75 protein-coding genes, 4 tRNA genes, 1 rRNA gene, 1 pseudogene and 1 riboswitch are annotated in these 81,584 nt (G+C 46.1%); of the genes and pseudogenes, 48 read left to right on the top strand and 33 right to left on the bottom strand.

Annotated elements, in window-relative coordinates:
* Positions 1 to 832: 832 nt before the first annotated feature.
* From hemG to BTO10_RS20240, 3 genes are read right to left on the bottom strand one after another with little or no spacing between them, the layout of a single operon-like run.
* A complete protein-coding gene (hemG, locus tag BTO10_RS20250) occupies positions 833 to 1,360 on the bottom strand; it encodes a menaquinone-dependent protoporphyrinogen IX dehydrogenase (protein WP_105025661.1) in 528 nt (175 codons plus the stop codon).
* 10 nt (positions 1,361 to 1,370) lie between these two features.
* A complete protein-coding gene (locus BTO10_RS20245) occupies positions 1,371 to 2,828 on the bottom strand; it encodes a TrkH family potassium uptake protein (RefSeq protein ID WP_004739231.1) in 1,458 nt (485 codons plus the stop codon).
* A gap of 34 nt (positions 2,829 to 2,862) precedes the next feature.
* Entirely contained in the window at positions 2,863 to 3,486 is a 624-nt protein-coding gene (locus BTO10_RS20240) for a YigZ family protein (RefSeq protein ID WP_102425457.1), read from the bottom strand.
* 227 nt (positions 3,487 to 3,713) lie between these two features.
* On the opposite strand from BTO10_RS20240, the gene fadB reads away from it, so the two are divergent.
* From fadB to acuI, 3 genes are all read left to right on the top strand, one after another.
* The gene (fadB, locus tag BTO10_RS20235; RefSeq protein WP_105025660.1) at positions 3,714 to 5,885 is read left to right on the top strand and encodes a fatty acid oxidation complex subunit alpha FadB; all 2,172 of its coding nucleotides are present in this window, start codon (positions 3,714 to 3,716) and stop codon (positions 5,883 to 5,885) included.
* A gap of 26 nt (positions 5,886 to 5,911) precedes the next feature.
* Positions 5,912 to 7,075, top strand: coding sequence for an acetyl-CoA C-acyltransferase FadA (gene fadA / locus BTO10_RS20230; RefSeq protein ID WP_105025659.1), 1,164 nt, complete (start codon positions 5,912 to 5,914; stop codon positions 7,073 to 7,075).
* Between the two features lie 242 nt (positions 7,076 to 7,317).
* Positions 7,318 to 8,298, top strand: a complete 981-nt coding sequence (gene acuI, locus BTO10_RS20225) for an acrylyl-CoA reductase (NADPH) (RefSeq protein WP_061033939.1) — start codon at positions 7,318 to 7,320, stop codon at positions 8,296 to 8,298.
* 80 nt (positions 8,299 to 8,378) lie between these two features.
* On the opposite strand, the gene BTO10_RS20220 is transcribed toward acuI, so the two are convergent.
* Complete coding sequence (locus BTO10_RS20220; protein WP_105025658.1) at positions 8,379 to 9,320, bottom strand: LysR family transcriptional regulator; 942 nt, start codon at positions 9,318 to 9,320, stop codon at positions 8,379 to 8,381.
* A 153-nt stretch (positions 9,321 to 9,473) separates the two neighbouring features.
* Positions 9,474 to 9,659 carry a hypothetical protein gene (locus tag BTO10_RS20215; RefSeq protein ID WP_004739241.1) on the bottom strand — a complete coding sequence of 62 codons (186 nt, stop codon included), beginning with the start codon at positions 9,657 to 9,659 and terminating at the stop codon, positions 9,474 to 9,476.
* A 149-nt stretch (positions 9,660 to 9,808) separates the two neighbouring features.
* Here BTO10_RS20215 and tusA point away from each other — a divergent pair, with 149 nt between their 5' ends.
* Positions 9,809 to 10,060: a sulfurtransferase TusA gene (tusA, locus tag BTO10_RS20210; protein WP_004739242.1), complete on the top strand. Its 252-nt coding sequence runs from the start codon at positions 9,809 to 9,811 to the stop codon at positions 10,058 to 10,060.
* Positions 10,061 to 10,143: 83 nt separating this feature from the next.
* On the opposite strand, the gene BTO10_RS20205 is transcribed toward tusA, so the two are convergent.
* On the bottom strand, positions 10,144 to 10,398 hold the full coding sequence (locus tag BTO10_RS20205) for a hypothetical protein (protein ID WP_181144007.1): 255 nt from the start codon (positions 10,396 to 10,398) through the stop codon (positions 10,144 to 10,146).
* 147 nt (positions 10,399 to 10,545) lie between these two features.
* Positions 10,546 to 11,103 (bottom strand): TMEM165/GDT1 family protein, encoded by a 558-nt coding sequence (locus BTO10_RS20200; protein WP_004739245.1) that lies wholly within the window; start codon positions 11,101 to 11,103, stop codon positions 10,546 to 10,548.
* Between the two features lie 34 nt (positions 11,104 to 11,137).
* Positions 11,138 to 11,313, bottom strand: a riboswitch (yybP-ykoY riboswitch).
* 211 nt (positions 11,314 to 11,524) lie between these two features.
* Between BTO10_RS20200 and glyQ the strand changes: the two genes are divergently transcribed.
* The 4 genes from glyQ to BTO10_RS20180 all read left to right on the top strand — a co-directional run bounded on the left by glyQ (position 11,525) and on the right by BTO10_RS20180 (position 18,308).
* Positions 11,525 to 12,445 (top strand): glycine--tRNA ligase subunit alpha, encoded by a 921-nt coding sequence (gene glyQ / locus BTO10_RS20195; protein ID WP_008223226.1) that lies wholly within the window; start codon positions 11,525 to 11,527, stop codon positions 12,443 to 12,445.
* A gap of 2 nt (positions 12,446 to 12,447) precedes the next feature.
* Complete coding sequence (glyS, locus tag BTO10_RS20190) at positions 12,448 to 14,514, top strand: glycine--tRNA ligase subunit beta (RefSeq protein ID WP_105025657.1); 2,067 nt, start codon at positions 12,448 to 12,450, stop codon at positions 14,512 to 14,514.
* A gap of 202 nt (positions 14,515 to 14,716) precedes the next feature.
* Positions 14,717 to 16,804: an alpha-amylase gene (locus BTO10_RS20185; RefSeq protein WP_105025656.1), complete on the top strand. Its 2,088-nt coding sequence runs from the start codon at positions 14,717 to 14,719 to the stop codon at positions 16,802 to 16,804.
* Between the two features lie 250 nt (positions 16,805 to 17,054).
* Positions 17,055 to 18,308 (top strand): valine--pyruvate transaminase, encoded by a 1,254-nt coding sequence (locus BTO10_RS20180; protein ID WP_004739256.1) that lies wholly within the window; start codon positions 17,055 to 17,057, stop codon positions 18,306 to 18,308.
* A gap of 129 nt (positions 18,309 to 18,437) precedes the next feature.
* Here the strand turns inward: BTO10_RS20180 and BTO10_RS20175 are convergent, their stop codons facing one another.
* From BTO10_RS20175 to dnaA, 5 genes are all read right to left on the bottom strand, one after another.
* On the bottom strand, positions 18,438 to 18,872 hold the full coding sequence (locus tag BTO10_RS20175; protein ID WP_105025655.1) for an Hsp20 family protein: 435 nt from the start codon (positions 18,870 to 18,872) through the stop codon (positions 18,438 to 18,440).
* Between the two features lie 506 nt (positions 18,873 to 19,378).
* A complete protein-coding gene (gyrB, locus tag BTO10_RS20170; protein ID WP_004739260.1) occupies positions 19,379 to 21,796 on the bottom strand; it encodes a DNA topoisomerase (ATP-hydrolyzing) subunit B in 2,418 nt (805 codons plus the stop codon).
* 17 nt (positions 21,797 to 21,813) lie between these two features.
* Positions 21,814 to 22,893 carry a DNA replication/repair protein RecF gene (recF, locus tag BTO10_RS20165; RefSeq protein WP_004739261.1) on the bottom strand — a complete coding sequence of 360 codons (1,080 nt, stop codon included), beginning with the start codon at positions 22,891 to 22,893 and terminating at the stop codon, positions 21,814 to 21,816.
* Positions 22,894 to 22,930: 37 nt separating this feature from the next.
* Positions 22,931 to 24,031 carry a DNA polymerase III subunit beta gene (gene dnaN / locus BTO10_RS20160; protein ID WP_004739262.1) on the bottom strand — a complete coding sequence of 367 codons (1,101 nt, stop codon included), beginning with the start codon at positions 24,029 to 24,031 and terminating at the stop codon, positions 22,931 to 22,933.
* 81 nt (positions 24,032 to 24,112) lie between these two features.
* Positions 24,113 to 25,540: a chromosomal replication initiator protein DnaA gene (gene dnaA / locus BTO10_RS20155; RefSeq protein WP_004739264.1), complete on the bottom strand. Its 1,428-nt coding sequence runs from the start codon at positions 25,538 to 25,540 to the stop codon at positions 24,113 to 24,115.
* A 310-nt stretch (positions 25,541 to 25,850) separates the two neighbouring features.
* On the opposite strand from dnaA, the gene BTO10_RS20150 reads away from it, so the two are divergent.
* From BTO10_RS20150 to glmU, 23 genes are all read left to right on the top strand, one after another.
* Positions 25,851 to 26,600 (top strand): amino acid ABC transporter substrate-binding protein, encoded by a 750-nt coding sequence (locus BTO10_RS20150; RefSeq protein ID WP_105025654.1) that lies wholly within the window; start codon positions 25,851 to 25,853, stop codon positions 26,598 to 26,600.
* Between the two features lie 115 nt (positions 26,601 to 26,715).
* Entirely contained in the window at positions 26,716 to 27,387 is a 672-nt protein-coding gene (locus BTO10_RS20145) for an amino acid ABC transporter permease (protein WP_105025653.1), read from the top strand.
* A complete protein-coding gene (locus tag BTO10_RS20140) occupies positions 27,384 to 28,121 on the top strand; it encodes an amino acid ABC transporter ATP-binding protein (protein WP_004739269.1) in 738 nt (245 codons plus the stop codon). The genes BTO10_RS20145 and BTO10_RS20140 overlap by 4 nt, the downstream gene beginning before the upstream one ends.
* Before the next feature lie 206 nt (positions 28,122 to 28,327).
* The gene (gene rpmH, locus BTO10_RS20135) at positions 28,328 to 28,462 is read left to right on the top strand and encodes a 50S ribosomal protein L34 (protein ID WP_004735800.1); all 135 of its coding nucleotides are present in this window, start codon (positions 28,328 to 28,330) and stop codon (positions 28,460 to 28,462) included.
* Positions 28,463 to 28,507: 45 nt separating this feature from the next.
* Complete coding sequence (rnpA, locus tag BTO10_RS20130) at positions 28,508 to 28,831, top strand: ribonuclease P protein component (protein ID WP_017055478.1); 324 nt, start codon at positions 28,508 to 28,510, stop codon at positions 28,829 to 28,831.
* Positions 28,798 to 29,055, top strand: coding sequence for a membrane protein insertion efficiency factor YidD (gene yidD, locus BTO10_RS20125; RefSeq protein ID WP_004739274.1), 258 nt, complete (start codon positions 28,798 to 28,800; stop codon positions 29,053 to 29,055). Before rnpA ends, yidD begins: the two co-directional genes overlap by 34 nt.
* Before the next feature lie 2 nt (positions 29,056 to 29,057).
* The gene (gene yidC / locus BTO10_RS20120) at positions 29,058 to 30,680 is read left to right on the top strand and encodes a membrane protein insertase YidC (RefSeq protein WP_105025652.1); all 1,623 of its coding nucleotides are present in this window, start codon (positions 29,058 to 29,060) and stop codon (positions 30,678 to 30,680) included.
* A 129-nt stretch (positions 30,681 to 30,809) separates the two neighbouring features.
* Positions 30,810 to 32,171 (top strand): tRNA uridine-5-carboxymethylaminomethyl(34) synthesis GTPase MnmE, encoded by a 1,362-nt coding sequence (gene mnmE / locus BTO10_RS20115; protein WP_004739277.1) that lies wholly within the window; start codon positions 30,810 to 30,812, stop codon positions 32,169 to 32,171.
* 50 nt (positions 32,172 to 32,221) lie between these two features.
* Complete coding sequence (gene mioC, locus BTO10_RS20110) at positions 32,222 to 32,656, top strand: FMN-binding protein MioC (RefSeq protein WP_102424686.1); 435 nt, start codon at positions 32,222 to 32,224, stop codon at positions 32,654 to 32,656.
* A gap of 482 nt (positions 32,657 to 33,138) precedes the next feature.
* Positions 33,139 to 35,034, top strand: a complete 1,896-nt coding sequence (gene mnmG, locus BTO10_RS20095; RefSeq protein ID WP_004739281.1) for a tRNA uridine-5-carboxymethylaminomethyl(34) synthesis enzyme MnmG — start codon at positions 33,139 to 33,141, stop codon at positions 35,032 to 35,034.
* Positions 35,034 to 35,666, top strand: a complete 633-nt coding sequence (gene rsmG, locus BTO10_RS20090; RefSeq protein WP_105025649.1) for a 16S rRNA (guanine(527)-N(7))-methyltransferase RsmG — start codon at positions 35,034 to 35,036, stop codon at positions 35,664 to 35,666. The genes mnmG and rsmG overlap by 1 nt, the downstream gene beginning before the upstream one ends.
* 14 nt (positions 35,667 to 35,680) lie before the next feature.
* Positions 35,681 to 36,454 carry a ParA family protein gene (locus BTO10_RS20085; RefSeq protein WP_063522123.1) on the top strand — a complete coding sequence of 258 codons (774 nt, stop codon included), beginning with the start codon at positions 35,681 to 35,683 and terminating at the stop codon, positions 36,452 to 36,454.
* Between the two features lie 23 nt (positions 36,455 to 36,477).
* Positions 36,478 to 37,359: a ParB/RepB/Spo0J family partition protein gene (locus tag BTO10_RS20080; RefSeq protein WP_105025648.1), complete on the top strand. Its 882-nt coding sequence runs from the start codon at positions 36,478 to 36,480 to the stop codon at positions 37,357 to 37,359.
* Between the two features lie 191 nt (positions 37,360 to 37,550).
* Positions 37,551 to 37,940, top strand: coding sequence for a F0F1 ATP synthase subunit I (locus tag BTO10_RS20075; protein ID WP_008221392.1), 390 nt, complete (start codon positions 37,551 to 37,553; stop codon positions 37,938 to 37,940).
* 8 nt (positions 37,941 to 37,948) lie between these two features.
* Positions 37,949 to 38,746 (top strand): F0F1 ATP synthase subunit A, encoded by a 798-nt coding sequence (gene atpB / locus BTO10_RS20070; protein WP_004739289.1) that lies wholly within the window; start codon positions 37,949 to 37,951, stop codon positions 38,744 to 38,746.
* A gap of 51 nt (positions 38,747 to 38,797) precedes the next feature.
* Positions 38,798 to 39,055: a F0F1 ATP synthase subunit C gene (atpE, locus tag BTO10_RS20065; RefSeq protein WP_004411110.1), complete on the top strand. Its 258-nt coding sequence runs from the start codon at positions 38,798 to 38,800 to the stop codon at positions 39,053 to 39,055.
* A gap of 59 nt (positions 39,056 to 39,114) precedes the next feature.
* The gene (gene atpF / locus BTO10_RS20060) at positions 39,115 to 39,585 is read left to right on the top strand and encodes a F0F1 ATP synthase subunit B (RefSeq protein WP_004739290.1); all 471 of its coding nucleotides are present in this window, start codon (positions 39,115 to 39,117) and stop codon (positions 39,583 to 39,585) included.
* 15 nt (positions 39,586 to 39,600) lie between these two features.
* Positions 39,601 to 40,134: a F0F1 ATP synthase subunit delta gene (atpH, locus tag BTO10_RS20055; RefSeq protein ID WP_004739291.1), complete on the top strand. Its 534-nt coding sequence runs from the start codon at positions 39,601 to 39,603 to the stop codon at positions 40,132 to 40,134.
* A 13-nt stretch (positions 40,135 to 40,147) separates the two neighbouring features.
* Positions 40,148 to 41,689: a F0F1 ATP synthase subunit alpha gene (gene atpA, locus BTO10_RS20050; RefSeq protein ID WP_063522121.1), complete on the top strand. Its 1,542-nt coding sequence runs from the start codon at positions 40,148 to 40,150 to the stop codon at positions 41,687 to 41,689.
* Between the two features lie 48 nt (positions 41,690 to 41,737).
* Positions 41,738 to 42,604, top strand: coding sequence for a F0F1 ATP synthase subunit gamma (atpG, locus tag BTO10_RS20045; protein WP_004739293.1), 867 nt, complete (start codon positions 41,738 to 41,740; stop codon positions 42,602 to 42,604).
* Positions 42,605 to 42,655: 51 nt separating this feature from the next.
* On the top strand, positions 42,656 to 44,059 hold the full coding sequence (atpD, locus tag BTO10_RS20040) for a F0F1 ATP synthase subunit beta (protein WP_004739295.1): 1,404 nt from the start codon (positions 42,656 to 42,658) through the stop codon (positions 44,057 to 44,059).
* Positions 44,060 to 44,077: 18 nt separating this feature from the next.
* The gene (locus BTO10_RS20035; RefSeq protein WP_004739296.1) at positions 44,078 to 44,500 is read left to right on the top strand and encodes a F0F1 ATP synthase subunit epsilon; all 423 of its coding nucleotides are present in this window, start codon (positions 44,078 to 44,080) and stop codon (positions 44,498 to 44,500) included.
* Between the two features lie 183 nt (positions 44,501 to 44,683).
* Positions 44,684 to 46,042, top strand: a complete 1,359-nt coding sequence (gene glmU, locus BTO10_RS20030) for a bifunctional UDP-N-acetylglucosamine diphosphorylase/glucosamine-1-phosphate N-acetyltransferase GlmU (RefSeq protein WP_105025647.1) — start codon at positions 44,684 to 44,686, stop codon at positions 46,040 to 46,042.
* 75 nt (positions 46,043 to 46,117) lie between these two features.
* Here glmU and punC read toward each other — a convergent pair whose 3' ends face one another.
* Positions 46,118 to 47,329 (bottom strand): purine nucleoside transporter PunC, encoded by a 1,212-nt coding sequence (punC, locus tag BTO10_RS20025; protein WP_105025646.1) that lies wholly within the window; start codon positions 47,327 to 47,329, stop codon positions 46,118 to 46,120.
* Positions 47,330 to 47,492: 163 nt separating this feature from the next.
* Between punC and punR the strand changes: the two genes are divergently transcribed.
* Positions 47,493 to 48,407, top strand: coding sequence for a DNA-binding transcriptional activator PunR (gene punR / locus BTO10_RS20020; protein WP_105025645.1), 915 nt, complete (start codon positions 47,493 to 47,495; stop codon positions 48,405 to 48,407).
* 71 nt (positions 48,408 to 48,478) lie between these two features.
* Here punR and ilvA read toward each other — a convergent pair whose 3' ends face one another.
* The 5 genes from ilvA to ilvG are packed head-to-tail and all read right to left on the bottom strand — an operon-like array spanning position 48,479 to position 54,800.
* A complete protein-coding gene (gene ilvA / locus BTO10_RS20015) occupies positions 48,479 to 50,023 on the bottom strand; it encodes a threonine ammonia-lyase, biosynthetic (protein WP_105025644.1) in 1,545 nt (514 codons plus the stop codon).
* A 3-nt stretch (positions 50,024 to 50,026) separates the two neighbouring features.
* On the bottom strand, positions 50,027 to 51,868 hold the full coding sequence (ilvD, locus tag BTO10_RS20010; RefSeq protein WP_105025643.1) for a dihydroxy-acid dehydratase: 1,842 nt from the start codon (positions 51,866 to 51,868) through the stop codon (positions 50,027 to 50,029).
* A gap of 33 nt (positions 51,869 to 51,901) precedes the next feature.
* Positions 51,902 to 52,855, bottom strand: coding sequence for a branched-chain amino acid transaminase (locus BTO10_RS20005; protein WP_105025642.1), 954 nt, complete (start codon positions 52,853 to 52,855; stop codon positions 51,902 to 51,904).
* A gap of 12 nt (positions 52,856 to 52,867) precedes the next feature.
* On the bottom strand, positions 52,868 to 53,152 hold the full coding sequence (gene ilvM, locus BTO10_RS20000) for an acetolactate synthase 2 small subunit (RefSeq protein WP_004739310.1): 285 nt from the start codon (positions 53,150 to 53,152) through the stop codon (positions 52,868 to 52,870).
* Position 53,153: 1 nt separating this feature from the next.
* Positions 53,154 to 54,800, bottom strand: coding sequence for an acetolactate synthase 2 catalytic subunit (gene ilvG, locus BTO10_RS19995; RefSeq protein WP_105025641.1), 1,647 nt, complete (start codon positions 54,798 to 54,800; stop codon positions 53,154 to 53,156).
* A 472-nt stretch (positions 54,801 to 55,272) separates the two neighbouring features.
* Between ilvG and BTO10_RS19990 the strand changes: the two genes are divergently transcribed.
* A complete protein-coding gene (locus BTO10_RS19990) occupies positions 55,273 to 56,796 on the top strand; it encodes a YifB family Mg chelatase-like AAA ATPase (protein ID WP_105025640.1) in 1,524 nt (507 codons plus the stop codon).
* A gap of 68 nt (positions 56,797 to 56,864) precedes the next feature.
* On the opposite strand, the gene BTO10_RS19985 is transcribed toward BTO10_RS19990, so the two are convergent.
* From BTO10_RS19985 to BTO10_RS23555, 6 genes are all read right to left on the bottom strand, one after another.
* Positions 56,865 to 57,818 carry a DUF2860 domain-containing protein gene (locus BTO10_RS19985; protein ID WP_105025639.1) on the bottom strand — a complete coding sequence of 318 codons (954 nt, stop codon included), beginning with the start codon at positions 57,816 to 57,818 and terminating at the stop codon, positions 56,865 to 56,867.
* Positions 57,819 to 58,028: 210 nt separating this feature from the next.
* Positions 58,029 to 58,628: a thiol:disulfide interchange protein DsbA/DsbL gene (locus BTO10_RS19980; RefSeq protein ID WP_004739316.1), complete on the bottom strand. Its 600-nt coding sequence runs from the start codon at positions 58,626 to 58,628 to the stop codon at positions 58,029 to 58,031.
* A 55-nt stretch (positions 58,629 to 58,683) separates the two neighbouring features.
* The gene (locus BTO10_RS19975; RefSeq protein ID WP_105025638.1) at positions 58,684 to 59,670 is read right to left on the bottom strand and encodes a serine/threonine protein kinase; all 987 of its coding nucleotides are present in this window, start codon (positions 59,668 to 59,670) and stop codon (positions 58,684 to 58,686) included.
* 71 nt (positions 59,671 to 59,741) lie between these two features.
* On the bottom strand, positions 59,742 to 61,160 hold the full coding sequence (gene ccoG, locus BTO10_RS19970) for a cytochrome c oxidase accessory protein CcoG (RefSeq protein WP_004739319.1): 1,419 nt from the start codon (positions 61,158 to 61,160) through the stop codon (positions 59,742 to 59,744).
* A 322-nt stretch (positions 61,161 to 61,482) separates the two neighbouring features.
* Positions 61,483 to 61,746 carry a YihD family protein gene (locus BTO10_RS19965; protein WP_004739321.1) on the bottom strand — a complete coding sequence of 88 codons (264 nt, stop codon included), beginning with the start codon at positions 61,744 to 61,746 and terminating at the stop codon, positions 61,483 to 61,485.
* A 130-nt stretch (positions 61,747 to 61,876) separates the two neighbouring features.
* Positions 61,877 to 62,044 (bottom strand): hypothetical protein, encoded by a 168-nt coding sequence (locus BTO10_RS23555; protein WP_004739323.1) that lies wholly within the window; start codon positions 62,042 to 62,044, stop codon positions 61,877 to 61,879.
* Positions 62,045 to 62,327: 283 nt separating this feature from the next.
* Here BTO10_RS23555 and BTO10_RS19960 point away from each other — a divergent pair, with 283 nt between their 5' ends.
* Positions 62,328 to 63,119: a sporulation protein gene (locus BTO10_RS19960; protein WP_004739325.1), complete on the top strand. Its 792-nt coding sequence runs from the start codon at positions 62,328 to 62,330 to the stop codon at positions 63,117 to 63,119.
* Between the two features lie 141 nt (positions 63,120 to 63,260).
* Entirely contained in the window at positions 63,261 to 63,914 is a 654-nt protein-coding gene (gene trhA / locus BTO10_RS19955) for a PAQR family membrane homeostasis protein TrhA (protein ID WP_105025637.1), read from the top strand.
* Here trhA and BTO10_RS19950 read toward each other — a convergent pair.
* From BTO10_RS19950 to def, 6 genes are all read right to left on the bottom strand, one after another.
* Positions 63,911 to 64,486, bottom strand: a complete 576-nt coding sequence (locus BTO10_RS19950) for a DUF3157 family protein (RefSeq protein ID WP_105025636.1) — start codon at positions 64,484 to 64,486, stop codon at positions 63,911 to 63,913. The two genes, trhA and BTO10_RS19950, sit on opposite strands and share 4 nt — an antisense overlap.
* Before the next feature lie 26 nt (positions 64,487 to 64,512).
* Positions 64,513 to 65,958, bottom strand: coding sequence for a TrkH family potassium uptake protein (locus BTO10_RS19945; RefSeq protein WP_102425180.1), 1,446 nt, complete (start codon positions 65,956 to 65,958; stop codon positions 64,513 to 64,515).
* A 48-nt stretch (positions 65,959 to 66,006) separates the two neighbouring features.
* Positions 66,007 to 67,383, bottom strand: coding sequence for a Trk system potassium transporter TrkA (gene trkA, locus BTO10_RS19940; RefSeq protein ID WP_004739332.1), 1,377 nt, complete (start codon positions 67,381 to 67,383; stop codon positions 66,007 to 66,009).
* Between the two features lie 110 nt (positions 67,384 to 67,493).
* On the bottom strand, positions 67,494 to 68,774 hold the full coding sequence (gene rsmB / locus BTO10_RS19935; protein ID WP_004739334.1) for a 16S rRNA (cytosine(967)-C(5))-methyltransferase RsmB: 1,281 nt from the start codon (positions 68,772 to 68,774) through the stop codon (positions 67,494 to 67,496).
* Positions 68,775 to 68,863: 89 nt separating this feature from the next.
* Positions 68,864 to 69,811 carry a methionyl-tRNA formyltransferase gene (gene fmt, locus BTO10_RS19930; protein ID WP_105025635.1) on the bottom strand — a complete coding sequence of 316 codons (948 nt, stop codon included), beginning with the start codon at positions 69,809 to 69,811 and terminating at the stop codon, positions 68,864 to 68,866.
* A gap of 35 nt (positions 69,812 to 69,846) precedes the next feature.
* Positions 69,847 to 70,362 carry a peptide deformylase gene (def, locus tag BTO10_RS19925; protein ID WP_004739338.1) on the bottom strand — a complete coding sequence of 172 codons (516 nt, stop codon included), beginning with the start codon at positions 70,360 to 70,362 and terminating at the stop codon, positions 69,847 to 69,849.
* 129 nt (positions 70,363 to 70,491) lie between these two features.
* Between def and BTO10_RS19920 the strand changes: the two are divergent.
* The 4 genes and pseudogenes from BTO10_RS19920 (at position 70,492) to BTO10_RS19905 (ending at position 73,747) form a co-directional block, all read left to right on the top strand.
* Positions 70,492 to 71,577: pseudogene (locus BTO10_RS19920) on the top strand (LysM peptidoglycan-binding domain-containing protein).
* Positions 71,574 to 72,686: a DNA-processing protein DprA gene (gene dprA / locus BTO10_RS19915; protein WP_105025634.1), complete on the top strand. Its 1,113-nt coding sequence runs from the start codon at positions 71,574 to 71,576 to the stop codon at positions 72,684 to 72,686. Before BTO10_RS19920 ends, dprA begins: the two are co-directional and overlap by 4 nt.
* A gap of 2 nt (positions 72,687 to 72,688) precedes the next feature.
* Positions 72,689 to 73,165 carry a DUF494 family protein gene (locus BTO10_RS19910; protein WP_029235095.1) on the top strand — a complete coding sequence of 159 codons (477 nt, stop codon included), beginning with the start codon at positions 72,689 to 72,691 and terminating at the stop codon, positions 73,163 to 73,165.
* Positions 73,166 to 73,177: 12 nt separating this feature from the next.
* Positions 73,178 to 73,747 carry a DNA topoisomerase family protein gene (locus tag BTO10_RS19905; protein WP_105025633.1) on the top strand — a complete coding sequence of 190 codons (570 nt, stop codon included), beginning with the start codon at positions 73,178 to 73,180 and terminating at the stop codon, positions 73,745 to 73,747.
* A gap of 75 nt (positions 73,748 to 73,822) precedes the next feature.
* Here BTO10_RS19905 and BTO10_RS19900 read toward each other — a convergent pair whose 3' ends face one another.
* Positions 73,823 to 74,953 carry a 5-(carboxyamino)imidazole ribonucleotide synthase gene (locus BTO10_RS19900; protein ID WP_105025632.1) on the bottom strand — a complete coding sequence of 377 codons (1,131 nt, stop codon included), beginning with the start codon at positions 74,951 to 74,953 and terminating at the stop codon, positions 73,823 to 73,825.
* A 5-nt stretch (positions 74,954 to 74,958) separates the two neighbouring features.
* A complete protein-coding gene (gene purE, locus BTO10_RS19895; RefSeq protein ID WP_105025631.1) occupies positions 74,959 to 75,444 on the bottom strand; it encodes a 5-(carboxyamino)imidazole ribonucleotide mutase in 486 nt (161 codons plus the stop codon).
* Positions 75,445 to 75,639: 195 nt separating this feature from the next.
* Between purE and BTO10_RS19890 the strand changes: the two genes are divergently transcribed.
* The 4 genes from BTO10_RS19890 to BTO10_RS19875 all read left to right on the top strand — a co-directional run bounded on the left by BTO10_RS19890 (position 75,640) and on the right by BTO10_RS19875 (position 78,329).
* The gene (locus tag BTO10_RS19890; RefSeq protein WP_004739350.1) at positions 75,640 to 76,197 is read left to right on the top strand and encodes an L-threonylcarbamoyladenylate synthase; all 558 of its coding nucleotides are present in this window, start codon (positions 75,640 to 75,642) and stop codon (positions 76,195 to 76,197) included.
* A gap of 20 nt (positions 76,198 to 76,217) precedes the next feature.
* The gene (gene hemF, locus BTO10_RS19885; RefSeq protein WP_105025630.1) at positions 76,218 to 77,135 is read left to right on the top strand and encodes an oxygen-dependent coproporphyrinogen oxidase; all 918 of its coding nucleotides are present in this window, start codon (positions 76,218 to 76,220) and stop codon (positions 77,133 to 77,135) included.
* Between the two features lie 77 nt (positions 77,136 to 77,212).
* Positions 77,213 to 78,043: a shikimate dehydrogenase gene (gene aroE, locus BTO10_RS19880; RefSeq protein WP_105025629.1), complete on the top strand. Its 831-nt coding sequence runs from the start codon at positions 77,213 to 77,215 to the stop codon at positions 78,041 to 78,043.
* 16 nt (positions 78,044 to 78,059) lie between these two features.
* Positions 78,060 to 78,329, top strand: coding sequence for a DUF1488 family protein (locus BTO10_RS19875; protein ID WP_105025628.1), 270 nt, complete (start codon positions 78,060 to 78,062; stop codon positions 78,327 to 78,329).
* Here BTO10_RS19875 and BTO10_RS19870 read toward each other — a convergent pair.
* Complete coding sequence (locus BTO10_RS19870) at positions 78,326 to 78,871, bottom strand: gamma carbonic anhydrase family protein (protein ID WP_105025627.1); 546 nt, start codon at positions 78,869 to 78,871, stop codon at positions 78,326 to 78,328. The two genes, BTO10_RS19875 and BTO10_RS19870, sit on opposite strands and share 4 nt — an antisense overlap.
* 511 nt (positions 78,872 to 79,382) lie before the next feature.
* Here BTO10_RS19870 and BTO10_RS19860 point away from each other — a divergent pair.
* The 5 genes from BTO10_RS19860 to BTO10_RS19840 all read left to right on the top strand — a co-directional run bounded on the left by BTO10_RS19860 (position 79,383) and on the right by BTO10_RS19840 (position 81,384).
* A 16S ribosomal RNA gene (locus BTO10_RS19860) occupies positions 79,383 to 80,935 on the top strand.
* 89 nt (positions 80,936 to 81,024) lie between these two features.
* Positions 81,025 to 81,100 (top strand) — tRNA-Glu (locus BTO10_RS19855).
* 2 nt (positions 81,101 to 81,102) lie between these two features.
* A tRNA-Lys gene (locus BTO10_RS19850) sits at positions 81,103 to 81,178 on the top strand.
* Positions 81,179 to 81,203: 25 nt separating this feature from the next.
* A tRNA-Ala gene (locus tag BTO10_RS19845) sits at positions 81,204 to 81,279 on the top strand.
* 29 nt (positions 81,280 to 81,308) lie between these two features.
* Positions 81,309 to 81,384, top strand: a tRNA-Val gene (locus BTO10_RS19840).
* Positions 81,385 to 81,584 lie beyond the last annotated feature (200 nt).

The following is an 81,584-nucleotide window of genomic DNA, read 5'->3' as shown; positions in this document are numbered from 1 at the left end:
GCCTCCCGTAGGAGTCTGGACCGTGTCTCAGTTCCAGTGTGGCTGATCATCCTCTCAGACCAGCTAGGGATCGTCGCCTTGGTGAGCCATTACCTCACCAACTAGCTAATCCCACCTAGGCATATCTTGACGCGAGAGGCCCGAAGGTCCCCCTCTTTGGCCCGTAGGCATTATGCGGTATTAGCCATCGTTTCCAATGGTTATCCCCCACATCAAGGCAATTTCCTAGGCATTACTCACCCGTCCGCCGCTCGACGCCGTTATCGTCCCCCGAAAGTTTAGATAACTCGTTTCCGCTCGACTTGCATGTGTTAGGCCTGCCGCCAGCGTTCAATCTGAGCCATGATCAAACTCTTCAATTTAAGATTTTGGTGACTCAATGAATACTGATTACATTCTCTTCGCTTAATAAAAAGCTAAGTAATGTTGAATTGACTGTGCCGAATCTTACGATTCGAATTGGTCACTCAGTTCATTGAAATCAAGTTGAAACCGAAGTTTCATTTTTGATATTCATCAACGAGTGCCCACACAGATTGATAGGTTTAAATTGTTAAAGAGCTTTTCCTTTTTGAGCTTCGCTCAAATCGGACGGCCATTTTAGCGATTTAAGTTTTAGTGTCAACCACTATTTTCAAAACTTTTTTCAAGCGCTTGGCTTGGCTAATTTGGCTTGCTGATTCGTTTTGGTTTCCTAAGAAGCCATCCCGTGTCAGCGAGGTGGCATTATAGAGATTTCGATCACACTGGCAAGCCCTTTTTTAAGTTTTTTCCGTTTTTTTATTCGTTCGATTAAAAAGAACTCAAAACGCCTCAAAAGTAGGCTTTTCTCTTACATATTCCTCAGTTTTTCAGTGAACAAAGAGACTTTTTCCCAGTTTGTGTACTCAACTTCCTTAGTTGTATCCGTTTCACCGCCTGTCATATTCATAATAAAGCGGATCATGGTTCTATCGAACCAGTTATAGCGTGGGTAATAGAGGGCACCAGCAAATACACCGATTAAAGTCGGCTGCCATGGAGACTTGATAAGGAACTTCTTAATATAAGCACTGCCTTCTGGTGTATCTTTGCCTTGGTCTTCTTTACGCGCCGTTAAGTTCACGCAGAAGAACGCAACCTTGCTTGATTGCAACTGAGTAAGATTGGCATCAATAAATTGATATAGCTTCTTATTAAGGTGGCCATAGCGAATCGATGCGCCAATCAACACTCTGTCGTATTGAGCAAAGTCCACCTTGCCAATAGTATGCAGATCTTGAAGCTCACATTCGAACTCACTCATTTCTTCTTTTATATAGTTCAAGATTTTCTTGGTCTGCCCTTCACGGCTTGAATATAAAAATAGAGCTTTTGCCACAATGTTGTCCTTAGCTACGCCAAAACGTAGGGGTCAATAAGATTAATAAAGTGAAGATTTCTAACCGGCCAAACAGCATAGATACGATAAGTACCCATTTTGCTTTGTCGTTCACATCGCCAAAGTGCACCGCGACTTCACCAAGGCCTGGGCCAAGGTTATTTAACGTCGCCGCTACCGCAGAGAAAGCACTCAACTCGTCCATACCGGTTGCTATAAGAGCTAGCATACAAACCACAAATACTAATGCGTATGCAGAGAAGAAACCCCAAACCGCATCTACGACACGTTGTGATAGTGCAGAGCCACCGACCTTAATGGTATAGACAGCGCGTGGGTGAACAAGGCGCTTCATTTCACGAGCACCTTGCAGAGTAAGTAGTAAGATTCGAATCACTTTCATACCACCGCCCGTAGAACCTGCACATCCCCCTATAAAAGAAGAAAACAAAAGCAGTACGGGTAAGAATAGGGGCCACTCTGAGAAACCAGTCGTTGTAAAACCAGCGGTCGTAGATATAGATACGGTTTGGAACAAGGCTTGGTCGAAAGCATCGTAGTACGAGTCATAAGAGTGATGATTGAGCAGTAATAAGAAACAAACCAAGAACAGTACTGCCTGAATAAAGATAAAGGCGCGGAACTCAGGATCTTTCCAGTAATACTTAGGATGCACACCACCAGAAGCAAATGCGGCAAAGTGAAGAGAATAATTACATGCAGATATAAGCAGGAACACCACAGTAATCATGTTGATAGCCGGACTGTTGAAATAGCCCATGCTTGCATCGTGAGTCGAGAAGCCACCAATAGCAATAGTAGAGAAGCTATGACTGATTGCATCAAAGAAGCTCATGCCGGCGAGCCAAAACGCAACCGCACAAGCAATGGTTAGGCTGAGATAGATGTACCACAGCGCTTTTGCTGTTTCAGCGATACGCGGGGTCATTTTGCTGTCTTTTACTGGGCCTGGAATTTCAGCTCGGTACAACTGCATGCCACCGATGCCCAGAACAGGGAGAATGGCTACCGCCAATACGATGATACCCATACCACCGAACCATTGCAGGAACTGGCGATAAAACAAGATCGCCTTAGGTAAGTCATCAAGGCCGACGATCACCGTCGCACCGGTAGTAGTCAGTGCAGAAAAGGATTCGAAAAATGCATCGGTTACCGAAACATTCGGGTTATCAGCGATCAAAAACGGCAAAGCACCCGCACTACCGATTACCGTCCAAAAAAGAACTACGATCAAAAAGCCATCGCGCGCTTTTAACTCATGCTTATAACGTCGGTTTGGAAACCAACACGTCGCGCCACAAAATAACAGAACAAAGAAAGTCGTCACAAATGGCACACCCGCACCATCTCGATAGATCAGGGCGACTAACGCAGGTGCGAGCATTGATACACTAAAAAGTGCTAATAATAATCCGACGATTCGAATAATTGAGCGAAATTGCATGAGCTATTGAACGAAGCGAAATGCTTCACACTTCCTAGTTGTCTTTTACTTTCGTTACCAGTGCCTTGGCACCACTTTTATTGATCATGGTTTGGGTAAACGCATCTACCTGAAGGAGCTCTATCTCAATAATAAGCTCAACTTGCACACCATAATCCGCTTGGACCTCAACAGCCTGATGCTGAGCCATGATGGATTGTGCGATTGGCACAAAGCCATAGTCTAACTCTAGCCGTAATTTTGTGGTTATTTTTTTCTCGATAGTTTGAAGCAGCTTGAGAGCTTGTTGCACTCCGCCACCATAAGCTTTAACCAAACCACCGGTTCCAAGCTTAATTCCACCAGAGTAACGCGTTACGACAGCCGTTAATTCACCGACACCCGATCCAGACAATTGCGCCAAGATAGGTTTACCCGCCGTGCCCGATGGTTCTCCATCATCACTGAAGCCCCAAAGCATTGAATCTTCAGGTCGACCAGCAACAAAGCCCCAACAATTATGCCTCGCTGAAGCGTGCTCTTTTTTTACCTGCTCTACGAACTGCTTTGCGGCTTCTACACTTGGAGTATGCGCAAGATGGGTAATAAAGATGCTCTTCTTGATCTCTTCTTCAAACAGAGCCGGAGCTGACGGTATTAAATAAGGCTGTTCATTCATATCGTTAACTTAATTAATAAGAGCTGCGAAGTGTATCACGCGTGAATAATAAGGGTTAGAGGATCTGTGCTATCGCACAATGTTAAACAATTGTTTAAAAAATGTATTGAAATTCATCTTACAGAGGTACAGACTAGAATAACTGGTCTTACCAGGTATTCTACAATAATAGAAAGACAACAAGATTCTCTCAAACAATCGTGGATTGTATGTCATGGAGATAGACAATGATTTACCAAGCTAACACCCTACAGGTAAAGGAATTACAAGATGGCATTGCAGAATTAAGCTTCTGTGCTCCAGCCTCTGTAAACAAACTCGACCTTGCTACTTTAGAATCACTAGACAAAGCGTTAGACGCTCTTAAAGCTCACGCAGGACTACGTGGTTTAATCTTAACTTCAAACAAAGACGCATTCATTGTAGGCGCAGACATCACTGAATTTCTTGGCCTATTTGCTAAGCCAGAAGCAGAACTTGATGAATGGTTAAGATTTGCAAACTCCATCTTCAGCAAGCTAGAAGACCTTCCTGTTCCAACTCTTTCAATGATGCGCGGCCATGCCCTAGGCGGCGGTTGTGAATGTGTATTAGCAACTGACTTCCGTATCGGTGACAAGACCACCAGCATTGGTTTACCTGAAACCAAACTTGGCATCATGCCTGGCTTTGGTGGTTGTGTGCGCCTGCCTCGCGTTATCGGTGCTGACAGTGCAATGGAAGTCATCACTCAAGGCAAAGCATGCCGAGCTGATGAGGCACTAAAAATTGGCTTGTTAGACGCGATTGTAGAAACAGACCAACTGCTAGAGTCGGCAATCAATACCGTTTCTCTGGCTGCCAATGAAAAACTAGACTGGCAATTACGCCGCAAACAGAAAACATCAGCATTATCGCTAAGCAAACTCGAAGCGATGATGAGCTTTACCATGGCGAAAGGCCTTGTTGCTCAAAAAGCGGGCCCTCACTACCCAGCTCCAATTACCTCAGTCATTGCGATTGAAGAAGCGGCACGCAGCGATCGTGATGCAGCGCTCGATATCGAACGTAAACACTTCATCAAGCTGGCAAAATCTGAAGAAGCAAAAGCACTGGTTGGTCTGTTCCTAAATGACCAATACATCAAAGGTCTTGCTAAAAAAGCAGGTAAGTCAGCAACCAAAGACACTCAACGTGCTGCTGTACTAGGTGCAGGCATCATGGGTGGCGGTATTGCTTACCAATCTGCACTGAAAGGCGTGCCAGTGATGATGAAAGACATCGCACAAGCATCGCTTGACCTTGGTATGAATGAAGCGTCTAAGCTATTGAATAAGCGCCTATCTCGCGGTCACCTAGATGGCTTCAAGATGGCAGGTATCCTGTCTTCGATTACTCCAAGCCTGCATTACGCAGGTGTTGAGCAATCAGACGTTGTCGTAGAAGCCGTGGTAGAAAACCCGAAAGTAAAAGCAGCGGTACTGAGCGAAGTGGAAGGTCTAGTCGGTGAAGACACAGTACTGACGTCAAACACTTCTACGATTCCTATCAACCTGCTAGCGAAATCTCTGAAACGCCCAGAAAACTTCTGTGGTATGCACTTCTTTAACCCAGTGCATCGCATGCCTTTAGTTGAGATCATCCGTGGCGAGCACACTTCAGAAGAGACGATTAATCGCGTTGTGGCTTACGCAGCGAAGATGGGCAAATCACCTATCGTTGTAAATGATTGTCCAGGCTTCTTCGTCAACCGTGTACTTTTCCCTTACTTTGGCGGTTTCAGCATGTTGCTACGTGACGGCGCTGACTTCACTAAGATCGATAAAGTAATGGAACGCAAGTTCGGTTGGCCAATGGGCCCGGCTTACTTACTAGACGTTGTAGGCCTAGACACTGCACACCACGCACAAGCTGTGATGGCGCAAGGTTTCCCAGAGCGTATGGGCAAAGAAGGTCGTGATGCGATTGATGCACTTTACGTTGCTGAAAAATACGGTCAGAAAAACGGTAGCGGTTTCTACACATACAGCGTAGACAAACGTGGTCGTCCGAAGAAGACCTTTTCTGAAGACATTCTTCCTATCTTGGCTGACGTATGCCAAGCACCACAAGATTTTGATGACCAAACAATTATCCAGCGTGTGATGATTCCAATGATCAACGAAGTCGTTCTTTGTTTAGAAGAAGGCATCATCGCGACACCGCAAGAAGCGGATATGGCACTGGTTTACGGTTTAGGCTTCCCTCCATTCCGAGGCGGCGTATTCCGCTACTTAGACAGTGTGGGTATTGGTAACTTCGTAGAAATGGCGAAGGGCTACCAAGACTTAGGTGCAATGTACCAAGTTCCTCAACTATTGCTTGATATGGCAGAGAAAGGCGAAAGCTTTTACGACGCTCAACAAGCAAGTTCTCTGTAACCCACATTTGGAAAAGGAATAGCAAAATGAATAATGTAGTTGTTGTTGATTGCCTTCGCACCCCAATGGGACGTTCCAAAGGTGGAGCTTACCGTCACACTCGTGCTGAAGATCTGTCTGCACATTTAATGAAAGGCATTTTAGAGCGTAACCCAGAAGTGAACCCTTCAGAGATTGAAGATATCTACTGGGGCTGTGTACAACAAACACTAGAGCAAGGCTTCAACGTTGCACGTAACGCTGCTCTACTGGCTGGTTTACCGATTGAGATTGGTGCTGTCACGGTTAACCGTTTATGTGGCTCATCTATGCAAGCTCTGCATGATGCGACTCGCTCAATCATGGTTGGTGATGCGGAAATTTGCCTAATCGGTGGTGTGGAACACATGGGTCACGTACCAATGACACACGGTGTTGATTTCCACCCTGGTATGTCAAAGAACGTAGCAAAAGCTGCAGGTATGATGGGCCTAACCGCTGAAATGCTTGGCAAGCTGCACGGTATTAGCCGTGAAGACCAAGATGCATTCGCTGCACGTTCACACGCCCGTGCACATGCGGCAACGGTTGAAGGTCGTTTCAAAAACGAAATTCTACCAACAGAAGGTCACTCTGCTGACGGTTCGCTGTTTACACTGGAGCACGATGAAGTTATTCGTCCAGAAACAACTGTTGAAGGCCTATCTCAACTGCGCCCAGTGTTCGACCCAGCTAACGGTACAGTAACGGCAGGTACTTCATCAGCTCTATCTGATGGTGCATCGGCAATGCTTATCATGAGTGAAGAAAAAGCTAACGCACTAGGTCTTAAGATTCGTGCTCGCGTTAAGTCTATGGCTATCGCAGGCTGCGATCCTTCAATCATGGGTTACGGCCCAGTACCTGCAACTCAAAAAGCGTTAAAGCGTGCAGGGTTAACGATTGAAGACATGGGTGTGATTGAACTGAACGAAGCGTTCGCGGCGCAATCTCTACCTTGTGCTAAGGATCTAGGTCTACTGGATGTGGTTGACGAAAAAGTGAACCTTAATGGCGGTGCCATTGCACTAGGCCACCCACTAGGCTGTTCAGGATCTCGTATCTCTACAACCCTAATCAACTTAATGGAAGCGCAAGACGTGAAATACGGATTAGCAACCATGTGTATTGGTTTAGGCCAAGGTATTGCAACGATATTTGAACGCCCATAGCACTCATCGACGGTAATATTTGTCGGATAATCTTATGTGCAGCTATCTTGATATAGCTGCACTTTTTATTTCCAGCTATCAGAAAACGATAGGTTCGTTCAGCAAACCGGATCAGGAGGAAAGTAGCCAACGACATCTATGCATAAAACGCATAAATTCAATGTTGATGTTTCATTATTTTTTCTCCAACGATTCAACTAAAGTTACTTCAGTTTCCTAATATTTCTCCCATGGAGCAGATCATGTTTAAAGCACTTGTACTAAACCAAGAAGACAAAAAAACTATCGCATCAGTCTCTCAAATTGAAGAGTCTCAATTACCAGAAGGTAACGTGAAGATCGATGTAAGCTACTCTTCTTTGAACTACAAAGATGGTTTGGCGATTACAGGTAAAGGGCGCATTGTTCGCAACTTCCCTATGGTTCCTGGTATCGACCTGTCAGGTGTGGTTTCACAATCTGATGACCCTCGCTACAAAGCAGGCGACGAAGTGGTTCTAACTGGTTGGGGTGTTGGTGAAGGTCACTGGGGTGGCATGGCTGAGAAAGCAAGCCTAAACGGTGATTGGTTAGTACCAATGCCTAAAGGTCTAGACGCAAAGAAAGTAATGGCGATTGGTACAGCAGGCTTCACTGCTATGCTTTGTGTTCAAGCTATTGTCGATGCAGGCATCAAACCTGAAGACGGTGAAATCCTAGTGACTGGCGCAAGTGGCGGTGTAGGTAGCGTATCTATCACTCTTCTAAACCAGCTAGGCTACAAAGTAGCAGCAGTAACGGGTCGAGCTTCAGAAAATGGTGAGCTACTAAAATCATTAGGTGCAACTCGCATTGTTGAGCGTGCTGAATTAGAAGAGCCAGCGAAACCACTTGAGAAACAAATGTGGGCTGGTGCTATCGACACTGTAGGCAGCAAAGTACTTGCGAAAGTATTGGCACAAATTGATTACAACGGTGCGGTTGCAATCTGTGGTCTAGCAGGTGGCTTTGACTTACCAACAACGGTAATGCCATTCATTCTACGTAACGTTCGCCTACAAGGTGTTGATTCTGTTATGTGCCCTCGTGAAAAACGCATTAAAGCGTGGGAACAACTAGCTGAATTACTACCTGAGTCTTTCTACAACAGCGCGACAAAAGAAGTATCTCTAGATGATGCAATTCAAGCGGCAGAAGACATCACTAACGGTCAAATCACAGGCCGTGTAGTTATCAAGCTGTAATCGCTAGCACTCTAAAAGCAACACATAATAAAACAAAAGGGCTGATCATGATCAGCCCTTTTTGCTACCGACTATGAAGTCTAGCCTAAACCGACATCAGCAATCCGCTTTTGAATTAACTCACCACACTCTTCTTTGACCACTCTTCTCAACCATTGTTGTGAGGCAGAAGAGTCACAGCGTGAATGCCAAATCAACGAGTAATCAAACGGCATAAACTCGAATGGCAGCGGCTTAACGACTAAGTCATAACGCTCTGCAACCAAGTATGCCAAATCAGCCGGTACCGTAATCACTAACGGCATTCTATCGACAATCGCCAATGCCGCTTCAAGGTGATAAGCACGCAGTACCATTTTTCGAGGTTGTTGATTGACTAAAGCGTTGTCCAGTAAAGCCTTTACACCATCACTGATCGCAATCATCGCATGAGGCAAAGAGACATAATCCTCAAGGCTCAACGAACTGTCTGCCAAAGGATGGTTTTTAGAGAGTAAGCACGACACACCCACAGGGCCAAGGACCTCTTGATGAAGTGGCGCAACACTGCCACTTGGTCGGCAAATCGCCATATCGACGCGCTCGGTACTAAGCTGTTTAAACAAATGTTCATGCTGCAGCGGGGCAAATTCCAAAGAGATATTCGGTGCTTGCTCATAAATCTTCGGCAGTGCATACGGCAAAATGGTTTGCATCGCATAATCAGTGGTCGCAATTAGAAAGCGTTCACTACAATAGTAAGGGTCAAAATCACTCGGGCTGAGTAATTGACGGAATGATTCCAAAGGTTGATCAATTCGCTGGCTAATCTCGAGCGCTTTTTTGGTCGGAATAAGGTGCTGGCCCTGGCGAGTAAAAAGAGGGTCGTTGAGTAGATCTCTTAAGCGCCCCAGCACTCGGCTGGTTGCCGACTGGCTCAAGTTGAGACGAAGCGCGGCCTGGCTAACGCTACCCTCTTCAATCAATACCTTTAAGGCGACCAATAAATTAAGGTCTCTACGATAGATGTCTTCTAATTCCACGCCACTTACCTAGCTGAATACAATGAGCATTGTTCACTAACTTGTTTATAGCATGCTTTAGATAAAAAAAATCCCGCAATTACGCGGGGAAGCCCAAGAAAATTTGGGGATAGTGTCGGAATGTCGTATCGGAATTTGTTTGCTGTACTTAGGTTAGTGCTCTTGCTCTTCGGCTACACCCTGCCAACGGCGCATCTCAACCCAAATACCAATAATCGTTGCTACTATGCCAAAAATAGGCATCAGTGAGGTCTCTGTCGATGAGCGTAAAACTAACGCACAAAAAGAAATAAAACAGAGAACCGAATAAATTGTTAATCTATCTAATCCTGTCAACATCGCCACTCCTTAGCTAGTTGCCTTTGCTTCAAGTTGTTATCAACTTGTTAACTAAGTTATAGGAAATGATTCTGTTTGCCAAGCACTTATTGCATATTTTTTCTGCAGACGTATTATTCACACGTTAGATAGATATAGAGATACAAACCATGACATTCAAACCTGAACTGGCAACCCATACTTTAGAAGCTGAAGGCCTGCGTTGCCCAGAGCCAGTAATGATGGTCAGGAAGACAATTAGAAACATGCAGGATGGCGATGTGTTACTGGTAAAAGCTGACGATCCTTCGACCACTCGAGATATCCCAAGCTTTTGTCGATTCATGGATCACCAGTTGGTAGGCCAAGAGACAGAAACGCTGCCATACCAGTATTTGATCAAAAAGGGATTGGAGGCGTAACGCCCCACCGAGAATCAAACATCAAAAAAGCCGCTAGTACCTTATGTTCTTAAGCAGAACTCAGAGTACCAGCGGCTTTTTGTTTATTCATCTCTAGACTTGGTTTGCAGATAATCAAGCTGTTGTTGTAACGCTCGGATGTCTTTACCCATCGGAATAATATGCGCGACTCGAATCCAAGCCTCAACTGCAAGTCCAGTCATGATCATAGCGCCAGCGACCATTGGTAGCCACATGTCCGTCAGCACCATGCCTAATAGTGTAAGTGCAAGACCAAAGGTAAATAGATAGCTTTGGCTTTGTGGAGTAATACCCATATAACGCGTCAACATAATCATGCCCTCGTGTTCTTAACTCACAAGATTAAAATATCATGACAAGTATGACAGTTATATGTCCATTCGCTCGATAAACCCCACAATACTGTAAGAGTATGACCTACAACACATTACTCCACTGGTTGAGTATAATAAGACTCAAAATACTCATGAGTAAAACGCAGCAGCGATAGCCAAACCGACAAATAACAGGGCTGTAATCTTACGAATCAGATCGAGAGGCATCTTGTCTGCCGACAGCTTACCAATGATCACCACAGGTACATTCGCTAGCAACATGCCTATGGTTGTACCCAGAATCACCCACGCCAAAGCGTCGGCGTATTGCGCCCCTAGAATAGAGGTTGCAATCTGGGTCTTATCACCAATTTCAGCGATAAAAAACGCAATAAAACTAGCAACAAAAGGGCCTCGGTTTGAGATCTGTTCGTCATCATCGAGCTTATCGGGAATCAGAATCCAGCCCGCCATTGCAATAAAACTGACCACCAGCACCCACTTTAAAACTTCTGGCGATAAGTAATCAGCGACAACCACACCGAGCCACGCTGCAAGAGCATGATTGGCTATGGTGGCAAAGAAGATGGCCGCAATGATAGGTATCGGTTTTCGATATCGACTGGCTAATAAAAGGGATAGCAACTGGGTCTTATCACCGATCTCGGCTAAGGCGACAGTTGTAATTGAAATTGCTAAAACGCTCAAGACATGCTCATTTGGGATGGAGATTATTATATTTAACCAAAGACAAACCCCGCGCCCCATCCCGGTTCACGATGCTTGTCTAAGGTCTTGCTAAGCGCCACCAAAGTGGTGGTTGCCTCGAACGCCATGATGATTTGGCATCAATTATGTTGACGAACGAACTCATTCACTAGGATATGAACAAGTAAGCTACTCCCCAAAGACCGCGAGATTCTAATCACCCACGTAGTCAAAAACAAGTGTCAAACTTATCAAAATATCTACTTGCACCGAAAAACAAACATTAAAGGCAAAAAAAATCCATTAAACGACATTTTAGACCACTAATTAAACAAGATTACCCCTACTCGCTTTACGAATATCTCGGTATACTCAGAGGTTATTTTTCTCATTCATTTAAAAGAATCGCGCGAACCTGACTATGCAAAAATACGATATCAAAACCTTCCAGGGAATGATCCTCGCGCTGCAGGATTACTGGGCTCAAAACGGTTGTACCATTGTTCAACCTCTAGATATGGAAGTAGGTGCAGGCACCTCTCACCCAATGACATGTCTACGAGCACTTGGCCCAGAGCCAATGTCTACAGCTTACGTACAACCTTCACGTCGTCCTACTGATGGCCGTTACGGTGAAAACCCTAACCGTCTTCAGCACTACTACCAATTCCAAGTAGCGCTAAAACCATCGCCAGACAATATCCAAGAGTTGTACCTAGGCTCACTAGAGGTTCTTGGTGTTGACCCACTTGTTCACGACATTCGCTTCGTTGAAGATAACTGGGAAAACCCAACACTAGGTGCATGGGGTCTTGGTTGGGAAGTATGGCTAAACGGCATGGAAGTAACTCAGTTTACTTACTTCCAACAGGTTGGCGGCCTTGAGTGTAAGCCTGTAACAGGCGAGATTACATACGGTATTGAGCGTCTAGCAATGTACATCCAGGAAGTAGACTCAGTTTACGACCTAGTATGGAACGTAGCACCAGACGGCTCTAACGTAACTTACGGTGACATCTTCCACCAAAACGAAGTTGAGCAATCAACGTACAACTTCGAACACGCAGACGTAGATTTCCTATTCGGTTTCTTCGACCAGTGTGAAAAAGAGTGTAAAGAGCTACTTGAGCTGGAGAAGCCACTTCCGCTTCCAGCTTACGAGCGCATTCTAAAAGCAGGCCACGCATTCAATATCCTTGATGCGCGCAAAGCTATCTCTGTAACAGAGCGTCAACGTTACATCCTTCGTATTCGCAACCTAACTAAATCAGTTGCTGAAGCATACTACGCATCACGTGAAGCACTTGGCTTCCCAATGTGCAAGAAGGACGAGGAGAAGTAATCATGGCTAAAGAATTTCTAATTGAACTGGGTACTGAAGAGCTACCACCAACGCAACTTCGCACTCTAGCAGAAGCATTCGCAGCAAACTTCGAAGCAGAGCTAAAAGGCGCAAACCTAGCGCACGAAGGCGTGAAGTGGTACGCAGCGCCTCGTCGTCTTGCTGTTAAAGTAACAGCACTGGCTGAAGGCCAAGAAGACAAAGTTGTTGAAAAACGCGGCCCAGCGGTTTCTGTAGCATTCGATGCTGACGGCAACGCAACCAAAGCGGCTCAAGGCTGGGCTCGTGGTAACGGCATCACGGTTGAGCAAGCTGACCGTCTAGTAACAGACAAAGGCGAATGGCTTCTTTTCAAACAAGAAGTAAAAGGCCAAGCAACGTCTGAAATCGTTGTTGAACTAGCGGCTAAAGCACTAAGTAACCTGCCTATCGCTAAGCCAATGCGCTGGGGTAACAAGACAACTCAGTTCATCCGTCCGGTTAAAACACTGACTATGCTAATGGGCGCTGACCTTATCGAAGGTGAGATCCTAGGCGTAGCATCTGGCCGCACTATCCGTGGTCACCGCTTCATGGGTGAACAAGAGTTCACTATCGATTCTGCAGAGCAATACCCAGCGATCCTAGAAGAGCGCGGTAAAGTAATGGCAGATTACGAAGCGCGTAAAGCAATCATCCTAGCTGATTCGCAAAAAGCAGCAGCAGCGGTTGGCGGTAAAGCTGACCTAGAAGATGATCTTGTTGAAGAAGTAACATCTCTGGTTGAATGGCCAGTAGTACTAACAGCGAAGTTTGAAGAAGAGTTCCTAAAAGTTCCTTCTGAAGCGTTGGTTTACACCATGAAGGGTGACCAAAAATACTTCCCTGTTTACGATGAAAACAAGAAGCTACTTCCTAACTTTATCTTCGTATCGAACATCGAGTCTAAAGAGCCTCGCCACGTCATCGAAGGTAACGAGAAGGTTGTACGCCCACGCCTTGCGGATGCTGAGTTCTTCTTCAACACTGACCGTAAGCGTCCTCTTATCGACCGTCTTCCAGAACTGGACCAAGCTATCTTCCAGAAGCAGCTTGGTACTATCAAAGACAAAACAGACCGCATCACTGAGCTTGCTGGCTACATCGCTGAACAAATCGATGCTGACGTTGAGAAGTCGAAGCGCGCAGGCCTATTGGCTAAATGTGACCTAATGACCTCTATGGTATTCGAATTCACAGATACTCAAGGTGTAATGGGCATGCACTACGCGACTCACGATGGTGAAGACGAGCAAGTTGCACTAGCACTTTACGAGCAGTACATGCCTCGTTTCGCAGGTGATGACCTACCAAGCACTGGTATCTCTTCTGCAGTAGCAATGGCAGACAAGCTAGACACTATCGTAGGTATCTTCGGTATTGGCCAAGCTCCAAAAGGTTCTGACCCATTCGCTCTACGTCGTGCATCACTAGGTGTACTACGTATTATCGTTGAAAACGGCTACAACCTAGACCTAACAGATCTGATCGCAAAAGCGAAAGAACTACTAGGCGACAAGCTAACCAACGACAACGTAGAAGCTGACGTTATCGACTTCATGCTAGGTCGTTTCCGCGCATGGTACCAAGATGCTGGCTTCAGCGTGGATATCATCCAGGCAGTACTAGCTAACCGTCCAACTAAGCCAACTGACTTTGACCAACGTGTTAAAGCGGTTTCTCACTTCCGTGAACTAGAAGCGGCAGAAGCACTAGCAGCAGCGAACAAACGTGTAGGTAACATCCTTGCGAAATTCGATGGTGAGCTAGCAGCAGATATCGATCTAGCCCTTCTTCAAGAAGATGCAGAGAAAGCACTGGCTGAAAACGTTGCTGTAATGACAGAAGCACTAGAGCCAGCATTTGCGACAGGTAACTACCAAGAAGCCCTAAGCAAGCTAGCAGCTCTACGTGAGCCTGTTGATGCGTTCTTCGATAACGTAATGGTTATGGCTGATGACGAAGCACTTAAGAAGAACCGTCTGACACTACTGAATAACCTACGTAACCTGTTCCTACAGATTGCTGACATCTCTCTACTGCAAAAATAAGTACGAGTGAGAAAGCTGTTCAAAGCGATGCTCTGAACAATGAAAGGTAAATACCCAAAGGGAAGCGAAAGCTTCCCTTTTTGTTTTTGTGAACCAAGCATTTGTTTGTAGAGGTGTTATTGATTAACTGAATGAATCAGCACTCAGACTGTAGAGGGCATTGTTTGCTATAACTGACCTGATTATTCAGGGGAAGGGAACAATGAAAAAAACAGTACTCGCACTTTCAATGCTTGCACTCAGCGCATGCAGCCAAACCAGCGACAACAACCTATTACTGACGATTGATAACGACACAGTTGTATTCGAATCAACAGGCAAAGGCACTGTGATCGCAGAACAGGAACTCGCTAAAGGTAGCTATACCTTCTCTATCAGCGATAGTAAAAACACCTGTGGCACCAACTATGCACTGGCGGAAGAGAGTCGCATTAAATTCAATAAACCCCTTCGCCTAGACGACTGCGCTGAGAAATCTGAGCTCGCTATTAAGGTCTTTCGCGCGAATACCTACCAATTTACACTCAACCCGCAAACCAACGAGTTAACGGTTCAAATAAAACCAAAACAGCAACAAGTCCAAAGCTTTGCTTGTCCGGTTCCTAGTGACGGGCCAACCACAATCAATGTTGCTCAAACCTTTGACGATGGCACCTTAGTCAGAGATGCCCTTTCCGGAATACAAACAACGGTCACTAACGGCAGTGTCACCATGCAACCAGCTGAAAGTAGCCAAGGCGTCTTATTACTAGAAAAGGTTGAGCCTGAAACCAAAGCAGATTTTAGTTGGGATAACGCTACGGTTTACTTCGTGATGACCGACCGCTTCCACAACGGCAACCCTGACAACGACAATAGCTACGGCCGTAGCCAAGACGGGCAAGATGAAATCGGCACCTTCCACGGCGGTGACCTAGCAGGCTTAACTGAAAAGCTCGACTACATTGAATCGCTCGGTGCTAATGCGATCTGGATTACGTCTCCCTTAGAGCAGATACATGGTTGGGTTGGCGGTGGTGACCGTGGCGATTTCAAACACTATGGCTACCATGGTTACTACCATCAAGATTGGACCAAACTTGATGACAACATGGGTACCGAAGACGAGCTAAAAACCTTCATCGATACTGCGCACAGCAAAGGCATTCGTGTCATCTGGGACATAGTCATGAACCACACAGGCTACGCTACCCTGGCCGATATGCAGGAGTTCGACTTTGGTAAGCTTAACCTGAGTGATGAAGAAGCAACAAAAACGCTTGGTGAGAACTGGACAGATTGGCAACCTGCCAAAGGTCAGAACTGGCACTACTTCAACAACTACATCTCTTACGGCGACAAAGAAGCGTGGGAAAAGTGGTGGGGAAAAGCCTGGCTACGCAGCGATATCGGAGCTTACGACTCTCCAGGTTACAACAACCTGACCATGTCATTAGCGCACTTGCCTGATTTCAAAACAGAATCGACAGAAACCACAGGGCTACCGAATTTCTATCGCAACAAACCCACCAGCGCGACTGATGAACTCAAAACACCTCGTGACCACCTCATCACTTGGCTTTCAGACTGGGTACGTGAATACGGCGTGGATGGCTTTAGAGTCGATACCGCAAAACACGTAGAGCTCGATGCCTGGGCAGAGCTAAAAGAGAGCGCCAACCAAGCACTGGCTGAATGGAAAAAGAACAACCCAGACAAAGCCTTAGATGACTTACGTTTCTGGATGACCGGTGAAGTCTGGGCGCATAGCGTGGTGAAATCAGATTACTTCGCTAACGGATTTGATTCGATCATCAACTTTGAATTCCAGAGCGACATCGCCCCTAAAGCCCTTAAATGCCTATCCGATATTGATGCCGACTATCTTCGTTATGCAGAGAAGATCAACAGTGACAGCGAGTTCAACGTGTTGAGTTACTTATCCTCTCACGACACCTCGCTATTCTGGGCGCAGCACGGCAGTGACTTTGCCAAACAGACCAAAGCGGCAAACGCACTGATGTTGGCTCCAGGCGCAGTACAGATCTATTACGGAGATGAAATCGCCCGTGATTTCGGCCCTACAGGTTCCGACCCTATGCAGGGTACTCGTTCAGACATGCCTTGGGAGCAAATAACCGAAGAGCGAGCTGAGCTATTAAAGCACTGGCAAGCACTCGGCCAATTCCGTCAGCGCCATCCTGCTGTCGCACAAGGTAAGCACATCATCCGCAACAACAAAGGCTATTACGCCTTCGAGCGTCAATACCAAGATGACAAGGTGTTGGTTGTGTATACCGGCTCGAAATAAGCCAGCAGGTTTAAACAGTCAAAACTCATGGAGAAGCTTCGGCTTCTCCTTTTTGATCTCAAAAACCAGTGTAATAAGCAAGCAGTTACTCATTAGCCAAACTTTATAGAAGTTTTTTACGTGTTAGAGCATTTGGCGCTATGCGTCGCAAAAACATTGCGGTATGTTCAGGGATTACACTGATGGCAGACATAAGGTCTGCCTTAATGACACATAACAAGCAATCACAATGAATTAGGTAAAATAAGTAATGCAGTTCTCTAAGTTTGGTGAAAAGTTTAATCGTTACTCTGGAATCACTCGTTTGATGGATGATTTGAATGATGGCCTGCGCACGCCTGGCGCAATCATGCTTGGTGGTGGCAACCCAGCCGCTATCCCTGCTATGCTCGATTACTTTAACCAAGCCAGTGCCGACATGCTCGCCAGTGGAGAACTCATCGCCGCCCTCGCCAATTACGATGGCCCGCAGGGCAAAGACAGCTTTATTAAGTCTCTCGCTGCAATGCTAAAAGAGACCTATGGCTGGGATATCAGCGAGAAGAACATCAGCCTAACTAACGGCAGCCAAAGCGGCTTCTTCTACCTATTCAACCTACTAGCTGGTCAGCAGCCTGACGGTTCTCACAAGAAAATCTTACTGCCAATCGCACCTGAATACATCGGCTACGGTGACGCAGGGATTGATGACGATATTTTTATCTCTTACCACCCTGAGATCGAGCTACTAGAAAACCGCCAGTTCAAATACCACGTCGATTTCGAACAGCTAAAAGTGGATGACTCAGTCGCTGCTATCTGTGCGTCTCGCCCAACCAACCCAACCGGTAACGTACTGACCGACGAAGAAGTGCGTAAACTGGATAAGCTGGCGCGTGACAACAACATCCCACTGCTGATCGACAATGCTTACGGCCTACCATTTCCAAACATCATCTTTGAAGATGTGGAACCATTCTGGAATGAAAACACGATTCTGTGCATGAGCCTTTCTAAGCTTGGTTTGCCTGGTGTGCGTTGCGGTATCGTGATTGCGAGCGAAGAAGTCACCCAAGCGCTAACCAACATGAATGGCATCATCAGCTTAGCACCAAGCAGTGTTGGGCCAGCTATCGCCAACCACATGATTGAAAACGATGATCTACTGCGCTTGAGCAGTGAAGTGATCAAGCCTTTCTATAAAGAGAAGTCTTTGCGCGCCGTTGAACTGCTGCAAGAAGCGATTGATGACCCACGTTTCCGTATTCACAAACCTGAAGGAGCTATCTTCTTGTGGCTATGGTTTGATGAACTGCCAATCACTACCATGGAACTGTACGACAGATTAAAAGCTCGTGGTGTATTGATTGTTCCGGGTGAATACTTCTTTATCGGCCAAGAAGATGAGTGGGATCATGCTCATCAGTGCCTACGTATGAACTACGTACAAGACGATGAAGCCATGCAGAAAGGTATTGCGATCATTGCTGAAGAAGTGAAAAAGGCTTACAGCGAAAGCAAATAGAGATTCCCTACTCGGTCGTTCCTCCCTCTATGGAATGACGTTAGAGAGAAACAAACAAAAAGAGCACCTCATAGGTGCTCTTTCACTTTTACTTCCCGATTATTTTTAGCTCTAAGGAGCTAACAGCAATTAACCTTCTAGTAGGCTATTACCATTGATTGCAATCTTACGTGGTTGCATCGCTTCTGGGATTTCGCGCTCTAGGTCGATGTGAAGAAGACCATTTTCCATGCTTGCACCGACCACTTTTACGTAGTCAGCCAGTTGGAATTTACGCTCGAAATCACGCTCTGCGATACCTTGGTACACATAGGTTTTTTCTGATTCAGGTTTACGCTCACCTTTAACAATTAGCATGTTCTCTTTCTGAGTCAGGTCTAATTGGTCATCAGCAAAACCAGCAACAGCCATAGTGATACGGTAGTTGTTCTCGTCTTTTTGCTCGATGTTGTATGGAGGGTAACCGCCAGAAGTGTTCTTCGATGTGTTCGCTTCCATCATGTTGAATAGACGATCGAAGCCGATTGCGTTGCGGTAAAGTGGAGTGAAATCTACAGTTCTCATAGTGCTATCCTTTTAGTAAGCAATAGTCTTAGCTGCGAATTTTACTTAGATCGAACCTGTGTATGAGACCAAGTAAACAGCTAAGAGATTCAATTCGCATTCCTCGGGTTTCACCTCTATTGGCGACAACGCTGGGACATGACAGTGAATCAATTTTTAAGTTGTGTGCTGCTAAAGTTATCCTCTGTTGAGCGATACTTCGTCAGCGGTAATGAAGGTTCTGTTTCTTCTCTTGTAGAGCAAGACAGTCATCCTCTTCACAACTAGATATATGGATTGAGCAAAATAGTTTCAAGGGATTATTTTCAATTATTTTCTCAACTCAATATTTTTCAACACCTTACAAACATAAAAAAGCACCATCCAAAGGATAGTGCTTTAAAATGATTTTAGTTTTTTGAGACGAAGCTATTTGGCTTTAGTTCAAGGAAGAGGCGCGGAGCATACGAATGTATGTGAGCACCTCTGACACAGAAATTAAGCCAAAGAGCGAAGTATCAAAGATACTAAACGTCTAAGTTTGCTACTTTAAGTGCATTCTCTTCGATGAAGTTACGACGAGGTTCAACTTGGTCACCCATTAGCGTCGTGAACAGCTGGTCAGCGCCGACTGCATCTTCAATCGTTACTTGCATCATGCGACGTGTCTCTGGGTCCATTGTGGTTTCCCAAAGCTGATCTGGGTTCATCTCACCTAGACCTTTATATCGTTGCAGGCTTAGACCACGACGAGACTCTTTAATCAACCAGTTCAACGCTTCAACAAAGTTTGATACTGCTTGAGTACGCTCACCACGTTTGATGTAAGCGCCCTCTTCAATCAGACCGTCTAACGCTTCTGATAGGCTTGCTAGTTTGCCGTACTCTTTCGAGTTGAACAGATCAACGCTTAACGCGTGTTCGTGTGTTACACCGTGGGTACGAACGACAATCTTAGGTAGGCTTAGACCTAGCTCCTCATGCTTCTCAACTTCTAGAGAGTACTGGCTTGCACCAACCTCTTTCGCGTTCAGTTGTTCTACTAGCTGCTTACCCCATGCTTCTACTGCTGACTCATCGTGACACTGCTCAGCAGTTAGACGAGGCATGTAGATCATTTCATGCATTAGAGCATGTGGGTAACGGCGGCTCATGCGCTCCACCAGCTTGATACCAGAGTTGTATTGCTGAACTAGCTTCTCTAGTGCTTCACCTGCCAATGCTGGTGCATCAGGGTTTACGTGTAGCGCTGCGTTGTCTAGAGCCAATGCCACTTGGTATTGGTTCATTGCATCTTCATCTTTGATGTACTGCTCTTGCTTACCTTTCTTCACTTTGTAAAGCGGTGGCTGAGCGATGTAGATGTAGCCACGCTCAATAAGCTCTGGCATTTGACGGTAGAAGAAGGTCAATAGTAGCGTACGAATGTGCGAACCATCGACATCGGCATCGGTCATGATGATGATGTTGTGGTAACGCAGCTTATCTGGGTTGTATTCGTCGCGGCCGATACCACAGCCAAGAGCAGTGATCAGCGTTGCTACCTCTTGTGAAGAAAGCATCTTGTCGAAACGTGCTTTCTCTACGTTTAGGATCTTACCTTTTAGTGGAAGAATCGCTTGGTTCTTACGGTTACGGCCTTGTTTTGCGGAGCCGCCTGCCGAGTCACCCTCCACTATGTATAGTTCAGACAGTGCAGGGTCTTTTTCCTGACAGTCTGCAAGCTTGCCTGGTAGGCCAGCAAGGTCTAAAGCACCTTTACGACGCGTCATTTCACGTGCTTTACGCGCTGCATCACGAGCTCGTGCTGCATCGATAATTTTTGTACAAACGGTTTTCGCTTCTGTTGGGTTCTCGATAAGGAACTCAGACAGTTTTTCACCCATCGCTTGTTCAACGGCAGATTTCACTTCAGAAGAAACCAGCTTGTCTTTAGTTTGGCTAGAGAACTTAGGATCTGGCACTTTTACCGAAATAACTGCTGTCAGACCTTCACGAGCATCATCACCCGATGTTGCTGTCTTCGCTTTCTTAGAGAAGCCTTCCTTATCCATGAAGCTGTTCAGAGTACGCGTCAGCGCAGCACGGAAACCAGCAAGGTGAGTACCACCATCACGTTGAGGAATGTTGTTTGTGAAACAGTAGATGTTCTCTTGGTAACCATCATTCCATTGCATTGCTACTTCTACCGTGATGCCATCATCACGCTCGTTATCGAAGTGGAAGATTTTTTGAATGATTGGTGTTTTGTTGGTGTTTAGGTGCTCAACGAACGCCTGAATACCACCTTCAAACATGAAGTGATCTGATTTATCTTCTTCACGCTCATCAATTAGCTTGATCGAAACGCCTGAGTTTAGGAACGACAGTTCGCGTAGACGTTTAGCTAGAATATCGTAGTGGAAAAGTACATTTGAGAATGTCTCTTCACTTGGCCAGAAGCGGATTTCTGTACCCGTTTTGTCCGTATCACCAATCACAGCTAGTGGCGCTTGAGGCTCACCGTGGTGGTACGTTTGAGTATGGATTTGACCACCGCGGTGGATAGTAAGAGTAACCTGCTTAGACAGTGCGTTTACTACTGAAACACCTACACCGTGCAAGCCACCTGATACCTTATATGAGTTATCATCGAACTTACCACCAGCGTGAAGAACCGTCATGATTACTTCAGCAGCAGACACGTTCTCTTCTGGGTGAATTTCAGTTGGAATACCACGGCCGTCATCGCGAACCGATACTGAATTGTCTTCATGGATAGTAACAATGATGTCATTACAGTGACCAGCAAGCGCTTCATCAATAGAGTTATCTACTACCTCGAAGACCATGTGGTGCAGACCGGTACCATCATCCGTGTCGCCAATGTACATTCCAGGACGCTTACGAACCGCATCCAGACCCTTCAGTACCTTAATACTCGATGAATCGTAATTATCTGACATAGTTACTCTCTGACTAATTATCCTTGCTCTATTTTGCCATGTTCCACATGAAACATCCTGCTATTTTCATCATGCATATCTGCAATCTGATCAGCGGTAATAGAGCTTACAAAAACTTGAGCCTCGGTCGCCTTTAAACACTCAGCAAGACGTGCGCGGCGTTGGCTATCTAATTCGGAAGCGAAGTCATCAATTAAATAGATGCACTGCTTACCTGTCATTTGAGTGAGGTGCTGCCCTTGTGCTACTCGCAACGCACACACCATCAACTTCAATTGACCTCGTGACAAGACATCTTCCACTGGAGTGCCGTTCACTTTTATCTTCAGGTCCGCTTTGTTTGGCCCACTAAAGGTGTAACCAAGCTGCTGATCCCTTTCAAAATTCTTCTCTAATATCTCAGCGTATGGGGTATCTTTGTCCCAGCCGCGATAATAGTTAATCTTTATCTCAAACTCAGGTAGGAAGGTCGCGCAGATCTCTTCGGCGACTTCTTTGAGCTGATTGACATAGGTGGCACGCCACTCACTGATGCTTTCCGCCAAACGGGCCAGTTCTTGGTCCCAGTAGCTCAGCTCTCGATAGTGCGTTGCCGTTTTCAATAAGGCGTTTCGTTGCTTATTGAGGCGCTTTACCCTGCCCCATGCATCATAGAAACCCGACTCACTGTGGAAGACTCCCCAATCAATGAATGCACGACGATGCTTAGGTCCATCTGTCAGTAAATCAAACCCTTCCGGGTGAATCAACTGCAAAGGTAAGACTTGCGCTAGCTGCGCGAGTTTTTGCCCAGTTTGACCGCTTATTTTAACCTCTGTTGTGCCATCGCGCTGCTTATTAATGCCAATTGGCAGCTCAAATTGATCCGAGGTCATAAAACGGCCGTGCACAAACAGTTCGCTACACTCATTTTGTATGATGCGTCCCGTTAGGGAACTCTTAAATGAGCGACCGTGGCCGAGCAGATATACCGCTTCAAGGACACTGGTTTTACCGCTTCCGTTAGGCCCTATAAGAAAGTTAAAGCCTGATGACGGTTGAATGTCACAGGCTTCAATATTTCTAAACTGCTTAACGATTAGACGAGAGAGTGGCATAGCGTCATCATATTAATCATTAACGATGGCACCAACTCTATAGACGGATTGGCATAACAACGTACATAGCGCTGTCATCTTGTGCATTTTCAATCAAGGCACTCGCATTCGCGTCTGACATTGAGATACGAACCTGTTCACAACGCAGTGTATTCAAGACATCAAGTACATAGCTTACGTTGAAGCCGATCTCTATCGCGTCACCATCATAAGTCACGTCTAGCATCTCTTCGGCTTCTTCTTGCTCTGGGTTATTCGCAGTAATGCGCATCTCGCTGTCTGCAAGGTTCACGCGAACACCACGGAATTTTTCATTCGACAGAATCGCAGCACGAGAGAAGGCTGAACGCAGTTCATCACAGCCTGCTTCTAGTGTCTTAGTGGTATTTTGCGGCATTACGCGGCGATAATCAGGGAAGCGACCATCAACCAGCTTCGAAGTGAATACATAGTTGTTCACTTCAGCACGTACGTTTGAGTTACCAATTTGCAGCGTTACTGGTTGTTCAGGCGCATCCAATAGCTTCACTAGCTCTTGCACACCTTTACGAGGAACAATGATCTGCTTCTGCGCAAAATCAGCACCAAGCTGAGCTTGAGATACCGCCATACGGTGACCATCAGTCGCCACACTGCGTAAAGTCGAACCTTCAATCTCAAACAACATACCGTTGAGGTAGTAACGAACGTCTTGGTTCGCCATTGAGAATTGAGTTTTTTCGATAAGACCACGCAGTTCAGCTTGTGTCACAGACACTTCAACTTCGCTGCTCCAGTCTTCAATATTAGGGAAATCGGCCGCTGGCAAGGTTGCCAATGAGAAGCGGCTACGACCAGAGCGTACTTGAACACGGTCGCCATCCAATACCACAGTGATCACTGAGCTATCTGGTAAACCACGGCAGATATCTAGGAATTTACGAGAAGGCACAGTAATGCTGCCCGCTTCAAAATCACCTTCAAGCGTTACACGGCTGATCAGTTCGACTTCTAGGTCCGTTGCTGTCATCGACAACACGTTATCTTCTACCTTAATCAGTAGGTTTCCTAGAATTGGAAGTGTTGGCCTGCCACCTAGCGCGCCAGACACTTGTTGTAACGGCTTAATCAGATGACTACGTTCAATGGTAAATTTCATATCTTGCTCTTACGGTCTAAATGGCACGCAACATAGATGCGTGACCAAGATTCTGCTTATTAAGGTTAAGAATACTGTGTATTAAGAAGAAAGGGTACGAATCAAGTTCGAATAATCTTCTTTAATGTCGTGGCTCTCTTCACGCAGCTGAGCAATCTTACGACAAGCGTGCAGTACCGTGGTGTGGTCACGACCACCAAATGCGTCGCCAATCTCAGGCAAGCTGTGGTTAGTCAGCTCTTTTGCTAGTGCCATCGCCAATTGGCGCGGGCGAGCAACAGAACGAGAGCGACGCTTAGACAGCAGGTCAGCCACTTTGATTTTGTAGTACTCAGCAACGGTCTTCTGAATATTATCGATAGTAACCAGCTTCTCTTGCAGTGCCAGTAGGTCACGTAGCGCTTCGCGTACGAAATCGATAGTGATTGGGCGACCAGTGAAGTTCGCATTCGCGATAACACGGTTCAGTGCACCTTCGAGCTCACGAACGTTAGAACGCAGACGCTTAGCAATAAAGAATGCCACTTCATCTGCAAGGTGAATTTGATGGTCTTCTGCTTTCTTCATTAAGATCGCAACACGCGTCTCAAGCTCTGGTGGCTCGATCGCAACCGTCAAACCCCAACCGAAACGAGATTTAAGACGATCTTCTACGCCGTTGATCTCTTTTGGATAACGGTCAGACGTTAGGATGATCTGTTGGTTGCCTTCAAGCAGCGCATTAAAGGTATGGAAGAACTCTTCTTGAGAGCGCTCTTTATTCGCGAAGAATTGGATGTCATCGATAAGCAAGGCATCAACACTACGGTAGTAGCGTTTGAATTCTTCGATCGCGTTGTTTTGTAGCGCTTTAACCATATCCTGAACAAAGCGCTCAGAGTGCATGTAGACCACTTTTGCATTCGGCTTGCCATCAACAATGGCATTACCTACCGCGTGCAACAAGTGAGTTTTACCTAGGCCGGTGCCACCGTATAGAAATAGTGGGTTGTATGCCGCGCCTGGGTTATCTGCCACCTGACGTGCTGCAGCCAAACCAAGTTGGTTCGACTTACCCTCAACAAAGTTATTGAACTTGTGTTTAGGGTTCACGTTTGAACGGTGGTTGATGTCCACATCCACCGGCTCTTCATCGCGCCATGTGTTATGAACAGGCTTACGAGCTTGCAGCTGTGCAGGTGCCGAAGACTCTGCCGCTACATCCGCAGCGGTACGAGTTGGCGCAGGAGCCGATGCAGGTGCTGCTGGCTTTGGTGCCGACACACGCTTGCTGCCGACTTCAAAATGCAGATGCGGGATATCGTTGCCGCAATATTCTTGCAGCAGACGGTTAATGCTATTTAAGTACTTATCACGAACCCAATCGAGTACGAAACGGTTCGGTGCAAATAGAGTTAGAGTATTGTCATTGAGCTCCGCTTGTAACGGACGAACCCACATACTGAATTCTGTAGCTGGTAACTCTTCTTGAAGCTGTTGCAAACACTGCAACCAAAGCGAAGATGACACGGTGCCCCCACTCTATTTAAGTAATATGAAATGACTGCTAATTTTACCTGTTGATAAGTCAGATCACCAGCAATTGATCACAGATCCAGTGAATAAGATCCAAGTTATTCACAATAAATTTGTAATTAACCGGCGGATCCGCACATCTTGCCCCTAATTTACTCACACAACGATCCACTTATGCCCGGATCCTTGCTAGTTATCCCCAAAACGAGAATGCGATCTGGTTATGGTTAATAACATCTGGTTATTTATTCTATCGAGCAATTTACCAGTAACATCCAATCCCATAAATATAAGGAGTTACCAAATGAATAACTGGATTAAGGCTGCAATTGCGGCTATCGCACTCTCTGCTGCTACTGTTCAAGCTGCGACTGAAGTTAAAGTCGGCATGTCTGGTCGCTACTTCCCATTTACTTTCGTTAAGCAAGACCAACTACAAGGTTTTGAAGTGGATTTATGGGATGAGATCGGTAAACGTAACGACTACAAGGTTGAGTACGTGACAGCGAACTTCTCTGGTCTGTTTGGTCTTCTTGAAACAGGTCGAATCGATACCATTTCTAACCAAATTACAATGACGGATGCGCGTAAAGCGAAATACCTATTCGCAGACCCATACGTAGTAGACGGCGCACAAATTACCGTTCGTAAGGGTAATGACAGCATTAAAGGTATCGAAGACCTTGAAGGTAAGACTGTTGCGGTAAACCTAGGCTCGAACTTTGAACAACTGCTACGCAGCTACGATAAAGATGGCGAGATCAACGTGAAAACCTACGACACAGGTATTGAACACGATGTCGCTCTTGGTCGTGCTGATGCATTCGTTATGGATCGCCTATCTGCACTAGAGCTTATCAAGAAGACTGGTCTACCATTACAGCTAGCAGGTCAGCCATTCGAAACGATTGAAAATGCTTGGCCTTTCGTAGACAACGACAATGGTAAGAAACTACAAGCCGAAGTAAATGAAGCATTAGCAGCAATGCGCGCAGATGGTACGCTAGAAAGTATCTCTCAGAAATGGTTTGGTGCGGACATTACTCAAAAGTAATCACTCACTCTCCATTCAAGGCCCACTGCTTTATACAGCGGTGGGCTTTTGCTTTTATATCACTGATAAAAACGCTTGATATCACGCGGCTTCCAATAAAAATACGAGATAGATTATGGGATTTGATTTTAACTACATGCTAGAGCTGCTACCGATACTGTTGAAGTATCTTGGCACCACCATGGAGATGGCGATTTGGGGCTTGTTCTTTGCTCTGATCCTGTCTGTGATACTGGCAAACATTCGTGTGTTCAAAATCCCAGTATTCGACCAACTCAGCCAACTTTATATTAGCTTCTTCCGTGGCACCCCACTGCTGGTTCAGCTGTTCCTCCTTTATTACGGCCTACCTCAGGTGTTCCCGTGGATGGTGGGTTTAGATGCATTCAGTGCTGCAGTCATTGGTTTAACCCTGCACTTTGCCGCTTACATGGCAGAGAGTATTCGCGCCGCGATTATCGGTATTGATCGCAGCCAGATGGAAGCGAGCCTTTCGGTAGGTATGACGACGAGCCAAGCGATGCGTCGAGTGATCTTGCCGCAAGCGACCCGTGTCGCTCTGCCTTCTCTGATGAACTACTTCATCGATATGATCAAATCGACCTCACTTGCCTTTACGCTAGGCGTGGCTGAGATTATGGCTAAGGCTCAAATGGAGGCATCTTCAAGCTTCCGTTTCTTCGAGGCTTTCTTGGCGGTTGCTCTTATTTACTGGGGCGTGGTGGTTATCCTCACTCGTATTCAAATCTGGGCCGAAGTGAAACTGAATAAGGCATACGTACGATGATCAAATTACAAAATATCCACAAGCACTTTGGTGACACCGAAGTTCTCAAAGGGATCGACCTAGAAATCAAGCAAGGTGAGATCATTGTTATCATAGGTTCGAGTGGTACAGGTAAGTCGACACTACTGCGCTGTGTGAACTTTCTTGAGCAAGCCGACCAAGGCACGATCTCAATTGATGACATCAAAGTCGATGCCAAAAAGCACACCAAAGCAGAGGTGCTAGCACTGCGACGTAAGACTGGCTTTGTTTTCCAAAACTATGCCCTATTTGCTCACCAAACAGCCAAGCAGAACATTGCTGAAGGTTTGATTACAGTGCGTGGTTGGAAGAAGCAGCAAGCCTATGAAAAAGCACAGCAAATACTGGATGATATCGGCCTAGGTGACAAAGCAGACAGCTACCCAGCTGCGCTTTCTGGTGGTCAGCAACAACGTGTTGGTATTGGCCGTGCTATGGCACTCCAACCCGAGCTTTTACTGTTTGATGAGCCAACTTCTGCGCTGGATCCTGAGTGGGTTGGCGAAGTGCTTAACCTAATGAAAAAATTGGCAAACCAACATCAAACCATGCTGGTGGTTACCCATGAAATGCAATTCGCTAGAGAGGTCGCAGACCGAGTGATCTTCATGGCTGACGGTCATATTGTCGAGCAGGGATCTCCACAGGATATTTTTGGTAATCCACAAGATCCTAAATTAAAAAAATTCCTAAATAAGGTTGGGATCGACTAAGGATCCTTGTGATTTTAGTTATTCTACGTATAATCCCCCGACCGGAATTTTAGTTAACCCAATCATTGACACTTTTTGTGACAGTGATTACAATTCCGCCTCTTTGTTGAGAGGCGTCGGTTTTCCTTTCTTATATAAAGAAGAGAAAAAATGCCCACGCCGGGTTTAACAAAAACCTAAAACTACTGATCAGTAAGGTAATTACAATGAAACGCACTTTTCAACCTACAGTTCTAAAGCGTAAGCGTACTCACGGTTTCCGTGCTCGCATGGCTACTAAGAACGGTCGCGCAACAATCAATGCACGTCGTGCAAAAGGCCGTAAGCGTCTTTCTAAGTAATCTTTGATTATTTTGAATAAGCTAGCCTTCGGTCGGGAGTTACGCTTGTTAACTCCCGAACATTATCAAAATGTCTTCAAGCAAGCTCATCGAGCTGGCTCTCCTCATTTCACCATCATTGCTCGAAATAACTCTCTTTCAAATCCTCGCCTTGGATTAGCCGTTCCGAAAAAACAGATTAAAACCGCCGTGGGTCGTAATCGATTCAAGCGTCTTACTCGTGAAAGTTTTCGTAACACTCAGCACAAACTTCCTAACAAAGATTTTGTTGTAATCGCTAAGAAGAGCGCGCAAGATTTAAGCAATGAAGAAATGTTCAAGCTACTCGACAAATTATGGCTTCGCCTGTCTCGCCCTTCGCGTGGATAGCGCTAATACCCATCTATTTTTATAGATGGTTTATTAGTCCACTCATCGGCCCACGCTGCCGATTTACTCCAACCTGCTCTTTATATGCGATAGAAGCGTTGAAAGCTCACGGTTTTGTAAAAGGGTGTTGGTTATCAGGCAAACGTCTATTAAAATGCCATCCTTTGAACGATGGGGGCTATGACCCCGTTCCACCAGTCCAAAAACAAGACAGAGATAAATAACGATGGATTCTCAACGTAATATCCTGTTAATCGCATTGGCTTTGGTTTCTTTCCTACTTTTCCAACAATGGAATGTAGCTAAGAACCCAGCTCCACAAGCGGTTGAGCAGGCACAATCTGGCAGCACCCTACCAGCGCCATCTTATGCAGATGATCTAGACCCGGCTCCAGGTCAAGTTGCTTCTTCTGCAAAAACTATCACAGTGACCACTGATGTACTGACTCTGTCAATTGATACGGTTGGTGGTGATGTTGTGAAAGCAGACCTAAATGATTACTCAGCTGAGTACGATTCTGAAGAGAGCTTTGTTCTTCTTAAGAATGAACCAGGCCACCAATTTATCGCTCAAAGCGGTCTAGTTGGTCCTCAAGGTATCGACCTTAGCAGTACTAACCGCCCAAGCTACACGGTTTCAGCAGACAGCTTCACGCTGGCTGACGGTCAGGATGAACTACGCATCCCTATGACTTACCAAGCGAACGGCCTAGATTACACAAAAACATTCATCCTTAAGCGCGGCAGCTACGCGATTGACGTTGAATACGATGTAGTCAACAACTCTGGCAACAACGCGACATTCGGTATGTACGCTCACCTACGTCAAAACGTTATGGATGACGGCGGTAGCCTAACAATGCCAACTTACCGTGGTGGTGCTTACTCTACGGAAGATACGCGTTACAAGAAATACAGCTTCGACGACATGCAAGATCGCAACCTGTCTCTTAACCTAGCAAATGGTCAAGGTTGGGCAGCGATGATTCAGCACTACTTTGCAAGTGCTTGGATCCCACGCGACGAAGCAGGCAGCAACCTTTACACTCGTGTAATTGGTAACCTAGGCGACATCGGTGTTCGTATGCCGAACAAAACCATCGCGAACGGTGACGAAGCAAGCTTTAAAGCAACGCTTTGGGTTGGTCCTAAACTTCAAGACCAAATGGCAGCAACTGCACCAAACCTAGACTTGGTAGTAGATTACGGCTGGCTATGGTTCATTGCTAAACCACTTCATACTCTGCTTTCGTTCATTCAAGGCTTCGTATCGAACTGGGGTGTGGCAATCATCATCCTAACTTTCATCGTTCGTGGTGCTATGTACCCACTAACGAAAGCTCAGTACACATCTATGGCGAAAATGCGTATGCTTCAGCCTAAGCTGACTGCAATGCGTGAGCGTATCGGCGACGACCGTCAACGCATGAGCCAAGAAATGATGGAGCTTTACAAGAAAGAGAAAGTGAACCCACTAGGTGGCTGTTTACCTATCCTTCTACAAATGCCTATCTTCATTTCGCTATACTGGGCACTAATGGAGTCTGTTGAACTGCGTCACTCACCGTTCTTCGGTTGGATTACTGACCTTTCAGCGCAAGACCCATACTACATCTTGCCACTTCTTATGGGTGCTTCAATGTTCCTAATCCAGAAGATGAGCCCGACAACTGTAACGGATCCAATGCAGCAGAAGATCATGACCTTTATGCCGGTTATGTTCACATTCTTCTTCCTGTTCTTCCCTTCAGGTCTGGTTCTTTACTGGCTAGTATCGAACATCGTAACTCTGATTCAGCAAACGCTTATCTACCGTGCGCTGGAAAAGAAAGGCTTACATTCTAAGTAAGTTCGATAATAGAAAGAACTAAAGAAAGGCGACCAAAAGGTCGCCTTTTTGTTTTTAGCTGATTACAATTCAGCTAATTGATTAATCGTGAATGCCCTTTTTCGCGTTCACATGCTAGCAGGCACAACTATGACTACAGATACGATTGTTGCTCAAGCGACCGCGCCCGGCCGTGGTGGCGTCGGTATTATCCGCGTTTCCGGCCCATTAGCGACTCAGGTTGCCCTAGAAGTAACGGGAAAAACACTTAAGCCTCGCTACGCTGAGTACCTACCTTTTAAATCTGCCGATGGCATCGAGCTCGACCAAGGTATCGCGCTCTACTTCCCTAACCCACACTCTTTTACCGGCGAAGACGTTCTAGAGCTGCAAGGTCACGGTGGCCCAGTGGTTATGGATATGCTCATCAAGCGCATCCTAGGCATCTCAGGCGTGCGTGCAGCCCGTCCTGGTGAGTTCTCAGAGCGCGCGTTCTTGAACGACAAGATGGACTTAACCCAAGCTGAAGCGATCGCTGACTTGATTGACGCAAGCTCAGAAGAAGCGGCTAAATCCGCACTGCAATCTCTTCAAGGTGAGTTCTCTAAACGCATTAATACCCTAGTCGATTCACTGATTCACCTGCGTATCTATGTTGAAGCAGCTATCGACTTCCCCGAAGAAGAAATCGACTTTCTGGCAGACGGTAAAGTAAGTGCTGACTTACAGGCTATCATCGACAACCTAGAGGCAGTGCGCCAAGAAGCCAACCAAGGCGCCATCATGCGTGAAGGCATGAAGGTAGTGATCGCTGGTCGCCCAAATGCCGGTAAATCTAGCCTACTGAACGCGCTGTCAGGCAAAGAATCGGCAATCGTGACTGATATTGCTGGTACCACACGTGATGTACTGCGAGAGCATATCCATATTGATGGTATGCCACTGCATATTATCGATACCGCAGGCTTACGTGACGCGTCTGATGAAGTTGAAAAAATCGGCATTGAGCGTGCTTGGGAAGAAATTGCTCAGGCAGACCGAGTCCTATTTATGGTGGATGGCACCACAACCGATGCCACTGACCCGAAAGATATCTGGCCAGATTTCGTTGATCGTTTACCAGATAACATTGGTATGACTGTCATTCGTAACAAAGCGGATCAAACCAATGAAGAGCTCGGGATTTGTCACGTGAACGATCCAACTCTGATTCGCTTGTCCGCAAAAACAGGTCAAGGCGTGGATGCCCTACGTAGTCACCTAAAAGAGTGTATGGGCTTTGCTGGTGGTCATGAAGGTGGCTTTATGGCTCGCCGTCGTCACTTGGATGCGCTTGAGCGTGCCTCAGAGCACCTCGATATTGGCCAGCAGCAACTTGAAGGCTACATGGCGGGTGAAATCTTGGCGGAAGAGCTTCGTATCACTCAGCAACACCTTAATGAGATAACGGGCGAGTTCAGCTCAGACGATCTCTTGGGGCGTATCTTCTCTTCATTCTGTATTGGTAAATAACCCAAGAAGGCTGGCTGATACCGGCCTTTTTCTTTAGTAAGGACAGCTTAATGATCCACATTATTACAGGTAGCACCTTAGGTGGCGCTGAATACGTTGGCGATCACCTTAATGATCTTCTAGAAGAGCAAGGCCATGAGATAACGCTACACAACCAGCCTGAATACAATGATATTCCTCAGCAAGGCTTCTGGTTAGTAGTGACATCGACCCATGGCGCTGGTGAATTCCCTGACAATATCAAGCCATTCATAGCCGATCTGACAGAGCACGCACCTCAACTCGATAAGGTTCGCTTTGCAGTCATTGCCATTGGTGATTCAAGCTACGACACCTTCTGCGCAGCAGGCCAAACCGCTCATGAGTTATTAACAAAACTTGGCGGACAGGCGATTTCTGACTGTTTTACCATCGATGTTTTGGAGACTCCGGTCCCTGAAGACGCTGCAGAAGAGTGGTTTAACGATCATAGTGACCAGTTTTAACCCTCTATTCTCTTAAAAAAGCGGCTTTTGCCGCTTTTTTTGTGCCTGAATATCGAGATTGTGAATAACTTTTTGGGGTAAAAGCCGAAAATTAGCCATTTATTTTCAAGATCTGTTGTGGATAAGATCATACATATTCGGTGATTAACCTATAGTTATCCAAATAACAAGTTTTAGAGCTATTTATCCCTGTGAATAAGTAGCCATTTTGATCCCAGCTAATCCTCACCCTGATCAAAGTTAGATCACACCATTTGATCCAAAAAAGATCCATGATCTTGTTGATCATTTTTGACTTATCCACAGACCACTTCGATCCTAATAATAGATCCAATAAAAGATCTCTTTAAAGATCTTATCTATATTAATTAAAAACAGCTTAATCGAAAAATTCCAAAAACGTTTTCTCAAGCTATGAAAACAGGTAGAATATCGCTCCTTTTTATCAGTCTAGAAAACGTTTGAATACCTGAGGTCGGTTCATGCTTTATCACGAAAAATTTGACGTCATCGTTGTTGGTGGCGGCCATGCAGGAACGGAAGCCGCACTCGCATCTGCACGTACTGGTCAAAGTACGTTATTACTTACTCATAATATCGATACCTTGGGACAAATGTCTTGTAACCCAGCTATCGGTGGTATCGGTAAGGGCCACTTGGTGAAAGAGGTCGATGCAATGGGTGGTTTGATGGCGCAAGCCATTGATCATGCAGGTATTCAGTTCAGAACACTAAACGCGTCAAAAGGACCTGCGGTTCGTGCAACGCGCGCTCAAGCAGACCGAGCGCTTTACAAAGCCTTTGTGCGTAATGTTCTTGAAAACACACCAAACCTAACCTTGTTCCAACAATCGGTAGATGACCTGATCGTTGAACAGGATCAAGTGGTCGGTGTGGTAACCCAAATGGGCCTTAAGTTCCGTGCTGATGCTGTGGTACTGACGGTGGGTACATTCCTAGGCGGTAAGATCCATATTGGTATGGAAAGCTCTTCTGGTGGTCGTGCTGGTGATCCACCATCGATCGCTTTAGCTGACCGTCTTCGTGATCTTCCATTTAGAGTTGATCGCCTGAAAACAGGTACGCCTCCTCGTATCGATGCGCGTAGTGTTGATTTTTCTGAGCTTGAGGTTCAACACGGTGATAACCCAACACCGGTTTTCTCATTCATGGGCAGCCGAGCACAACAGCCGCGCCAAATCCCATGTTACATCACGCACACCAATGAAAATACGCACGATGTGATTCGTGCCAACCTTGACCGCAGCCCTATGTACGCTGGCGTGATTGAGGGTATTGGTCCTCGCTACTGTCCTTCGATTGAAGACAAAGTGATGCGTTTTGCTGATAAAAATAGCCACCAAATTTTTATTGAGCCTGAAGGCCTAACGACACATGAGTTATACCCGAATGGTATTTCTACTAGTCTGCCGTTTGATGTACAGGTTCAAATTGTTCGCTCAATGAAGGGCTTCGAAAATGCTCACATCGTGCGCCCTGGCTACGCGATTGAGTATGATTTCTTCGATCCTCGCGACCTAAAACTGACTTACGAAACGAAGTTTATTAAAGGTCTATTCTTTGCCGGCCAAATCAACGGTACAACCGGTTATGAAGAAGCGGCTGCACAAGGTTTGATGGCTGGTTTGAATGCGAGTCTGTTTACTCAAGGCAAAGAAGGCTGGAGCCCACGTCGTGACCAAGCTTACATGGGGGTTCTGATCGACGACCTATCAACCATGGGCACCAAAGAACCGTACCGTATGTTTACGTCTCGTGCGGAATACCGTCTGTTGCTTCGTGAAGACAACGCCGATATCCGTCTGACAGAAAAATCTCGTGAACTTGGTTTGATTGATGATGCACGTTGGGCTCGATTCAATGAGAAGATGGACAACATGGAGAAAGAACGTCAGCGTCTGAAAGAGACTTGGATTAATCCAAAATCTGAAGATATTGGCGCGCTGAACCAGATCCTAAAAACACCAATGTCTCGTGAAGCGAGCGGTGAAGATCTTCTGCGTCGTCCTGAAATGACTTATTCACAGTTGACGGCTCTGGATCGTTTTTCTCCTGCACTGGAAGATCAACAAGCGGCTGAGCAAGTTGAGATCCAAGTGAAGTACGAAGGCTACATTCAGCGTCAACAAGACGAAATTGAAAAATCACTGCGTCATGAAAACACCAAACTGCCTGCTGATATTGATTACAGCCAGGTAAAAGGGCTTTCTAACGAAGTGGTTCTAAAACTAACTAACGCTAAACCGGATTCAATTGGTATTGCCTCTCGTATTTCGGGTATTACACCTGCGGCAATTTCAATTCTACTGGTTTACTTGAAAAAACACGGCCTGTTGAAAAAAGGTGAGGAAGCATAATGAGCGTATTACGCGAAAAATTGGATCACCTGATTGGCCAGACCGACCTAGAAGTATCTGAAAAACAACGTAGCCAGCTAGTTGGCTACGTTGAATTACTCAACAAATGGAATAAGGCTTACAACCTGACTTCGGTTCGTGACCCATTAGAAATGATGGTGAAACATATCTTAGATAGCATCATTGTTAGCACTCACTTACAGGGTAAGCGGTTTATCGATGTGGGTACCGGACCAGGCTTACCTGGGATTCCGCTCTCAATCATGAACCCAGACTGCGAGTTTTACTTGCTAGATAGCTTAGGTAAGCGTATTCGTTTTATTAAGCAGGTAGTTCATGAGTTAAGCATAGACAACGTTGTGCCGGTTCAAAGCCGTGTTGAAGAGTTTCAACCTGAAGAAAAGTTTGATGCAGTGCTCAGTCGCGCATTTGCATCAATGACAGACATGGTAGAGTGGTGTCACCATTTACCTAAAGAGCAATCCGGTGTATTTTTGGCTCTTAAGGGACAACATCCTAGAGACGAAATTGACCTGTTACCTGAATGGTGTTCAGTGACAGATATCAAAGCTTTGCGAGTGCCAGAGCTTGACGGAGAGCGTCATCTAGTAACTTTATCGCGTCAGGGATAATCAGCGAGGCCATAGTGGGTAGAATCGTAGCAATTGCCAACCAGAAAGGTGGCGTAGGAAAAACAACAACTTGCATTAATTTAGCAGCATCAATGGCGGCAACTAAACGCAAGATATTGGTTGTTGACCTCGATCCCCAAGGTAATGCCACTATGGCGAGCGGTGTCGACAAATATCAGGTTGAAGCAACTGCTTACGATTTGTTGGTTGAAGACACCCCATTTGATGAGGTAGTTTGCAGGAGTACATCTGGCAATTATGACCTCATCGCCGCAAACGGTGATGTTACTGCGGCAGAAATCAAGCTAATGGAAGTGTTCGCGCGCGAAGTTCGCCTTAAAAATGCACTTGCATCCATTCGTGATGATTATGATTTCATCTTTATTGATTGCCCGCCCTCATTAAACCTTCTTACAATTAATGCCATGGCAGCTGCCGATTCCGTATTAGTTCCAATGCAATGTGAATACTTTGCTCTTGAAGGTTTGACTGCGTTGATGGATACCATAAGTAAGCTTGCGGCGGTGGTTAACGAGAACCTGAAGATCGAAGGTCTTCTGCGTACTATGTATGATCCTCGCAACCGCTTATCAAACGAAGTATCAGATCAACTCAAAAAACACTTCGGTAGCAAAGTCTACCGAACCGTGATCCCTAGAAATGTACGTCTTGCTGAAGCGCCTAGTCACGGCAAACCAGCAATGTACTACGACAAATATTCCGCTGGTGCTAAGGCATATCTTGCCCTTGCAGGCGAAATGTTGCGTCGTGAAGAAGTCCCAGTATAGGTCTAACCAAAGGAATTCGCTCAATGTCTAAGCGTGGTTTAGGAAAAGGGCTAGATGCACTGCTTGCAACTAGCTCATTGGCTCGTGAAAAACAGCAAGTCGCTTCTCATAGTCAGGCGTTATCGGCTGATGGAGAGCTAACAGAATTGGCTGTTGGTAGCTTGAAGCCAGGTGTTTATCAACCGCGTAAAGATATCGCGCCTGAAGCGCTAGAAGAGCTGGCGGCTTCAATTCAATCTCAAGGTATCATCCAGCCAATCGTTGTACGTCCATTAGCGCAAGATCAGTATGAGATTATTGCGGGTGAGCGTCGTTGGAGAGCGGCTCGTCAAGCAGGCCTTAAGCAAGTGCCGTGTCTTATCAAGCGAGTTGAAGACAAAGCCGCGATTGCGATGGCGTTAATCGAGAATATTCAGCGTGAAGACCTGAATGTTATCGAAGAAGCACAAGCGCTAGAGCGCTTACAGAATGAATTTGAACTGACGCACCAGCAAGTCGCTGATGTGATTGGTAAATCGAGAGCAACGGTTAGTAACTTATTACGTCTCAATCAGCTCGAAAATGAAGTAAAAGGCTTAGTTTCCAACAAACAACTGGAAATGGGGCATGCACGAGCACTGCTTGCGCTTGAAGGCGATACCCAGATTGAGGCAGCGAACACTGCGGCGACCAAAAGCATGACCGTGCGCCAAACTGAACAACTAGTCAAAAAGTGTTTAAAACCAGACGTTGAGCCTGAATCTAAGCCTGAAGACACAGAAGCTATCGAACTTTCGCGAAGACTCACGGAAAAATTGCAAGCAAACGTTTCAGTTACTCGTTCTGTTAGCGGCAAGTCAAAAGTGACAATTACTCTTGATGAGCCTCACAAATTAGAGCAACTTATTGCTAAGTTAGAGTACTAAATGAGATAATTGATTTAGGTCAATTATGTAATAAACAAGTAATTTCGTACAAAAGTTGTCGGTTTGTATGCAAAAATGTAAATGATTGCAGCGTTCTTATTGCAATCGATTTGGCTGAACGTATAATTTTCGCCAATTTCTCAGCACGCTTTTTAGCGAGTGGTAAAGTGGGCTTAAAGAGGAACGAATACATGGTAGCGGCGTTAGCAAGACCAGGACGAGTGCTTGCAAAGCAAATGTTATTGATCGAGCTTAGCGCGGTTATATTAGTGGCGATAGGGTTAGGTTTAGCTGTTAATCCTGACTGGGGTTTTGCTGCATTAATCGGTGGCGGCATTTTTGTCATCGCAAATGTGGTTTTTTGTGTGTGTGCTTTCCTTTTTTGTGGAGCTCGCGCGACTAAGTTAGTTGCGGCGTCTTTCTATGCTGGCGAAGCGCTAAAAATCCTAATCACAGTTCTACTATTCTCTATTGTCTACATGTATATGCAGGTGGAGTTAATTCCCCTCAAACTGACCTATTTACTGGTTCTTGGTATTAATATCTTTGCGCCAGTGCTTTTCATTAACAATAAGAAATAGGACGAGTTATGGCTGCGGCAACAGCATCCGGATACATTGAACACCACTTACAGAATCTATCTTTAGCTAAGTTAGGTTTTGTAGAGGAGACAAGTTTCTGGAACGTACATATAGACAGTCTGTTTTTTTCGGTGTTGACAGGGATGTTATTCCTTTGGGTTTTTCGCTCAGTCGCTAAGAAAGCAACAGTAGGTGTACCTGGTAAGCTTCAGTGTTTTGTAGAAATGGTAGTGGAATTCGTTGGCGACAACGTTAAAGAAACTTTCCATGGCCGCAACCCGCTGATTGCCCCATTAGCACTGACTATATTCTGCTGGATTATTTTAATGAACTTGATGGACTTAGTGCCAATCGATTTCTTACCATATCCTGCAGAGCATTGGTTAGGTATCCCTTACTTGAAAGTGGTTCCTACAGCTGATGTAAATATAACCATGGCAATGGCTCTAGGTGTTTTTGCTCTGATGATCTACTACAGCATCAAAGTAAAAGGCTTGGGTGGATTTGCTAAGGAATTGGCACTGCATCCATTTAATCACCCAATCATGATTCCATTTAACTTGGTACTTGAGGTAATTTCGCTTCTGGCGAAGCCACTATCTCTAGGTATGCGTTTATTTGGTAATATGTTTGCGGGTGAGGTGGTGTTTATTCTTATCGCGGCAATGCTACCGTGGTACTTACAATGGGTAGGTGCACTACCTTGGGCTATCTTCCATATCTTGGTTATTTTGATTCAAGCATTTGTTTTCATGATGTTGACAATTGTTTACTTATCAATGGCTCACGAAGATAGTGATCACTAAAAAAAATTTTTAAGCTTTATTCTAACTATTAATGTTAATCGGAGAACGTAAATGGAAACTGTACTAAGTTTTTCAGCAATCGCTGTTGCTATTATTGTTGGTCTTTGTGCCGTAGGTACTGCAATTGGTTTTGCTATTCTTGGTGGTAAATTCCTAGAAGGCGCTGCGCGTCAACCTGAAATGGCTCCTATGCTACAAGTTAAGATGTTCATCATCGCTGGTCTACTGGATGCTGTTCCGATGATCGGTATCGTAATCGCACTACTATTCACGTTTGCTAACCCATTTGTTGGTCAACTAGCAGGCTAATTAACTCTCTTATAGTTAATTAAATTTTTGTAGTTGATTCTTAACGAGGGGTAGCTGTTGTGAATATGAACGCAACTCTGCTGGGTCAAGCAATTGCTTTTTCACTGTTTGTTTGGTTCTGCATGAAATATGTATGGCCACCAATCATGCAAGCAATTGAAGAGCGTCAGAAGAAAATTGCTGACGGTCTAGTAGCCGCTGAGCGCGCTGCTAAAGACTTGAGCCTGGCACAAGCCAACGCTTCTGAGCAAATGAAAGAAGCAAAGCGCACTGCAACTGAGGTTATTGAACAGGCAAACAAACGTAAAGCTCAAATTATTGATGAAGCTCGCGAAGAAGCTCAGGCAGAACGCCAGAAAATCTTAGCGCAAGCTGAAGCAGAACTTGAAGCTGAGCGCACACGTGCCCGTGATGACCTGCGCAAACAAGTCGCAACTCTGGCTATAGCTGGTGCTGAGAAGATCCTTGAGCGTACGATCGATAAAGACGTACACAAAGACCTTCTTGACAACATTACTGCAAAACTTTAAAGCAAGGGGCTGTATATGTCTGATTTGACAACAATCGCACGCCCCTATGCTAAAGCAGCTTTTGACTTTGCGGTAGAAAAAGGTGAGCTTGACCAATGGAGTCAAATGCTCTCTTTTGCTGCCGAAGTGGCACAAAACAATGATATCCACAATCTACTAAGCAGTTCTCTAACTGCTGAAAAATTAGCGGAAGTATTCATTGCCGTTTGTGGCGAACAATTTGATGAATTCGGCCAGAACTTGATAAAAGTGATGGCAGAGAATGGCCGATTAATGGCTTTTCCTGATGTTTGCAAAGAGTTCTTATTGCTCAAACAAGAGCACGAGAAAGAGATCGACGTTGAAGTGACTTCAGCGGTTGAACTTTCGGAAGAACAACGCGCAGATATCAGCAGCAAATTGGAACAGCGCCTAGCGCGCAAAGTACAGCTGAATTGCAGTATAGATGAGACTCTGCTTAGCGGAGTTATTATTCGAGCCGGAGACCTAGTCATCGATAACTCAGCGCGTGGTCGACTAGACCGCCTGAGCGATGCATTGCAGTCTTAATGGGGATTGGAGCATGCAACTTAATTCCACTGAAATTAGCGATCTAATTAAACAACGTATTGAATCTTTCGACGTTGTTAGTGAAGCTCGCAATGAAGGTACTATCGTTTCGGTAAGCGATGGCATCCTTAGCATTCACGGCCTAGCGGACGTGATGCAAGGTGAAATGATTGAACTACCGGGTGGCCGTTACGCGCTAGCACTTAACTTGAACCGTGATTCGGTTGGTGCTGTTGTAATGGGCCCATATGCTGACCTACAGGAAGGCATGAAAGTTACAGGTACTGGCCGCATTCTTGAAGTGCCAGTAGGTCCAGAACTACTTGGTCGTGTTGTAAACACACTAGGTGAGCCAATTGATGGTAAAGGTCCTATCGAAGCGAAACTAACTTCGCCTGTAGAAGTAATTGCACCAGGTGTAATCGACCGTAAATCGGTAGATCAACCTGTACAAACTGGTTACAAGTCTGTTGACTCAATGATCCCAATCGGTCGTGGTCAACGTGAGCTAGTAATCGGTGACCGTCAAACTGGTAAAACAGCGATGGCGATCGATGCGATTATTAACCAAAAAGATTCTGGTATTTTCTCTATCTACGTAGCAATCGGTCAGAAAGCATCGACTATCGCTAACGTAGTTCGCAAACTAGAAGAGCACGGCGCGCTAGCTAACACTATTGTTGTTGTTGCATCTGCTTCTGAATCTGCAGCGCTACAATACCTAGCGCCATACGCAGGTTGTGCGATGGGTGAATACTTCCGTGATCGCGGTGAAGATGCACTGATTGTTTATGATGATCTATCTAAGCAAGCCGTAGCTTACCGTCAGATCTCGCTACTACTTAAGCGTCCACCAGGTCGTGAAGCATTCCCAGGTGATGTTTTCTACCTTCACTCTCGTCTACTAGAGCGTGCTGCTCGTGTAAGCGAACACTACGTAGAAACATTCACTAACGGTGAAGTGAAAGGCAAGACTGGTTCTTTAACTGCTCTTCCTATCATTGAAACGCAAGCTGGTGACGTATCTGCATTCGTACCGACGAACGTAATCTCGATTACCGATGGTCAGATCTTCCTACAAACTGAGCTATTCAACGCAGGCGTACGTCCAGCTGTTGACCCTGGTATCTCAGTATCTCGTGTAGGTGGTTCAGCGCAGACTAAAATCATCAAGAAGCTATCTGGCGGTATCCGTACAGCTCTAGCACAGTACCGTGAACTAGCGGCATTCGCACAGTTCTCGTCTGACCTTGATGAAGCGACTAAGAAGCAGCTAGACCATGGTCAAAAAGTTACAGAGCTAATGAAGCAGAAGCAATACGCTCCTATGTCTGTATTTGACCAAGCACTTGTAATCTTCGCTGCAGAGCGTGGTTACCTTCAAGATGTAGCGCTTGATAAGCTGTTAGATTTTGAAGCTGCTTTACTATCGTTTGCTCGCGGTCAATATGGCGATCTAGCTACACAGATCGACACAACGGGTGCTTACAACAATGATATCGAAGCTGAGCTGAAGAAGCTTGTTGACGATTTCAAAGCAACCCAGACCTGGTAATTGGTGGGTGGCCTTCGGGTCACCTCATACCATTAACGGAGAGTAACGATGGCCGGCGCAAAAGAGATACGTAATAAAATCGGTAGTGTTAAAAGCACACAGAAGATTACGAAAGCAATGGAAATGGTAGCAGCTTCAAAAATGCGTCGTTCTCAAGACGCAATGGAAGCTACTCGTCCATATGCAGAAACAATGCGTAAAGTGATCGGTCATTTGGCTAACGGTAGCCTTGAGTATAAGCATCCTTATCTTGAGGAACGTGAAGCCAAACGTGTTGGTTACATCATCGTTTCTACAGACCGTGGTCTATGTGGCGGCTTGAACATTAACTTGTTCAAGAAAGCTATGTTAGACATGAAAGACTGGTCTGAGAAAGGTGCTGAAGTTGAACTGGCAATTATCGGTTCAAAAGCAACAGCATTTTTCAACAACAGCGGCGCGAAAGTAGCAGCTCAAGTTTCTGGCCTAGGCGATAGCCCAAGCCTTGAAGACTTAATCGGCTCTGTAAGCGTAATGCTAAAGAAATATGATGAAGGTGAATTGGATCGCCTGTTCGTAGTGTTCAACAAGTTTGAAAACACTATGGTACAAGAACCAACGATCGATCAATTACTTCCTTTGCCTAAATCAGATAGCGAAGACATGCAGCGCGATCATGCTTGGGACTACATTTATGAGCCTGAGCCAAAACCACTACTAGATGCACTATTGGTTCGTTACGTCGAATCTCAAGTGTACCAAGGTGTGGTAGAGAACCTTGCTTGTGAGCAAGCGGCTCGAATGATTGCAATGAAAGCTGCAACCGACAACGCTAGCGACCTAATCGATGATTTAGAGCTTGTGTACAACAAGGCGCGTCAAGCGGCTATTACACAAGAACTTTCTGAAATCGTTTCAGGCGCAGCAGCGGTTTAATCGCTTATTCGTTTTAAGCTTAGGTAAAACTAAATAGTTAGAGGATTAACGATGGCTACAGGTAAGATCGTACAGATCATCGGTGCGGTAGTCGACGTAGAGTTCCCACAGGGCGAAGTACCTCGTGTATACGATGCTCTGAATGTTAATGAAGTGAAAGAGCGTCTAGTTCTTGAAGTTCAGCAACAACTTGGCGGTGGCGTAGTTCGCGCAATCGTAATGGGTAGCTCTGATGGTTTACGTCGTGGTTTGACAGTAGAAAATACTGGCGCTCCAATCTCAGTACCAGTAGGTACTAAGACCTTAGGTCGTATCATGAACGTTCTAGGTGACGCGATTGATGAGTGTGGTGAAATCGGTGCAGAAGAGCACTACGCAATTCACCGTGAAGCTCCAAGCTACGAAGAACAGTCTAACGAGACAGCTCTTCTAGAGACGGGTGTTAAGGTAATCGACTTGGTTTGTCCATTCGCTAAGGGTGGTAAAATCGGTCTATTCGGTGGTGCAGGTGTAGGTAAGACCGTTAACATGATGGAACTTATCAACAACATCGCACTTCAACACTCTGGCCTATCTGTATTTGCAGGTGTAGGTGAGCGTACTCGTGAAGGTAACGATTTCTACTTTGAGATGCAGGAAGCTGGCGTTGTAAACGTTGAAAAACCTGAAGAATCAAAAGTAGCGATGGTTTACGGTCAGATGAACGAGCCACCAGGTAACCGTCTACGTGTTGCACTGACTGGTCTAACAATGGCTGAGCGTTTCCGTGACGAAGGTCGTGACGTTCTACTATTCGTAGATAACATCTACCGTTACACGCTTGCAGGTACTGAGGTATCAGCACTTCTAGGCCGTATGCCTTCTGCGGTAGGTTACCAACCTACTCTTGCGGAAGAAATGGGTGTTCTACAAGAGCGTATCACGTCAACTAAGCAAGGTTCTATCACGTCTGTACAGGCGGTATACGTACCTGCGGATGACTTGACTGACCCGTCTCCAGCAACAACGTTCGCGCACTTGGATGCAACGGTTGTACTAAACCGTAACATCGCAGCTATGGGTCTATACCCAGCGATCGACCCGTTAGATTCTACATCTCGCCAACTGGATCCATTGGTAGTTGGACAAGAGCACTACGACATCGCTCGTGGCGTTCAGTCTACACTTCAGCGCTATAAAGAGCTGAAAGATATCATTGCTATCCTAGGTATGGACGAGCTATCTGAAGAAGATAAGCAAGTAGTATCTCGTGCTCGTAAGATTGAGAAGTTCCTTACTCAGCCTTACCACGTAGCGGAAGTATTTACTGGTGACCCAGGTGTTTACGTACCTCTAAAAGAGACTCTACGTGGCTTCCAAGGTCTACTATCTGGTGAATACGATGACATTCCAGAGCAAGCGTTCATGTACTGCGGTACTATCGACGAAGCTATTGAGAATGCTAAGAAGCTATAAGGCTAACTAGGAGGCGATATGGCAGCAATAACCTTTCACCTAGACGTAGTAAGTGCAGAGAAGAAGCTTTTCTCTGGTCTTGTTGAGACGTTTCAGGTGACCGGTAGTGAGGGTGAGCTTGGTATTTTCCATGGTCATACTCCACTGCTGACCGCTATCAAGCCTGGTATGGTGCGTATTGTTAAGCAGCACGGCCACGAAGAAATCATTTATGTTTCTGGTGGTATGGTAGAAGTTCAGCCTGGTACAGCGACTGTACTGGCTGATACAGCTATCCGTGGTGAAGAACTAGACGCAGCAAAGGCGGAAGAAGCTAAGCGCAAGGCTGTGGAGAATATCCAAAATCAGCATGGCGACATAGACTTCGCACAAGCGGCCGGTGAACTGGCTAAAGCCATTGCTCAGTTACGAGTTATCGAACTGACAAAACAGCGCCGCTAATCTTTTATAAGATTATTGGTTCTGAGCTAAAGGCGACCTAAGGGTCGCCTTTTTGTTTTTTGGCATTTTCATGAGTGCTCACTTTACGTATCGCTACCGATTAAATGGTTATTACGATTTAAGTTTTTGCCTCAAAACGGTTACAATATCAGCTTAATAAAAATTACGTCGGATAGGTTTACAATGAAGTTTAGCGCGGTAATTCTTGCAGCGGGCAAAGGTACTCGCATGTACTCAAACACACCAAAGGTTCTGCATACTCTTGCAGGCAAACCAATGGTGAAGCATGTGATCGATACCTGTAATGGTCTAGGCGCTCAAAATATACACTTGGTTTACGGCCATGGTGGTGATCAGATGAAGGCTACTTTGGCTGAGGAATCGGTAAATTGGGCACTGCAAGCAGAGCAGTTAGGTACAGGTCACGCGGTTGATCAGGCATCAGCGCACTTTGCTGATGATGAGAAAGTACTGGTGCTTTACGGTGATGTTCCTCTTATCTCGCCTGAAACTATTGAAAACCTATTAGATGCTCAGCCAAACGGTGGTATTGCACTACTTACGGTTGTGCTGGATAACCCAATGGGTTACGGCCGTATCATTCGTCGCAATGGCCCAGTAGTGGCTATCGTTGAACAAAAAGATGCAACGGATGAGCAGAAGCTTATCAAAGAGATCAACACTGGCGTTATGGTTGCGACGGGTGGTGATCTCAAGCGCTGGTTGTCTGGTTTAAGCAATGACAACGCGCAAGGTGAATACTACCTGACTGACGTTATTGCTGCGGCTCACGATGAAGGTCGTGCGGTAGAAGCGGTACATCCAGTTAGCCCAATTGAAGTTGAAGGCGTGAACGATCGCTCTCAACTGGCTCGTCTAGAACGTGCTTACCAAGCAGAGCAAGCTGACAAACTATTGAAGCAGGGCGTTATGTTACGCGACCCTAGCCGTTTTGATCTACGTGGCGAACTGCAGTGTGGTATGGACGTTGAGATCGATACCAACGTTATTATTGAAGGCAGCGTAAGTATTGGTGATAACGTGGTTATCGGCACTGGATGTGTTTTAAAAGACTGTGAAATTGATGACAACACGGTTATTCGCCCATACAGCGTAATTGAAGGTGCAACTGTTGGTGAAGACTGTACCGTTGGTCCATTTACTCGTCTACGTCCAGGTGCTGACATGCGTAATGATTCGCACGTTGGTAACTTTGTTGAAGTGAAGAACACTCGTCTTGGTGAAGGTTCTAAAGCGAACCACCTTACTTACTTAGGTGATGCTGAGATTGGCCAGCGTGTTAACGTTGGTGCTGGTACTATTACTTGTAACTACGATGGTGCGAACAAGTTTAAGACTATCATCGGCGATGACGTATTCGTTGGTTCTGATAGCCAATTAATCGCCCCTGTTACTATCGGCAATGGCGCGACAGTAGGCGCGGGTTCAACGGTAACGCGTGATGTTTCTGAAAATGAATTGGTAATCAGTCGTGCTAAAGAGCGCAAGATTGCGGATTGGCAGCGCCCAACGAAGAAATAAGCTTCAACTCCTATCTGAGACTCCTATCAAAGCCAGTAGCGTTGACCGCTACTGGCTTTTCTATAAAGCTAGAAACTAGTCTTGCTTCTCTTCTGCTACAACACGGGAGTTATCTGGTGCTGCAAAGTGTTCTGAAAGCTCTTTGTTCGACACAATGTAGCCAATCCACAGAGCGCCTAAACAAATTACAACTGCAATACCTGTTGCACTTAGTGCTTGGCTTGCCATTGCTGCTACCAATGCGCTTGATAGACCGCTGATGCTGATTTGCAAGCTATTCTGTAGACCAGCTGCTGTTGCTGGGCTTTGTTTCGCACTTGATAGAGCACGGTTTACCACGATTGGGTAAAGTGCGCCATTTGCTACGGCAATCAGACAGAAGGGTGCAAGTAGAGGCCAGATTGATGTCAGCTCCCACTGTGATGCGATAAAGATAAGCATTGCAGCAACGCTGAACAAACCAATCAGATTTCTTAGTACCACACCATCACCATATTTCTTCACGGCTTGCTTACCGAAGTAACCACCCGCCATGAATGCGATCGTTTGTGGGATGAAGCTCAGACCGATGTCTTTTGCTTCATAGCCTAGCTGAGCCATGATCTCAGGCATACCCGTTAGGTAAGCAAAGAATGCCGCAGAAGCTGATGCAAACATCAATACGTTACCCACGTAAGGCTTCGATTTAAGCAACATCTTGATATCAGTCTTAACTGATGTTTGTTTTACTTCTGGCGCTTCTTTTGGTTGAGCCATAGTAGTTGCCACTAGCAGCGCACCCATTAGTGTTAAGGTCACGAAGATGCTGTGCCAGCCAAAGTTATCTGCCAGTAGTACACCAAGTTGAGGTGCCAGAGCTGGAGACAGTGCCACCAAAGGCATGATGGTTGCAAAAATTTGTTGGCTGCTGCTCTCAGAGTAGCGCTTGATAACCATCGCTTGCCAGATTACCGCTGGTGCACATACGCCAATCGCTTGAATGAAGCGCAGCGTCAGTAGGTGCCATACCTCAGTACTGAATGCCAAACCGAACGAAGCGGCCGTGAAAATAAAAAGACCAACCGCCAGCGTATTGCGGTGACCATATTTATCACTCGCTAATCCCCAAAGCAGTTGACCCATTGCCATACCGCCAAGGAACACAGTAAGAGATAGTGCGATCTGCTCAGGGCCGGTTGCGAAATCGATCTCCATCGCCTTAAATGCAGGAAGGTACATATCGGTCGCGATAAAGCCTAGCATTGAAAGTACTGCAAGGTAGACCAATTGAAATTTAGAAATATTCATAAGATGCCATTACGCTAAAAATAGTGATGTTTTTATCATCAAAAAAATTGTTTGATATACAGAGGTGAAAGTCCCTGTTTATTTATGCTGACATTCTATTTTTCGGATCTGATAAAATAAAACGCTAAAATATGTGGTTATCAATCAAAAAATTTGAAGGCTTATGTTCTCTAAATCTTCTTTAGAAATGCTCGATACGGTGGCGCGCTTGGGTAGCTTTACCGCGGCGGCTGAGCAATTGCACAAAGTGCCCTCGGCGATCAGCTATGGTGTCAGACAAGTCGAGCAAGAACTGGATGTTTTACTTTTCAGGCGTTTACCAAGAAAGGTTGAGCTTACTCCGGCAGGTGAACTGTTCATTGAAGAGGCGCGTGTACTACTGAGGCAGATGGAAGAGGTCAGTGCCCAGACTCGTCGAGCAGCTCGTGGTTGGAAGAAAACCCTGCGCCTTACGCTCGACAATGTTGTGAAGCTCGACAAGATGAAGCCGATGATTGAAGAGTTTTATCAAACTTTTGAGTTTGCTGAGCTACAGATCAACATGGAAGTGTTTAACGGCTCTTGGGAGGCAATAGCACAAGGTCGAGCGGATATAGTGATTGGTGCGACCTCTGCGGTGCCAGTGGGGGGTGATTTTGAAGTCAAAGACATGGGGCAATTAGATTGGGCGTTTGTAATGTCGCCAAGTCACCCGTGTGTGCGCGAACAGAACCTCAATGAAGAGTTCGTGAGCCAATATCCAGCTATCTGTTTGGATGACACCTCAAGCGTGTTGCCTAAGCGCCATACAGGACACTACGCCAATCAAAGGCGTTTGTTGTTGCCTAACTGGTATAGCGCTATTGAATGCCTGAAGAACGGCGTTGGAGTAGGTTACATGCCAAGGCATATTGCCGCGCCGATTATCGAGCAAGGTTTGCTGTTGGAGAAAATATTGCCAGAACCAAGCCCGTTGAGTCAGTGCTGCTTGGTGTGGCGAAAAGACGATAACCACAAGTTGATCGAGTGGATGGTCAACTATTTAGGATCCAGTGAACAACTTCACCGAGATTGGTTGGATCATCGCAAAGCGATCTAGTTGAAAGATCTTTCTCGGCAAGATCAAAAAGAGCGAGTGAAAACTCGCTCTTTTGTTTCGGTAACTCGCTCTTATGACAAGAAGAACTTGTAAGAAGGGTTATTGGTCTCATCTTTACACTGGTAACCAAGCTCTCTCAGGTGAGTAGAGAACTGAGCCAAATCTTCATCATCCAGTTCAAAGCCACATAATACGCGGCCGTAATCAGCACCGTGGTTACGGTAGTTGAACAGGCTGATATTCCAGTGAGTACCTAAGGTATCAAGGAACTTAATCAATGCACCTGGGTATTCTGGAAACTCAAAGCTGTACAGGCGTTCTTTCAATGGTTTTGATGGCTTGCCACCAATCATGTAGCGAATGTGCAGTTTTGCCATCTCATCATCAGACAGGTCGACGACTGGATAGCCACCTTCACGTAGGTCGTTGATGATGTGGTCGAGTTCTTCTTGCCCGCCATTGAGACGTACACCGACGAAGATGTTCGCTAGGCTGTCATCGTTATGACGGTAGTTAAACTCAGTCACAGCGCGGCCGCCAATGATATTACAGAATTCTAGGAAGGCACCTTGTCGTTCAGGAATAGTAACCGCAAGCAGACCTTCACGCTTCTCACCCAATTCACAACGTTCAGACACATAGCGCAAACCATGGAAGTTGGTATTGGCACCAGACAGTACCGTTGCCAGCTGCTTGCCTTGCAGTTGGTTCTGCTCAGCAAACTTCTTCAATCCTGCTAGAGCAAGCGCTCCAGAAGGTTCGGCAATTGCGCGAGTATCTTCAAAGATGTCTTTCACCGCAGAGCAGATCTCATCGCTAGACACAGCAATGTGACCATCGATGTACTGCTGACACAGACGGAATGTCTCTTCACCAATGCGCTTAACCGCAACGCCATCGGCAAACATGCTGACTTGATCCAGTATCACTGGTTCGCCGGCATCTAGCGCTGCTTTCAAGCAAGATGAGTCTTCGGGTTCAACTGCGATGACTTTAATCTCTGGCATCAGCTGCTTAACCAGCACAGCAACACCAGCAGCCAAACCACCGCCACCGACAGGCACAAAGATGTAATCCATGTGGCCATTTTGTTGAAGCATTTCCATACCCATAGTGCCTTGTCCTGCGATCACCAATGGGTGATCGAAAGGAGGTACAAAGGTATAGCCATGTTCAGCAGAAAGGCGCTCTGCTTCAGCTTTCGCTTCATCAAAATTACTGCCGTGCAGAACCACGTTACCGCCAAAGCCACGAACAGCATCAACTTTGATGTCTGGTGTGGTTTTTGGCATCACAATCGTGGTTTGAATACCAAGCTTAGAACCGGACAGTGCCATACCTTGAGCATGGTTACCTGCAGATGCGGCAATCACACCTGCGGCTTTCTGCTGCTCTGAAAGGCTTGATACCATGTTGTAGGCACCACGTAGCTTGAACGAGTGGACCGGCTGACGGTCTTCGCGCTTTAGCTGAACCTGATTACCAATACGAGCACTTAAACGAGGCATCTCTTGCAGAGGTGTCACTATTGCTGCTTCGTAAACTGGCGCTCTCAGGATCTGACGCAGATAATCTGCGCCAGTTTGTTTTTGGGGACTGACCGTGTCATCACTCATAGATTAGCCCTCAAGCTTCGACTTATCACGTACCGCGCCTTTATCGGCACTGGTTGCCATGCTTGCGTAAGCTTTTAGTGCGAATGATACTTCACGTTGACGGTCTGCTGGTTTCCAGCCTAGTGCATCCTGCTTAACACGACGTGCTTCTAGCTCAGCTTCAGGCACATCCAGTGTGATCGAACGGCTAGGGATGTCGATAGTGATGATGTCGCCATCTTGAACCAGGCCGATAGTACCGCCACTTGCTGCTTCTGGAGAAGCGTGACCGATAGATAGACCCGATGTACCACCAGAGAAACGACCATCGGTTAGTAGTGCACAAGACTTACCTAAGCCCATCGATTTTAGGTAAGTCGTTGGGTAAAGCATCTCTTGCATGCCCGGACCACCTTTAGGGCCTTCGTAACGGATAACAACCACTTCACCCGCTTTTACTTTGCCGCCTAAGATGCCTTCTACGGCTGTGTCTTGGCTTTCAAATACGATAGCAGGACCTTGGAATTTCAGGTTCTCTTCATCAACACCGGCTGTCTTAACGATACAACCGTCAACGGCAATGTTGCCTGAAAGTACCGCTAGGCCACCTTCTTGGCTGAATGCGTTCTCTTTAGTACGAATACAACCTTCTTTACGGTCGTCATCAAGGCGATCCCAACGACAATCTTGCGAGAAGGCTTTGGTAGTACGAATGCCAGCAGGGCCAGCGCGGAAGAACTTAAGTACCGCTTCGTCTTCTGTCTGCATAATGTCGTATTGAGCTAGCTGCTCTTGCATGCTTAGGCCAAGTACAGTGCGAGTTTGGTTGTTCAATAGGCCAGCACGGTCTAGTTCACCTAGGATAGCCATTACACCACCAGCGCGGTGAACGTCTTCCATGTGGTATTTCGGTGTTGAAGGAGCCACTTTACATAGGTGTGGAACACGGCGAGACATCTCGTCGATATCGCCCATATCAAAGTCGACTTCACCCTCTTGAGCCGCTGCCAATAGGTGAAGAACAGTGTTACTCGAACCACCCATCGCGATATCTAGAGCCATCGCATTTTCAAAGGCTGCGCGGTTCGCGATATTGCGAGGAAGTGCTGATGCGTCATCTTGCTCGTAGTAACGCTTAGTCAGGTCAACGATACGTTTACCGGCATTGATGAATAGCTCTTCACGGTCAGCGTGGGTTGCTAGCATAGAACCGTTACCTGGCTGAGACAGGCCAAGCGCTTCGGTTAGACAGTTCATTGAGTTAGCCGTGAACATACCTGAACATGAACCACATGTTGGACATGCAGAGCGCTCTACTTGCTCACTTTGCTCATCTGAAATTGTTGGATCGGCACCTTGGATCATCGCATCAACAAGGTCTAGCTTGATGATTTGATCGGAAAGCTTGGTTTTACCTGCTTCCATTGGCCCGCCTGATACAAAGATCACTGGGATGTTTAGGCGCATAGCCGCCATCATCATTCCCGGAGTGATTTTGTCACAGTTAGAGATACATACCATCGCATCCGCACAGTGAGCGTTAACCATGTACTCGACTGAGTCTGCGATAAGCTCACGTGATGGCAGTGAGTACAGCATGCCGCCGTGACCCATTGCGATACCATCATCAACTGCGATAGTGTTGAATTCTTTAGCGATACCGCCCGCTTTCTCGATTTCACCCGCAACCAATTGGCCCATATCTTTAAGGTGAACGTGGCCTGGTACGAATTGAGTGAAAGAGTTTACAACTGCGATGATTGGCTTACCGAAGTCATCATCTTTAACGCCAGTTGCACGCCATAAAGCGCGCGCACCAGCCATGTTGCGTCCGTGGGTAGTCGTTGCTGAACGATAGATTGGCATTGCTTAAATCCTTATAAAATATTTGGCTGTTGCTTACTGATTTTCTGAAGTTTGGTTTTCTGGGTAAACATAGTCTAGCCAGCCCCACTTATCTTCAGTGGTACCATTGAAAAGACCAAAGTAAGCCGCTTGAACTTTTTCAGTGATAGGACCGCGTTTGCCTTCACCTACTGTAATTTTGTCTACACTGCGAACTGGAACAATTTCCGCTGCTGTGCCTGTCATGAAGACTTCGTCGGCAAGGTATAGCGCTTCGCGAGCAATGTTCTCTTCACGGATCTCATACCCCATGTCTTTTGCTAGCGTCATGATTGAATCACGCGTGATGCCCGGCAGAATTGCACTGGTCGCTGGTGGTGTAGATAGCACGCCATTGCGGACAACAAAGATGTTCTCACCCGCACCTTCAGAAAGGTAACCATCGACACAGAGAGCGATACCTTCGTCGTAGCCATGACGACGTGCTTCACCACCAACCAGTAGTGAAGATAGATAATTACCACCCGCTTTTGCAGCTGTTGGGATGGTGTTTGGAGCCGCACGGTTCCAGCTTGAGATCATCGCATCTACGCCATTTTCTAGCGCTTCTTCGCCTAGGTAAGAGCCCCAAGGGAAAGCGGCGATGATAAGGTCCATCTCAGTATTTTCTGGAGGACATACACCCAAACCCACGTTACCAACAAAGCCTAGAGGGCGGATGTACGCAGACTCTAGCTTGTTTTGGCGAAGCGTTTCACGAGTCGCTTCCATGATCTCTTCTTCAGTGTAAGGAATCGGGAATCGGTAGATTTTTGCTGAGTCTTTTAGGCGCTTTGCGTGTTCTGGGTGACGGAAGATCACCGGACCTTTTGGCGTGTCGTAGCAACGAACGCCTTCAAACACTGAAGTACCATAGTGCATTGCATGGGTTAAGACGTGAACGTTCGCCTCTGCCCAAGGAACCATTTCACCGTTAAACCAAATATAGTCTGCCGTTTTTGCTGTCATGTTTGCGGTTCCTTATGCACTTATCTTTTGTTGTAAGTTGTTGTTTGGCAATTCATTACGACTGATAGAGATAACGTCAACGGTACGCACATCCCACAGTTTTTCGATTTGATTGACCAAAAAGGAGATTGGGCGCTCACTGTCGACAATGATCTCAACGCTGGCGATCTTGCTTTCATGGTTCTGAGTGCCGGCTACTTGCTTAACGATGAAACCACGGTGACGAATAACACGAAGAACACGCTCTAGTAGTACTGGCTTATCATCGGCTTTGATGTCTAATAGGTATCTTTTCATGTTATGTGTTCTCCAACATATCACTGTTTGAAGCACCTGGCGGTACTAGTGGCCATACGTTCTCTTCTTCATCGATAAGAACATGAAGTAAGTAAGCCGTCTTGCTCTCAAGCATCTCTTTTAGAGCGGGTTCTACTTCTTCTTTGCGAGTGATGGTCTTGCCTGGAATATCGAACGCTTTTGCAAGCATAACGAAGTCTGGGTTGTCATCTAAGATGGTTTCACTATGGCGACCATCAAAGAACAGCGATTGCCATTGACGAACCATACCCAAGCGAGAGTTGTTTAGCAGTACCATCTTCACTGGGATTTGACGGCGCTTTAGCGTACCAAGCTCTTGCACATTCATCATGAATGAGCCATCGCCAGAGATAAGGATAGATTGGTCATTAGGACGGCCAACCGAAGCACCCATAGCGGCAGGTAAACCAAAGCCCATGGTGCCTAAACCGGCAGAGGTGATGAAGTTCTGTGGATCGCGAGGTTGAATGTGTTGCGCAGCCCACATTTGGTGTTGGCCCACATCGGTTGAAACGATAGAGCTTGCTGGCATCATGTCTGACAGCTGTTTCAACAGCAGTGGAGCAAAGATCAGATCGCCAGGGTGATCATAGCGCCACTTGAATGAGCTACGTAGGCCTTCTGAGTGGTGAACCCAAGAAGAGATATCCTGAGTAAGCTCTAGTTGAGGCATGATCTTGTTGATGTCACCACGAATTGGCGCATTAGCCAGACGCAGTTTGCTGAACTCAGCTGCATCGATATCGATATGAATAACCTTAGCATGAGGTGCAAAGGTATCGAGCTTGCCAGTTACTCGGTCATCAAAACGAGCACCAACAACAATCAATAAATCACTCTCTTGAACTACTAGGTTAGCGGCTTTGGTGCCGTGCATACCTAACATGCCTAAGTAGTGTGGGTCATCACGCTCAATGGTACCTAAACCTTTTAATGTACTTACTGCTGGCATTGGGTTTAGACGTAAGAACTCACGAACTGCGTCGGTAGCTTTTGCTAGTTGCACACCACCACCTACGTATAAAACAGGGCGGGTTGCTTGAGATAAGAGGTATTGTGCCTGCTCAATCGCATCGGTTGTCGCAACTGGAATTGCAGGAGGAGTAAATTCCGGAAGAGAGTTAACAGGAGCTTCAGCCAGTTGAACATCTTTTGCGATATCAACGATAACGGGGCCTGGTCGGCCAGATTTTGCTACCACAAACGCTTCGGCTAGTGTTGGAGCTAGCTCTTCAATGTTGGTGACTAGATAGCTGTGTTTAGTACATGATAGAGACATACCAATCACATCCATCTCTTGGAATGCATCGGTACCTATGTGGGAGCTTGCAACTTGACCTGTGATTGCAACCAGTGGGATAGAATCCATAAAGGCATCGGCTAGGCCTGTGACTAGGTTAGTAGCACCAGGGCCTGAGGTTGCCATACACACTGCCACATCTTGTGTTGCACGAGCCATACCGATCGCAGCCATTGCTGCGCCTTGCTCATGGCGACATAAGATATGTTCAACTCCGCCGTCATAAAGTGCATCGTAGATTGGCATGATGGCACCACCTGGGTAGCCAAATACGGTCTCTATTCCTTGCTGCTTTAGTGCGGATACGACTAATTCTGCGCCTTTCATCGGAATTCTCCCGTATTACCTTTATTTTGGTAACTTTTTCCTTTGTCTCTGCACATCTTGTGCTCCCATTCTTCCTGTAAATCGGCAAAGCCGAAAATGTTCAAAAATATAAAAATCGAATCTATAAATAAGAAAAAACCCCCGGACTTGTCAGTGCGGGGGTTTTTTCTAATTCGTGGTTACTTTTTCCCCACTCGCCCCCGCGCAGTCTCAATAATGACTACGATAATCAGGTTAATCAGTGCGTAAATGCGAGTGTTGAAGTTCATATAATTCGAGTTTTCTTGTTTATTCTGTTCAGTAAATGTCTACATCTCTAGTGTTATCACACAAATCTGTCGCATGACAAGGAAAATGTCATTCTTTTTTCACATTAAAACACCATTCCACCAAGCTATATAACAATCTTATTGCTTTGGTGCGCAACGAATATCCAGAGCGAATACTTTTAAATCAAAGACAAAGGAAAGTTATGGGACTCGCGATAATTCATAGCCGGGCTAGTGTGGGGGTAGAAGCGCCAGAAGTGACGGTTGAGGTGCATATCAGCAATGGAATGCCGGGATTCACGCTGGTGGGTTTGCCAGAAACGACAGTCAAAGAGTCTAAGGACAGAGTCAGAAGTGCCATCATCAATTCTCGCTTTGAGTTTCCATCGAAAAGAATCACGGTCAACCTTGCTCCAGCGGATTTGCCAAAAGAGGGCGGGCGTTTTGATTTACCGATTGCGCTTGGAATCTTAGTTGCCTCTGAGCAACTACCTAACTCCAAGATCGCGCAACATGAGTTTATTGGTGAATTGGCATTGCCTGGAGAACTGCGCTCAGTGAAAGGGGTGCTGCCAGCGACACTGGCTGCTGATAGTGTCGAGCGCTGCTTAGTTGTGCCGCATCACAATGGTGATCAGGCGGCCCTAGTGGGTAAGGGGGCCCATAAGTCGGCTCAAAGCCTATTGGAAGTTTGCGCAGATATGTGTGGTCAGGCTCAACTGGGTTTGTATCGTACTGAGCAACATCAAGTCGATGTGTCTGAGCTTCGCGACTTGCAGGACATCATTGGCCAACAGCAGGGTAAGCGAGCATTAGAGATCGCAGCGGCGGGTAACCATAACTTACTTTTTCTCGGACCTCCCGGAACGGGCAAGACTATGTTGGCGTCTCGTCTACGTGATTTATTACCTGACATGAGTGATGACGAGGCGATGGAAACTGCATCGGTGGCTTCGTTAACTCAGCAAGAGATTAATCAGTACAACTGGAAGCAACGTCCGTTTCGCGCACCACATCATTCGAGCTCAATGGCTGCGCTGGTTGGTGGTGGCTCTGTACCTCGACCCGGAGAGATATCTTTGGCGCACAATGGCCTTTTGTTTCTTGATGAGATGCCCGAGTTTGAGCGCAAGGTGCTCGATTCATTGCGTGAGCCACTGGAGTCGGGTGAAATCATTATCTCGCGGGTGGCGGGTAAAACTCGCTTTCCAGCACGTTTCCAGTTAATTGGTGCATTAAATCCAAGTCCAACCGGTTACTACGAGGGCAATCAAGCACGCGCTAACCCACAGATCATATTGCGCTACCTCAACCGACTATCAGGGCCGTTGCTTGACCGATTTGATATGTCTCTCGAAATTCCACTTTTACCTAAAGGAATGCTCGCCGAAGGTGGTGATCGCGGCGAGACCACCCAAGTAGTAAAGCAAAGAGTTAAGCAGGCTCGTCAAACCATGCTGTCTAGGAACCATAAATCGAATGCACTGCTCGGTAGTCGAGAAATTGAAAAGTACTGCCCATTGAGACGCGAAGATGCGGAGTTTCTCGAAACAGCACTGCATCGTTTAGGATTATCGATTCGCGCCTATCACCGAATCATCAAGGTCGCACGAACTATTGCTGATCTGGATGGTAACGAGCAGATAGAAAAGAAACACTTATCGGAAGCTCTCGGTTATCGCGCGATGGATAGATTATTGAAGCAACTTGCGGCACAAGCTGTGTAGTGGAAAGCAGAAAAAAAGCCTGCATAGATACAGGCTTTGGTTTGATAGTGCATCCGTATCGGCTGGGGTTAGAACTTGTAGTTCAAGCCAACAGAAACAATGTATTGAGACTCATCATAGAAGGTAATATTCGAGTCGCTCGTGCCGTAACCTGCAAGAGAAACGAACGACCAGTTTTCCCAATCCATGAATTGATCATATTCATATGCGGCGAATAGGTTGATGTTGTCATCACTGCGCTTCTTTTGGAAAGTCATGCTGCTTGCATCGTAAGAGCGCTGATTGTAACCCGCTGTTAATGCGTATTGGTGACGACCCATACCACCAAACAAGCTAACCTCACCACCGAACTGTTCGAACGATGCCGCATCGCCTTCTGCATCACTGGATTGATAAATTAAAGACGGCACTAACATCATGGTGCTGCTGATAGGTTGGCGATACTGACCTTTTATGTAGAAGGTATCGGCATCGCGCTTTAGTACGTCTTCAACTAGATCGTTTTTCACATCTTTAATTGCGTAAGCCATATCTAGTGAGAACGCAGAGCCAGCAATACTTTCTAGTTTTAGACGGAACGCATTACCGGTTTCATCGGTTTTACTACGAGATGAGCTCGTGTTGTATGGATCAGCCCAAGTTTCACCAGACATTATCGTCGGCAGAATGGATGCGTCAATCACCATGCCAGAATTAAGCTGGTATTTATAACCTAACTCAAGCACTACAGTACCCGTTGCCACGTCATCACGTGCAGTACCAGTATAAACCTGATGGTTTAGCGTTTCACCAAAGGTATAAGCAATGTGGCCGAGAGGTGAAACTAAAAATGAGCTATCAGACGAAGCTTTTTGATTGGTTGAGGAGATCTTACTGTCAGCGTCGGTATTAAAGTTTGAGGTCGAAGATGTGACACCTGTGTTGATAGAGATTTCACCACTGAAGCCTTGCTCATCAGCAAGCTTGGCAAATGCGGGCGCAGCGGCAACACTAAGCGCTAATAATGTATATTTGATTTTCATTCAGAGGCTCCTTGCCCCAGTGATTGGTAGCAATAAATCGATATTGATAAAAAGCTGTAGAAAACAATAACGCCTAAAAGTTCACTTTATCGTGTGTCTTATAAGTTTTGACTGAACCGTGTCCCCAAACAATATTTTTGTGAGAGATAACTAAAAAGTGCCTGGTGCAAAAAAGGAAGCCAAAGCTTCCTTAATTTGGATTTTGATTTTTTACTTTTTCAGTAAGAAGTTAACCAATTCGAAGTATTCATCTAGGCCGTTGATGCCTTGTGCTTCTACTAGGTAACGATTATTTACTATAACGGCAGGAACACCAGAAAGGCCGCTATCTTTGAATGCTTTATCAAAGCGACGAACCATGGAATCTACTGCAAAGCCGTTGTAAGCCGCATCAAACTTCTTCGCATCAATCCCTTCATCTATAAAGATTTGACGCAGTTCTGCTTCATCGCGTGGTGGCTTGCGCATATTGTGAATGCGGTTAAACATCACTGGTACCATTTTGTCTTCGACTTTTAGTGCAATCATAGTCGCGTAAGCTTTGCTCATTGGCAGGCCCATCTTGCCACCCATGAATGAAACATGGTTTTTCTGCAGCGTAGCGTCTTTCGGTAACTGCTGTTTTAGCTGCTGGATGATAGGTTCAAAGCTATTACAGTGTGGGCAGTAGAACGAGAAGAATTCAGTTACCATAGGTTTCTTTGATGCTTTTAGATCAAGAACTTTATAGTGCTCACCTTCGTTAAATTTCGCAGCGTGAGCTGACAGGCTCAACATGATCAATGAGAAAAATGCGAATAGCTTTTTCATTTATTCAATCTCCATTATGTTTGAATTTTTATCTAGTTATATGTTGCGATTGCGGTTACCACTGAGGCATTAACGAAAGTGGTGGCTCTTGCAGGGTAGCAATTTGTTCTTTACAAGCAAGTACTTGTTGCTCCCAATATTTAGGGTCATTGAACCATGGGAAGGCCAACGGAAACGCTGGGTCGTCCCATCGCTTAGCTAACCATGCCATGTAATGCACCATACGTAGACCGCGCAGGGGCTCAATTAGTTTCAGTTGTGAGCTATTAAAATCGCAAAACTCTTGGTAATTCTCTAGCAGAATATCCAGTTGCATCAGCTTATCTTGGCGTTCACCATTCAGCAGCATCCATAGGTCTTGGACGGCTGGGCCGTTACGTGCATCATCGAGATCGACGAACATTGGTCCATCGCGCCATAAGATATTACCTGGGTGGCAATCACCATGCAGGCGGATGTTCTCAACGTTGTTCGGCCATTGACTCTCTAACTCTTTGATCAGCAAGTCGATGTCGTTAAAGAAGGCGTTCTCTAGATGCATCGGGATAAACTGAGAGTTTTCTAATATCTTACGTGGTTGATGCAGATATTCATTTAGGCTGATCGTCGGACGATGCTGAAAGGTTTTCGCTGCACTCGCCTTATGAATTCTGCCAAGGAAACGGCCAACGCCTTCTAATTGATCCAGATTATCCACTTCATACTGTCTGCCACCGACGCTCTCAAATAGCGTGAACAGGTAGCCTTGATACTCATGCAAGGTAGCACCATTGATACGCATTGGAGGCGCGATGGGAATTTCTTGGTCGATGAGCTCTAATGCAAAGTCATGCTCTTCTTGGATCTGTGCTTTGTTCCAGCGCTGAGGGCGATAAAACTTAACGACGTAGCGTTTACGGTCTTCATCGGTGAATTGATAGACCCGGTTTTCGTAGCTGTTCAGAGCAAGGAGCCCGGACTCAGCTCGTACCCCAATACTCTCCAGTGCGTACCACATGAAGTCGGGGGTCAGGTTATCAAAGTTAAAGGCTTGCATCGTCATATAATAAAAAAGGCTCATTACTGAGCCTTTTTCCATTTATTAGGTGTTATACCAATCGTGTGTGATTAGTATCAGAGCTTCTTGATAAAGCGGCTTTCTACTTCCATCGTAAACTCTTCATTATCCGAGAGTATAAACTGAATAGTCGAAACAGGTGAGCTCAGTTTCTCAGGATCGGCACCTAAACTGATAGGTAGGTTCAAAACCTCGCCCGGAGCAACCGTCACGGTCTGCTTGCCGTACCAAATTGCACCTGGTAATCCGTTGACTTCGAGCTTGTACTCTTGTTCTTGTTGAGTCTTATTGATCACTTTGAGGGTATAGGTGTTTTCAACTAGCCCTTGAGTGTTGACTCTGAACAGTTGGTTTCTATCACGCAGAACGCTTAATCCTGCTGGGTCGACGCTAGCGATTTGTACAAAGAACAAGCCAAGCATAAGAACAAGTATTGCACCATAGCCCAATAGCTTAGGACGCATTACTTTAGTCGATCGTCCTTCAAGCCTATGCTCCGTAGTGTAGTTAATCAGTCCTTTGTCATAGCCCATACGCTCCATGGTCTTGTCACAAGCATCAATACACGCACCACAGTTAATACATTCGTATTGCAGGCCGTCACGGATATCAATGCCCGTCGGACACACTTGCACACACAAGTTACAGTCAATACAGTCGCCAAGACCAAGCGCTTTTGGATCCGCCTTGCGAGAACGAGGGCCACGGCTCTCACCACGCTTGTTATCGTAGCCTACGATGAAAGTGTCTTTATCAAACATCGCAGATTGGAAGCGAGCATAAGGACACATGTGCAGACACACAATTGAACGCATCCAACCAGCGTTGGCATAAGTACAGCCTGCGAAGAACAGTACCCAGAACACAGGCCAGAACGAAGAGTTAAAGGTAAAGAAACCAACCACTAGCTCTTTGATTGGGATGAAGTAACCAACAAAGGTTAAACCGGTCGCGATAGCAATTGCCCACCATGCAATGTGCTTGATGGTTTTTCTGATCATCAGATTGGTGGTCAACTTGCCAGAATCTTGCTTTCTTCGCTTATTGGCAGCACCTTCCAGTTTCTCTTCGAACCAGATGTACATGAAGGTCCACACGGTTTGCGGGCACAGGTAACCACACCACACACGGCCTAAAAAGGTGGTGATAAAGAACAGGCCAAAGGCGGCAATCATAAATAAGATCGCAAGTAGGGTGAGATCTTGCGGATATAACGTGGTGCCGAAGAAGTTGAACTGCTGGCTACCGATATCGAGCAAGATTGCTTGTCGCTCACCAAATGGAATCCATGGGATCAGCGCAAAAAGTAAAAGTAAGAACCAACCACCGTAGCGGCGTAATTGTTGGAATTTACCTTTGCTTTCTCGAACATAGATTCGGTTACTTGGGTTAAATCGATCTCCATTACCTTTATGTGTCTTAGGGTTAAAGGTTTTAGGAGTCACATCTTTGATATCGATTTTATCCTGACTCATGGACTATCCTTTTGGTGGCTATACTCTTCTTCGAGAGTATTGACGACATTGCTTTAAAAATATGATGTTAGAGGATCTAAGCTTAAGCTTGGTGCAAGGCTGAAAGAGCACTCACTCTTATTATTTTAGAAGACCCTTATGGGTGGCGATTATAACGACAATCTTGTTCTCATTTCTTTAACGCAATCAACCTTTAACAACAAAAGTCATAACAGTTGTGACGAAAAAATAGCGAACAGAAACAAAAAAGCGACCGAGTGGTCGCTTTTTTAAATTGAGCTATCTATCTATAACGCAATGGCGTTTTAACACATAGAGATGATTAGAGCAGGCCACGTGCTTTTAGGATTGCGGTTTTGAAATCGTCTTCTTGGTCTTTTTTCAGGCCAGGAATCATTTCATCTTTTTCGCTGTTGCGCATTTTCAGATGGTAGATAAGTATATCATCAGTCAGGTCTTCAAGCTTGCCATCGTAGCCTGCTTCTTTTGACAGCTTAATGATGAACTCTAATAAGTTAAGCTCTTGATCTTTTTGCCACTCAGGTTCCATCAGCTCAAGCAGTTCTTCTATGCGGTGACACTTCATACTTTATTCTCCACAAATTTTATAATGATTTGTGGTTAAGGTATCAAATCGGTTAAGGAATACCAACGTGTAAACGCATTTCCAGAGTATGCCGGGCAAGAAAAAAGCGCAGTAAAAACTGCGCTTTTTGTTAAGCGGCTTTAATTACTTTTGTTGTAGTCGGTGCTAATAAAGCAGTCTTCTCAACTAAAGTCATTGTAGGAGCCAATTTTTTTGCCGTTGGAGCAGCAACAAAGCCACTACGACGACGCATCGCACTACGGTTGGTGTGCGAGAACCTGACAGCTGTTGGGCGCATTAATTTACCTAACGGTCAGGCATATCCATTGCCAATCTAATGGCCTGATTCACTATGAGATCCGCCTCAATTGCTTGAAGAGTCACTCGTCTGGCTTCCGCCAATCCGAATAGTAAATCAGGATAATGATATGCATGCATATCGAGTATTAGATTATCACTATCTCAGTTATCGATCGACGCTTGAGTTATAAATAGACGATATTAGAGCTAAAATTGTGTGAGCAGTATATTTGAGTTTGAACCTCTTTCAGGCTTAAGATGATGCTTTAAAGGAGGTGCATATGTCGTTCTTAAAGAAAACGTTAGCAAGTTTTGGTATTGGGTCGGCTAAGGTCGATTCGGTATTGCAACAGGAAGTGCTGTACCCAGGGCAGAAGGCTAGCATTATTGTGCATGTGTATGGTGGCGCCCAGCCGCAGGAGATCGACAATATCGATCTTAATCTGTGCTGTCGTTACGTCAAAGAAGTCACCATGAACTCGCAAAGGCAAGAGGGCGGCCAAACACGCCGCATGCAGCAGACATACTCACTAGCAAAATGGAGCCTGCCATACGCGTTTGTGATTCAGCCGGGTGAAACTCGCGACTTTGAGTGTGAGTTTGATGTTCCGTTGAACACACCGGTGACGATTGGCGATTCCAAGGTGTGGCTGGAAACCGGGTTAGACATAGCGATGGCGATTGATCCCTCGGATAAAGATATCCTAACGGTTCGCCCTGATGCACTCCTTGATGGCATTTTTAACGGACTGGAAGCTCAAGGGCTGCGTATTCGTCAGGTTGAGTGTGAAGCGGTTGATGGCTTTGAACTACCATTTGTTCAAGAGTTTGAGTTTGTTCCAACTACTGGGCCTTATCATGGCCGATGGCGCGAGCTGGAAGTGGTAGCTCATCGAGATGAGAAAGAGCTTAAGCTATGGTTTGAAATAGACCGTAATCGCGATGGTGCAAAAGGTATGTTGGCAAGCTTGCTAGGCATTGGCCAATTGCATCGACAGTTGAGCGTGCCACTCGATACCTCCCCAGAAGAGGCGGGTAAGATGGTCATTGAGTATTTAGAAAGCGCGTCTTAGTGCTTTCTAAATAAATGATGCTTAAGGTATCGGTTGTCTCCGATCTCTTTAGGTTCTACATGTCATAAAAATTTAAGCTTACACGTGTACTCTTAATGTGTAATACTAGCGTTATCGAACATTTACTCTAGTAGGATAATCATGTCTGCATCATCGGCGAGCGAATACAGTGACATCGAAGAACGCGCCAATGCGATAACCCATGGCTTAGGCGTTGTACTTGGCGTGGTTGGTCTAATCCTGCTACTGATCCGTGCGTTTGACCATCAAGCCGACACACTGACGATTGCCAGTATGGCGGTGTATGGCAGCAGTATTATTCTGCTGTTTCTTGCTTCTACGCTTTACCACTCTATCACCACCGAGAAAACCAAACGTCTGCTGAAAACTCTCGATCACTGCGCGATTTACTTACTGATCGCGGGCAGCTACACACCATTCTTACTGGTTAGCTTAAGAACGCCATTAGCCATTGGATTGATGGCGGTGATTTGGGGAATTGCGCTGGCCGGCATCATTATGAAGATAGCCTTCGTCTACCGATTTAAGCGCTTGTCATTGGTGACTTACCTAGCTATGGGCTGGTTGTCATTGATCGTGGTGTATCAACTGGCGATGAATATTGAGATGGGCGGCTTGGTGCTACTAGCACTCGGTGGCGTGATTTACTCGTTAGGTGTGATTTTCTACGTAGCAAAACGCATCCCTTACAATCATGCCATCTGGCACTTGTTTGTATTGGCGGGCTGCGCTTGCCACTTCTTCGCGATCTATCTGTATGTGACTCCGGTTTAGCGAGTCAGTACTTCAACGATTTCTGCTTTAATTTGGTACTCAGGATGTTGCTCAACCTCTAGCTTGATAGGGGTGCCTTCAGAATCCGTTTTTGGTCGAAGGTAGGTATTTGCCATACGCTTGATTGATTTCCAAACGGCGACCGTCTTCTCTTCTAAAAGCTCACCGCTGGCAGAATACAGGTCGAGCTTTACCGACACCAAGATCACAGCTTGTGTGCTTTGATTGGTAATCGCCGTTGGGATAATAAGCTCACCATCTTCATAGTGGCTAGCACCGAGTACCACATCAACCCCTGATTGTGACAGCTGTAGGCTTGGCTTCTTGCTATCTACAACAATCGTCGTACCTTGCACATTCGTTGCAATCGGAACGGCGACAACAGGTGCGGCAGCAACAGGCACCGTGCTCTTTGATGTTACTGCTTCTTTTGTTTGCTGCTGTGGTACCACGTATTGCCACGTGAAATCATCTTTCAGCAATATCTGTTTGCCATCTTGCAGAGTCACCATCTGATCGGCCAATGCCGAACTGCTCAGCAGTGCGCTTGCGATAAGTAGGTATGATTTCATCTCTATATCCTTAAGTATTTGGGTAACTAGCGTCGCCAGAAGGCTGGGAAGAATAAAACGATAAGCGTCAGGATCTCGAGTCTTCCCATCAACATGCCGAAGCTTAGTAACCATTTAGCGCCGTCTGGCAGTGGAGCAAAGTTACCTGTTGGACCAATAACACTACCCATTCCCGGACCCACGTTAGCAACTGCAGTCACTGCACCAGAGATACTGGTGATTGGGTCCAATCCCATCGCACTCAAACCGCCAGCGATCAAGATAATCGTAATAAAGAACATCAAACCAAATGCTACCAATGAGCGCACGATATCGTCGCTCACAGGACGTTGATTGTAGCGTTGAACAAATACGCCTGATGGGTGAATCAACTTCATCATCTGTTTGTGAAGCATCGTCATCGCTATCTGGAAGCGGAATATCTTGATGCCGCCCGAGGTTGAGCCTGAACATGCGCCAGCCATCATCAAGAAGGCAAACAAGGTGGTTGGTAGTGCGCCCCATGCTGTGAAGTCTTCCAAACCAAAACCGGTAGTGGTGACCACGGATACGATGTTGAACATAGAAACACGCAGTGCATCCAAAACGGTGTAGCCATCTCTCACTACTAGCCATGCTGAAATTACCGCGCTGGTGAATAAAAACAGGTAGGTGAAGCCTTTCACTTGAGCATCTTTGTAGAGGATAGACAGTTTTCTACCACGCAGTGCGCTAACGAAAAGTAGGAATGGTAAGCCACCAAGGAACATGAACACTGTGCCAACCCAGTGAGCGCTGTTCGAGAAGTGGTTCATCGAACCGTCTGAGGTTGAGTAACCGCCAGTCGATAGTGTGGTAAACGAGTGGTTGATGGCATCAAACACGCTCATGCCTGCAAACAGGTAGCTCACTAGGCATAAGCCCGTTAATACTAGATAAACTGCTACGATGTTCTTGGCGACTGTTTTTGCTCGTGGGCTGCTTTTATCGGACCAGTCGGAAGATTCAGTTTGGAATAGGCGCATACCACCGACGTTAAGCATCGGCAGTACCGCCACCGCCATTACGATGAAGCCAATGCCGCCAAGCCATTGCAATATCGAGCGCCACAGTAGGATGCTTGGTGCCATGCCGTCTAAGCCACTCAATACTGTTGAACCTGTCGTGGTAATCCCCGACATGGTTTCAAAGTAAGCGTCAGTAAAGCTGATGTGGTTTATGAATACGAACGGCAGCGCAGCGAAGGCACTGGCTATTGTCCATACCAGGGAGGTGATCAGGAACATATCCCGCACCCCAAGTCTGAACTTAGCAGAGCGGCCTAAACTCAAGCAGATGAACGCCACGATGTGCGTGATCACCACTGATTGACCGAATTCGAGAAAACCACCTGTGCCAGTAAAGAAGGCCACTAGTGTTGGGATGTACATGAAAAGGGCCAGTTTTGATAACACTAACCCTATCACTAATAATATCGGACGAAAATTGACCATAGCTTAATGCCTAAGCGCGTTGTTACGTGAAGACTTATGAGAACAAGACTACAAGAAGAACGGACTCGGTTGGAAAAGAGACTCAACATCAGGCACGTATTTCTTGTCTACTAGGAACATTACAACGTGGTCATCTTGTTCGATCACGGTTCTATCGTGCGCGATCAGCACCTCTTCTCCGCGAACAATGGCACCAATGGTGGTACCCGGTGGTAGTTTTATATCGCCAATCGCTCGACCAACGACTTTCGATGTGGTTTCGTCACCGTGGGCAATCGCTTCGATAGCCTCAGCAGCACCGCGACGTAGAGAAGATACGTTAACAATATCAGCACGACGAACGTGAGTAAGTAGCGCAGAAATGGTCGCTTGTTGTGGGGAGATTGCAATGTCAATCACACCACCTTGCACAAGGTCGACGTAAGCACCGCGCTGAATCAGTACCATTACTTTTTTGGCACCCATACGCTTAGCCAGCATTGCCGACATGATGTTGGTTTCATCTTCATTGGTTAGGGCAATGAATACATCAACCTGATCGATGTTCTCTTCGGTGAGTAGCTCTTGGTCTGCTGCATCACCACAGAATACGATGGTGTTTTCTAATTCTTCAGATAGCTTCTCTGCACGTGTGTAGCTACGCTCGATAAGCTTGATGCTGTAGCTCTGCTCAAGGCGTTTCGCTAGGCTTGCACCGATGTTACCACCACCAACAATCATGATGCGGCGGTACGGTTTTTCTAGGCGCTGTAGCTCACTCATTACTGAGCGGATATGGTTACTTGCCGCTACAAAGAACACTTCATCATCGGCTTCAATGATGGTGGTGCCTTGTGGGCGAATAGGGCGACCTTGACGGAAGATAGCCGCCACACGTGTATCGATGTGTGGCATGTGCTCACGCAAAGCAGATAGGGCATTACCAACCAGTGGACCACCGTAGTAGGCTTTTACCGCCACTAGGCTGACCTTCTGTTCTGCGAAGCTCACCACTTGTAGTGCGCCTGGGTATTGAATCAAACGCTCAATGTAGCTGGTCACCAGTTCTTCTGGTGCGATCAGGTGATCGACAGGAATTGCACCTGATTTGAACAGCGCTTCTTTCTCTTCTAGATATTCTGGAGAACGAATACGTGCAATTCGGTTTGGCGTATTAAAAAGAGAGAAGGCAACCTGACACGCGGCCATGTTGGTTTCATCCATGTTGGTTACTGCAACTAGCATGTCGGCATCTTGCGCACCCGCTTCACGTAATGTGTTTGGGTGGCTGGCATAGCCGTTTACAACCCTAAGGTCATATTTATCTTGAAGTTCACGCAGTCGGTCGGCATTACGGTCGACGATCGTGATGTCATTGTTTTCACCCACTAGGTTTTCAGCAAGGGTACCGCCTACTTGTCCAGCACCTAGGATAATGATCTTCATAGCCTTTCTCTTATTTTTGCCGTTGTAATTCTAGTGCTCTCATTTTGCTTTGATAGTGCACCAGAAAGAAACAGCGGCTAAGAAATAAAATTCTTAGCCGCTGTTACTTGTTATGCCTGTTTTACTAGAACTGCGTAGTAGAAGCCATCCATATCTTCTTCACCAGGCAGTATTTGACGACCCGGATTTTCGATATCAGACCCAACTAGCGTTGCGTTCTCAGTACGTTCTAGGAATGCTTTCACCTGCAGAACGTTCTCTTGTGGTGTGATAGAACATGTTGCGTAAACCATGGTGCCGCCTTCTTTCAGCTGGCGCCACATTGCATCCATGATCTCACTTTGCAGTTCCGCTAGTGCTTCTATATCCGATGCACGACGCAGCCATTTGATGTCTGGGTGACGGCGGATTACGCCAGTCGCAGAACAAGGCGCATCAAGTAGGATACGGTCGAACTTATCGCCCATCCACCACTCTTCAGGGTAGCGAGCATCGCCACAAATTACGTCGGCACGCAGTTGTAGACGTTCAAGGTTATCGTAAACGCGGTCTAGGCGTTTAACATCACAGTCAATCGCAACCACTTCAGTGTCGTTAGTGTGCTCAAGAATATGCGCTGTCTTGCCGCCTGGTGCTGCACAACAGTCTAGGATCAGCTCACCGTCTTTTGGTGTTAGGTAATCAACCGAAAGCTGAGCCGCTGCGTCCTGTACTGAAACCCAACCTTTGTCGAAGCCTGGCAATAAAGTTACATCACAAGGTGAAGCCAATTTTATTGCATCCGCTGCTTCTGAGTGCAGGGTGTATTCAATGTTTTCGTTTTTAAGCAGTTCAACATACTCGTCACGAGTGTGGTGTTGGCGGTTTACACGCAGCCACATTGGTGCCTTGCTGTTGTTGGCTTCAATCAATTGCTCCCATTGATCTGGGTAGCTCTCTTGAAGCATTTTTAGAATCCAGCTTGGGTGCCCGTATTTGCCCGCGTTGTGGCTAACGGCTTTTTCATCCAGCTCTTCTTGGTCACGTAGGTAGCTACGTAATACTGCGTTGATCAAACCACTTAGGCTTGGACCGCGCAGTGTTTTGGTGCCCTCAACCGTTTCCGCAACAGCTGCATGCGAAGGGATGCGCATGAAGCTTAGTTGGTAAATGCCTACCAGAATCAGGTGGTGGAATACACGCTTTTTACCTTTAAGCGGGTTTTCCATCAGTTCGTTAGCGATTGACTCTAGACGAGGCAGGTAACGAAGTGCGCCGTAGCAAATCTCTTGCAGTAGAGCGTGGTCTCGCGGGCGGATCGTTTTTTGAGCCGCAGGGAGAGCGTGTGAAAGAGAGTGGCCTTTATCGACAACTTGAAATAGGACATTTGCAGCAGCAGCGCGAACATTCATGAGGGGTACCGAATATTTATTTAAATACATGAGGGCATCTCTGCCCTCGTAAAGGTTTTCTAAGCTGCGTTATGGCAGCTTTAAAGCGGTTAAGAAAGTTGAGTTCCAACTTCAAACCAGCTTGCACGAGAGTTCAAGATATCCTGAACTGACATGGCTTTTTTGCCTGGAACTTGTAGCTGTTCAAGAACAAGTACACCTTGCCCTGTTGCTACATAGATACCAGTTTTATCGGCTTGCAGAATGGTACCTGCAGGCTTATCAGAGGTTTGCTCTGCCACACGGCTTTGCCATACCTTGATGCTGTTTTCTGCAGCTTCAAAGTGGCTCATTGGCCATGGGTTAAAAGCACGAACGCAGCGCTCAATATGAGCCGCGTCATCACTCCAGTTGATACGTGCTTCTTCTTTGCTTAGCTTCTTCGCATAGTTCGCAAGCTCATCGTCTTGCTTTTCAGCGACTGCTTTACCTGAAGCGATGTCGGCTAAACACTCAACTAGAGCGTCAGGGCCAAGGCCCGCTAACTTCTCGTACATCGATGCACTAGTATCTGTTGCTTCGATTGGTAACGTCGCGATACTCAGCATGTTACCTGTGTCTAGGCCGATATCCATCTGCATGATCGTAACGCCAGTTTCTTTATCACCTGCCCAGATAGAGCGTTGGATCGGAGCAGCACCACGCCAGCGCGGTAGGATAGAGCCATGTACATTGATACAACCTAAGCGAGGTGTATCAAGTACCACCTGTGGTAGCAACATACCATAAGCGACCACTACCATAATATCGGCATTAAGGGCTGCCAATTCTTGCTTAGCCTCATCTGACTTGAAGTTCTCTGGTTGATAAACCGGAATTTCGTGCTCAAGTGCGAGTTGTTTTACTGGTGGCGCAGATAGTTTTTTTCCGCGGCCTGCAGGGCGATCTGGGTTAGTATAAACCGCAATTACTTCATGCTCCGAAGACAACAACGCCGCCAAGTGACGGGCGGCGAAATCCGGAGTACCTGCGAAGACAATTCTTAAAGACTGACTCAAGGTAGGCTTCCTTCTTAATTTACTAATAGCTGCGATTATTTGCCTTGCTTCTCATTGAAGCGTTTGATTTTCGCTAGCTTATCTTGAATACGTTTACGCTTAAGTGGCGATAGGTAATCAACAAATAACTTGCCTTCTAGGTGGTCAAGCTCGTGCTGAACACAGATAGCCAGAAGGTCATCAGCGTCGAAGGTGAATTCGTTGCCGTCACGGTCTAGTGCTTTAACCGTTACTTCTGCAGCGCGAGGTACTAGAGCTCTAGCGCCAGGTACAGATAGACAACCTTCTTCGATACCATCTTCGCCGCGCTTCTCGATAATTTCAGGGTTGATAAGAACCATTGGTTCATCACGCGTTTCTGAAATATCAATGACTACGATACGCTGGTGGAAATCTACCTGCGTTGCCGCAAGGCCGATACCTTCTTCGTCGTACATGGTTTCAATCATGTCATCAACGAACTTTTGAATCTCTGGGGTAACTTCTTTTACCGGTTTCGCCACGGTACGTAGACGATCATCTGGTAATGTTAATACTTGTAATACAGACATATACACTCGAAATATTGAACTGTGCCGAAACAGCTTTAACCTTGTTGGCTCAATTCTAGACATTTTAGAGGTCAAATGACAGCATCCTGATGGTAATTCTCCAAATATACAGACCAAGGAAGCTAGGTCATGCGTCATGTTTACTCCACTTTATCGCTTGTTTTTTCCTCAATTTCTTTTGTCGTGGTGGCAGAAAATAGTGAGTAACCTTTAACCATTAAGCGAGGTGCGCCTGAAGCCTATGTGGTGGTTAAGGGCGACACCTTGTGGGATATCTCAGCAATGTATCTCGATAGCCCTTGGTTGTGGCCAAGGTTATGGCAGGTGAACCCAGAGATAGAAAATCCTCACCTTATTTATCCCGGAGACAAACTGTCTTTGGTTTGGATTAATGGCGAACCTGTGTTGAGCCTCAAGCCGGTTATCAAACTCAGCCCTAAGATTCGTGTCTCTGAGAAGAAAGCAGTGCCTACTGTCAATGAGGGGTTGGTTTTGCCTTATTTGCAGTCTGATCGCTTGGTTGAGCAACAAGATATTGAATCGGCGCAACGAGTGTTGGGAACAAGCGATGGAAAACGCTTCTTGTCTGGGGAAGACCGATTATTCATATCTGGAAACCAGCAGCACCCTAAGTGGGGTATTTACCGCGCCGTTGAAACTTATCAAAGGCAGCATCCTCAAGCGAGTATCACTTCTTTGCGCTTAGTTGCCACTGCACGCTTAAAAGAAGTGGATGCTGAGTTCAGTAGCTTACAGATAGAGACTCAGCTGCAAGAAGTTCTGCTTAACGATCTAGTATTGCCAGATCTGGACGTCGACCAAGTTAATCTTTCTACCACCTTCTATCCAACTCCCAGTGCTGCGGGGCAGTTTGCCAATATTTTAGGTTCTCTCGAGGGTAATCAATACAGTGCGAAAAATCAGGTAGTTGTGATCAACAAGGGCTCGCATGACAATCTTCGCCAAGGCTCCATGTTTACCCTCAGAGAAAGTGGTGCGGTTGTGTTCGGCAAACAAGGTGAATACAGCTACAAAGAGTCTTCAGCGAGTAATAAAGTGCAGCTACCAAGTACCTCACTGGGCAGCCTTATGGTCATTCGAGCTTATGAGTATTTTAGCCTCGCCCTGATCACTCAAAGTTCAAAGCCAGTAAGCAATGACATTCTAGCGATATCTCCTTTGGATCTAGCTGTGACGGAAGAGGGAAGCGAGTGAATGAACAGCAATTGATCGCTTGGTTAACGTTAAGCTTTATTCCGCAACTGGGTGGAAAGCGTCTTGCTCGCCTACTGAGTGTTGATTCTCCTTTAAACATTGTTGGTTACTCAGGGCAACAGCTGCAGGCATTGGGCTTATCAACTAAACAAATCGCTTATCTACGAGATCAAGCCCCAAGAGAGGTAGAGGCTTGTCTCGCTTGGCAGGCTAAACAATCCAACCATCACATCCTTACTCCGAGTTGCCTACACTATCCTAAATTGCTGAGTGAGATAGCTTCAGCACCCACAGTGCTTTTCGTCAAAGGTAATGTTGAAAAGCTGATAGAGCCTCAAATTGCTATGGTCGGCAGCCGTAATGCCAGCATCGAAGGCTTACAGACTGCGAAATCATTTGCCAAAGAGTTTGTACAAAATGGCTTGATTGTCACCAGCGGTTTAGCCTTAGGTATCGATGGCTATGCTCATGATGGTGCGTTAGAAAAAGGAGGCGAAACCTTTGCTGTGCTAGGCTCTGGCTTGGATTCTATTTATCCTGCGAGACACAGAAACCTCGCGGCTAGGATATGTGAAAGTGGGGCGCTAATCTCAGAGTTTCGTCCAAGTGCCAAACCGCGACCTGAACATTTCCCGCGTCGCAATCGTATTATTAGTGGCTTATCGTTAGGAACCTTGGTGATCGAGGCTGCAGAGAAGAGTGGTTCACTAATTACCGCTCGCTACGCTTTGGAGCAAGGGCGTGAAGTATTCGCGCTTCCAGGCTCTATCCATAGCCCAACGAGTCGTGGAGGCAATAGCTTAATCAAAGCTGGTGCTTGCTTGGTACAGAGTGCTCAAGATGTCTTGGTTGAAATAAAGAGTCTGTTAGACTGGTCTATAGACCAACAGCCTAATTTATTCGAACCTGCGCCAAGCTTGGAGGAAAATGAACAATTGCCATTTCCACATCTGTTAGCTAACGTAGGATTAGAGGCGACACCCGTTGATATTTTGGCACAGAGAACCCATATACCTGTGCATGAAGTCATGATGCAGCTTTTAGAGCTTGAGCTCTCAGGGCATGTTGTTGCAGTTTCCGGTGGCTATATTCGAAAGGGGAGAGGCTAGCTATGATGATGGACATACTGATGTACTTGTTTGAAACCTACATCCATAGCGATTCTGAATTGCAGGTGGATCAAGACGAACTTGAAGATGAACTTCTTCGAGCAGGGTTTCACCAAGATGATATTTATAAGGCTCTCCATTGGTTAGAAGATCTTGCTGCACTGCAAGACACCGATAACCAAGCGGCGATTACTATGTGCTCCAATACCTCGATGCGTGTTTATACAAGTAAAGAGATATCACGTATTAATATGGAGTGTCGCGGTTTCTTGTTGTTCCTTGAGCAGATCAACGTCCTCACGACAGAGATCCGTGAAATGGTGATTGATCGTGTGATGGGGTTAGAGACCAATGAATTTGAGTTGGATGATCTGAAGTGGATTATCCTAATGGTGCTGTTTAACGTACCGGGTAATGAAAGTGCTTACACGCAAATGGAAGAGCTGTTGTACACCAAAGAGCAAGGTATCTTGCATTAATACAGGCTTATCATGAGTAGTAAGATTGATAATCAGCTTTTTTCAGCACATGAACATGCACTAGAACATGAACCGTGTCCACAGTGTGGCGGAGAGCTTCAGCTTCGCCATGGTAAGCACGGTCCGTTTTTAGGCTGTAAGCAATATCCGAGTTGCGACTACATCAAGCCTTTGCACCAAAACGATGGCCATGTAGTTAAAGAGCTGGGTGTACCGTGCCCTAAATGCCAAAACGAGCTGGTGTTGAGGCAAGGTCGCTATGGCATGTTTATTGGTTGTAGCAGCTACCCTGCGTGTAATCACATCGAATCTTTAGACCAGCCCAAAGAACAATCTGAAGAGCAGCCGTTGGTTGGCTGTCCTGATTGTGGCAAAGGCCATTTGGTCGAGCGTAAATCTCGCTACGGCAAAACTTTCTACGCATGTGATAACTACCCTAAGTGTAAGTTTGCAGTAAATCAGCCGCCTATTATCGGTCGTTGTGAAGTGTGTCAGTTCCCGCTGTTGCTTGAGAGGAAAACAGCTCAAGGGATGAAAAAGCAATGTGCCGACCGCAAATGTCACCACATTCAATCTGAATAGCCTCAGGTTATAGAGATAAAAATGGCGCTCACTGAGCGCCATTTTTTGTATCTAAACTAACAAAGCCATGTTGGCTTATTTCATCTGCTCAGCAAATTCATGAATAGCTGGATAAGCTTTTTTGTCGAGAATATCAGCCAGAGAACATAATGTTCTTTGCAGTTCGGCGTTGTAGTCTGCGCTCACGTTAATGTGACCCATCTTACGGCCTGCTCGTTTCTCTTTACCATACCAATGAATATGACAACCGCCTTGAGCCAAAATAGCGTCAGGTAGAGTATCTTCACCAAGGATGTTGATCATTGCGGTTGGACGAATCAGCTTGGTGCTACCTAGTGGCATTCCACAGACCGCACGAAGGTGATTCTCAAACTGACAAGTCTCAGCACCTTGCTGTGTCCAGTGTCCTGAGTTATGCACACGTGGTGCAATCTCGTTAACCAGCAGTGAACCTTGAACGTCAAAGAACTCAAGTGCTAGCACGCCAACGTAATCTAGGCGCTCAGCAACCGCGGTAAACATGGCTTTCGCTTGTTCTTGCAGCTCAATATCATCAATTGCGGTCGATAGGCTTAATACGCCATCGGTGTGAACGTTTTCTGCCAATGGGTAAACTTGAACCTCTCCATTAGTTCCACGAGCACCAACTAGTGATACTTCACGGTCGAACGGAACAAACTCTTCTGCCACAATTGCTTGATTGTCGGTTGCAGCAATGCACTCGGCCATTTCTGTCCAAGTTGCTTCAACGCTGTCTAATGTTTTTAAACGCCACTGGCCTTTGCCATCGTAGCCGCCAAGTGTGCTCTTCAACACCATCGGTAGGCCAACATGAGCAATTGCAGCGTCAAAGTCTTCGCGAGAGTTAATCACGTAGTACTTAGCGTTCTTCACGTTCGCTTCGTCTAACAGCGCTTTTTCGAGGCGACGGTCACCGCCAGCTTTGATGGCTTCTGTGGTCGGTAAGAACTTACCGCTGCGCTCACATACTTCAAGCACATCATGAGGGATGTGTTCGAACTCAGCAGTAATCACGTCCGCGCGCTCAATCGCATTTTCTAAGCCGTTGCCTAGAATCGCTTGCGTTAATGGATGAACAATATTTTTGCTGCCAACATCAAAAGCAGAAATTTCAATATTCAGCGGTGCCCCAGCGAGGGACATCATGCGAGCAAGTTGGCCCGCGCCTAACACAAGAACATGCATGGGAATTAGTCCTCTGCAGGGTTTGGATTAGCAAGTACCGTTTCTGTTTGCTCAGAGCGGAATGCTTCTACTTTTGCCATTACTTCTTCATTGTGTGTACCAATGATTTGAGCAGCTAGGATGCCAGCGTTCGCTGCACCCGCTTCACCGATAGCTAGAGTACCAACTGCGATGCCTTTTGGCATTTGCACGATAGAAAGCAGAGAATCCATGCCTTTCAGCGCTTTAGACTGAACTGGAACACCAAGTACAGGTACGCTTGTGAAAGCTGCTGCCATGCCTGGTAGGTGAGCTGCACCGCCAGCACCAGCAATAATGACTTTAATACCGCGCTCTTTCGCACTGGTTGCGTAGTCTGCAAGCAACTGAGGTGTGCGGTGAGCTGAAACCACTTTTGTTTCGTACGCTACGCCAAACTGATCCAACATGTCCGCAGCTAGCTTCATTATTGGCCAATCAGATTTAGAACCCATGATAATACCGACAGTCATCTCAAACTCCTTCAGGTACGATTTAATTAGTGATTAGATATTTTGCGCGCATTATACGGGTAAAACCGCCCAAGGAAAACGTTTGCGTCAGTCTAAATTGCCAATTGATACATTTTATAAACAAATAGCTTTAGTAACAGTGAGTGATAATTTGTACACTTAGCGAGTTCGATAACTGACTTAATGAGGCAACCCGTGGATAACTTTCAACATACATTGCAGGCATTACAACAGGGCGAAGTCATTGCTTACCCGACCGAAGGCGTTTTTGGGGTTGGTTGTGATCCTGATAATCCACATGCCATCAAGAAATTACTCGAGTTAAAACAGCGTCCAGTTGAAAAGGGCTTGATCTTGATTGCTGCAAGTTACGAGCAGCTGCTTCCTTATATTGATGAAAGCCAACTGACCGGTGAGCAGCTTGCGACGGTTAAAGCAACATGGCCAGGACCGGTCACTTGGATAATGCCAACCAGTGCTAAAGTGACTGATTGGGTGAGTGGTCAGTTTGATTCAATCGCTGTGCGAGTGACGGATCACCCTTTGGTTCAAAGAATGTGTAATGAATTCGGTAAGCCGTTAACCTCTACCAGTGCTAACCTGACGGGCGAACCACCTTGTATGACGACTGAAGAAGTACAACAGCAACTTGGCCAACACTTGGTTGCGATTCTTGAAGGGAAAACGGGTGGTCGTGACAAGCCAAGCGAAATCAGAGATGCAAAAACGTCGAAAATATTAAGACAGGGTTAAACCCTGCAAAGGAAAGTAAAATGTCAGCAATTGATAAAGAAGCAGTAAAGCAGTTTTTACTGAGCCTACAAGATTCGATTTGCCAACAGCTTGAACAAGCTGATGGTAGCGCACTATTTAAAGAAGATGCATGGGAACGCGAACCTGGCGATCGCCTTGGTGGCGGTGGTCGTACTCGTGTTATGACTGACGGTGCGGTCTTTGAACAAGGTGGTGTAAACTTTTCTCACGTTGCAGGTAAGGCAATGCCAGCTTCAGCAACGGCTCATCGCCCAGAATTAGCCGGACGTAAGTTTGAGGCAATGGGCGTATCGTTAGTTATCCACCCTAAAAACCCTTATATCCCAACCTCTCATGCTAACGTTCGATTCTTTATTGCCGAAAAAGAAGGCGAAGACCCTATTTGGTGGTTCGGTGGTGGTTTCGATTTAACGCCATTCTATCCTTTCGATGAAGATTGCCAGTCTTGGCATCAAACCGCTAAAGACCTGTGTGCGCCATTTGGTGATAACGTGTATCAAGAACACAAAGAGTGGTGCGATAAGTACTTCTATCTACCTCACCGCGATGAAACGCGTGGTGTTGGTGGTCTGTTCTTTGATGACTTAAATGAGTGGGGCTTTGAAAAGAGCTTTGCTTACATGCGAGCAGTTGGTGAAGGCTATGCTGTGGCATACCTACCTATTGTTGAGCGTCGTAAAGAGACACCTTATGGTGAGCGTGAACGTGACTTCCAGCTTTATCGCCGTGGTCGCTACGTTGAATTCAACCTAGTCTATGACCGTGGCACTTTGTTTGGCCTACAAAGTGGCGGGCGCACAGAGTCTATCTTGATGTCTATGCCGCCATTGGCACGTTGGGAATACCGTTACGAACCTCAAGTAGGGTCACCAGAAGCGTTGCTTTATAGCGACTACCTAAAACCTCGAGCTTGGTAGTTCTTCCTTCCTTATAGGGATAGTGATAGGGTCATCTATATAGATGACCCTTTTTATAATTTCTGTTAGGTAAGGATATGACACAGCAAGTAGATCGTTATGCCGTTTTCGGTAACCCTATTGGGCAAAGCAAATCGCCATTCATCCATACGTTATTTGCTCGCCAAACTAACCAACAACTTACCTATACAGCACTACAGCCAGAACATGGCCAGTTCATTACCTCGGCCAAAGCCTTTTTTAGTGAAGGTGGAAGAGGATGTAACGTCACCGCACCCTTCAAAGAAGACGCTTATCAGTTTGCTAATCGATTGACTGAAAGAGCTCAACTAGCTGGTGCCGTAAATACTCTTAAGAAGTTAGATGATGGAGAAATCATTGGTGATAACACCGATGGTGAGGGGCTTGTTCAAGATTTGCTTCAACACCAAGTGGTATTAGAGGGAACTCGAGTTCTCCTGCTTGGGGCTGGTGGTGCAGCAAGAGGAGTGATTCAACCTCTGCTTGATCAAAAGCCGCAGCAATTAGTGGTGGCTAATCGCACCAGTTCAAAAGCTGAATTGTTAGCTGAAATGTTTGCTGCGCATGGAAACATAAAAGGGATGGGGCTAAGTGATGTGGACGAAGGCTTTGATGTCATTATTAACTCAACATCATCAGGTCTAAGTGGTCAACTACCAGAAGTTTCTCCAACTATCTTTAATAGTAATAGTGTCGTCTACGACATGGTTTATGGCTCAGGCAATACGGTATTCAACCAATGGGCATTAGATAATGGTGTTCATGCTGCTTACGACGGTTTGGGTATGCTAGTAGGACAAGCGGCTGAGAGTTTTATGTTGTGGCGTGGTCTTCGCCCAGGCACAAAACAGATTTTAAGAGAGTTGCGTAAGAACCTAGAGATATAACAAGGTATTTATAAAAATGAACCAATCAATCCTATTTCCAGATACCCAAGACTGGGATGAAGAGAGTCAATCTATTGTTTTTCCAGCGCAACAATCAGGAGCATTGATTGAGTGTGTAGTGTCGATTGAAGAGTTGTCACGACTATCATGTAAAGACATCGAAGGCGGCGAACAAGCTTTGGCTGTCTTTTCAGAGCTTCGCTTTGATATTGAAGAGTTAGCGGAAGAGCTAATAGAAGAAGAGGAGTATGACTCCTCTAATCGCATTCAGATCAAAGCGCTTTAAACGGGAAGCACAGAGTTTAGATAGTCGTTTTTATTCTGAACATAGTTGTCAGCTGATTTCTGTAAGAAAGCACGTTCTTTATCATTCAGTGGACGTGCTTGTTTAACTGGGCTTCCTACATATAGATAACCACTTTCAAGAACCTTGTTAGGTGGAACCAAACTTCCTGCACCAATCATCACGTCTTGTTCGACGACCACACCATCTAATACGATAGCACCCATGCCTACGAGTACGCGATCTTTAATTGTGCAGCCATGCAGCATTACTTTATGACCGATCGTGACATCATTGCCTATTAATAGAGGGTAACCCTCAGGCTTCTCTGCATTCTTATGGGTAACATGGAGAACACTGCCGTCCTGGATATTGGTTCTATCGCCAATATGGATATGGTTCACATCTCCTCGAGCTGCGACTAAAGGCCATACACTAGAGTCATCACCGATTTTGATATCACCAACAAGTACTGAGCTTGTATCTATATAGACACTTTGCCCGAGCTGAGGTGATATACCTTTATAACTACGAATTGAACTCATAAATCCTCCTTTATATAGGCACCTTAAGCCTTTAATCGTGGAGAATACTAGTGAAAACGGCGTGTTTTGAACAAAAAACGCTCGAACAATCAAAAAAGTAAGAAAAACTTAAAAAAGGCCTTGCCAACGTGACGCTGATCTCTATAATGCCACCTCGCTGACACGGGATGGCTTCTTAGGAAACCAAAACGAATCAGCAAGCCAAATTAGCCAAGCCAAGCGCTTGAAAAAAGTTTTGAAAATAGTGGTTGACACTAAAACTTAAATCGCTAAAATGGCCGTCCGATTTGAGCGAAGCTCAAAAAGGAAAAGCTCTTTAACAATTTAAACCTATCAATCTGTGTGGGCACTCGTTGATGAATATCAAAAATGAAACTTCGGTTTCAACTTGATTTCAATGAACTGAGTGACCAATTCGAATCGTAAGATTCGGCACAGTCAATTCAACATTACTTAGCTTTTTATTAAGCGAAGAGAATGTAATCAGTATTCATTGAGTCACCAAAATCTTAAATTGAAGAGTTTGATCATGGCTCAGATTGAACGCTGGCGGCAGGCCTAACACATGCAAGTCGAGCGGAAACGAGTTATCTAAACTTTCGGGGGACGATAACGGCGTCGAGCGGCGGACGGGTGAGTAATGCCTAGGAAATTGCCTTGATGTGGGGGATAACCATTGGAAACGATGGCTAATACCGCATAATGCCTACGGGCCAAAGAGGGGGACCTTCGGGCCTCTCGCGTCAAGATATGCCTAGGTGGGATTAGCTAGTTGGTGAGGTAATGGCTCACCAAGGCGACGATCCCTAGCTGGTCTGAGAGGATGATCAGCCACACTGGAACTGAGACACGGTCCAGACTCCTACGGGAGGCAGCAGTGGGGAATATTGCACAATGGGCGAAAGCCTGATGCAGCCATGCCGCGTGTATGAAGAAGGCCTTCGGGTTGTAAAGTACTTTCAGTTGTGAGGAAGGGGGTGTCGTTAATAGCGGCATCTCTTGACGTTAGCAACAGAAGAAGCACCGGCTAACTCCGTGCCAGCAGCCGCGGTAATACGGAGGGTGCGAGCGTTAATCGGAATTACTGGGCGTAAAGCGCATGCAGGTGGTTCATTAAGTCAGATGTGAAAGCCCGGGGCTCAACCTCGGAACTGCATTTGAAACTGGTGAACTAGAGTACTGTAGAGGGGGGTAGAATTTCAGGTGTAGCGGTGAAATGCGTAGAGATCTGAAGGAATACCAGTGGCGAAGGCGGCCCCCTGGACAGATACTGACACTCAGATGCGAAAGCGTGGGGAGCAAACAGGATTAGATACCCTGGTAGTCCACGCCGTAAACGATGTCTACTTGGAGGTTGTGGCCTTGAGCCGTGGCTTTCGGAGCTAACGCGTTAAGTAGACCGCCTGGGGAGTACGGTCGCAAGATTAAAACTCAAATGAATTGACGGGGGCCCGCACAAGCGGTGGAGCATGTGGTTTAATTCGATGCAACGCGAAGAACCTTACCTACTCTTGACATCCAGAGAAGCCAGCGGAGACGCAGGTGTGCCTTCGGGAGCTCTGAGACAGGTGCTGCATGGCTGTCGTCAGCTCGTGTTGTGAAATGTTGGGTTAAGTCCCGCAACGAGCGCAACCCTTATCCTTGTTTGCCAGCGAGTAATGTCGGGAACTCCAGGGAGACTGCCGGTGATAAACCGGAGGAAGGTGGGGACGACGTCAAGTCATCATGGCCCTTACGAGTAGGGCTACACACGTGCTACAATGGCGCATACAGAGGGCGGCGAACTTGCGAGAGTAAGCGAATCCCAAAAAGTGCGTCGTAGTCCGGATTGGAGTCTGCAACTCGACTCCATGAAGTCGGAATCGCTAGTAATCGTAGATCAGAATGCTACGGTGAATACGTTCCCGGGCCTTGTACACACCGCCCGTCACACCATGGGAGTGGGCTGCAAAAGAAGTGGGTAGTTTAACCTTCGGGAGGACGCTCACCACTTTGTGGTTCATGACTGGGGTGAAGTCGTAACAAGGTAGCCCTAGGGGAACCTGGGGCTGGATCACCTCCTTATACGAAGATATTCACGATAAGTGTCCACACAGATTGATACGGTTTAGAAAGTAAAAGAGACGAAGAACTCCCAAGTTCTTCAATCCAGTGTCCCGTTCGTCTAGAGGCCTAGGACACCGCCCTTTCACGGCGGTAACAGGGGTTCGACTCCCCTACGGGATACCATTGGGTCGTTAGCTCAGTTGGTAGAGCAGTTGACTTTTAATCAATTGGTCGCAGGTTCGAATCCTGCACGACCCACCATTTCCTCCCAAGGAAATAAAAATATGGGGCTATAGCTCAGCTGGGAGAGCGCCTGCCTTGCACGCAGGAGGTCTGCGGTTCGATCCCGCATAGCTCCACCATTCCTTCCATAAGGAATTAAAACTTTTATGGGCGATTAGCTCAGTTGGGAGAGCACCTGCCTTACAAGCAGGGGGTCACTGGTTCGAGCCCGGTATCGCCCACCATCTTTAAGCATTCTTACGAGTGTGTTTAAAAATGGGTTAAAAGTTTAACACTTTGAAACTCTTGCTCTTTAACAATTTGGAAAGCTGACTGATTAACTCTAAGAGTTAATCAAATTAAAAGTTCTCAATGTTTATCTGCTCTTATTTATTAAGAACAGTAAACACAACACAAACACATTCAAGTGTCTTGTATTCGATTC

The sequence above is a fragment of the Vibrio chagasii genome (genome assembly GCF_002954585.1).
GTDB classification, from domain to species: Bacteria; Pseudomonadota; Gammaproteobacteria; order Enterobacterales; family Vibrionaceae; genus Vibrio; species Vibrio chagasii_A.
This window is presented reverse-complemented; position numbering and strand designations above follow the sequence as displayed.

What these genes read in the sequence shown, in the direction of transcription:
- BTO10_RS20245 (WP_004739231.1), bottom strand. Translation starts at nt 2,828, where the DNA reads ATGCAATTTCGCTCAATTATTCGAATCGTCGGATTATTATTAGCACTT.
- BTO10_RS20240 (WP_102425457.1), bottom strand. Translation starts at nt 3,486, where the DNA reads ATGAATGAACAGCCTTATTTAATACCGTCAGCTCCGGCTCTGTTTGAA.
- fadB (WP_105025660.1), top strand. Translation starts at nt 3,714, where the DNA reads ATGATTTACCAAGCTAACACCCTACAGGTAAAGGAATTACAAGATGGC.
- fadA (WP_105025659.1), top strand. Translation starts at nt 5,912, where the DNA reads ATGAATAATGTAGTTGTTGTTGATTGCCTTCGCACCCCAATGGGACGT.
- acuI (WP_061033939.1), top strand. Translation starts at nt 7,318, where the DNA reads ATGTTTAAAGCACTTGTACTAAACCAAGAAGACAAAAAAACTATCGCA.
- BTO10_RS20215 (WP_004739241.1), bottom strand. Translation starts at nt 9,659, where the DNA reads ATGTTGACAGGATTAGATAGATTAACAATTTATTCGGTTCTCTGTTTT.
- tusA (WP_004739242.1), top strand. Translation starts at nt 9,809, where the DNA reads ATGACATTCAAACCTGAACTGGCAACCCATACTTTAGAAGCTGAAGGC.
- BTO10_RS20205 (WP_181144007.1), bottom strand. Translation starts at nt 10,398, where the DNA reads ATGATTATGTTGACGCGTTATATGGGTATTACTCCACAAAGCCAAAGC.
- glyQ (WP_008223226.1), top strand. Translation starts at nt 11,525, where the DNA reads ATGCAAAAATACGATATCAAAACCTTCCAGGGAATGATCCTCGCGCTG.
- glyS (WP_105025657.1), top strand. Translation starts at nt 12,448, where the DNA reads ATGGCTAAAGAATTTCTAATTGAACTGGGTACTGAAGAGCTACCACCA.
- BTO10_RS20185 (WP_105025656.1), top strand. Translation starts at nt 14,717, where the DNA reads ATGAAAAAAACAGTACTCGCACTTTCAATGCTTGCACTCAGCGCATGC.
- BTO10_RS20180 (WP_004739256.1), top strand. Translation starts at nt 17,055, where the DNA reads ATGCAGTTCTCTAAGTTTGGTGAAAAGTTTAATCGTTACTCTGGAATC.
- BTO10_RS20175 (WP_105025655.1), bottom strand. Translation starts at nt 18,872, where the DNA reads ATGAGAACTGTAGATTTCACTCCACTTTACCGCAACGCAATCGGCTTC.
- gyrB (WP_004739260.1), bottom strand. Translation starts at nt 21,796, where the DNA reads ATGTCAGATAATTACGATTCATCGAGTATTAAGGTACTGAAGGGTCTG.
- recF (WP_004739261.1), bottom strand. Translation starts at nt 22,893, where the DNA reads ATGCCACTCTCTCGTCTAATCGTTAAGCAGTTTAGAAATATTGAAGCC.
- dnaN (WP_004739262.1), bottom strand. Translation starts at nt 24,031, where the DNA reads ATGAAATTTACCATTGAACGTAGTCATCTGATTAAGCCGTTACAACAA.
- BTO10_RS20150 (WP_105025654.1), top strand. Translation starts at nt 25,851, where the DNA reads ATGAATAACTGGATTAAGGCTGCAATTGCGGCTATCGCACTCTCTGCT.
- BTO10_RS20145 (WP_105025653.1), top strand. Translation starts at nt 26,716, where the DNA reads ATGGGATTTGATTTTAACTACATGCTAGAGCTGCTACCGATACTGTTG.
- BTO10_RS20140 (WP_004739269.1), top strand. Translation starts at nt 27,384, where the DNA reads ATGATCAAATTACAAAATATCCACAAGCACTTTGGTGACACCGAAGTT.
- rpmH (WP_004735800.1), top strand. Translation starts at nt 28,328, where the DNA reads ATGAAACGCACTTTTCAACCTACAGTTCTAAAGCGTAAGCGTACTCAC.
- yidD (WP_004739274.1), top strand. Translation starts at nt 28,798, where the DNA reads ATGGCTTCGCCTGTCTCGCCCTTCGCGTGGATAGCGCTAATACCCATC.
- yidC (WP_105025652.1), top strand. Translation starts at nt 29,058, where the DNA reads ATGGATTCTCAACGTAATATCCTGTTAATCGCATTGGCTTTGGTTTCT.
- mnmE (WP_004739277.1), top strand. Translation starts at nt 30,810, where the DNA reads ATGACTACAGATACGATTGTTGCTCAAGCGACCGCGCCCGGCCGTGGT.
- mioC (WP_102424686.1), top strand. Translation starts at nt 32,222, where the DNA reads ATGATCCACATTATTACAGGTAGCACCTTAGGTGGCGCTGAATACGTT.
- mnmG (WP_004739281.1), top strand. Translation starts at nt 33,139, where the DNA reads ATGCTTTATCACGAAAAATTTGACGTCATCGTTGTTGGTGGCGGCCAT.
- rsmG (WP_105025649.1), top strand. Translation starts at nt 35,034, where the DNA reads ATGAGCGTATTACGCGAAAAATTGGATCACCTGATTGGCCAGACCGAC.
- BTO10_RS20080 (WP_105025648.1), top strand. Translation starts at nt 36,478, where the DNA reads ATGTCTAAGCGTGGTTTAGGAAAAGGGCTAGATGCACTGCTTGCAACT.
- BTO10_RS20075 (WP_008221392.1), top strand. Translation starts at nt 37,551, where the DNA reads ATGGTAGCGGCGTTAGCAAGACCAGGACGAGTGCTTGCAAAGCAAATG.
- atpB (WP_004739289.1), top strand. Translation starts at nt 37,949, where the DNA reads ATGGCTGCGGCAACAGCATCCGGATACATTGAACACCACTTACAGAAT.
- atpE (WP_004411110.1), top strand. Translation starts at nt 38,798, where the DNA reads ATGGAAACTGTACTAAGTTTTTCAGCAATCGCTGTTGCTATTATTGTT.
- atpH (WP_004739291.1), top strand. Translation starts at nt 39,601, where the DNA reads ATGTCTGATTTGACAACAATCGCACGCCCCTATGCTAAAGCAGCTTTT.
- atpA (WP_063522121.1), top strand. Translation starts at nt 40,148, where the DNA reads ATGCAACTTAATTCCACTGAAATTAGCGATCTAATTAAACAACGTATT.
- atpG (WP_004739293.1), top strand. Translation starts at nt 41,738, where the DNA reads ATGGCCGGCGCAAAAGAGATACGTAATAAAATCGGTAGTGTTAAAAGC.
- atpD (WP_004739295.1), top strand. Translation starts at nt 42,656, where the DNA reads ATGGCTACAGGTAAGATCGTACAGATCATCGGTGCGGTAGTCGACGTA.
- BTO10_RS20035 (WP_004739296.1), top strand. Translation starts at nt 44,078, where the DNA reads ATGGCAGCAATAACCTTTCACCTAGACGTAGTAAGTGCAGAGAAGAAG.
- glmU (WP_105025647.1), top strand. Translation starts at nt 44,684, where the DNA reads ATGAAGTTTAGCGCGGTAATTCTTGCAGCGGGCAAAGGTACTCGCATG.
- punC (WP_105025646.1), bottom strand. Translation starts at nt 47,329, where the DNA reads ATGAATATTTCTAAATTTCAATTGGTCTACCTTGCAGTACTTTCAATG.
- punR (WP_105025645.1), top strand. Translation starts at nt 47,493, where the DNA reads ATGTTCTCTAAATCTTCTTTAGAAATGCTCGATACGGTGGCGCGCTTG.
- ilvA (WP_105025644.1), bottom strand. Translation starts at nt 50,023, where the DNA reads ATGAGTGATGACACGGTCAGTCCCCAAAAACAAACTGGCGCAGATTAT.
- ilvD (WP_105025643.1), bottom strand. Translation starts at nt 51,868, where the DNA reads ATGCCAATCTATCGTTCAGCAACGACTACCCACGGACGCAACATGGCT.
- BTO10_RS20005 (WP_105025642.1), bottom strand. Translation starts at nt 52,855, where the DNA reads ATGACAGCAAAAACGGCAGACTATATTTGGTTTAACGGTGAAATGGTT.
- ilvM (WP_004739310.1), bottom strand. Translation starts at nt 53,152, where the DNA reads ATGAAAAGATACCTATTAGACATCAAAGCCGATGATAAGCCAGTACTA.
- ilvG (WP_105025641.1), bottom strand. Translation starts at nt 54,800, where the DNA reads ATGAAAGGCGCAGAATTAGTCGTATCCGCACTAAAGCAGCAAGGAATA.
- BTO10_RS19990 (WP_105025640.1), top strand. Translation starts at nt 55,273, where the DNA reads ATGGGACTCGCGATAATTCATAGCCGGGCTAGTGTGGGGGTAGAAGCG.
- BTO10_RS19985 (WP_105025639.1), bottom strand. Translation starts at nt 57,818, where the DNA reads ATGAAAATCAAATATACATTATTAGCGCTTAGTGTTGCCGCTGCGCCC.
- BTO10_RS19980 (WP_004739316.1), bottom strand. Translation starts at nt 58,628, where the DNA reads ATGAAAAAGCTATTCGCATTTTTCTCATTGATCATGTTGAGCCTGTCA.
- BTO10_RS19975 (WP_105025638.1), bottom strand. Translation starts at nt 59,670, where the DNA reads ATGACGATGCAAGCCTTTAACTTTGATAACCTGACCCCCGACTTCATG.
- ccoG (WP_004739319.1), bottom strand. Translation starts at nt 61,160, where the DNA reads ATGAGTCAGGATAAAATCGATATCAAAGATGTGACTCCTAAAACCTTT.
- BTO10_RS19965 (WP_004739321.1), bottom strand. Translation starts at nt 61,746, where the DNA reads ATGAAGTGTCACCGCATAGAAGAACTGCTTGAGCTGATGGAACCTGAG.
- BTO10_RS23555 (WP_004739323.1), bottom strand. Translation starts at nt 62,044, where the DNA reads ATGCGCCCAACAGCTGTCAGGTTCTCGCACACCAACCGTAGTGCGATG.
- BTO10_RS19960 (WP_004739325.1), top strand. Translation starts at nt 62,328, where the DNA reads ATGTCGTTCTTAAAGAAAACGTTAGCAAGTTTTGGTATTGGGTCGGCT.
- trhA (WP_105025637.1), top strand. Translation starts at nt 63,261, where the DNA reads ATGTCTGCATCATCGGCGAGCGAATACAGTGACATCGAAGAACGCGCC.
- BTO10_RS19950 (WP_105025636.1), bottom strand. Translation starts at nt 64,486, where the DNA reads ATGAAATCATACCTACTTATCGCAAGCGCACTGCTGAGCAGTTCGGCA.
- BTO10_RS19945 (WP_102425180.1), bottom strand. Translation starts at nt 65,958, where the DNA reads ATGGTCAATTTTCGTCCGATATTATTAGTGATAGGGTTAGTGTTATCA.
- trkA (WP_004739332.1), bottom strand. Translation starts at nt 67,383, where the DNA reads ATGAAGATCATTATCCTAGGTGCTGGACAAGTAGGCGGTACCCTTGCT.
- rsmB (WP_004739334.1), bottom strand. Translation starts at nt 68,774, where the DNA reads ATGAATGTTCGCGCTGCTGCTGCAAATGTCCTATTTCAAGTTGTCGAT.
- def (WP_004739338.1), bottom strand. Translation starts at nt 70,362, where the DNA reads ATGTCTGTATTACAAGTATTAACATTACCAGATGATCGTCTACGTACC.
- BTO10_RS19910 (WP_029235095.1), top strand. Translation starts at nt 72,689, where the DNA reads ATGATGATGGACATACTGATGTACTTGTTTGAAACCTACATCCATAGC.
- BTO10_RS19905 (WP_105025633.1), top strand. Translation starts at nt 73,178, where the DNA reads ATGAGTAGTAAGATTGATAATCAGCTTTTTTCAGCACATGAACATGCA.
- BTO10_RS19900 (WP_105025632.1), bottom strand. Translation starts at nt 74,953, where the DNA reads ATGCATGTTCTTGTGTTAGGCGCGGGCCAACTTGCTCGCATGATGTCC.
- purE (WP_105025631.1), bottom strand. Translation starts at nt 75,444, where the DNA reads ATGACTGTCGGTATTATCATGGGTTCTAAATCTGATTGGCCAATAATG.
- hemF (WP_105025630.1), top strand. Translation starts at nt 76,218, where the DNA reads ATGTCAGCAATTGATAAAGAAGCAGTAAAGCAGTTTTTACTGAGCCTA.
- aroE (WP_105025629.1), top strand. Translation starts at nt 77,213, where the DNA reads ATGACACAGCAAGTAGATCGTTATGCCGTTTTCGGTAACCCTATTGGG.
- BTO10_RS19875 (WP_105025628.1), top strand. Translation starts at nt 78,060, where the DNA reads ATGAACCAATCAATCCTATTTCCAGATACCCAAGACTGGGATGAAGAG.
- BTO10_RS19870 (WP_105025627.1), bottom strand. Translation starts at nt 78,871, where the DNA reads ATGAGTTCAATTCGTAGTTATAAAGGTATATCACCTCAGCTCGGGCAA.